The sequence below is a fragment of the Cupriavidus sp. FW305-F7 genome, assembly GCF_058782875.1.
This window is the reverse complement of the sequence record NZ_JBYSYC010000034.1, coordinates 12402-99057: the sequence shown is the minus strand read 5'-3', so window position 1 is coordinate 99057 and position 86656 is coordinate 12402. Positions and strand designations below refer to the sequence as shown.

Genomic DNA, 86656 nt, shown 5'->3' with positions numbered 1-86656 from the left:
CTACGTAGAGCATCACGTAGCGCCGTAGGAATCCTCGTCCTTTCCGCCGTAAGGCGGCAGCCGAAGGCTGAGGACGGAGAGGATGTCAAGTAGTGCGCTATCGCGGCGGCCCATTCGCGCACTGGCAAATCACCGTCCCAGCCAGAACCAGGCGCATCGGCCTCGATCTCGCGACGGAGTTCAGCGGCCGTTTTCCTGGATTCCCAAGGCATGGCACGAGGGGTGAAGTAGACATCCGGCCCCAGGCCTTTTTCCCGAAGAAAATCGGCCCGGGACGACGTTCCCCGGTACGGCTTCCGTGTGCTCGGTCCTGACATCACCACCAAGCATGGACAGCAGGAAATCCGGCTTGTCGGAATGGCTAAGGACCAGTGGAAACGAGAGCTGTTCAATTGGCAACGTCGCAAGCAAGTGCGCGATGCAATAGTGCCGGGAAACGGAATTCGTGAGACTGGGACGTTCTTTGTGAGACTGCAGTTACGTAAATGGTAAGACTACCCGGACTCCAGCCACGACGTGTCGCGCGTGACTATAGATCGTGACGCGAACCAAAACCCTGACAGTCCGATCCGGGACCGAATACCCTGCCATGTTATGAGCGGCTGGCATGCCGTGACCTTGGCAACGACCAGCCCGCCGCGCCGGGTGACGCCGCTTGGCCACCTGCATCTATGGCGGCGGCGAGTGTTGGGCCTACCCCACCCCATCCCGCACTGGCAGTGCAGGAATAGAGACCAATTGGTGCAAGGAATAGACGCGAACACTATCCCTCCGTGTTGTATTCCATATTGGCCGAGTCTCGGCTATGTCAGTGCGAATGCCTGTGATGAATATCAGGGAAGTGGGGATGCTTGTGGACGAGGGGGGCATGCCAGTGGGTGTGCACATGTGGCTCCTTCCCATTCCACGGGAAATCATGCTCGTGCTGATGGTGTTCATCGTGACGATGCGCATGCGTGTGTTCCATCGCCTCATGGGTGTGTTCGTGCTCGTGCCGTTCGCGAAGATGCAGCCACACACCCAATGCCATCAGCGCTGCGGCGAGCCAGAACAGGAAATTCGGTATCTCCGGCCATAAGAGAAAGGAGATCACCACACCGAACATGGGGGCCACTGAGAAATAAGCACCTGTCCTGGCCGTACCAAGATGACGAAGGGCGATCACAAACAGCGCCAGGCTCACACCATAGCCGGCAAAGCCGATCACCATCGCCGAAGCTAAAGGTATCGCTCCAGGGAGCGTGCTGCCTGCGACCAGTGCGAATCCCGTATTGCACGCGCCTGCGACCAAGCCCTTCAGACAGGCGATCAGGACAGCATCATTCGATGACACCTTGCGGGTGAGATTGTTGTCGACCGCCCAGCATCCGCAGGCGGCAATAATGAGCAGTGCGCCTGGAGACAAGGTGGCAGCACCCGGCTGCCAGGAAAGAAGCATGCCCCCGGCAACGATGGCAATCATGCCAAGCACAATCTGCCGATCGGCGTTCTCCTTGAACACGATCCAGGCGATGAGCGCTGTGAAGACGCCCTCCACATTCAATAGGAGCGAGGCGGATGCCGCGCTGGTCACAGCAAGCCCCCTCATCAGAAGTGCCGGGCCGGCCACTCCACCAGCCAGGATCGCTCCCAAAAGCCACGGAATTTCGTGACGCGGAATCGGCGGTTGCGGCGGGGTCTGGCTGTCGGCCTTCCGGGTGAGCTTCCTTAGTAGCAGGAATCCGCCAAGGCCCAGGCCGCTACCCAAGTACAACAGTCCCGCCAGCAACAGCGGCGAGACTGTGCCCGTCAGGGTCTTGGCCAGCGGCGTGCTAGCGCCGAACAGGAGTGCGGCAGCGAGCGCCGGGGCGGCGGAACGAACGGACATGTCAGCAATGCCATGGGGGAATGGTTGCATATTGTCGCGCGTTTGCGGGGAATACGGGCCTATTACTCAAATTGCGAGTGCAGCGGCCTCCCCGCAGCACGCTGGCTGGTTCGTGCAACGCCTTGTCTCGCGCTTCGTCGTCCGTCTGGTCACGCTGCTGTTCGTTCTGAACTGCGGCGCGACCTTGGCTGCGGCGCCGGCATGGCTCCACCATGAAATGGAACACGCGCTGGAGCACGCGCACGGCGCTGCCGGGCTGGATGGCAAGGCCGACGTCGGTGAGCAACTTGCCGCCGAATTTGCCGTGCCCGATCACGACGACGATTCCGGCATTCCACATGGCGCACTGCATGCCTTCGCCCAACTGCCTGCAACGCTGCATCAACATTCGCCACTGGTGATTGTGGAGCGCACTGGAACACCGCCGTCGCATGCCGCGGCAGACGCCCTGACCGACCAGCCTCCTGGTCTTCCCTTTAAGCCGCCCCGGCTCTGACCCCCGCCAGGCGCTTCCTTCCGCGCCGTCCAAGCCTATCTGCTGACGCGGCTTGCCCACGTCGGCGGCCCATTCCTGTCGCTTAACGAGTTCCGACATGGTCGCACTTCCGTGCCCACGCGGGCGACGCGCGGCAACGGCAGCAGCGTTTCTCCTGACGCTCCTGCCGTGCGCTTCGCATGCCCAGCCGTGTGATGCCGGTATCAGCGCTGCCGCACCCGCAGCCTCGGTTTCCGCACAACCCGCACTGACGTTGCAAGCCGCGCAGAGCCGCCAGCGGGGCACGCGTAGCCCGTCTCCGGCAGCGATGCGAAACCGCTCAATTGACGGCATCCGGCATTGAAGGCTAAACGTTCAAGAAGATGCAAAAATGCTTAGGTCGGCGTCTAGCGGATCGGCAGCAGCCCAGAGCAATTATTTGCCACGCTCCGGGATGTTCGACGGCGTGAGCCGGCGTGCTCAGGGCTCCTGTCTTTCCAGCGCGCTCACCATCTCCTGCGCGGCGCGCTGCAGTTCTGGCACGAAGCGTCGCGTAGCCTCGGCCGGGCTGATTGCCTGCTCGAGATAGATCACGTTGAGGCTCGCGAGTATGCGCCCGCCCGTTTCGATCGCCACGGCGAGCGCGCCGATCTTGCGCTGGTCGGCCCAGTCGCCGTGATTGGAGCCGAAGCCGTCGGCACGCGTCTGGCGCACCAGGTTGCGGATATAGGCATCATCGAGCGCGAGCTTGAGCTGCTGCTCGCCGCCCGCGCCCGAGCGCAGCACTTCGAGAATGTCCTCGCGCTCGGCCTCGGGGCACATCGAGAAATACACGCGGCCGGCGGCAGTGAGCAGCATGGGCAGGCGCCGACCCACCATCGAGCGGTGAAACGACAGCGGGCTGAACCGGTGCGTGGTCTCGCGGATGATCATGGCGTCGCCATCCGGCGTCGTCAGGTCCGAAGGCCATACCACGCGCTGCATCAGCTGCACCATGATCGGCGGCGCGACCGTCGCGATTCGCTCGTCGTCGGTGAATCCCTCGCTGAGCGAACGCACGTCGAGCGTCAGCCGGAAGCTGTCATCGGAGGCGCTTCGGCGCACAAACTTCTCCTCAACCAGCGTCTCCAGCAGGCGCCGGACGGTGGTCCGGTGCAGGCCCGTCGCCTCGCTCAGCTGCTGGCTGGTGGCGCGGCCGTTTTCCATGGCATTGAGCGCGCGCAGCACCTGCAGGCCACGCGCAAGGCCCCGTACGTTCGCGTACTTGCTCATAGAAAATCTCTTATAAATCAATGATGTGCAATCTTTGCACATTTTTCAGAAATTGTTGAGCGCTTTCCGGCCGATGCCTAGACTCCATCCAAAATCCCAGAGTCAACGGAGACGCCCCATGATCCACCGAGCCTGCCGCCTGCTTCGGCCGAGCCCCGCCCTCGCCAGCCGCCACGAGTCCCCCACCCGGTCCGTGCGCCTGCCACGACACCCCGGCGTCTGACTTGCGGGCAGCCACGCCGCTGCCCCACCCATCCATCCATCGCGGCACAGACAATACGCGCTTGGCGCGGGGACGCGCTCGCGCCTTGCCAGGAGGAGACATATGAACACCATGGCCCAGCAGTCGGCTCAAGCCGGCCATCAACCAACCCTCTCCACGGACGTCGCCATCATCGGTGCCGGCCCGGTCGGGCTGATGATCGCCAATATCCTCGGCCTCCAGGGCGTGCACGTCACGCTGGTCGAAAAGCTCGAACAGATTATCGACTACCCACGCGCGATCGGCCTCGACGACGAAGCGCTGCGCGTGTTCCAGGCGGTTGGGCTTGCCGACGCGCTGCTCCCGCACACCACGCCCGATCACTGGATGCGCTTCGTCACGAAAGACGGCCATTGCTTCGCCTCGATCGAGCCTCGCACCGATGAATTCGGCTGGCCGCGCCGCAACGCGTTCATCCAGCCGCTCGCCGACCGCGTGCTGTTCGAAGGGCTGAGCCGCTTTGAGCATGCCCAGGTCCTGTTCGGCCATGCCGTCGAGGCGTTCACACAGGATTCCGACGGCGTGAGCATCAGCGTCTGCAACGCCGATGGCGAATGCCGTACGATCCGCGCCGCCTACATGGTCGGCGCCGACGGCGGCAACAGCTTCGTGCGGCGCACGCTGAACGTGCCGTTCGAAGGCCGCACCAAGCCCAACCAGTGGATCGTGGTGGACGTGCGCAATGACCCGGTCGGCTCGCCGCATGTCTACATGCATTGCGACCACGAGCGGCCTTATGTCTCGGCAGCCCTCCCGCACGGCATCCGCCGCTTCGAGTTCATGGTGATGCCGGGCGAGACGGAAGAGGAACTGTCGAAGCCGGAGAACATGGCAGCGCTGATCCGCAAGGTGGTGGCCGATCCGGAGAAGGTCGACTACATCCGCAAGCGCGTCTACACGCACAACGCACGGCTGGCCTCGACCTTTGGCGTCGACCGCATCCTGCTGGCGGGCGATGCCGCGCACATCATGCCTGTTTGGCAAGGCCAGGGCTATAACAGCGGCATCCGCGACGCCAACAACCTCGGCTGGAAGCTCGCGATGGTCGCGAAGGGCCTGGCGCACCAGCGCCTGCTCGATACCTACACGGTGGAGCGCCGCGCCCATGCGCGCGCGATGATCCACCTGTCCGAAGTCGCGGGCGACATCTTCGCCCCGACCACGCGCTTTGGCGCGCGCTTTCGCGATCTGTTCGTGCGCACGTTCGAGGTGCTCCCGCCGGTCAAGCGCTATTTCGTCGAGATGCGCTTCAAGCCGATGCCGCGCTACGAGGAGGGCGCCGTGCTGCTACCGCCGGCGCGCAAGACCGGCGGCTGGCTCGCCCGCGTGCTCGAACGCTCTGGCAATTCCGCGCCGGGGCGGATGCTTGGCCTCATGAGTGAAAAGCGCGAGTCCTTCCTCGGCCGCCTGGCCTACGGACGTGATCCGCTGGCGGGCTCGCCGGTCGGGCGCATGTTCATCCAGCCGCGCGTGCGCACCACGGACGCCCGCCTGGTGCGGCTCGATGACGCGATCGGCAGCGGCTTCGCCGTCCTCGCCTGGGGCGCAGACCCGACCTTCGGCCTCACGCCGCAAGCGCGCGCCTTGTGCGAGCAGGCCGGCGTGCGCTTCGTGGTGGCCAAGCCGGATGTGCAGCTTTGCCATGCCGACGACGTGCCCGAGGGCGTGATCGCAATCGGCGATGCGTCGGGCCGGCTCAAAGACTGGTTCAGCCGCGTGCCACAGTCGGTGGTGTTGCTGCGCCCCGATCGCTTTGTCGCGGGCGTGTGCTCGCCGCAGCAGGTATCGGAGGCGATCGTCGAACTCGCCGGCAAGCTCGGCATGACCGATGCGCCGCCGCGTGCGGGCGCCCCGGTGGCGTCACCATCGTCGCGCCCGTTGCCCGAACCCATTTCAGTCATCCAAGCACAAGCAGCAGGAGCATAAGCATGCCGATTCATCTCGAATGCCTTTCGCACACGCCATTGCATGGCTACTTCGACCCTGCGCCTGAAGTCGTGGCCGAGGTCGGGCGCGTGCGGGCCGCGGCGCGCGAGCGCGTGCGGGCGTTTGACCCCGAACTGATCGTCCTCTTCGCGCCCGACCACTTCAATGGCTTCTTCTACGACATGATGCCGCCGTTCTGCATCGGCGCGGCCGCGCAGGCCATTGGCGACTTCCGCAGCATGGCCGGCACCCTCCCCGTGCCGGACGACCTCGCGCTGGCGCTCGCCGAAAGCGTGCTCGCCACCGAAGTCGACGTATCGCTGTCGTACCGGATGCAGGTCGACCACGGCTTTGCCGATGCGCTGGAAGCGCTGACCGGCGGGCTCGACCGCTACCCCGTGATTCCGGTCTTCATCAACTCGGTCGCGCCGCCGATGGCCTCGCTGCGCCGCGCGCGCCTGCTGGGCGACGCAATCGGCCGTTTCCTGGCAAAGACCGACAAGCGCGTGCTGGTGGTGGGCTCCGGCGGCATCTCGCACGAGCCGCCGGTGCCTGAGCTGGCCGGCGCCAGTGCGGAGGTGGCCGAGCGCCTGATCGCCGGACGCAACCCGCCGCCGGAATCGCGCGCGGCACGCCAGGCACGCACTGTGGCCGCTGCGCAGGCCTTTACGGCGGGCAACAGCCACATGCATCCGCTCAATCCGGAATGGGACCGCGCCTTCCTGGCCCGTCTCGCCTCGGGCGAGCTGAGTGCCCTCGACAACATGAGCAACGAGGCCATCACCCGCGACGGCGGCAAGTCCGCGCACGAGATCCGCGCCTGGGTCGCCGCCTTCGGCACGCTGGCGGCGTACGGCCCTTACCGGGCATCGGTCGACTTCTACCGCGCGATTCCCGAATGGATCGCGGGCTTCGCCACCATGCATGCCGTGCCGTGCGCCGAACTGGCCGCGGCCGCCTGACCCAACCAAGGAGCAGCCTCCATGTCCGACAAGAACCAGACAATCGCCGCACGGCTGCGCGAAGCCGAGGCTTCGCGCCAGACCATCGCCCCGGTCCGCGGCGAGATCACCGCCGACGACATTGCCACAGCCTACGCGATCCAGCAGATCAACGTCGACGCGCGCGTGGCAGCCGGCGAGCGCATCGTCGGCCGCAAGATCGGCCTAACGTCGCTGGCCGTGCAGAAGCAGCTTGGCGTCGACCAGCCGGATTTCGGCGCCCTGTTCGCCAGCATGGCCTATGGCGACAGCCAGCCAATGCCGCTGTCGCGCCTGATCCAACCGAAGGTCGAAGCGGAGATCGCCCTCGTCCTCGAGCGCGACCTGACCCATGCGAAGCACACGTTCGCCGACATCCTGGGCGCAACCGCCTACGCACTGGCCGCCATCGAAGTGGTGGACAGCCGCATCCAGAACTGGGACATCCGCTTTGTCGACACCGTGGCCGACAACGCCTCGAGCGCGCTGTTCGTGCTCGGCAGCCGCCCGGTGCCACTGTCCGCCATTGACCTCACGGCCTGCGCGATGACGCTCTCACGCGACGGTGAAGTGCTGTCGCAGGGCAGCGGTGCGGCCTGCCTGGGCAATCCGCTGAACGCGGCGGTCTGGCTGGCGGACCGGATGTCGCAGCTGGGCACGCCACTGCGTGCCGGCGATGTCGTGCTGACCGGCGCGCTCGGCCCGATGGTGGCCGTCACCCGGCCGGGCACATTCACTACAGAAATCGAAGGACTCGGCAGCGTCCGCGCGACGTTCACCGAATAACGAGGGCAACCCTATGGCTTCCAAAAAACTCAAGGCAGCGATCATCGGCTCCGGCAACATCGGCACGGACCTGATGATCAAGATCCTGCGCAACAGCAAGCATCTGGAGATGGCGGCAATGGTCGGCATCGACCCGGCGTCCGACGGACTGGCGCGCGCCGCCCGCCTGGGCGTCGCGACCACGCACGAGGGTGCCGAAGGGCTGACACGCCTGCCGGTGTTCGATGACATCGACTTCGTCTTCGACGCCACCTCCGCCGGCGCACACGTAAAGAACGATGCGCTGCTGCGCAAGCTCAAGCCGGGCTTGCGCATGATCGACCTGACGCCCGCGGCGATCGGCCCGTACTGCGTGCCGGTCGTCAACCTCGATGCGCATCTGGACGCGCCGAACGTGAACATGGTTACCTGCGGCGGCCAGGCCACGATTCCCATCGTCGCGGCCGTGTCGCGCGTGGCCAAGGTCCACTACGCGGAGATCGTCGCCTCGATCAGCAGCAAGTCGGCCGGCCCGGGCACCCGCGCCAACATCGACGAGTTCACCGAGACCACCTCCAAGGCCATCGAGGTCGTCGGTGGCGCGGCCAGAGGCAAGGCCATCATCGTACTGAACCCCGCCGAGCCGCCGGTCATGATGCGCGACACCGTCTACACGCTGTCCGAACTGGCCGACCGGGAAAAGATCGAAGCCTCGATCGCCGAGACGGTCCGCGCCGTGCATGCCTATGTGCCCGGCTATCGCCTCAAGCAGACCGTGCAGTTCGATGAAATCCCCGCCAGCGCGCCGCTGAACGTGCCAGGCCTGGGCCGCTTCAGCGGCCTGAAGACTTCGGTGTTCCTCGAAGTCGAGGGCGCTGCCCACTACCTGCCTGCCTACGCAGGCAATCTCGACATCATGACCTCCGCCGCGCTCGCCACTGCCGAGCGGATGGCGCAATCGCTGCTGACTGCCGCAGCGGCCACTGAAGGAGCCTGCGCATGAGCACCCCCGCCAAGAAACTCTATATCTCCGATGTGACGCTGCGCGACGGCAGTCACGCAGTCCGACATCAGTACTCGATCCAGAACGTGCAGGACATCGCCCGCGCGCTCGACCGCGCCAGGGTCGACAGCATCGAAGTCGCGCACGGCGACGGCCTGCAGGGCTCGAGCTTCAACTATGGCTTCGGCGCGCACAGCGATCTGGAATGGATCGCCGCCGTGGCCGACGTGGTCAAGCACGCTAAGATCGCCACCCTGCTGCTGCCCGGCATCGGCACCACGCACCACCTGAAAGCCGCCTACGAAGCCGGCGCACGCGTGGTCCGCATCGCTACGCACTGCACCGAGGCGGACATCTCGAAGCAGCACATCGAGTATGCGCGCGAACTCGGCATGGACACGGTCGGCTTCCTGATGATGAGCCACATGACCACGCCGGAGAACCTCGCTGTCGAAGCGAAGAAGATGGAAAGCTACGGCGCGACCTGCATCTATGTGGTCGACTCGGGCGGCGCGCTGTCGATGAACGACGTCCGCGCGCGCTTTCGTGCGCTCAAGGATGTCCTGAACCCTGACACGCACACGGGGATGCACGCGCACCACAACCTGTCGCTCGGCGTCGCCAACTCGATCGTCGCCGTCGAGGAAGGCTGCGACCGCATCGATGCGTCGCTGGCCGGCATGGGTGCCGGGGCGGGCAATGCACCGCTCGAAGTCTTCATCGCCGCGGCCGAACGCCTGGGCTGGAATCACGGCACCGACTTGTACACGCTGATGGACGCGGCCGACGACATCGTGCGCCCGATGCAGGACCGCCCGGTGCGCGTGGATCGTGAAACGCTCGCGCTCGGCTATGCCGGCGTGTACTCGAGCTTCCTGCGCCACTCGGAAGTCGCAGCAAAGAAGTACGGCCTGAAGACCGTGGACATCCTCGTCGAACTGGGCAAGCGCCGCATGGTCGGCGGCCAGGAGGACATGATCGTTGACGTCGCGCTGGACCTGAAGAACCGCGCGCTCGAGGCGCAACAATGAGGTGGTCGGCGGCGCGCGTTGCCACGCCGCCGACCGCGTGAATGACCCCGAAGAACAGGCCTCCACCCAGAGAGGCTCGCATCCGCCATGACGGAGACAACCAATGAACACGTTTCGAACAGGTAGCGCCAGCACAAGCGGCGCGAACGGCGGCATCACCACGATCGGCCTGTGCCTGGCCATCGCGCTGCTCGAAGGGCTGGACCTGCAGTCGGCAGGCGTCGCCGCACCGCGCATCGCAAAGGAGTTCTCGCTCTCGGTGGCGCAGATGGGCTGGGCATTCAGTGCCGGCGCCATCGGCCTGCTGCCGGGTGCGGCGCTGGGCGGCCGGCTCGCCGACCGCCTGGGCCGCAAGCGCGTGCTGATGTTGTCGGTAGCCTTGTTCGGCGCGCTTTCGCTGGCGACGACTCTGGTATGGAACCTGGAAAGCCTGCTTGTCACCCGCCTGCTGACCGGGCTAGGCCTGGGCGCCGCGATGCCGAACCTGATCGCGTTGTGTTCGGAAGCCGCATCGCCGCGGCAGCGCAGCACGGCTGTCGGGGCAATGTATTGCGGCATGCCTCTCGGCGCGGCGATTGCGGCGGCGATCGGCATCGCCAGCCCCGGCGACGAAGGCTGGCGGCACATCTTCTATGTCGGGGGATTCGGCCCGCTGCTGATGCTGCCGCTGCTTGCACTGTGCCTGCGCGAGTCGGCGCAGTTCGTCCAAACCAGGGAAACAGCGGCCAGCCATACCGCCTCCGGCTTTGCCAGTGCGTTGTGGCACGATGGTCGCGCGCGCACCACGCTGGCGCTGTGGATCAGCTATCTCGGCACGTTGATCGTCTTGTATTTTCTGATGAACTGGCTGCCGTCGATGGTGGTGTCGAACGGCCTCTCCCGCGTACAGGCGGGGTTCACGATGATGATGTTCAACATCGGCGGCGGCATCGGCGCGGTCGGCATTGCCAACGTGATGGACCGCTTCGGCCGGCGCCTCACTGTAATTGCCCTGTATGTGGGGATCGCGGTTGCGCTTGCAGCCCTGGCGGGTGCGGGCGGCAGCGTGTCGATGGCTTGGGGGGCGTTCTTCTGCGGCCTGTTCCTCGTCGGCGGGCAGTCGGTGCTGTACTCGCTGGCGGGCCAGGCATATCCCACCGAGGTCCGCGGCACCGGAGTCGGCGCGGCGGTTGCCGTTGGCCGGATCGGTTCGATTCTCGGGCCGCTCGTCGCGGGCCAACTGTTCGCGCTCGGCCAAAGCGCATCAGTGCTGGTCGCGGCCAGCATTCCGCTGATCGTTGTGGCGGCGCTTGCCGCCCTAGCGGTGGTGGGTTCATTCGCGTCGCGCCCTGTGCCAGGCGCTGCGCTGCCTGGCGGGCGAGGCGCCTGACGGCGCGCCGATCCAATCCCGGCTCCACGCGTTTTCAATTCAAGACCAAGTTCAGATTCAGTCCAGGAAGGAAGATCATCATGAATGCAATAGCACAAGCGATTACGGAAACCTCGACGAGCCGGTTCGTCATCGTGAAGGACGGCGACACCGAATTCCGGATCCACTACAACGATGCGGGATCGGGTGCCGAGACCGTGGTTATGCTGCACGGCTCGGGCCCCGGTGCGACGGGCTGGGCCAACTTTAACCGCAACGTCGAGCCGCTGGTCGCGGCCGGCTATCGCGTGCTGCTGGTGGATTGCCCGGGCTGGGGCAAGAGCGATCCGGTCGTCAACACCGGCTCTCGCTCGGAGCTGAACGGTCGCGTGCTCAAGGCAGTGCTTGACGCACTGGACATTGAGCGGGTCCATGTGATTGGCAACTCGATGGGTGGGCACAGCGCGGTGGCATTCGCTTTGGCGAATCCGCAGCGCGTCGGCAAGCTCGTGCTGATGGGCGGCGGCACCGGCGGCCCGAGTTCGTTCGTGCCGATGCCGACCGAAGGCATCAAGCTGCTAAACGGCCTGTATCGCGAGCCCACCATCGAAAACCTGAAAAGGATGATGAATGTGTTCGTCTACGACGCCAGCTCGCTGACTGACGAACTGATGCAGGGCCGCCTGGACAACATGCTCGCGCGGCGTGAGCACCTGGAGAACTTCGTCAAGAGCCTCGCGGCCAATCCGAAGCAGTTCACCGACTACGGTCCGCGCCTGGGCGAGATCGCCGCGCCCACGCTGGTGATCTGGGGCCGCGACGACCGTTTCGTGCCGATGGATGTGGGCCTGCGGCTGATCGCCGGCATGCAGGATGCGCAGATGCACATCTTCAATCGCTGCGGCCACTGGGCGCAATGGGAGCACGCGGATGCGTTCAACCGGATGGTGATCGACTTCCTGGCACATTGACGCGCGCTTGCCGCCGCCTGATGACCCCCCTCCCCTGGCAATGCAACTGTGCCACGGGGAGTGTTATGCCGCCATGCCGCCATCCACTGAAAGCGTGGCTCCCGTCACGTAGCTCGCCTTGTCGGACAACAGCCAGGCGACGGCTTCGGCGGTGTCGCTGGGCTGGCCGATGCGACCCATCGGGATAACGGCGTCGAGCAGGTGGACGTCGTTGTTGGTCGAGCGCATGTAGTTCGGCGTCACGGTCGCACCCGGGCATACCGCGTTGACGCGGATATTACGCTTTGCGTACTCCCTGGCGACCGCACGCGTCAAACCGATCACGGCGTGTTTGCTGGCCACGTAATGGGCAATGCCATCCATCCCCTGCAGTCCGAAGATGGAGGCGTTATTGACGATGCTGCCGCCGCCGTTCCTGAGCATGGCTTCTACCTGGTATTTCACGCCGTAGTAGACGCCCTTGAAATTGAGGTCGATGACCCACTCGGACTCTTCGACCGGCGTCTGGTCGATCGGCTTGAAGTCGGCATGACCGCCTGCATTGTTGAAGGCGAAGTCGAGGCGACCGAAGCGTTCCATGATGAATGCGACCAGCTCCTCGTTATCGGCGTGGCGCGATACATCGGCCGTCTTGACTTCGGCGCGGCCACCGGCGGCGTCAATTTCCCTGCGCACGACTTCGAGTTTTTCCGCGCCGCGCCCGGCCAGCACGACCGTTGCGCCTTCGCGCGCCAGTGCCAGTGCGGCAGCGCGCCCCATCCCAGATCCTGCGCCTGTCACCAGGCCGGCTTTTCCTTGCATGGACATTGCTGACTTCTCCTGATTCATGGCTTTGTTGCCCTTCTACGAGCAATTCGACGCGCAGGTGGCGCGGGGTAAGCCGAGTTCTTTTGCTGCGTTGAAGTGCTCTTGCCGAGGCGCGCACGGTGGGTCGCACCCGTGAAATCTGCTGGATCTAACGCGTGCAATCGCCTTGTTTCCGTCCACTTCCGTCTCGCGTGCCCTGTCACGCTTGGTTATTGTTCTTGATTGTTGGGCACATGAGGCGCGACAGCAATGCCACACTGGTCTGCACCAATATGACGGCGAAGTATGACCGGAGCGCCCCCATAGGTCTTCTTGTTGATCCAGGCTGACAGCGCGGAATCCATATAGGTAGCATGCGCGGGAAACCAGTCAGCCAATGCCGTGGCCAGCCGCTTGACATCCCCCAGGCCCAGCTCGCCGAGCAGTAGTTTCGCGTTGACTTTTTGCACGGCATCCATGACGCGCTCATGCTCGTCGATATGGCACTCGGCAGCAGGAAAATCCGTCTTTCCCATCCACGCCTTTTCGAGCTCGAAATGGGAATGGACGTGTGCCTCGAGATCCTGCAGGCAGGCCGCGGCGGTGTCCGACGTACAGTGCGCCAATGCGTTGACCACATCAACGAACTCCTGATGGGTCTCGTCGATCGGCCCATGACCCAGCAACATGGCATCCGTCCACGTGAGATCCATGGACGCATCCGCGGCAGGCGATGCGCACTGATCCGATCCGTCTTTCATTGCATTCTCTCCTTGGCAGGCTTGCCCCGCCATTGCTAGCCTCTCGCGGTCCGGTGGCATTGACGCCACCGGTTGCGAAGCAAGACACCTCAGCCCTTATCTGTCCGCGCCGATCAGCACCGCCACCATGACGGCGGGCTGCTCGCTGCGGTTGCGCCAGGCGTGCCGCGTACCGTTCTGGACGACGATGTCTCCGGCCTTGAGGTGGCGGACTTCTCCGCCATCCACTTCCAGCCACAGCTCACCGGAAACGATGATGTCGTAGTCGACCGACTGGGTCTTGTGCATGCCGGAGCCATCCGGCTCGAAGGCTTCCGCCAGCCCGGGCAGATGTCGCGCATATTCCTCGCCGGCCGCTGCGGGATCGAACTGCTCCGATTCCATCACGCTGTCAGGCGGGAACTGGACGACGATCAGGCGAGTCCCGTGCGGGTCGGGCGTCACGGACTTGAACGTCACGGCCGGATCACTGCCGTCGTACGGCAGTGACGGCACGGCTTGTGTCGCCCACGCCAGCGTCGTCTGGAAGCCGGGGACGGCGGCATAGTCGTGCGTGGTAGCCACCGGGCCATCCGAGACAATTACGGAACGGCCCTCCCGCTCACTGGTTACGATGCGTCTTACCATTGCTTACCTCCTCTTGACTGGTTGCCGCGGCTTACTGGACGACAACCACATTGGCAAATCCGCCAGCGCGCTTCTCGGCCGAGGCGAGGGCTTCATTGACCTGGTGCAGCCCATACCGCTGGTGCTCGAAGATGCCGAGGTCGAGCGTGCCTGCCGCGGCCATGGCGGCGAGCTCCTGGCCTTCGGCCACCGAGAACCAGAGCGACCCGACCAGGCTGACCTGCGCGCACATCAGTTGATGCAGGTTGACGGGCATCGGGTCCGACATCGCCCCGACCTCCACCATGCGGGCTCCGCGCCTGAGTGCCGCAATGCAGTCCAGCGTGATCTGATGCGAGGCACCTGGCCCGATCGCATCGACAAAGGCATCCGCGCCAACGCCCTCAGTCTCGGCGCGAACCCAGTCGGCCAGCGGCTGCGTGCCATAGGAAAGAATGCGGATGCGCTGGGGATCCAGCGCGCGCACGCGCTCCAGCAAGTCGACGTTGCGCGCCACACACAGGATCCGGGTGGCGCCCATGGCCCGTGCGATCTGCACGGCGCCCAGACCTAGCGTGCCGGTGGCGCCGCTGATCAGCACAGTGCGCCCTGCCCTGACCCCGGCCTTGCGCAGGCCGGAATACGCCGTGCCGAGGTAACCGAAGCGTGCTGCCTGCTCGAAGGTGATGGCGTCGGGCAACTTCACCAGCCCGTCTGCCGGGGCCGTGGCAAGCTCACTGAAGCCGCCATACGGGTACTGCTGGTACATCCGCTTTGAAGCCGGCCCGAAGCCAAAGTAGCCCTGGAAGGTGTAGGCCGTGCAATTGATCGGCTCGCCGGTGCGGCATGCGTGGCATGAACCGCAGGAGCGGCCGGGATTGACATAGACACGGTCGCCAGGAGCGATGCCGGTCACCTGGCTGCCCACTTCCGCCACGACCCCGGCCGTGTCCAGGCCGTAGATCGCCGGCAGATCCGGCACCGTCAGGTAGGCACGCTCGCCATAATTGCTCATCACGTTCCGAAGGTTCGGGACTACGCCCGCCGCCTTTACGTCGATCAGCACATCAGTCGTCCTGAGCAGTGCGGGGCGTGCGATCGTGTCGAGCCGGAATCGGCCGCCCGGCTCGTGCACGCGTGCGGCCTGCATGGTGCTGTCCGTGGGGGTGCTCGGGGTGTTCATTGGCTTGTCTCCGGTTTATCGTTTTTGACGAACATCGATAATTAATCAGTTGAACATCGATTGATACTCAATAGATGTAGGCAAAAAATGCCGGGTCAGAACGCATGCAGCACGCCAATATTGGCCGCCACCTGCGTGGCGCCGGACGAAGGCCCCGGCGCCAGGCTGATCCAGGCTTTCCCCACCCCCGATGCTTTCTGATAGACAAGATCGGCGTAGACGCTGGTGCGCTTCGAGAACGAATAAAGCAGGGTCAGTGTCCCCTGCATGGCGCTCTGCCGGTCCAGCGTGTCATTGCCTCGCATGTACTGGTAGGCGGCATTCAGGTGCCAGGCGGGGGAAAAAGCCCAGGTCACATCGCCCTCGTAGACCGCAACCCGTGCGCCGGTCGCGGTGTTCTCGGTATTCGTGTACATCAGCGCCGCTACTGCGGGCCCAATTGCATAAGACCCGCCAAACCCGAAGTTCCTGATGCCATCGTTGCCGGCATTCAGCTGCGGATATTTGACGTAGGTGTATGCACCGTTCAGCCGCAGGTTGCCGACGTGGTAATTCACGCCGGCACTCTGGCCACTGCTGTTCCCGAACGAACCGGGCTGCCCGCCAAGACTGTATTGCGCACCGACCGACAGGCCGCCGAAGTCCGGGCTCTGGTATTTGACCGAGTTCGGCATGGCAAGGCCCGCAACCCGGTCAAAGTCGAAGGAGCCGCCCGGCGTGTTGGGCACGCCCAGCCCCGAGAATGGCCCCTGGCGAAGGCTGATGCAGCTGATGAACGGAAACGCCGAGCCCCAGTGATCGAGCGCCAGCGAATAGAACATGAAGTCGATCTGATTCCCGAGCGTGAGCGTCCCGAGCTTGTCGTCACGCAAGCCGACATAGCTTTCGTGCCCGAACAGGTTCCCGATGGACTGGCCGTTCTTCATGGAAAACTGGCCCTGCAGTTTGAACACGGCCTGCAGGCCGCCGCCAAGCTCTTCCGTGCCCCTGAAGCCGAACAGCGTTGGCGCCTGGGTTCCCGGATCCGCAACCAGGTTGCTGCTCCCGCCCTGGTTGGACACATACATCACACCGGTATTGACGATGCCGTATGCCTGCACGCTGCCCTCTGCATGCGCCGCGCCCGCCAGGCCAACGCTGCAGGCGGCAATCGCCTTCAGTCTCCTCATTGGATGTCTCCCCGTTTCTTGATTTCGAAGGCGGTGTCTGGCGTATTCGATCAGGGTTAACCCTTGGCGTGCGCCAATCCACCGCTTTTGAGCGTCTAACTCTACACAATCAATCATTTATAGATCCATTGTTAATCGAAGTTTGATTGAACTTCGATTGACAGTCAATTCTAGATTTCGGTAATCTTCGATCGCGCCCTTGGCACACGACCAGGGTTGCAGCCCACAAAGCCCATATCGAGGAGAACCTGAAGATGAGCGACAAGCCCGTCATCCGCCGGCGCAGCAGCGAGACAAAAAACGAGATCAGCAGCGCACGCGTCAACGACGCCAAGGTGCAGAGCCAGTACCAGCCCTACAAGGACGCCGCCTGGGGGTTTATCAACCACTGGTACCCGGCCCTGTTCAGCAAGGAACTCCCGGAGGACGGTGTGGAGGGCATCCAGATCTGCGGCATTCCGATCGTGCTGCGCCGCGTGGACGGCAAGATCTTTGCCCTGAAGGACCAGTGCGTTCACCGCGGCGTCCGTCTCTCGGCCAAGCCGATGTGCCTTACCAAGGACACCATCAGCTGCTGGTACCACGGCTTTACCTTCGACCTGGAGAGCGGCAACCTGTCGACCATCGCCGGCAACCCCGATGACAAGCTGATCGGCACCACCGGCCTCACCACCTACCCGGTGCGGGAAGTCGCCGGCATGATCTTTGTCTTCGTGCGCGAGGACGATTACCCGGACGAAGACGTGCCTCCGCTGTCGCATGACCTGCCGTTCCGCTTCCCCGAGAACAGCGAGAAATTCCCGCACCCGCTGTGGCCGTCCGCGCCGAGCCTGCTCGATGAAAACGTCGTCGCCCACGGCATGCACCGTACCGGCTATGCCAACTGGCGCATCGCCTGCGAGAACGGCTTCGACAATGCGCACATCCTGGTCCACAAGGACAACGCCATCATCCATGCCAAGGACTGGGTGCTGCCGCTGGGCATCGTGCCGACCGCCGACGACTGCATTGCGGTAGTCGAAGACGACAACGGCCCCAAGGGGCTGGTGCAGTGGCTGTTCACCGACAAGTGGAAGCCCATCCTCGAAAACGAGAAGGTCGGCCTCAAGGTGGAGAACCTGAACGCGCGTCCGTATCGCACCTCCGTGGTCCTGCCGGGCGTCCTGATGGTGGAGAACTGGCCGGAAGAGCATGTCGTCCAGTACGAGTGGTATGTACCCATCACCGACGACACCTATGAATACTGGGAAGTCCTGGTCAAGGTCTGCAACACGGAGCAGGAGCGCAAGGACTACCAGTACCGCTTCGACTATCTGTACAAGCCCCTGTGCCTGCACGGTTTCAATGATTGCGACCTCTATGCGCGCGAAGCGATGCAGGACTTCTACGCGGATGGCACCGGCTGGGATAACGAGCAGCTGATGGCAACGGATATTTCCCCGATCACCTGGCGCAAGCTGGCATCGCGCTGGAACCGTGGCATTGCCAAGCCGGGGCGTGGCGTGGATGGCGCCGTCAAGGCGTCGGCCATGCGGCTGAAGAAGGCGTCGGAAGGCAAGCAGGCCACGGCGTACTTCGTCACCAAGATCGAAGAAGACGAGTAATCCAGGCGGCAACCGAGGTATCTGTATGTCTACTGTCAAGAACGTCGCACTGCGTTTTCGCGACGGAACCACCCGATCGGTTGCCGTGCCGCACGGCGAGAGCGTGCTTGACGCCGCTCTCGCCGCCGGCGTGCCGCTGATCCACCAGTGCCGCTCCGGCAGCTGTTCGAGCTGCACGGCGCGGCTGGCCGAAGGCCAGGCGGGCATGCGCGCCGGCGCCAGCTCGACGCTGCTGCGCAGCGAATACGAGGCGGGCGAGCGCCTGCTGTGCCTGACCGAGCCCGAAACCGACTGCACCTTCGACCTGAACTACGAGAGCGATGCCGGCGCCGGGCGTGCTGTCAAGGTCAACGCCTTTGTCGACAGCGTCGAAAAGGTGGCGCCCAATGTCGTGCGCCTCACGCTGGAGCTGGCCGAAGGCGAGACCTTCGACTTCAAGCCGGGCCAGTTCATCCAGGTCCGCGTTCCCGGCACCGACATCGTGCGCAGCTATTCGCCTGCCAGCACCGCTGGCGAGCTGCCGAAGATCGAACTGCTGATCCGGCTGCTGCATGACGGCGTCATGTCCGGCTATCTGGAACATCGCGCCGCGCGCGACGACGTGCTGGAGCTTGAAGGTCCTTATGGCAGCTTCTTCCTGCGGGAGAAGGTGCGGGCGCCGCACATCATGGTGGCGGGCGGGACCGGCCTGGCGCCGATCCTGTCCATGATCGACACCATCCGCAACACGTCAGGCCGCAAGCCGCCCGTGATGCTCAGCTTTGGCTGCGCTACGCCCGATACGCTGTTCTGCCTGGATGACATCGCGCTGCGGGAGCAATGGCTGCCCGGCCTGTCGGCGCGAATCTCGGTGGACCGGGGCGCGACGGGAGAGTTGCTGAGCGGCAACCCGGTCGATGCCATTCGGGAAGACGATGCCATGCACGCCGACACCGTCGCCTATCTGTGCGGCCCCCCCGCGATGATCGAGGCGGCCACGCGCCGTCTCGCCCAGATCGGGGTTCGCCCGGAGAACATTTACGCCGAGCAGTTCGCACCGTCGAACTAGCGGATCACCACAGGAATCACGGGAGACAGCCATCGTGGAGCCCACCATTGCCCTTCCCTTTTCGCCAGAGCAGCAAGACTGGTACGAAAAGGCCTGCGCCCGGATCGATGCCAGGCGCCTGCAGCAACTTCTGTCCGACCTGACGGACATCCATAGCCCGACCGGCGCCGTGCGCGACATCAACCAGTTCATGGCCGGCTATATGTCCAGCGTGGGCCTGAGCTCGGCATACCGCCCGATGAATGCCCGTACGGGCAATGCCGTCGGGGAAAAGCGCGGCAGCGGCGGCGGCGCCGCGCTGATGCTGTACGCACCGATCGACACACATCTGGAAGGCGATGCCAGTGACCATCCATGGACAGGCACCACCGACAATGTCGACCTGCAGCCTGCCGCAAGAACGGTGGGAGACTGGGTCTATGGCCTCGGCTCGTCCAACCCGAAGGCCATGGTGGCGACGCTGACGGAGGTCGCGACGGCGCTGATCGAGGCCGGCGTTCCGCTGGTTGGCGACCTGATCCTGGCGACGGCCGACGGCGGCATGCCCGTCGATATCGCCGAACGGGACCATGCCGGCATGTCAGGGGGCGTCACACACTTGCTGTCCCGCGGTGTGGCGCCGGACTTCGCCATCATCATGAAGCCGTGGAACTGGGTCTATCACGAAGAGCCGGGCATGGGCTGGTTCAAACTGCGGGTGAACGGCACGCTGGGCTATGCGGGCGTTCCGCGCGGCACCCCCGGCTTTCGCAGCTCGGTGGTACCAGCCGCGCAGGTCATCCTAGAACTGGAGCAGTGGCTGGTCGACTACGCGGACCGCAATACCTCCGGCGTCGTCAAGCCGCACGGCTGGATCGCCGGCGTGCGCGCCGGCTGGCCGGAGCGGCCGGCGTTCCCTTCGGCGGTCACAGAAATCTTCTTTGATGTCCGCATCAATCCGCGCACCAGCCCGGCCGACGTCAAGGCCCAGTTCGCGCAGTTCGTCGCGGAACTGCGCGCACGGCACCCGGAACTCGATCTGGACTGGGAGATGTATGGCTCCGTTCCGGGCGGCACCACCGCGCCGTCCAACTGGATCGTCCAGTCGGCCAGGCGCGGATGGGAGCATATCGAAGCGCGCCCGCATGGCATTCCCGAGCTGCTGGGCGGACAGACCGACGGCGCAGCGCTGCGCCGCTTCGGCATTCCAACCGCACGCATCGGCTGGCCATGGCCGGCGCAGGGTTCGCCCGAAAGCGTGGCCGAAGGCCTGGGCGGCATGGGTGCCACCTATGTCCCGGACCTGCTGCCTTGCGCGCGGAAGATCCTGTACGCCGTGATCGATACGCTGACGCGCAGACGCGCGGAACTCGGCTTGCGCTGAGGACTCCCGACAAACTTCCCGACCCATTGCTTATGCCGAACGCAGACCTCCACTACTGGGAAGCCGCGGAGCTTGCACGCAAGATCCGCGCGCGCGACATCTCGCCTGTAGAAGTTACCGAAGCCATCCTTGAACGAATCTCCGACCTCGATCCGGCGCTGCACAGCTACGCCCTGGTCCTGCCTGAACAGGCGCTGGAACAGGCACGCGACGCCGAACGGGCGCTGATGCACGGCGGCCCGCTCGGCGCACTGCACGGCGTGCCGGTGGCGGTCAAGGACCTCTGCTGGCTGGCCGGATCGCCAACCGCCGCCGGCACCACGATTCACAAGAACTTTATCCCGACGGAAGATGCCACCGTCGTGCGCAAGCTGCGGGATGCCGGCGCCATCGTGCTGGGCAAGCTGCAGCTGACCGAAGGCGCCTTCGCCACCCATCACCCGAGCATACCGGAGCCGGTCAATCCCTGGCACCCCAACCACTGGGCCGGCGCCTCTTCCAGCGGCTCCGGTGTCGCCACGGCCGCCGGGCTTTGCTACGCATCGATCGGCACGGACACCGGCGGCTCGATCCGCTTCCCGGCGGCAGCCAACGGCCTGACCGGCATCAAGCCGACGTGGGGCCGGGTCAGCCGCCACGGGGTATTCGAGCTCGGTGCGAGCCTTGACCATGTGGGTCCGATCGCACGCAGCGCAGCCGATGCCGCGCTGATGCTAGGGACCATTGCCGGCCACGACCCGCTGGATCCGACTTCGCTGCCACCCTCGCACCTCGATTTACCTGCCGAGGGGAGCGACCTGCGCGGTCTGCGCATCGGTGTCGATGTGCAATGGAACAGCGATGGGACGGATGACGTCATCAGCCAGGCCATGGACCGGGCCATCGACGTGCTCAAGGCGCTTGACGGGCAGGTCCGGGAGGTTCGCTTTCCCGCAGAACGCACCGTGGTCGACGAATGGGAAATCAACTGCGGCGTCGAAGTCGCCGTGGCGCATGCGGGGACGTTCCCGCGCCTGTCGGCGGAATATGGGCCAGCGCTGACCCGGCTGATCGAGATTGGTCGCACTACAAACGGCATGCGCTATCAGCAAGCCTTGCTGAACCGTGCTGCCTTCCGTGGCAAGGTCAACAAGCTGATGCAGGACATCGATCTGCTGGTCGTCCCGGTACAGCCTTTCGCCGCACCGACGCATGAACAGCTGGGTGCGCTGGCGCAAGATCCGGAACTGAACAGCCGGCTGATCCAGTTCACGGCGCCGTTCAACTCCACCGGGCATCCCGCGATCACGCTGCCATGTGGATTCACGGCGGACGGCATGCCAATCGCATTCCAGCTGGTGGCGCGTCATGGTGACGAAGCTCTGCTGTGCCGTGCCGGCATGGCATTCCAGCAGGCCACCGACTGGCACCGCTATCACCCGGAGATTGGCGTCAGGCGCGCTGACGCTGCATGATGAGATCAGGCCGGGCAATGCCGGCCTGATCTCACTCCTGCCCGTCTTCCCGCAACGGTGTGATCGTCGCCGAATCGCGCGCGGCTTCCTCATAGATGCCGGTCAGCAGTGACAGGAAGCGCGACGCCCGTTCAAACTTCTCCGACACTTCGCTGATTTCTTCCAGGCGCTTCACCAGGATCTCAGCCCTGACCTTGTAATACTCGTCCGTCAGCTTGACTCCCAGTTCACTGACAGTGTAGGCAAAAGTCTTGCTGTTCTTTTCCCTCTGCTTCTCGATCAGACCGGCCGTCTCCAGCTTGCGCAAGCTGTACTGGATATTCGGAATATCATCTCGATTCATCAGGCGCGCAATGGTGGCACTGTTTTTTGGCCGGTCCTGCATCCTGATGACGTGAAGAATGACGTGCTCCTCGTACTTGATATCCACATCGGCGGCAATCGTCACCATGCCGGTGGACAGCACGAATCGGGAAAACGACTCATGGAACCGGATCAATGCCCACTCGAATTCGGTGGCCTTTTGCTCCAGCTCGGTTTTTGCGAGATGCCACCCACGCTGAAATTTCGGTTCCATGAATTGATTTGTCCAAAATTGATTTCAGAGTCACCAATAAGCTTGGCGAAGACTGCAGAAAAACATGTTCCAATTATCCCACAACGCTGGGGCGTACCGTGAAGTCGGTGGGAGATCAGAGCGTCGATGCCAACAGCGAGGTCAAAGACCGTAAGTCCATCTGGGATCGATACACTGGGCATACTGCTCGCTGAACTGCTCACTCCGGCCAGCATGCAAGACCGCGATGCGCGTCGCCCGGCCTGTCCCTCGCGGGCGAGCCGCGAGCAGTTGATTTTGTTCCAACCCTCTGACAGCTATGCCGACCGCTTTTCATTGCCCCTGTGCAGCCTGTCGACGGTCGCTGCGCCCTCTGTACCCCAGACGCTTGGACAGTTCTTCCGCCGCGCGACGAAGCGCAACCGGGACAGCTCCGTCCCAGTCTGCGCCAAGCCGTTCAGCTAGGCAGGTCGTCGAGAGCGACAACACCATCTCCCCGTTGGCATCGAACACGGGTGCACTGAACGCGTTGACCGTGACCTTGTGTCGTGCCGAAGGGCCCGCGCCGACCGCACGCGCCATCCCTTGTTGGCGGACCTCCGCCAGCTTCGCGGCAAGTCCGTCCGGATCGGCCTGCCCCGCAAACCCGCGCGCTGCCAGTTCGCGGTCAATGGCGTCTTGCACGATGTCCGGCCGCATGAACGCCGCGAACGCCAGGCCCGTTGCCGATTGGGTCAGGCTGACAACCACCCCCGTCTGCAGATACGGGCTGACCGGTGCCACTGACGGCTCCCAGCGCACGATCGTCGGACCCAGGTTGCCCCACACGGCCAGCCCAACCGTGCGCTGGCCGATCTGCTCGCAGACCTCCGGCAACACCGCGCCCGCCAGCCGCACGGCCTCCAGCGCCGGCAGGCCCGCCGATGATCCGTTGGCGCCGGCCAGTTCGCCCAGGTCGTGCGCAAAGGTGACCATGTAGCGGCCATCGCCGAAAGCCAGTGGCCGGCGCGCGGCGCGCTCCATGCGCGCAACACGCCCGAGGTACACGACATGGTCTCCGCCCGGGTAGGCCGCGATCTTTTCGCATTCCAGGTGCGCGGCGCAGCCGTCGATGATCGGCACGCCGCCCAGGCCGGGCACCACCGCGATGCCGCGGAACTTGTCGTCGCCGGACTTCGCGAACTGGTTGGAGACATGGATCTGGTGGTCGGCGAGAATATTCACCACGAAGCGGTCGCAATCGCGGAAGGCCGGGTAGCTGCTCGACGTGAGCGACTGGCTCCACAAGATCAGCGGCGGATCGAGCGAGACCGAGTTGAAAGAGTTGGCGGTCACGCCATAGGCCTTGCCGCTGGCGTCCACCGTCGTAATCACCGTGACGCCTGTGGTAAAGGCGCCCAGCGTCTTGCGGAGTGCGCGGCTGTCGATCTGGTTCATGGGGGGGTCCTTTCAGGGCAGGCAAGTATCGGGCTGCGTACCCGGCCCGTGCCGGAACGCGATCAGTTGGGCGATGGAAATCATCGCCAGGTGGTGTCTGGCGGCAAAGCGGAACAGGTCGGAGCGGCGCGCCATGCTGCCATCATCGTTGACCAGCTCGCAGAGCACTCCGCCAATGCCGCGGCCCGCCAGATGCACGAGGTCCTGCGCCGCTTCGGTATGACCGGGGCGCGCCAGCACGCCGCCTGGGCGGCAGCGCAGCGGAAACACGTGGCCGGGACTGGCGAAGTCCTGCGGGCCGCTGGTGGGATCGGCCAGTGCGCGCATAGTGGCGGCGCGGTCCGCCGCAGAGATCCCAGTGGAAGTGCCGCTGCGGACATCGACGCTGACCGTGAATGCCGTGGTGAACGACTCTGTGTTGGCTTCGACCATCAGCGGCAGCGCCAGGCGATCCAGCGCACTGCCAGGCATGGCCACGCAGATCACGCCGCTGGTATGGCGCACCATGAAGGCCATCGCCTCCGGGGTCATGGCGCTGGCGGCCATGATCAGGTCGCCCTCGTTCTCACGCTGCTCGTCATCGACCACGATGACAAATTCACCGCGCGAGACCGCGGCGATCGCTGCTTCCACCGTGTCGAAACGGTGTGCGGGTACTGCCGCCGGGGCGCACGCTATCGCAGTCTGCAAGGCCTCCATGGCCGTCTCCGTGAGTAGTTGACGGGCCAAGTCTAGGTTCGGCCTGCGGTCACGCACAAATTGCGGAGACGAATGCATTGATAGCGAGCCGTAATAAATACCGGCGCGCGGCAGGATCAGTCGAGCTGCTCCAGCTCAGTCCTGAAGTGCTGGCGCAGGAACGCCCGGAAGTTCTGCACGGCGGCGCTAAGCTCGGCCTTTTGCTGCACCACGCTGCCGTAGCGCCGCGACGCCTCCAGGTCCGTCACGGTCAGCGTGGCGCGGGTGCGCCTGGCGTTGTTCTGCGCCATCGAGCGCGGCAGGAAGGTGATGCACTGGCCGGCATCGATCATGCCCAGCAGGGTCGGCAGCGTGGCCACGGTGGCCGGATCGAAGTCGGCCCCGCGCTTGCGGAATTCCTCGGCCAGGTGCTTGCGCAGGGTGTCGTAGCGGTCGAGGAACATCAGGCGGTATGGCAGCAGCTTGTCCAGCGTGACGGTCTTGGTACCGGCCAGCGGATGCTTTGCCGGCACCACCAGCAGCATCTTTTCCTCCGCCAGCGACTGGAAGCGCAGGCCGCGCGGCGTGCCGTCCAGCGCCGTCACGCCAATATCAGCCTGGCCCTCCACCACGCTGCGGATCACGCGCTCGTAAGGCAGGTCGCGCAGCACGATCTGCAGGTCCGGGTAACGCTCGGTATACGCATGGATCAGCTTCGGCAGCACGGTGGCCGACAGCATCGGTGTGGCCGCCACCACCACCCGGTTACGCTCGCCCTCCGACACGGCACTGAAGCGCTTGAGCGCTTCACGCAGGCCAGCCACGGCCTGTTCCGCGGCCTCGCTCAACAGTGTGCCCTCAGCCGTCGGCTCCACCGAGCGCGTGGTGCGCTGCAGCAGCCTGACGCGCAGCTTGTCTTCCAGGCGCCTGACACGATTGGTCACCGCGGGTTGCGACAAATGAAGCTTCTGCGCGGCCACGCTGAAGCTGCGTTCGCGCACGACCCACAGGAAGGTTTCCAGCTCGGCCAGGTCAAGGCGGGCCAGCGAGGGGCGCTCGGGTGATTTATTCATAGTGGTTATAAAACTATCACACCGCGGAAATTGTGCCCATCGGGGCCGACGCCAATACTGGCCTCTCGAAACGTTGTGTTTCTGGATCCACCCGACCGAGAAGACGAACATGAGCAAAGCGCCCCGACAAATGGCCCTGGTGGCCTTCCTGCAAGCCCAGAACTGCTCGAACTATGTGGGCTCGTGGCGACACCCGTCAAGCATGACCGACTACCTGTCGCCCGAGTACTACCAGCGCGTCGCCCGCACGCTGGAGGAAGGCAAGTTCGACATGGCCTTCTTCGACGACCGCCTTGCCATGCCGGACATCTATGGCGCCAGCCATCGCGACACAGTGAAGTACGGCGTGCGCGCCATCAAGCTCGAGCCCACTTCGGTGCTGATGGCGATGGCCATGGTGACCTCGAAGCTGGGCCTTGGCGCCACCTACTCCACCACCTATTACGAGCCCTTCCACGTGGCGCGCCTGTTCGCCACGCTCGATCTGATGAGCAAGGGCCGCGTGGCCTGGAACGTGGTGACGTCGATGAACGATTCGGAGGCCGCCAACTTCGGCCACACCGAGCACCTGGAGCACGACCTGCGCTACGACCGCGCCGACGAGTTCATGGAAGTGGTGATGGGCCACTGGGACACGTGGCGCGAAGGCGCCATGAATCCGGACAAGGCGACGGGGCATTTCGCCGATCCGGACATGGTGCGCCGGCTCGACCATGCCGGGCGCTTCTTCCAGTCGCGCGGGCCGCTGACGGTGCCGCGCTCGAACCAGGGCCACCCGGTGATCCTGCAGGCCGGCCAGAGCGGCCGCGGGCTGTCGTTCGCGGCGCGCTGGGCCGAGGTGGTATTTGCCAAGTACCCAACGCTGGAGAACGGCAAGAAGCAATACCAGGCGCTCAAGGACGGCGTGGCCAACGCGGGCCGCGATCCCGACTCGCTGAAGATCGCGCCCGAACTCAAGATCATCGTCGCCGAGACCGAAAGCCAGGCGCGGGAACAGCGCGAACTGGTGGCCAGCCTGTCGCGCCCGATCGACGGCCTGACAATGATCGGCGAGACCCTCAACATCGACTTTTCCGGGCGCCCGTACGACCAGCCCTTCACCGACGAGGAACTGGCGGCGGTGTCGTGGCAAAGCCTGCGCGACAAGGTCGTGCAGGTCAGCGGCAAGCGCAATCCGTCGGTCAAGGATTTCGTGGAGGCGTCCGGGCGCGGCACGCTCAATGACGGCCCGGTGTTCTGCGGCACCGGCGCGCAGGTGGCGGACCAGATGGAGGAATGGTTCAAGAGCGCCTGCGATGGCTTCGTGCTGTCGGCCACCTCGGTGCCTGGTACCTATGAAGACATTGTTCGCCTGGTCATTCCCGAACTGCAGAAGCGCGGGCTGTTCCGCAAGGAGTACGGCGAAAGCACCCTGCGCGGCAACCTGGGGCTGGCACGCCCGCGCGCCGGCGACTGGCGCCGCGTGTCCGCATGAGCGGGGCAGGCACCATGACCAATACCGTACGCATGATGTCGGCCAGCGGCATCCTGGGCTATGGCTTTCCCGAAAGCTCGCTGCAGCGCGCGCTGGAGCTGCAGCCGCACATGATCGGCGTGGACGGCGGCAGCTCCGACCCCGGCCCGCACTACCTCGGCTCGGGCAAGACGCTGAACTCGCGGCTGGCGATGAAGCGTGACCTGTCGCTGCTGCTGCGCGGCGCCATCGCCAACGGCATCCCGCTAATGGTGGGCACCTGCGGTGGTGCCGGCGGCGAGCCGCACCTGCAAGCCTGCGCGGAGATCATCCGCGAGATCGCTGCCGAGCATGAACTGCACTTCAGGATGGCGCTGATCCATGCGGAGCAGGACCAGCCGTTCCTGCTGCAGCAGCTCGAAGCCGGCAAGATCCGCCCGCTCGGCGACGCGCCGGCGCTTACCGCCGCCGACCTAGAACAGGCCGTGCGCGTGGTCGGCATGATGGGTCCGGAACCCTACCGGCAGGCGCTGCAGGCCGGCGCGCAGGTGATCCTCGGCGGCCGCGGCACCGACCCTGCCCCATGGGTTGCCCTGGCCATGCACCACGGCCTGCCCGAGGCGCCCGCCTGGTACGCGGGCAAGATTCTCGAATGCGCCTGCAATGCCGCCATCCCGAAAAAGCACGACTGCCTGATGGTGACCGTGGGGCCCGACTTCGTCGAAGCGGAACCACTTAATCCCGAACTGCGCTGCACGCCCTTGTCGGTCGCGGTGCAGGCGCTGCACGAGAACGCGAGTCCGATCACGCGCTATGAACCCGGCGGCATCGTTGATTCCAGTGCCTGCCGGATCGAGGTCGTGACCGATCGCCGCGTGCGCATCACTGGCATGCAATGGCAGCCGCGCCCCTACTCCATCAAGCTCGAAGGCGTGCGCCACGCCGGCTTCAGCGCCATCGCCCTGGCCGCCACCCGCGATCCGGGCCTGATCGGCCAGCTCGACACCTTCATGGCGTTCGTGCGCTCGTCGACGGCCACGAAGGTGGCGGCGCTGGGTATCGGCCCCGACGACTACCGGCTGGTGCTGCGCCTTTATGGCCGCAACGGCGTCATGGGCGCATGGGAGCCAGCGCAGGACGCGGCGCCGGTGGAGGTCAGCATCATTGCCGAAGTGGTGGCCCGCACCCAGGACATTGCCAATGCGGCGCTGTCGCTGGCGCGCGTGACGCTGCTGCATTCCGACTTCCCGGGGCGCATGTGCCGTGAGGGGAATATGGCCTTCCCGTTCTCGCCCTCGGATATCGAGCGCGGCGCCATCTATGAATTCATGCTGCAGCACGTGGTGGAGATCGACGACCCGCTGTGCATGTTTCCGATCGAATACGAGCAGGTATAGGGCTCAAGTACAGGACACCGCACCATGGTCAAGCTCAAGGACATCGCCAAGGCGTGCAAAAGCAAGAACGCCGGGCCCTTTCACATCACCCTGGACATCATGTTCGACAACGCCGCGCTGTTTGAGCGCGTGCGCGAGACCGGCGTCATCACGCCGGCGCTGATCGCCAGGCTCTACAACGTAGCCCCCGCCAGCATCCAGTTCACCGAGTACCCACCGGCACTGGCCTGGAAGGCGACGCTGCCGCGCCGCATCCCGTCTGGCGCCATCGGCGACACCGACGTCTATGGCGCGCAGCAGCATGCACCGCTGCTCGATATCGAGATCCCGATCGATATGACCCGCTAGCCCCATCCGTTCAGTTCCGCCTCATTCTTATCCGCCCCCATAACAACGAGGAGACACCATGAAAACCAACATCAAGCGGCTGCTGCCGGCGCTGGTCCTGCTGCCCTGCCTGGCGCAAGCCCAGGAAACCCTGAAAATCGGCGCGCTGGTGACGCTTTCCGGCGCCGGTGCGGCGTGGGGACAGGCCTTGCTGTATGGCGCCGAGCTGGCCGCCGACGACGTCAACGCCAAAGGCGGTCTGGACGTAGCCGGCAAGCGCTACAAGGTGCAGGTCATCCCCTATGACGACAAGTACCAGTCCAGCGATGCCGTCACTGCCGCCAACCGGCTGATCTCCGAAGACAAGGTCAAGTACATCATCGGCCCGATGGGGTCGGCGCCCGCGCTGGCCGTGGCGCCGCTGACCGAGCGCAACAAGGTCATCATCATGACGCTGGGCTTTACCGCCAAGGCATTGAGCCCCGAGAAGCCGTACTCGTTCCGCCCCAACCTGACCACGGAAGAGACCTCCTATCCGTCGATCGTCTGGCTGGTCAAGAACCTGAAGCTGAAGAAGGTGGGGGCGCTGTTCCCCAATGACGAGTCCGGCCAGCAGATCTCGCGCGACCTGGAGGCCGCCTACGCCAAGGCCGGCGCCTCACTGTCAGCCAAGGAGTTCTTCGAGCGCCAGCGCGTGGACATGGTGCCCTTGCTCACGCGCATGATCGCCTCCGGCATCGACGCCATCGAGCTCGATGGCAACTCGCCGCAGACCGCCGGCCTGATCGTGCGCCAGGCACGCGAACTGGGCTTCAAGGGGCCGATCGTGCGCAACGGCGGCCCGGCCACGCCGGAGATCGTCGCTGTGGCAGGCAAGCCCGCCACCGAGGGCATGCTGGTCAGCTCGCTGACCGACCCGGACAACAAGGCCGTGGCCACCTATGCACAGCGCTATGCCGACAAGTACAAGAAGAACATGAACGGCTTCAGCCCCGCGTTCTACGACGGCACCAACATGCTGTTCGCAGCGATGCAGAAGGCCGGCACCGTGGCTGATTCGGAGAAGGTGCGCATGGAGCTGGAGCGCATCAGCAACTATCCGGGCATCCAGGGCAAGCTGAACTGGGGCGGCAAGGCCAAGTACGGCATCGACCACCAGATCGAATCGCCCTTCTTTATCTCCGAGGTCAAGGACGGCAAGGAAGTGGTGCGCGCACGCTGCAACGTCAATGCCTGTGAAACCGTGTCACGGTGAGCGCCATGCAGACATCGAGCCTTGTTGCGCAGGCGCTGGTCAACGGCGTCATCATCGGCCTGCTCTACCTGCTGATGGCGATCGGCTTTACGCTGGTCTTCGGCGTGATGCGCATCGTCAATTTCGCCCATGGCGAGTTCTACATGCTCGGGGCGTTCTTTGCCTACTTGCTGGTCTCCCGCTTCCAGCTGCCGTTCGTGGCAGCCGTGGGCGCCGCCTTCGTGCTGGCGGTCGTACTCGGCTGGGTGATCGAGGAGCTGGTGCTCAAGCCGTTCCGGCATGACGAGCTCAACGGCATGATCGCCACCATCGGCCTGGCCATGATCCTGCAGGCCGTGGCGCTGATGGCCTTCGGGCCCGATCCGCAGTTCATGCCTTCGGTCGCCGATGGCAGCGTGACGCTGGGGGCGGTGAGCCTACCGCTGTCGCGCCTGTACGTGGTGGGCTTCTCGGTCGCCGTGCTGCTCGCGCTCTATGTGTTCCTGGGCCACACCCGCACCGGGCGTGCCCTGCGCGCGGTGGTGCAGGATACGGAGATCGCCACGGCGCAGGGCGTGCGGGCCCGGCTTATGTATCCGCTGGGCTTCGGCATCGGGGTCGGCCTGGCCGCCATCGCCGGCGCGCTGATGGCGCCGCTGTTCTCGGTGTCGCCGTTTATCGGCGCGACGCCACTGCTCAAGGCCTTCATCGTGGTGATCCTGGGCGGCCTGGGCAGCATCCCGGGCGCGGCGCTTGCCAGCCTGCTGCTCGGCGTGACCGAGAGCGTGGCCAGCACCTTCATCAGCAACAGCATTGCCGAGATCCTGATCTTCGCCCTGGTCATGGCGATGCTCGTGATCCGGCCGACCGGCCTGCTCGGCCGCGCGGAGACCTGACAATGAATGAAAGCAAAAGCGTGATTCCGGCGCCGGTGCCCAAGGCCCCTGCGCTGATGCGCGCCGGCAGCGGCGGCGTGCTGCGCGGCGTCGTCCTGCTAGCCCTGGCGCTGGCGCCGCTGGCCACCAGCGACGCCTTCACCACGCACCTGGCCATCCTGGTCTGCATCAACGTCATCATCGTCAGCGGCCTGTCGATCCTGGCGCGGGCCGGGCAGATATCGCTCTGCCACGGGGCGCTGGTCGGCGTTGGCGCCTATGTCGCGGTGTTCGCGGGCATGGGGGCCAAGCTGCCGTTCCCGCTGGCGCTGGTCGCGGCGATGGCGGCGGGCGGCGCCTGCGCGTTCCTGCTGGGGGCCGTGGTGCTGCGCCTGTCGGGCGTGTATTTCGTGCTGGTGACCTTTGCCTTCGGCGAGCTGGTGCGGCTCGGGCTGCTGGAATGGGACACCGTGACCGGCGGCGCCAACGGCATCGCCGGCATTCCGGCGGCGTCGATCCTCGGCTACGCCTTTGACGACAAGACCGCATTCTATGCCATGGCGGTATTGCTCACGGCCGGCGTCACGGCGCTGCTGGCCGTGCTGCTGCGCTCGCCGGCGGGCCAAGCCATCGACACCGTAGGCGACAACGCCCAACTGGCCGAGGCCAACGGCATCAGCGTGCGCGCCACGCAATTGTTCGCCTTTACCGCCAGCGGCATGCTGGCGGGCCTGGGCGGCGCGCTGACGGCGTACTACCTGGGCTATATCTCGCCGGAGTCATTCAATATCCACCTGTCCACGGCCATCATCATCATGATGGTGGTTGGCGGCCGCAAGGCCTTGTTCGGGCCGCTGGTCGGGGCGCTGGTCATGACGCCCCTGCCCGAACTGTTCCGCGGCGCGGTGCAGACGCAGACCATCTTCTATGGCGTGGCGCTGATCCTGATGCTGCGCTTCCTGCCGCAAGGGCTGGCCAGCCTCGCGCAACGCGCGCCCTGGCGCAATCGCAAAGGAGCCGCGCAATGACGCCGATCCTGGAGGTCAACCAGCTCAGCAAGAACTTTGGCGGCCTGAAGGCGGTCTCCGGCCTGAGCTTCAACGTCGGCGCCGACGAAGTTTTCGGCCTGATCGGGCCCAACGGCGCCGGCAAGAGCACTGCGTTCAACCTGATCAGCGGCAGCATCCGGCCCAGTGGCGGCACGGTGCGCCTGCACGGTCGCGACATCACCGGGCTGCCGCCCAGCCGCGTGGTGCGCCACGGGCTGGCGCGCACGTTCCAGTCGACCGCCGTCTACCCGTGCGCGACCGTGGCGCAGAACATCCATCGCGGTGCGCTATCCACCCTGCCCGGCTCGATCTGGACGCATATGGCGAGCACGACCGAGCGCCGTGCCGCGCTGGCGCGGATCGGCAAGGAGGTCGACGAGATCCTGGAGCTGACCGGGCTTGTGCCCTTCCGGGATGTGCTGGCTGGGGGGCTGGCCTACGGGCACCAGAAAAAGCTCGGCGTGGCGATCGGCATTGCCACGCGGCCGACGCTGCTATTGCTTGACGAGCCCGCGGCCGGACTGAACGGCGAGGAGTGCGCTGAGTTCGGCCGCCTGCTGCGTCAGCTGCAGCAGCAGCGCGGCATGTCGCTCTTGCTGGTGGAGCACCACATGGCCCTGGTCATGGAACTGTGCCAGCGCATCGTGGTACTGGTGCAGGGCCAGAAGGTGGCGGAAGGCACGCCCGCTGCCATCCGCCAGGACCCGGCCGTTATCGAAGCCTACCTGGGAGCCCCCGACTATGCCCATGCTTGAAGGCCACCGCATTGCGGTGCATTACGGTCCGCTGGAAGCGGTGCACGATGTTTCCCTGCGCATCGGCGACGGCCAGATCGTGGCGCTGGTCGGCTCCAACGGCGCTGGCAAGTCCACCACTCTCAAGGCCATGATGGGCCTGAAGCCGCTGTCGCGCGGCACCCTGACGTGGGGCGGCGAAGACATCTCGGCCTTGCCGGCGGCAGCGCGCGTCGCGCGCGGGATTGCCCTGTCGCCCGAGGGGAGGCGGCTGTTCCCGCGCATGACGGTGCTGGAAAACCTGCAACTCGGCGCCCACACGGTACGCAACGCGCGCACGCGGCAACGCACGATGGAGCAGGTCTACGCGCTGTTCCCGCGTGTGGCCGAGCGCCGCCACCAGCAGGCCGGCTCGCTCTCCGGCGGCGAGCAGCAGATGGTGGCGATCGGCCGCGCGCTGATGGCGCAGCCGAAGCTGCTGATGCTGGACGAACCGTCGCTGGGCCTCGCGCCCAAGATCATCGCGGAGATCGCGCATGCGGTGGAGGCGCTCAATCGCGATACCGGGCTGTCGATCGTGCTGGTCGAGCAGAATGCGCGGCTGGCGCTGCGCCTGGCGCACCACGCGTATGTGCTGGAACAGGGCGCGGTGGTGCGCAGCGGCACCGGCCAGGCGTTGCTGGCCGACGATTTCGTGCAGAAAGCTTACCTTGGCGCCGCGCCGATCCAAGGAGAACTGGCAGCATGACTACCGCATCCACCCTGCCCCAATATGAGGTCTATGCGCTGCGCTTCGCGACCATGCAGCGGCGCACCGGCGAGAACTTCATCTTCCGCGACGAGCACGATGGCGTGGTCGAGATGGATTTCTTTATCTGGCTGGTGCGGCACGGCAAGACCACGATACTGGTCGATACCGGCTTTGGCGAACGCAGCGCACAGCAGCGCAAGCGGCCGCTGGACCTGTGCCCGATCGAAGCGCTCAGGCACTTGGACGTCGAGCCCGCGGACATCCGCGACGTGGTGTTGACCCACCTGCATTGGGACCACGCCGGCAACCTCGACAAGCTGCCGAATGCCACCTTCCATATCCAGGACGATGAGGCCGCGTATGCCACTGGCCGCTGCATGTGCGAGCCGTCGCTGCGCCGGGCCTTTGCCGTGGAAGACGTGTGCGATTTCGTGCGGCGCGTCTACGACGAGCGGGTCTGCTTCCATGATGGCGACGAAACCCTGGCCCCCGGCGTGGAACTGATCCGCGTCGGCGGCCATACCAAGGGCCTGCAGGCAGTGCGCGTGCATACCGCGCGCGGCTGGGTAGTGCTGGCATCCGATGCCGCGCACTACTACGCCAACCTGGAACGCAGGATCCCGTTTCCCGTGGTGGTCGACGTGGCTGGTATGCTCGAAGGCCACAAGCGGCTGGTGAAGGCGGCAAGCTCTCCCGACCACTTCATTCCCGGCCACGACCCGCTGGTGCTGGTGCGCTATCCTCGCGTGGAGAACGTGCCTGTTGCCATTGCCTGCCTGCATCGCGAGCCGGCCCCCGCCGCCGCGCCGGCCTGAACCCTGATCTCAACAAGCCTCATGGAACACACCGCAAGACTCCGCCCCCCCTCCGCCAATATCGCCCGTGCCCTGGCGCAGTTTGCGCTGGGCCTGGCGCCCTCGACGCTGCCCGACGATGTCTGGCGCAAGTCCACCCACCAGATCCTCGACGCGATCGGGTTGGCGCTGGCGTCACGGCGCTTTCCGTTCGCCGCGCCGGCACTGGCCGGCATCCGGGCTGCCGGCGCGCCCGGCGACGCCGCCACCATCGGCGGCGGCGAGCGGCTACAACCACGCGACGCGGCCCTGGCCAACGGTTACCTGATCCACGGCCTCGATTTCGACGACACGCACCCCGGCAGCATCGTGCACCCGACGGTAGCGTGCCTGCCCGCCGCCCTCGCGATGGCGGAAGCCACCGGCGCCACCTGGGGCGAGCTGATCGCGGCCTATGCGGCCGGCATGGAGACCGCAATCCGGCTGGGCCGTGCGGTCAAGGGCGGCTTCCACCATGCGGGCTTCCACGCCACCGGGCTAGTTTCGCATTTCAGTGCGGCGGTGATCGCCGGCAAGCTGCTGGGGCTGTCGGAGGACGAAATGGTCTCCGCCCAAGGAATCGCTGCCAGCACGTCGGCCGGGGTGCAGGTATTCCTGGAGAACGGCGCCTGGACCAAGCGCATGCATCCGGGCTGGGGCGCGCTGTCCGGCATTACCGCCGCGAAGCTGGCGCAGGCCGGCTTCCACGGCCCGGACCGTCCGTATGAAGGCAAGTTCGGCCTGTTCGACACGCATATGCAGGAGCGCGCCGGCGAAGTCGACACGGAATCGGTACTGCAGGGGCTGGGCGAGGAATGGACTCTGATGGACACCGCGATCAAGCCTTTCCCGGTCTGCCACTTCATCCACGGCTGCGCCGAGGCCGCGCTCACGCTGCGCGCGGATATCGGCGACCCGCGCAGCATCGAGGCCATCGTCTGCGAGCTGCCGGCGCCGACGCTGCCGATCGTGGCGGAGCCGGCCGCGGCCAAGCAAGTGCCGCGCTCCGACTACGAAGCCAAGTTCAGCGTGCAATATGTGGTGGCGGCCTGCCTGGTGCGCGGCCGCTTCACGCTGGCTGAGCTCGATGACGACAGCCTGGCCGATGCGGAGATCCTCGCGCTGGCGGCCAAGGTGCAATGCGTGGCAGAAGCGGACACCGCGTTCCCGAAGTATTTCTCGGGCGCAGTCTCCGTGCGCGGCGTCGGCGGGACTACCCTGCGCCGCAGCGTGCCGGTCAACCTGGGCAGCGGCGAGCGCGCGCTGAACCTCGAGGCGATCGTCGCGAAGTTCCGCGCCAACGCCGGCCTGACGCTGGCGCGGCCAGAGGTCGATGCCGTGCTCGAAACGCTGCTGTCGGCCAACAGCGATACGCCGGTGCGGGACGTGGCGCGGGTACTCGCCTGCGCCTGAGGATCCCGCAGTGCATGCCCTGCCCCCGCCTGCGGCGGCGGGGCGCAGGCTCCATTGCCTCCACATGATTCCCTATTGACAGCCGTCCGGCCGGCACGGCAATGTTCTCCCGCCTATTTTGCGAGTCGACCTATCATGGACATGAAGCAGCTTCGCTACTTCGTCATGGTTGCGGAGGAACTGAGTTTCAGTCGGGCTGCCGAGCGGCTCCACATGTCTCAGCCGCCGCTATCGCAGCACATCAAGCTCCTGGAAGAGGAGCTGGGCGTGAAGCTCTTCAACCGCACGCGCCGCGAAGTCAAGCTGACCGATGCTGGTGCGGTGTTCCTGCGCGAAAGCCGCCTGCTGCTGGGCCAGATGCGCACCGCCGTCAGCGCCACCGTGCGCGCTTCGCAAAGCGATGTGGGCACGCTGCGACTGGGCGTGGCCACCTCGGCTCTGTTCGATATCCTGCCGGCGTTCCTCTCGCTGGTACGGGAGGCGTTTCCGGGGGTGGAAGTGTCCGTCGCCGACATGCAGTCGCAGGACCAGATTTCCGCGGTCTCGCACGGGCTGCTCGATATCGGCATCGTTCACGTGCGCCCCGATCGCGACAAGCTGATGCACATCCCGGTCCACGACGACACTTACCTGGCCGTGCTGCCCGAGGGCCATCGGCTTGCGCATGCCGAGCACTTCGCGCTGACCGACCTGGCCGACGAGCCGATGGTCGCGCTCTCGCGCGAACATGGCCCTGCCGTGTATGACGCCATCGTCGCTTCGTGCTACGAGGCCGGCTTCAGCCCAAATTTCAAGCACAAGGCGCGCAGCCCGCTGACGATCTTCCAGATGGTGCGGCTGGGCTTTGGCGTGGCGCTGGTGCCGCGCTCCTATGCCTCGAGCGGCTATCCTGGGGTGTGCTTCCGGGACCTGCCGCCCACCGCCGGCAAGGTGCACATGGAGGCGATCTGGAGCGAGAAACACGCCTCCGACCTGACTCTGAGGATCGCCGCGGAAATCCTTCCGCGGCTGGCCGGGATCAAGCCTGCGTCGGCACCGTAGCCGGCACGCGGCCATCCACGAGCTGGATCATTGCCGGGTGATAGTTCTGCCCCAGCCCGGCATCGCGCGCCTGGCACATCAGGTCGTAGGTATACTGCGCCATGCGCGGATGGAAGTCGCCCTGCTGTGCCAGCGACAAGGCCAGGCTGGCATCCTTGATCGCATAGACCATCGGGAAAGTCTTTTCCGGGAAATGATCGCGAACCAGCGACTTCATACCATGGTTGCGCAGCACGAAGCTGTCGGCCGATCCCTGTGACAGCAGATTGAACAGCGCCTCGCCGTCCATGCCGGCATGGCGCCCGATCGTCAGCACCTCGGCGAGTGCGTTGACGGTCATGAAGACCATCATGTTGTTGAGGATCTTAAGCGTCTGTCCGCTGCCGATATCGCCACAGTGCAGCACATCGGTGCCCATGCACTCGAGGTAGGGGCGCACCGCCGCCACATCTTCGGCGCCGCCGCCCACGCTGATCAGCAGCGTCCCCTGTATTGCCGCTTCCTTGGTGCGGGCCACGGGTGCGTCGACAAAGGCAATGCCCGCGGCGCGCAGCGCCTGCGCCAGCGCGCGCGTGCGCGCCACGTCGCTGGTGCTCATGTCGACGATCATGCGCGGCCGCCGCGGCGCGGCCAGCAGCTGGCTTGCGACCGTTTCGACTTCCGCGATCGATGGCAGCGACAGGAAGACGATATCGGCAGCGGCGCCCACAGCGGCCACCGACGCCGCGGCGATGCCGCCCTTCTCGACCACGCGCACGACGGCCTCGGCGGACATGTCGAACACGTGGACCGAGCGGCCCGACTTGCGCACGAGGTTCGCGCACATCGGCTCGCCCATGACGCCCAGACCTACGAAGCCCAGCGTTGCATCTTGACTCATGATTCAGCTCCAGAGAAATCGGATGTGAGATGGAGGATGAGGGGACCGGCTATTGGTCTGCCTTGATATGGGCTTGCGCGATCAGAGTCTTGTATTTCGACAGCTCGCTGGCCGTGTAGCGCGTGAAGTCGTTGGGCGACGATGCCTGTGCGATGAAAGAGATGCCGGCAAGCTTCTGCGCCACGGCGGGCGCCTGTATCGCCTTCTGCATCTCCTTGTAGAGGCGCTCGACCACGGGGGCCGGCGTGCCGGCCGGCCCCCACAGGCCATACCAGCTCGGCATGTCGAAGCCCGGAAAGCCGCTCTCCGCGACGGTGGGCAACGCTGGCAGCGATGGCAGCCGCTTGTCGCTGGTGACCGCCAGCGCGCGCAGCCGCCCCGCCTGCACGTGCGGATAGGCTGACGCCATCGGTTCGATCATGGCGGACACGTGTCCGCCCATCAGGTCGACCAGGGCGGGCGCGCCGCCCTTGTAGGGCACGACCGGCATGTCGACCTTCGCCTCGACGTTGAGCAGCTCGCAGGCCAAGTGACCGGCGGCGCCGAACGCGGCAATCGCCCATTGCAGTTCGCGAGGTCGCTTGCGTGCGTCGTTGAGCAGGTCCGCCAGCGTGCGGTAGGGGCCATCGGCTCTTACCAGGACAAGCTGGGGCTGCGCGCCGATGCCGGTAATCGGCGCGAAGTCCTTCATCGGGTCATAGGTCGCGGTGCTCAACAGGACCGGGTTCGCCATCTGCAGCGAGGCATTGAGCAGGATGGTGTAGCCATCGGGCCTGGCATGCTTGACGTACTGCGCGCCGATGACGCTGCTGGCGCCCGGGCGGTTCTCGATCAGGACCGGTTGGCCGAGCTGCTCCTGCAGCTGGGGTCCGAGGGTGCGCGCGACGGTGTCGACGGATCCGCCTGGCGGAAACGGCACCACCAGCCTGATCGGTCCCGACGGGTAAGTGCCCGTGGCCCTTGACGCGAACGGCACGACACCGGCCGCCAGCGCCAGGGCGCCGCCGCAGAGTGCCAGGGTCTGACGCCGGCTGATCTCGCGGGGCCCCGCTTGCGGGGCGTCGCCTTGCTTGGTCTTCATGGTGGTCCTCCTTGCGGCGGGGGTCAGGTGCGGATCGCGAAGGGATCGCGCACCTCCTCGGAGAAATCGATCATCACATTGCGGGTGGTCAGGTATTCGCGCAAGCCGGCCTCGCCGCGTTCACGGCCGATGCCGGACTCCTTGAAGCCCCCGAAGGGTGCCTGGGCGGCGATGGCGCGATAGGTGTTGACCCAGACCGAGCCGCATTGCAGCTGCCGCGATACGCGCATGACGCGCGAGAGATCGCGCGACCACAGGCCGGCGGCGAGCCCGTAGCGGCTGTCATTGGCCAACCGTACGGCCTCGTCTTCGGTATCGAACGGGATGATGGCCAGCACGGGCCCGAAGATCTCTTCCTGTGCGAGCTGGCTGCCGTTGTCGACGTCGGTAAAAATGGTCGGCTCGATGAAATAGCCCTGCCCCAGGCCAGCGCCTTCGGCACGGCGCCCGCCGGTGACCAGCCGCGCACCGGCTGCCCTGGCCTGCTCAATGGCGGCGAGGATGCGGAGGAACTGCGGTTCGTTGGCAACGGTGCCCATTTCGGTGGCGGGATCGAGCGGATCGCCCATGCGGATATTGCGCGCGCGCTCCGCCAGGCGCGGCACCATCTGGTCCAGCACGCCCCGCTGCACCAGCAGCCGCGAACCGGCGACGCAGGTCTGACCGGTGGCGCCAAAGATGCCGGCCAGTGCGCCGACCACGGCCTTGTCCAGGTCGGCATCGTCAAAGATGATGTTCGGCGACTTGCCGCCAAGCTCCAGCTTAACCGGCACCAGCCGGCGCCCGGCCATGGCGGCAATCTCGCGTCCGACCTGCGGGCTCCCCGTGAAGCTCACCAGGGCGACGCCAGGATCCTCCACCAGCGCCCGCCCGGTTTCGGCGCCCCCGGTCACCACGTTGAACACCCCTGGCGGGAAGCCGGCTTCCTCCACCAGGGCGGCAAACTCGAGCGTCGATGCCGAAGCATGTTCGGACGGCTTGACCACCACGCAGTTGCCGGTGGCCAGCGCCGGTGCCATCTTGTTGGCCAGCAGTGCCAGCGGCGAGTTCCACGCCGTGATCAACGCCACCACGCCAAAGGGCTCGAGCGACAGATAGTCGAGCGTGTTCGGCTGGTCGAGCGGCACATGCTGGCCGAACAGCTTGTCGGCATAGCCCGCAAAGTAGCGCAATTGCCGGCCGACCCACAGCATCTGCGGGCGCGTTTCCCGCACGATCTTGCCGTTGTCGGTGCTTTCGATCCGCGACATGCGGTCCGCCTGGCCTTCGATCAGCGCGGCCAGCTTCAGCATCAGCTCGGCGCGCCTGACGCCCGGCATATCGCGCCAGACCTCACAAAAGGCGCGATTGGCGGCGGCCACGGCGGCGGCTACGTCTTCGGCACTGGCGTCGGGGATCTCGGCCCAGACCTGGGACGTGAAAGGATTGGTGCTTTGCAGCATACGGCCGCTGGCCGGTGGGATGCGACGCCCGGCCACATGCAAGTGATACGTCTGGACCACTGTTGTCTCCTCGTTATCTTGTATTTGTCGGCGAGGCCGGGCGTCGGTATGGCGTGCCGGCGTCGCTTGCCTCATGGCAAATCAGTGGAGGGAGTATAGGGACGTGGCTTTCCCGGCGTCTAATACCGTTTTGCTCATTCAGTTATCTGAAGACGTCGTATTCCGCTGCGTGGTGGCGCCAACACCCGTTGGCAAGAAAAATGGCCCGCCCCAACAATCGCCGGGCGGGTATTCAGGCGTCAGTTCTGGCTCTAGGTTCAGGCTCTCAGTCGCCAAGCCCTCATCAGCGCATTGCAAACCGGCCTGCCTGACCATTTGGAAGCGCCGCAGCCCTTCACGCCTGGCATAGCCATGCCCTGCAGCGAACCGATCAGCGTGGCGTACTCGCCGTCGCCAAGCGATAGCGTCGAGGCCGATGTCCACGTCGAGCGTGCCGACGTGCGGCATCTCGTCGTTGGCCAATACAGCCAGTGCACCGCGCCGCCGACTGCCGCGGGCTGGCGCAGCCAGTGGAGCCTTTACCCGGGTCTGCACCAGCCCCGTCCAGACCTATCTCGATCTCGCCATCGCGGGAGGGGCGGGGAAGCTGCGCGGCACCTACGCCACGAACGACTGAATTGGGCCAGATGACAACCCGGGAACCACAATCCGCGGCCGACTATAACGACTTGGTCTTGAGTACGGCCGCGTTCTGGAATCCAGAGAAGATCCAGGAGGCAACCGGAGCACGAGCATGTCGCAACAGTCCTTTTCCTCGTCCGATTCATCGCTGCTGGTACGTGACGACCAGGGGAGGGGCAATCCGTGTCGCCAATGCTTGCCTCCGTCGTCCCGGGCATCAGATGATGGCCTGCAATCCCTTGTCGGCGATGACGTTGAGCAGTTTGAGCGCCGGCCCCGTGGGGTGGGTTTCGCCTTGCTCCCATTTGCGCACGGTCGAAGCGGTGGTGTGGAGGTGCAGCGCGAAGACCGGCTGGCTGAACTTCAAGGCTTCGCGCAGGCGTTTGATGTCGACAGCACTGAACTCCCGCACCGGCGGCGGGCAGATCGCGTCGAACTCGCGCATCGTCACCTTGCTGATCGCTCCCGCTTCGTGGAGCGCAGCTAAGTCGCCACGCAGGGATTCAATGATCTTGCTCACAACACACCTCCAATAACACGCCAGCCTGCAGCGCCTTCGCCAAGGCTTCCGCGGACAGCTCTTGGAACACCTTGCCGGCGAATTGCAGCGCCTTCTTCTCGTCCTGCGTGAGGTTCGCCTTGTCGCTCTTGGGGACCGCATGCAGGAAACGTAGCGGCTACCTATCCGGGCCGACACCAGCGTGCGGTACCCGCCACTCTTGCCGCCGGGGCGCGCCACCCATTACTTGTAGAGGAAGCCGCCCAAGTCCGCGTCAATCAGAGCGCTTTCCATTTCCTGAACCGCCTTGCACCAAGGCGGCATCGGGCAGCTTCGCGCCCGCCTGCCACCGCGCAAAGTCTTCCGCTTGAGGACGCGGGTCATCTTGACCTCCAAACTATACCCGTAACGGGCACACTTTCCCATCCCCTGGCGCGGTGCGCACGCAGAAGGGACGAGGCACCTGCGCTGACAACCGGCTTGCGCCGGGTCGCCACCAGTTCGGCCGCCTTCCGTACGGGGTCGTCCTCGGTGTGGACGTAGCACATGAACATCGCCACGGTCTTGTGCGCGGTCAGCGCCATGCCGACCTTAACCGGGATGCCCGAGTTGGCAGTGTCGGTCGCAGAGCGATGGCGGATGCCGTGGGTACCGACCTTCGGCACGCCGGCACGAGCAAGAATGCGCCGCCATGCCTGATAGTAGGAATGGGGGCGGAATGGGGGCCGAGCGGCTTGTCGTGGTCGAGGATGGCCGGACAGACGTAGGGCGACTTGCCGTAGCGCGGCGCGTTCGTCAGCAGCCGGCGGGCTTCCTCGCTCAACGGCTTGGACATATCGCCCGTCTTGCTGTCTGGCCAGACGACCCGGCCATTGGGCAGGTCGAGCCAATCCCATTGCAACAGCAGGATCTCCGACATGCGCGCCGCGAACTCGAATTGCAGCCGGATGGCCAGCAGGTAGATCGGATGCTCCAGCTCTTCGGCCTCGGCCTTGTCCAGGAAGGCGAACAGGCTGACCATCTGTTCGTCGCTGATGAGGCGGGTCGAGCCTTTCTCCGGGTACTTGGACACGTGGCGGCAAGGATTGGAGCCGTCGTGCCGGTAGCCCCACAGTTCGGCCAGGTTGAACATCTTGCGAACGAGCGACAATTAACTATCTGCCCGTGCTTTGGCGAAATGAACAGGCAGTGATAAGGCGGCAGCGGCAGCGGTAGTAGTGCATGCCGTGCCCCGCAAGGGAACACGGTATGCACCCTGTCAGTTCATTCTGGCGCAGCTGAATAAATGGAGACAGAAAAATGCATGGTCATCATCGACCAAGACAAGTCACGCTTATTCCCGTGGATTTTCACAGTTGATTTTGATTGGCACAATGCCGCCGGCGAGATTGCCGGCAGGGCGTCACCATTGGAGACCCATAAGTAGATGCGCGTTTGCCCACGTCTTGGCGCATTTTCTGAGGCGCGCCAAGCCGCTATGGGTAGCTCTTCCGAAATTTGTGACGCCCCGACTCGATTCCTGAAGACGCTGCGCCTACGATGAACACGCCGCCGAAGGCGATTCGGCCGTCTCCCTCCGTGTTCGGACGCGGGCTTGTCTGCCACCATGCGTTCGACCGTGCCGGGCAGACGGGGCGCCGATCGCCCCTGCCGGCATCAGCCCGCGTGCGGCTCGAGCGGTTCGCTCCCGATGGCCCGCGCCCGCTTCGCATACCAGCCGAAGTAGGCGAGGCTCAGCAGCACGAGCCACGGCGCGCCGAAGATCATAGTCATGCGAAACTCTGCGGTGAACATCGTGGTGAGCAAAATGGCGAGCATCAGCGCGGCGCCCAGCAGCGTCAGCGCCGGAAAGCCCTTCATGCGAAAGCGCAGAGGGGCATTGCCTTGCGCTTCCCACTTGCGGCGGAAGCAGTAGTGGGTAACGAAGATCATCATCCACGTGAACATGGCGCCGAACATAGAAACCGCCATCATCAGCGTGAACGAGGCATCAGGATAGACGACGCTCAGCAGGGTCGCCAGCGCGATCCCCAGCGTCGACACCAGCAGCGCGGATAGCGGCACGCCGCGCCGGCTGACACGCCCGAATCGGGCGGGAGCATAGCCCGCGCGCGACAGGCTGAACATCATCCGCGTCGTGATGTACAGCTGGCTGTTCATCGACGACAGCGCCGCCACCAGCACGACGAAGTTGATCACGCCCGCGGCCCCGGGGATGTTGATGGCCTCCATCACCTTGACGAACGGACTTTCCTCCCGGCCGGCGACGGTCCACGGCACGATCGCCAGCATCAGCGCCAGCGTGAGCAAGTAGAACAGCACCAGGCGAATCATTGTGGAACGGAAGGCACGCGTGATCGCATGCTCCGGATCCTCGGCCTCGCCCGCGGCCACCGCGATCATCTCGATGCTCAGGTAGCTGAAGATGGAGATGATGACGGCCACCCACATGCCCCACAGGCCTTTCGGAAAGAAGCCACCGTTTGCGGTGTAGTGGTGAAAGCCGGCCACGGCCCCCTCCCCTGATCCGGCCACCGAAGCCGGCGCGCCGAAGACAACATAGGCACCGATGAGTATGAAGCCGACGATCGCTGCGACCTTGATGACCGAGAACCAGTATTCGACGGCACCGAAGATGTTGACGCTGAGCGCGTTGACCAGCACCAGCGCCGCGGAGAACGAGGCAATCCAGAACCAGCCAGGCACCGCGGGAAACCAGTACTTCATATAGAGCGCGATCGCGGTCACCTCCGTCCCGACAGCCAGCACGATGCAGGCCCAGTACGCGTAGCGCACGAGGAAGCCAGCCCATGGGCTGACATAGTGCTCCGCGTAGGCGCCGAACGAGCCCGAGGTCGGGTGCGCCACGGTCATTTCCGCCAGGCAGCCCATCAGGATCAACGCGATGAAGGCGCCGATGGCATAGCTGACCAGCACGCTTGGGCCGGCAAAGCCGATGGCAAAGCCGCTGCCGAGGAATAGGCCGGTACCGATCGCGCCGCCGATGGCGATCATCGCCATCTGGCTGGCGTTCAGGGTCCGCTTGAGCCCCCGCTCCCGCTCCACGATTTGCTGAAAGCTCTGCGTTGACTTGCTCATGGTGTCTCTCTCCTTCTACTTTTGAACGTGAACCGCTAGGCTCAGAACACGTGGCGCATGCCAACGGCCATGCCGGTCTGGTTGCCGCGCCCCGGCAGCTCGGTGGCCGCTGCGCCGCTGACGCGGTTGTAGTCCACGGTGCCGTATAGCTGGGAGCGCCTGGACAGTGAGTATTCTGCTAGCAGCACGGCAGTCAGCCGCTTGCCGCTCTGGCCGGCAACGCCGTTCACGTCGCGGATGTTGTCGTGATAGACAACGCCCGTCATCGCCAGCGCGCCAGAAACCTGGTACGTCAGGCCCGTGTAGAACGTCATGTCCTTGCGCGGGTTGGCGGCGAAAGATCCGTAGCTGACGGTGCGCGAAGGATCGTTCAGCATGCCATCGACCATCCCGGTGGCGTCCTTGCCGCCGATGTAGCCGGCAAACAGCTTCGCCGGTCCGAACGCATAACGCCCCGCCACGCCCCACATGCGCTGGGTCTCGCTCGCGGCGTCCCGCATCTCCTGATAGACGGCGCCCACGCCGAGATTGCCGTGGTTGTACGCGACGCGCGCGCCCCAGTAGGAGCCCTGCTTCAGGTTGCCCTGCAACTCGCCAAGTCCGTAGCTGGCGCCGACGTTGAGGCCGCCGAACGTGCCGTCGTAACTGACCGCGTTGTCGATGCGGCCGCCGGTCATGAAGTACGGCCAAGCATTGGCCGTGTAGTTGCCTACGGTCAGCGGATCGAATTCACCGAACAGGTTGAAGCCTTCGGTCGACTGGCGGCCGAGCTTGAGCGTACCCAGGCCGCCGGATAATCCGACATAGGCGTGGCGGCCGAACAGGCGACCGTTCTGGTTCACGCGCCCGGTGTCCGGATCGAAGCCATTCTCGAGCCGGAACAGGGCCTTCATGCCGCCGCCGAGTTCCTCCTCGCCCCGCAAGCCGAAGCGGCTGTTGGTCACGGCGCCGTTGGTCAGCTGCACGACGCTGTTGTTGCTCGCGTTGGCATTGGTCGTAAGCCGGATGCTCTGGTCAACAATGCCATACAGCGTGACGGCGCTCTGTGCGCAGGCCGAGCCCGCTACCAGGCTACCTAGTACCAGCGGGAAAGCAAATTTCTGCATGTCTCCTCCACGTGATTTCGTTCTGTTTTTTTGATGATGAAAGCGCCGTTCGGCGGCGGGAAAGAACCGGAATCAGGCCTCCTGCCTGCTCGCCGGCAGCCTGACGTACGCCACAATCTCGATCAACATGGCCGGATGGGCAAAGCCGGCCACCGCGACACTGGCCCGGTTCGGATAGGGAGCGCGAAAGAACTCGCGGTACACCGAATCGATGACCGGCATGTCGCCCGGGGCGTGCATGTACACGAGCACCTGCGCGACATCGTCGAGCCGGCATCCGGCCGCTTCCACGGTCGCCGCGAGATTGCCGAACGTCAGCCGCGCTTGCGCGGTGATGTCGTCCCCGACGATGTTGCCGGCCGCATCGATGGGGCCATGGGCCGTGAACATCATGCCGTTGGCATGCGTGGCCCATGAGAATGGCTGCGGGGGTTCCGGCAAGGGGGTCTGAATGATGTCTGCCATATGTCTCTTCTGAAGAATGCCTGTGTGCCGCTGTTCAGCAGCGCGCGCGCAGGACCGTCGCCATCGCGTGCGCGACGTGCTCGAGATTGGTGTCGTTGAGCCCCGCCACGCACAGGCGGCCCGAGCGAAGCACGTAGACGCCGTGCGCTTCGCGCAGGCAATCGGCCTCCGGCCCCGACAGGCCCGTGTAGCTGAACATGCCGCGCTGCGTGGTCAGGTAGTCGAACGGCGCGCCGGGCACGCTCGCCTCCAGCCGCTCCCTGAGCGAGCGGCGCATGCGCGCGATGCGTTCGCGCATCTGCGCCACCTCGGCAGCCCACTGTCCGGCCAGCGCGGGATCGCAGAGCACCGTCGAGATCAACCGGGCCCCATGGAGCGGCGGGCTCGAGTACACGCGCCGCACGGCCGCTTTCAGTTGCCCCAGCACGCGATTGGCCTCGTCCTCGTTCGGAGTCACGACGGAAAGCCCGCCGCACCGCTCCCCGTACAGCGAGAAGTTTTTCGAGAAGGAGTTGCTGACGAGGAACGGCACGCCGGCATCGACCAGCGCGCGCACCGGCCATGCATCCTCCTCGAGCCCATGGCCGAAGCCCTGGTAGGCCATGTCGAGGAACGGAATCAGCCCGTGTTGCCGCAGCACCTTGATCAGTTCTGCCCATTGCTCGCGGGACAGGTCGATGCCGGTGGGGTTGTGGCAGCTCGGCTGCAGCAGCACCACGCTGCGTGCCGGCAGTCCGCGGATCGTCGCCAGCATTTCGTCAAAGCGAAGCCCGTTCGTTTGCGGGTCGTAGTACGGGTAGGTGTGCACCGCCACGCCCGCGCCGGCGAACAGAACCTGATGGTTCTCCCAGCTCGGATCGCTGATCCACACGGCACAGCCCGGGAAGCAGAGCTTCAGGAATTCGGCGCCGATGCGCAGCGCGCTCGAGCCGCCGACCGACTGGATCGTGGCGACCCGTTTCTCCTTCAGCGCCGGGCTGTCCGAGCCGAACACAAGCTGCTGCAGCGCGTGCCGGTACGGCGCCATGCCTTCCATCGGCAGGTAAGTGTGCGGACCGTGCTGTTCGGCGAGCTGGAGCACCGCCGCGCCGACGCTTCCGAGCACCGGAATCCGGCCGTCATCGTCGTAGTAAAGGCCGATGCTGAGGTTCGCTTTCTGCCGTCGGGAATCGGCCTGGTAAGCCTCCATTAACGAAAGGATGGGGTCGCCGGCATAGGCGGGGATGTGCGCAAACATTGGAATTCGTCGGGGTTCGGATTAGGAATGCGGACAGCAGCGGACTTGCCTCTATCGCCATCCGCGGTGCCTTCATGGGAACGGAATCCTATCAAACGAAAAGACGAATGTGCTTGCGTTTATTGCTTGCTTTTATGTATATATCGAAGCTTAATCGGCTTTTTTAATTACTAACGGTGGATTCTTCGAAATGGAACTGGACCAGACCGACGTGCGCATCTTGCATCACCTGGAAGGCAACGGGCGCATCACCAACCAGGAACTGGCGGAGGCCGTCGGCCTCTCGGCCTCCGCCTGCTTCAGGCGGGTAAAACTGCTGGAGGAGCGTGGCGTGATTGCCGGCTATCGGTGCGTGATCGGCGCGAAGCAGGTCGGTGTGGCCTTCGAGGCACTGGTACATGTCTCGATGCGCTCGGACATCGAGGACTGGCACGAGAACTTCGTGAAGGCCATCCACCGGTGGCCCGAAGTCGTGACGGCCCGTATCGTGACGGGCACGTCAAACTATGTGCTGACCGTGCGGACGAAAGACCTGGAGCACTTCTCCCACTTCGTGGTCCACAAGCTTCACAAGGAGCCGGGCGTCATGGCGATCAACTCGAACATTGTCCTGGAGACGCTGAAATTGCACGGCTCCGTGCTGGACTTGCTGGAATAACTGTTCGCTCAGTGGCTCAAGCGCTGGCTGCCAGCCTTTCGTTCGACGGTTGCGCGCTGGGAGAGGTCAGCCGTAAAGGGCGATCATCGCCCGCCGCTCTTTGCAAAGCGACACGCGTCGTCAGCAAATACCTGATCCATTATGTCCGTCCAGTGGGACGCGTATCGCGCGGCGATGCCGTTTGGTTGGCGACTATCAGCGCCGCGTTCTCTAAGGCTCGCGACTTGGCGGGATCAACTGGCGATGATGCCCTACCTTCCGCGAAATCCACTCGCTGTCAAAACGGCTCTACTGGAACAGGGCGGCGTTGACACTCGCGCGTTGCTTGGTCACCTGGCTGACGCCATGTCAGGCCTGTACGCGAATCGATGCCGCGGCTGCTTAACTATATCGTCGCCATTTACCTTATCGTCATCGGCCTGCTCGGACTGTTTGGCGGGCATCTGCGCTGAGTGAACAATAAAGGGATCGTGGCCTGAGTCTGCGCCGCTCGGGTAAGCCTGCCCCGCCAACTATGCCCGGGCAGGCTGTTGCAGCTTACCGCGACAATACCTTCAGCTTGTCGTTCACCGAACTCACACCCTCCACGCTACGCGTGGTGTCCACCGCAAGTTGGTGCTGTTCCTTCGTCGGCACCGAGCCACTCAGGTTGACCGTGCGGTTCTTGGTCTTCACGTGAATGCCCGTGGCCTTCAGGTCCTTGGTGGCAAGCAGCTTGGTCTTCACCTTGGTCGTGATGGCGCTGTCGCTGACGCTTTGCTTGGTCTTTTCGGCACTCAGGTCAGTGGTAGCCGCAGGCCGCTGCTCGCGATCACCCTCGGCGCGGCCCGGCATGCCAGGGGCGGGCCGTGGTATCGGCGGCGACACGCATAAAGCCGCCTGTATCGAGTGCGAACGCGCTCCCGGCAGCCACCGCCAGTGCAGCAGCGACACAAGTCGAGCGCAGGGTATGGGTAGGAATTTTCATCGCTCTCTCCTGATGGTGTGATCACACGATTCTTCATGAGGCGCCACACGAGGTGACTTGTGGTCGATGCATGCATCGCGACCACGGGTTCCTCGTGAACCGCATGAACGTCACTCGCAATGAGCGTACCTGCCGGAATGGCCCTAACCTGTGGTGAAGCCGTTTATGTCACTCTCCCGATACATCGCAATATGTGTAGTTTGGAGCAGGGGATTGTAATTCCGGTCAGCGCAAAATGATTGGTTGCAACAGGCGACGCGGCGGCCGCAATTGCAGCACTGCCACTGCTCAGCTCGCCTTCGCTGGTGGCCCGTGCCTCCCTACGGCAAACGTGGCATCGGTGGGGAAGCCGGAGCAACGCTAGGTAACCTAACGTACGGCACGACGGCGTAAGGAAAGGTCGCCGATCCATTAGCCGGCATAGTCGCGGGTGTTGAAATCGGCTGTGCCCCGGAGCTTTCCTGCTTTGAAAGTGGCGCGGTTTCCAACTCAGTGCCATTCCAGCCTTCGCTAATGCCGCGCTGGTCTGGAATCTGGGCTCGACTGCTTGTCTGCGGAGCGGAAAACGCTGCCGCTGACACCATTCCAAACAGCGTGATCGCAACGGTGGACTTCACTAATTGGATCCTATGGGCTGAAACCATGTGCGCTCTTGTTTGTTGTGTCAATAGCGCCAGGCTCCTCAGTAATTTCATTTAGATCACCATGCATTGTCAGCAAAACAGCGTTGGTTGACAAAGAAGTGCTCGCGTACCCAAATCAACTGCGCACCGGCAGGATGCTGAACCGGGAGACACCCTGTGTTGCAGCCATCTCGGCCGCCAATGCTGCCGGCGATGTTGCGCGCGCCTTGTCCGGTGCGACCAGGCTGACTCTCCACACCGCCTGGTTGTCGGCAAACGTGATGGTCAGGCTGTCGTGCAACACGCGATAGCCGCGGGACTTTGCCCTGTCGATCAGCAGATCGAGGTCAGGCGCTTCCCCGGGTTGGAAAGTCAGAGACACATCAAGCGTCATGCGCCCCGGAAGCCTGGCCTCCAGCCGGTGCAACAGGGACATCGAGCCCACGCAGAGCACGGCAAGCAGCAACGCGGCGGCATAGAAGCCAACGCCGAGCAACACCCCTATGGCCGAGGCAGCCCAGATCGATGCCGCGGTCGTGAGGCCGCGGATGCTCATGCCGTCCTTCATGATGACCCCCGCGCAAAGGAAGCCGCAGCCGGTGACGACTCCCTGGACGATATGGGTCGGGTCTGCCTGGGCGTGCGCTGAAACACCCCCGTACCACAGCCCCGGGTAGCCGACGAACACAGTCAAGGCCGTCGACGCCATGCAGACGAGACCATAAGTGCGCATGCCGGCGGCGCGGCCGTTGTATGAGCGCTCGTAGCCAACCAGCATGCCGAGCAGCAACGCGCCCACCATATTCAGCCCGATGAACGCGTTAGCGGCGAGAAAGGCGCCGCTCCAGTAGTGCTGCAGATCTCCTGGCATAGGATTTCTCGATCAGGCTGCGAGCCAGACATTCAGCGAGCGCAAGGTTTCCTCGCTCAGTTCCCCCGCCGCGGCGGCAAGCCGCAGACGGCCAAGGAGGTAGTCCAGGCGTGCCTGGACCAGGTCGAGCTCAGCGGTGAACACGCGCTGCTGCGCGTCGAGCACGTCGGGTTCCGTACGGGTACCGAGGTCCCGGCCAAGCGTCGTTGCCGCGAGCGCGCTACGCGCCGAAGTCAACGACTGCTCGAGTGCGGCGACGCGCGACACGCCCGTTTTGACCGAGAGGAATCCGTCCTGCACCCTCAGGCGCACGTCGCGCCGGGCGGCGGCAACCTCCTGCTCCGCCTGGCTCTTCCTCGCAACGGATTCCCGCTCGCGCGAATCCAGTCCGCCGCCCGCGTACAGCGGAATGGTGAGCTGCAAGCCGACAGTCGCGGTCCGGGTGTTGCTGGCTGCAACCCACGGAGCCAGGTTGCCGGTTTGCCCTTGTGCGCCATAACGCGCCACGAGCGAGACGGTCGGGCGACTGCTGACGCGGTACTTATCGATCTCCGCGCCGGCAATGTCGCGCTCCGACTGTCTGGTCTTGACGAGGTAGCTTTGTTCTTCACCCTTTGCCTGCCACGCCGTGAGATTGTCCGGCTCCGGCGGCCGCGGCGTGAAACCGGGCGCCGGCCCGCTGAGCTGATCGGGCGCCATGCCGACGGTTTCCTGGAATCGAGTGCGTCGCTGTTCGAGCGCAGATTGCGCCGTGACTTCGCGACTCTCGACCCCATCCAGGCGCGCCTGGGCTTCATGGAGATCGGTGATCTTGCCCTGGCCGATGTCAAAGCGCGCCTTCGCGCGGTCGCGTTGCTGTCGCAACGCCGCCTTCTCGGCCTGCACCACGCGAACGGTCTCCTCGCTCAACACCACGCCGAAGTATGCCTCGGCCACCCGCAAGGCCAGGTCCTGGCGAGACTGGTCGAACTGCGTCTGCGCCAGGCTCGATTGCTCGCGGAACTGCTTCCTCGTGGCTACCGCGGTCCTGTCGTACAGCGGCTGAACCAGCACCACGCCGGCCTGGCGCGCAGTTCCCGAGCTATCGCTGGATACCAACGGCGCAACGTCGGCCGGCGGGTTGCCGGACGAACGATTATTGATCCGGTCCAGTGTCGCCTGGAGGCTTACGCGTGGACGCAGCAAGGCGTCGCCCTGCACTGCCCTCTCCCGCCCCGCCGTGAGCGCATCGTTCGCAGCGAGGCTCGTCGGATCATGCGCCAGTGCCTGCTGATAGGCCCCCACGAGATCGATAGCGCCCGACTCTCCAGCGTTCAGGAAAAGCATGCAGCCCAACGCCACTTGCCCGGCCCGCATGGCCATACCCAATCTTTTCATCGAAAACACTCTCATCGTCACATTTGCGATCAGACGGTCGCAGGACGCTTGGCCCGGTACCAGGTCGCATACAGGGCAGGAAGGAAGACGAGGGTCAGTACCGTGGCAACGGCGAGCCCTCCCATGATTGCCCATGCCATGGGACCCCAGAACACGGAATGGGTAAGCGGCACCATCGCCAGGATCGCCGCCAGGGCAGTCAGCACGATCGGACGCAGCCGTCGCACCGCGGCCTCGACGATGGCCGTCCACAAGGGGACACCCGCGGCCACGTCCTGGTCGATCTGCACGACCAGGATCACCGAGTTGCGGATGATCATTCCGGCGAGGGCGATCACGCCCAACATGGCGACAAAACCAAATGGAATCCGGAACGCGGCCATGATGATGCTGACACCGATCAGCCCGAGCGGCGCGGTCAGCAGGACCATCGCCATCTTTCTCATATCCTGCAGTTGAATCATCAGCAGCAGGAGCACCGCGATGATCGTCACAGGCATCACCGCGAAAACAGAATGCTGGGCCTTCGCACTCGATTCGTAAGCGCCACCGTTCTCGAAGCCATAGCCGAGCGGAAGCTCTTTCTCCAGTGCGTCGAGCTTCGGCTGCAGTGCACGCGTGACGTCGGGTGCCTGCGCCCCGGCGATATCGGCACGAACCGTCAGCGTCGGCACGCGATTACGCCGCCACAGCTCGCTGTCCTCGCTGTCAAGCGTGAGTCGGGCCACCTGAGAGACCGGCACGAACTTGCCGTCACGCACGTAGATCTTTGCATCCTTCAGGTTGTTCAGGTCCGTGCGTTCCGCCGCGACCAGGCGCGAGACCACGTCGATACCCTGGTCTTCCTCGCGGTACTGGGTGATTGGCGTGCCCGACAGCGAAGCCTCAAGTGCCTCCTTGATCTGGCCTGAGCTGACACCCAGTGCACGCGCCTTGTCCTGGTCGACGTCGACCTGCAAGCGCTTGACGCGTTCGCCCCAGTCCTGGTTGACCTCGCGCACGTGCGGCTCTTCGCGCATGATTGCGGCCAGTTTCTGCCCGATTGCGCGAACTTTGGCGTTGTCCTGCCCGAACACGCGGAACTGCACCGGGTAACCGACCGGCGGACCGTTTTCCAGTCGATTGACGCGGCCACGCACATTGGGGAATCTCTCGTCGAACAGCTTCTCGAGCTTCTCCTTCACCCGCTCCCGTGCTTCCCCGCCCTTCGTCATCACCAGCATCTCGCCCAGGTTCAGATTGGGCGTCTGCACGTCGAGAGGCAGGTAGAATCGCGGCGCACCGTTGCCAACAAAGCTGGTCACCGCCGCAATGTCCGGATCGCCCTTGAGCAGGCCTTCCAGCTTCTGGACCTCGCGTTGACTCGCCTCGAACGTGGAAGCCTTCGGCATCCACAGGTCCACGATGAGTTCGGGCCGGTCAGACGCGGGAAAGAACTGTTGGGGTATTGCCTTGAACAGCAGCAGCGAGCCGATAAACGCGGCGAGCGTGATGCCGAGCACCCACACGCGCTGCTTCAGGCAGAAGTCGATAAAGCGGCGGAACCTGACATAGAAGCCGCGCTGGTAGACCGCGTCCTCGTCATGCGACGCGTGCGCATGCTCCTTCAGGAGCTTGAAGCCGATGTATGGCGTAAAGAGGACGGCCACGATCCAGGACAACACCAGCGAAATACCGACCACCTGGAACAGGGAGTACACATATTCGCCCGTTCCCGACTTCGCAAAGCCGACCGGAAGAAAACCCGCCGCCGTGATCAGCGTGCCGGTAAGCATCGGGAAAGCGGTGGCTGTGTAGGCGTATGTGGCAGCGCGGAACTTGTCCCAGCCCTGCTCCAGCTTCAGCGCCATCATTTCGACGGCAATGATGGCGTCGTCCACCAACAGTCCGAGCGCAATGATCAGCGCGCCCAGCGAGATGCGTTGCAACTCAATGCCCATCACGTACATCGCCAGGAAGGTCATGGCCAGCACGAGCGGGATGCTGAGCGCGACGACCAGTCCGGTGCGCAAGCCCAACGAGAGGAAGCTGACGACGAGCACAATGATCACAGCCTCGGCCAGACTCTTCTTGAACTCGAATACGGAATGCTCGACGATACGCGGCTGGTCGCTGACCGCGTGGATCTGCACGCCCACCGGCAGGTTGGACTCGATGTGCTTGATCGTTTCATCCAGCCTTGCGCCAAGCCGAATCACGTCGCCGCCCTTGCGCATGCTCACCGCCAGTCCGATCGCCTCATTGCCGTTGAAGCGCATCCTTGAGGTGGCGGGCTCCACAAAGCCCCGGCGGACGTCGGCGATATCGCCAAGGCGGAAGGTACGCTGGCCGGCACGGATGCCGATGGCGCGAATTTTTTCGACCGAGTCAAACTCGCCACTGACCGCCAACCGTACTTGCTCCGCGGTGGTCTGCACCGTCCCGCCCGATGTCACGGCATTGGTTTGTGCGAGGGTCGACGCGATCAGTGCCGGGTCGATACCCAGCGAGGCGAGCTTGGCGGTGGAGACTTCGACATAGATCTTCTGTTCCTGCTTGCCTACCAGGTCGACCTTGTTGACATCGCTGATACGAAGGAACTCATTACGCGCGGCGTCCGCAATCCGTCTCAGGTCGTCATAGTCGAAGCCATCGCCCGTGATGGCATAGAGGTTACCGAACGTGTCTCCGAACTCGTCATTGAAGAACGGACCCTGCGTGCCCTGTGGCAAGGTATGCCGGATGTCGCCCATCTTCTTGCGGACCTGGTACCACACATCCGGCACGGCACCCGGCGGTACATCCTCGCGCAGGTTGACCTTGACCTGCGTTTCGCCCGGTTTCACATAGGTGGACGTATAGTCGATCTCCGCAACCTCTTGCAGCTTGCGCTCGATCTTGTCGGTGACCTGGTCGGCCATCTGCTGCGCGGAGCTTCCCGGCCAGTACGCCTGCACAACCATGGTCTTGATCGTGAACTCGGGGTCTTCCTTCTGGCCCAGGCTGCCATATGCGAGCGCGCCGGCCACTGACAACAGCAACAGCAGGAACGCGACCATCTGCTGGTGCTTCAGTGCCCATTCGGACAGGTTGATACCCTTCACTTCGCACCTCCCGCCCTGGCGACAGTCACCGCCTCGGCCACCTTCACCTGCTGGCCAACCTGCAGCATGTGCACGCCGGCACTGACCACGGTCTCTCCGCCCGCCAGTCCCCCAACCACGATCACGCTGTCGTTCTGCGCTGCGCCCAGCTTGACTTCACGTGCGATCACCCGCGACGTCTTCGGGTCGACCACCCATACCTGGCGGCCACGCTCATGATCGACGATGGCGGTCAGCGGCACGCGGACTACGCCGCTGCCGTCCACGTCGGGTGCGATCACCGACGCTGTCATGCCTAACCGCAGCTCCGGATCCGCCTCCTGAATGGAAATGCGTGCCGAGTACGTTCTGGTGACGCCGTCCGCGTCCGGCGCGAGCTCGCGGAGCTTGCCTGTCCAGGACTTGTCCGGCTGCGCCCACACCGTAATCGTCAGTGTCGGCGCCTTGCGTAGTTCGTCGACGCGCGACTCCGGAATGCTGATCGAGACCTCGCGTTCGCCGTCTGCCGCGACGGTGGCGACCGTCTGCCCCGCTGAAACCACCTGGCCGGCTTCCGCATTGATTGCGCTGACCACGCCATCGCGGTCTGCTACGAGCGTGGTAAATCCGCGCATGTTGGCATTGAGCTGCTGGCGCGCCTGTGCCGAGCGCAGTTGTGCTTCCGCCTGGTTAAGCGCCAGCCGCTGCTGGTCCAGCTCGGCTTGCGAGGCAAAGTTCTGGGCGAGCAGTTGCTCAGTACGCTTGACGTCCACCCGCGCCTGGGCTACCCGGCCTCTTGCCGCATCAGCCTCCGCACCCGCTGCGGCTACCTGCAACGTTTCCTGCGTGGTGTCGAGCTGGAACAGCGGCTGGCCGCGCTTGACATGGCTGCCGACTTCCACCATGCGCGCGACGATCTTGCCGGCGGTACGGAATCCCAACTGACTTTCGTAACGCGCACGAATCTCACCTGAATAGGTCGCACCGACCGACCCGGCGGTGCGTCCGGCGACCACTGTCCGCACCGGCCTCACGTCCTTGCGTTCGGGTTCCGGACCCGGGGTACACGCGGCCAGATGTGCCGCGATGATGGTAAGAGCTGCCGCTCGAAGGTTCCTGTTCAATTTCTGCGCTCCACTAAGGTCCGTCGCTCGCCTGCGAGTCATCAGCGATCCACGTCACCGAGCCGGTCTGACCGGACTCGTGCTGGCGTCATTGACGGCAAGCCTGTTCGGGCTCTTCGCCCTTCCTGAGGATTCGAAGTCTACGTCATACTGACTTATTTGTCATGATGACGTACAATTTATTTTATTGTGTGAGGACGGGTCGACTTTGCGGTCCCGGACCGCATGAGACGAAGAACGCGCGCGCCCGAAGGCTGTGGTGCGCAACGACAACGGCATACGCAAAGTGATGCGACGGGTATAGGCCGAAGACGCAGGAAGACCGGCGCGCGGCGTTGTCGACGCATTAACCATGAGGAGGAAACAGATCAATGACCCCGATGCAGACGCAATTCGCAGTTGAAACAGGACCGTGGAAGACTGGCGACCACCGTCAGCGCGTTGCGGCAACACGGCGGCAGCGTATGCGCTCGCTGTTGCTGAACAGTGCGATGCGCCTGATGCTGGAGAACAGCGCCTCGACGCCGTCCATCGACGACATCATTTCGGCAGCACGGGTTTCACGCGGAACGTTCTACAAGTACTTTCCGTCGTCTGATGCGATCGTGCGGGAGCTTGTCGGGAAGATGGCTGAACAGTGGGTGCGGGCGGCCGACCCCATTGTGCGCGACCATGACGACCCGGCCGAGCACATCGCCAGGGGAATACGGCTGGCGTCGATCCTGACGGTACACCAGCCCGGTGTGGCTGGCATCCTTGGCCGGCTCGGATGGGCGGGCTACCACGCGCCGAATATGCTGGAGTTTGTCCGCAGGGACATAGAGGAAGGCGTTCGTCGCAATCGTTTCAAGCGCATGCCGATCGCCCTGGGCTTCAATATCGTTGCCGGCGCCGCAATGAGCGCAATGCAGAGCATGCTTGATACCGAATGCCGCGAAGACTTTTCGGAGCTCGCCGCTGCGGTGGCATTGCGCGCCCTGGGCGTGGAGGAATCAGCGGCCGATGCGATATCCAGGTCGCCGCTGCAGGCGAGCGAAGCGCTGTTCGATGGCTTGCTCGCGGAAACGATCAGCGATGTGCCGTAGCGCTGGCTGCTAGTTGGAGGGCTCGGCCTTGGCGGCGAGCTTCTCCTGGGCTTTTTCGAGCAATGATTCCGGCGGAGCCACCAGCTTTGGCAAAGGCGCGGAGGTCAACCGTACCGCACTCGCTGCGGACACGCCAAGCGACCGCAATACCGCCCGCACAATCCGTTCGGGATAATCCCTGGCGGTTCTTCCCTTGGCCATGCGGTGAACGGCGATCAGCCCGGCGCCGGCCACCATGTCCAATGCCACGTCGGCCGAAGCCTCGTCAAACGTGCCCGTCTTCAGGCCTTCCTTGATATCCGAGGGCAGGTATTCGTAGACGGCAGCACCCTTGGCGCCGACCAGAAGCAGGCCCGTACCGGAAAGAAATTGCGCCACGACAGGATAGGAGCGCGCAAGGTGGAGGTATAAGCGCATACCCGTTGCAACACGCAACGCTGGGTCTTCGATATCGCCGACCACGCTCTCGATCATTTGCACCATGTCGTGACTGAGCGCGTCGCCGACAGCCGCCAGCAGATCCTCGTTAGTACGGAAGTAGTTGTAGAAGGAACCTTGCGAGACGCCAGCTGATGCAATGACTTCCGGGATCACGCTGGCTCCGACACCCCTTTGCGCAAAAACAATCATCGCGCTTTCAATGAGACGCTGGCGCATCCGTGCACGCCGTTCTGCGGCAACGCGAGGGCGGTGGTCTTTGGGATCAGGAACGGCAGGCATCTTCAGTTAGAGGACCTTATGTGACGAGGCGATTATATCAATACGCCGCTTCAACGCCGCCAACATGGAGTACGCCATGCTGGCAGCAGCGGCGCCCGTGCTCTTCTTATAACACACACAATGTCATGATGACACATAAGTCATTATGTGGAAGAATACGGAACTCATGAAGGATTCCGGTGCGCGCACGCGCTGCTTGCCTCACGCAACGAGGCCGATCATTTTCCCCAGGACACCTGTGCATCAGAACCACGCCTCGCCGCCGGTTGCCATGCTGGATCCGCACAGGCTGTTGGCGTGCGAGCATTGCGGCGCGCTCCATACGCGCGCGGCGCTGAAGCACGACGAACGTGCCACGTGCCTGCGCTGCGGCGGCGCGCTCTATCGCGACAGTTCGCGAGCCTATCGCCGCTTGCTGCCGCTCGTGGTGACTGCCTTGATCCTGCTTTTTATTTCCAACGCGTACCCCATTGTCGCCATGGACCTCAAGGGTTCGCGCATGGAGACCACGCTATGGAGCGCGGTACAGGCACTCTACGCGGACGACATGGCGCCGGTGGCGATGCTCGTGTTCGCCACGACCATCCTGTTTCCGCTGGCCGAGTTGCTGATGATGTGCTATTTGCTCGTGCCGATGGCGCGGCAGCGCACGCCACCCGGGTTCGAGCGCATCTTGCGCGGCATTTGCCGCACGCGGCCCTGGGGCATGATCGAAGTGTTCATGATCGGCGTGCTGGTTACGCTGGTGAAGCTGTCGACCGTAGCGCAGGTGGTGCCTGGCGTCGCGCTCTGGTCGTTCGCTGCCCTGGTGGTCGTACTCGCCGTCATCCTGTCGTTCGACCCGCGTGAACTCTGGCACCACCTCGATGCGCACGATGCAGATGACGTACCGGCCCGCTCGCTGGATGCCGCGCCGTGACCGCGCTTTACTCGCCCCACCCCACCGCGACCTCGCGCGGACTGCTGTCGTGCCACACCTGCGACCGGCTCAGTCCGATGACGCTCGAGGCCGAACCGTGTCCGCGCTGCGGCACCGTACTGCATCATCGCAAGCCGGCCAGCCTGGCGCGCGCCTGGGCCTTCCTGCTGGCCGCCTACCTGCTGTATATCCCGGCCAATCTGCTGCCGATCATGGTGACGCAGTCAATTTTCGGCACGCAGCGCGACACCATCCTGTCCGGCGTGATCTATCTGTGGTTGTCCGGCTCATACATGCTGGCAATCGTGGTGCTGATCGCCAGCATCGTCGTCCCGTTGCTGAAGATGATGATCCTGACCTTGCTGCTGCTATCGGCGCGCCGCGGATCGACCTGGCGCATTCGCGAGCAGACCAGGCTCTACACCCTGGTCGAAGTCATCGGCCGGTGGTCCATGCTCGATATCTTCGTGGTGGCACTGCTGGCATCGCTGGTGCGTGCCGGGGCGCTGGCCACGATTACGGCCGGTGCCGGAGCTCTGGCTTTTGCCTCGGTTGTCGTACTGACCATGCTCGCGTCACTGAGCTTTGATCCCCGTCTGCTGTGGGATGCGCTCGAGACCTCGCCCTCCCCCATCGAATTTCTGCACGCCAATAATGCCCGAACACGTTAACCATCCTCCTCCCAACGACATACCGCAGCCAGGACGCCAGCCCCGCGCGCGTTGGCTACCGTCCCTTGTCTGGGTAATCCCGATCATTGCCGCGGTGGTCGGGCTCTCGCTGCTGGTCAGCACGCTTGCGTCGCGCGGGCCCGAGATCACTGTCACCTTCCGCACTGCCGAAGGCCTGACGCCAGGCAAGACTGCCGTGCGCTACAAGGATGTCGATATCGGACTGGTCAAGACAGCACGGCTGGCAGCGGACCGTTCGCATGTGATCGCGACGATTGCGCTGACCAAGGACGCCAAGAACTTCGCCGTCGCCGACACACGGTTCTGGGTGGTACGGCCCCGCTTTGCCATCAGTGGCGTGTCGGGACTGGAAACACTGCTATCGGGCGCATATATCGGCGTGGATGCCGGCAAGTCGGGCGAGACCACGCACAGCTTCACCGGGCTCGAAAATCCGCCGGTCATCACCACCGACGCCTCCGGCAGGCAGTTCGTGCTGCGTGCGCAGGACCTGGGCTCGCTCGACATCGGCTCACCGGTCTACTATCGTCGCGTGCGGGTCGGCCATGTGGTGGCGTACCGGCTCGAGCCGAACGGCCGCGACATCACGCTGCGGGTCTTCGTCGACAAGCCCTATGACAAGCTCGTTTCCGCAGATACGCGCTTCTGGCACGCCAGCGGTGTCGACCTAAAACTGGACGCGAACGGGCTGAAGTTGTCCACGCAGTCGCTGGCCAGCGTGATGCTTGGCGGCGTAGCCTTCCAGGCCCCGGACCACTCGACCGCGCATGCCGCGGCCGCCGAGAACACCGAGTACCTGCTGGCAGCGGACCAGTCCGAAGCCATGAAGGAGCCGGACGAGCTCGCCCCCGCACTGGCAGTGCTCAACTTCGATCAGTCCGTGCGCGGGCTGTCGCCCGGTGCGCCGGTCGATTTCCGCGGCGTGACCGTCGGGCAGGTGCGCTCGATCGGTATCGAATACCAGCGTGACAAGAAGGCCTTCCGCATGCCCGTGGTGGTGGAGCTCTATCCGTCTCGCATGGGTCTGCGCGAGAACGACGTGGCTGACGACACGCGCAAGCGCGCGATCGTGCATAGCCTGGTACAGCGCGGCATGCGTGCGCAGTTGCGCACCGGCAACCTGCTCACCGGCCAGATGTATGTGGCACTCGACTTCTTTCCGAAAGTGTCCGCGCCGGTTGATCTGGACCTGAACGCGTCCGTGCCTGAGCTTCCCACCACACCGGGCACCTTCGACGAGCTGCAGGCCAAGCTTGGCGACATCGTCACCAAGATCGGCAAGGTGCCGTTCGACCAGATCGGGCAGGATGCGCGCACGGCGCTAGTGTCGATGAACAAGATGCTCGTCAATGCGGACAAGCTCGTGGCCCAGGTCAATGGCGATGTGGCACCACAGGTGGTCGCCGCGCTGCAGGATATGCGCCGCACGCTCGCCACGGCCAATGGCGCGCTGGCGCCCGACGCCTCGCTGCAACAGGATACGCGCCGGATGATGCAGGAACTCACGCAAACAGCCGTCTCGCTGCGCATGCTCACCGATTATCTCGAGCGGCATCCCGAAGCGCTCCTGCAAGGCAAGAGGGAAGAGAAATGATGAAACGTCTGACGATGCTTGTTGCGCTGGCCGCCGCCACGACCCTGATGAACGGCTGCGCGTCGCCCGAGGCACGCTACTACACGCTGGCGGCCAGTCGCTCCGACGCCGCGCCGCCCGCGACCGCGCGAGCCAGCCGTAGCGGCGACCCGTTATGGATCGAAGTCACGCCGGTGCGCGTGCCGGAGCGCCTGAACCGCATTCAGCTGGTGGTGCGTGACGGCAACGGCGGTGGCCTCAAGCTGTCCGACACTTCGCGCTGGACCTCACCATTCCCCAACGAACTGCGCGATGCGCTGTCGCAGCAACTGCAGGCGTGCCTCGATACGGTGGATGTCTACCAGCGCGGCCTGTCGGCGACGCAGCGGGCATTTCGCGTGACGACCGATGTGATAGCCCTCGACGCCGACGTGGGCAAGCGGGCAGCGGCGACCATCGCCTGGACCGTGCGGCGGCTGCCGGACGGCAAGGTCCTGAGCGGCCGCACCGAAACGGAGGTGCCCGCGCCCGGGCCGGTGGAGGGCGTGGTGAAGGCGTACCGGGAGATCCTCGCGGCAACCGCGGCCGATATAGCGGTTGGCGTGCAAGCGCTTAACCGCTAGACGTGAAACGCTCCGCACCCGCTGCCACCGCGCCACATCTCGACGCTACCGGCTCCAGCCGGCCGACGGTAGACGCCTGCCAGCTGATAGGCCGCCCGTTCTTCTGGTGCATACTCCAATGTTCTGGATATCAGGCAACTGGAATGACGGACGAACGGACTACGGGGATTGAGCGGGCGGAGCTGTCCGCTGAACGGGGTGTTGCGCAATATCAGCGGCTGGCTTCGTTGCTGAGGTACCGGATCGCAAAGGGCGAATATCCGCTCGGCATGCTGCTGCCGCCGATCACGCAGCTCGCGGCTGACCTCGGCGTGGCCGTCGTCAGCGTCCGGCAGGCGTATGAGCTGCTTTCTAAGGAAGGGCTGATTCGTAGCCAGCGGGGTGTCGGCACCCACGTGGCTGCCCTGCCCGCCGCCACGGGCGACATCGAACTGGCGATCAACGATCCGTTCGCCGCACCTGCGGCGCTCGCCTTTGAGGTACTCGAAGTCCGGCGCCGCACCGGGGTGCCGCAGGAACTGCTCGGACCGGGCGACCAGTCGGACGGCGAATACGTCTGTGTCCGCAAGCTGCACACCTATTCCGGCGAGCCGTTCTGCTACGCAGAGATCTATGTGTTGGCCCCGGTCTTCGACGCCTTGCCCAAGGACACCGCCAGGAAGAAAAAGCTTCTCGCCGCGGTGCTCGATGAACTGGGCTCGCGCAGCAAACGTGTGCGACAACGCATGACCGTGATGCCGGCGGATTTTCCTCTGTGCGACATGCTGAAGATCCCGTTCGCCTCACCCGTCGCCAAGATGTCGCGGCGTCTTCTGGATGGCAAAGGCAGCGTGCTGTACGCAGGCGTCACTTGGTATCGGGGTGACCGCTACGTCTCCGAAATCGAGATCCCGGCGTCCGCATTGAAGGCGGTGCCCGCCATCACCGAACCCCAGCGGCGAGCGGCTAGCGAGCACAAATGAAGCGATAGGTCCTTGATCCGGTCCCTAGGGTAAACAAGGGGCAGAAAAAACCTTCCTCAGCCTCTAAACTTCTAACATTAGAACTTTAGGAGTATCCAGTGACATGCGGCCTGGCAGAGGTTAGCCAGGCTTCACCGTCGCGCTGGACGCTGCTATTCCTCGGCGCATTGCCGCCACAGCTCTGAGTTTCCCGCCGGACCGGCGTGACTCTTCCGTCTCATCAAAGGGCGGCTTCCTTCCACTGTTTCACATCCTCTGACAAACGGAGACAACTCATGAATGCAAGAATTCTCGAGCAGCCCACCACGTCCACCGGCGCCAAGCTGCCGCTGCCCGCCCTGCCGCAAGACAAGCTGCTGACCGTCAACATCGAGCAGATCCCGCTGATCAAGGACGTCTTTCCGGGCATCCACATCAAGCCGCTGCGCCTGGACCCGGAGCGCGGCGAGTGGGTCTTCATGGCCATCGTGGAACCCGGTTGTTCCCTGCCGATCCACTATCACACCGGGACGGCGCAGGTGTGGACGATTCAGGGCTGCTGGAAGTATCGCGAGTACCCCGACCAGCCGCAGACGGCCGGCTCCTACCTGTACGAACCCGGCGGCTCGGTGCACACCTTCTATACCCCCGAGGACAACACCGAGGACACGATCACCATCGCCTGGATCGAAGGCGCGCAAGTGAGCTTCAACGAGGACGGCACCTTCCACTCGCTCAATGACGCGCTCTCGATCCAGTACGCACTCCACACGCTCGCGGCGGCGCGCGGCATCGGACCGATGCCCTACGTCCGCGGCAACGGCTCCGACGTTACTGAGGAATAAAAAGGCGACTTTCCACCATGGTAGGCCGCTCGTCGGCCTGCGCGGTGCCGTTCCTCTGCTCCTTTGGAGACCAGCGTGTACGACACCGATCAGATCAATTTGTGACGATCCATCAATCCGCGCGATTGAGCGAGTGCAACATGAGAATGATCAAAGCCCACAGGATGCCGATACTGCCAATGCTGATTTGGCTTGTGTTGCTGGCGACACCGCTGGCCGCAAGAGCCTGGGAGCGCGGCAAGGTTGAGACATTCGCCACCTTGCCCGCGGGTGAGGCGCATCCCGAGGGGATCACCGTGGACCGCGAGGGCAACGTCTACGTCGTCACGGTGGCGGTGGAAAAACCCAGGACGAGCGAGGGCGCGCTGCTTGTGTTCGACCCGCAGGGCAAGCACCTGCGCACTGTCACCATCAAGGGCTCGAGCCGATTGTTGCTTGACCTCGGCTTCCATCCCCGGACGGGCCAGTTGCTCGTCGTCGACTACCTGGGCGCGAAGGTCCTGAGCGTCGATCCCAGGACGGGTGCCTCGACCGTATTCATGACGGTCAGCGGCAAGAACCCCGGCCTCGACGGGATGACGTTCGACCCCGCCGGAAACGTCTACGTGACCGACGCCCACCAGGGCATCATCTGGAAAGTCGGACCCGCCGGCGGCGAAGCGTCGGCATGGGTCACCAGCGCGCTGCTGAAGCCCACGCGGATACCACCGACCATCGGCGCCAATGGCTTGTCGTTCAACAACAAGAAGACGGCCTTGTTCGTCGCCAATACGGCGAACGACACCGTCGTCAAGATACCGGTGACCGGGTCGACGCTCGAGCCCGGCACGCCTGAAGTCTTCGTCAACCGGATCGGCGGCGGACCCGACGGCCTGATCATCGACGAGCACGACAATCTCTGGATCGCGTGCAACCAGTCTAACGAGATTCTTGTGCTCGAGCCGACGCAGGGGCAGGTGATTGCCAAGCTCGGCGACTTCGGCGGCATCGATCGCAAGGGGGCGCCCATCGGCTTCCTCTGGTCGAACAGCCTCGTCTTCCATGGCGGCGACGTTCTTGTCACCAACCTCTCGCTCGATGTCGAGACGTCCCTTGCGCAACTCAGCGACGAGCTCGGCCTGGCGCATCTCAAGGACAAGAATCTGCGCACCATCGATGGGCCATGGGCGCAGCGGGTGAAGCTCCACACCGTCTCGAAAATCAAGAAGCGGATACCAGGGCTGGCCAGGCCGGAGGTCGACCGATGATCGATGTGTTGTTGCAAGCGCGATGTGGCGGCCAACCGGCAGGCAACGGTGGCCTCCCGGCCAGCCGTCATACATTGCCCCACCGAGATGAAAGGGATATGAAGAAAGACCAGACAACGGGGCCGCTGGCCGGCGTGAAAGTCGTTGACATCACGTCAGTATTCATGGGGCCCTCTGCCACGCAGATGCTGGCTGACCTTGGCGCCGATGTAATCAAGGTCGAGGCGCCGGGCGGAGACAGTACGCGCGGCATAGGTCCCTGCGGCGATGAAAAGCTGGGGCCGCTCTTCCTTGGCCTGAACCGCAACAAGCGCAGCATCGTGCTTGACCTGAAAGCGCCCGAGGGGCGGGAGGCTCTGCTTTGCCTGGTACGGGATGCAGACGTGCTGGCCTACAACGTGCGCCCGCAGGCCATGCAGCGGCTGGGCCTGGACTATGAATCGCTCGCGGCCATCAATCCGCGCCTGGTCTATGTCGGCATGTTCGGTTTTTCGCAGCGCGGACGCTACGCGCCCCAGGCTGCCTTCGATGATCTGATCCAGGCCGCAACCGGCCTGCCGCTGGCCGTTTCGCTGGGCAGTGGCGACAGTCCGCGATACCTGCCAATCACCATCGCCGATCGCTCGGTGGGACTCTATGCTTTCGGCGTGATCTGTGCCGCCCTGTATGCGCGCATGAGCACCGGCAAAGGCCAGCGCGTTGATGTCCCCATGTTCGAGACCATGGTTCCCTATGTGATGGGAGACCACCTGTATGGCGAGACCTTCGTCCCGCCCAAGGGCGGCTTCGGCTATCCGCGCCTGCTCTCGCCCGAGCGGCGACCGTACCAGACCAAGGACGGACATGTCTGCTGCCTGATCTATCACGATCATCATTGGCGGGCCTTCCTCGAGGTCATTGGCAAGCCGGAGGTGTACGACACCGATCCGCGCTACGCCAACATCAACACCCGCACCGCCAACATCACCGAGCTGTATGCCATGGTCAGCGACGAAATGGCCAAGCGCACCACCGAGGAATGGCGCACCCTGCTCAAGGACGCCGATGTTCCGGTCTTTCCGATGCACACATTCGAGTCGCTGCTGGACGATCCCCATTTGCAGGACATCGGTTTCTTCAGCGAATCGGACCACCCGGCCGTCGGGCGTATCCGGGAGATGGCGGTGCCCAGCGAATGGCATGGCACCCCACCGACCAGCCGCCGCCATGCACCAAGCCTGGGTGAGCACAGCCGCGAGGTACTGCGTGAGGCCGGCTACGACGACGACGCCATCGATACGCTGTTCGCGTCTGGCATCTCCAGGGATGGGTCACAAGTGCAACGCACCGAAGGAGAAACTCCGCATGAATGATGAACTGCTGAGCGAGGTCCGGGACGCAGCACTCTACCTGACCATCAACCGGCCGGAGCGCCGCAATGCCATCACGCCGGGGGTGCTGGAGGGACTTCGCGACGGCATCCTGCGCGCCAATCGCGACGCCGACATCCGCGCTGTGGTCATTACCGGAATGGGCGAGCAGGCGTTTTGCGCCGGCGCCGATCTGCAGACCGGCAAATCCTTTGCCTTCGATTACGCCGAGCCCTACCTGGGGATGGCGGACCTTTTCCGCTGCGCCAGGCAGTCGACGGTGCCGCTGATCGCCCGTGTCAATGGCGCCTGCATGGCGGGCGGCATGGGGCTGATGGCGATGTGCGATCTGGCGATAGCCAGCGAAGGTGCCCGCTTCGGCCTGCCGGAGGTCAAGCTGGGCTTGTTCCCGGCGCAGGTGCTGAGCGTGCTGCAGCACCTGGTGCCGCGTCGCACGCTCACCGAATTGTGCCTGTGCGGCGAGCCACTGTCCGCGCGGGAAGCGCTGACCGCGGGGCTCATCAACGATGTCAGCGACGATCTCGACGCCAGACTGGACCTGCTGCTGACCCGCCTGCGGAACAATTCGCCCGCCGCCATCCGTCGGGGGCTGTACACGCTCAAGCATATGGAAACCATGTCGTTCGAGCAGTCCATGGCGTTCACGGAAAGCCAGATCGGGCTGTTTGCACTGACCGAGGACGCGCGCGAAGGCCAGCTGGCATTCCGCGAGAAGCGCCAGCCCGAGTGGACTGGCAGATAGGGAGATGGGAATGGACGCGAAAACGGTACGCATTGGCGGGGCTTCCGGGTTCTGGGGCGACAGCAGCGTTGGCGCGCCACAGCTTGTGCGCCACGGCGATATCGACTACCTGGTGTTCGACTACCTGGCCGAACTGACCATGTCGATTCTCGCCGCCGCCCGATTGCGCAAGCCGGAACTGGGTTACGCCACCGATTTCGTGACGGTGACAATGAAGGCCCTGCTCGGAGAGATTGCCGAGCGTGGGATTCGCGTGGTCAGCAATGCCGGCGGCATGAACCCGCACGGGTGTGCACAGGCAATTGCCGCGCTGGCCGCGGAACAGGGCCTGACGCTGCGCATCGCCGTGGTGGAAGGCGATGACGTGATGCCGCTGCTTCCACAGATGCGCGAAGCCGGTGTGCAGGACATGCAGAAAGGCCGACCCCTGCCGGAGAAGGTGGTCAGCGCCAACGCATACCTGGGGGCCTTGCCGATCAAACAAGCGCTGGACCAGGGCGCCCAGATCGTCATCACCGGACGCTGCGTGGACAGTGCCGTGACGCTCGGCGTGCTGATGCACGAGTTCGGTTGGCAGGCGGACGACTATGACCGCCTGGCGCAAGGCAGTCTGGCCGGCCACATCATCGAGTGCGGGTGCCAGGCGACGGGCGGCTTGTATACCGACTGGGAAAGCGTCCCGGACTGGCACGACATCGGCTATCCGGTGGTCGAGTGCCGTGCCAACGGCACCTTCCTGGTCGGCAAGCCGCCCGCCACCGGCGGACTGGTCAATACCGCCACGGTCGGCGAGCAGGTGCTGTACGAGATCGGCGACCCGGCCACCTACCTGCTGCCAGACGTCACCTGCGATTTCACGCAGGTAACCCTTCGGCAGGCCGCACCGGACGTGGTGGAAGTCAGCGGCGCGCGCGGGCGGGCCCCGGGCAATGCCTACAAGGTCTGTGCCACCTACGTCGACGGCTTTCGCTGCAATGCACAGCTTTCCATCGTCGGCGTCGACGCGGTCGCCAAGGCAGAACGCACGGCGCAGGCGATCCTTGCCCGCACGCGCAAGCTGTTCGCGGAGAACGGGTGGGGAGACTACAGTCGCACCCACATTGAGGTGCTGGGAGCGGAGTCCTGCTTTGGGCCACATGCTGCCGTCCGACACACCCGCGAGGCGGTGATGCGGCTGGCGGTGATGCATCCCGAGAAGGCGGCGCTGGAACTGTTCGCGCGGGAAATCGCCGCGGCGGGGACCAGTTGGGCGCCGGGCACGACGGGCTCGGCTGGCGGGCGTTCCAGTCCCTCGCCATCGATCCGCCAGTATGCATTCCTGCTCGACAAGAGCGCCCTGACCCCGGCGGTGGTGATGGACGGCGTACGCAGCGGCGTCACCGTTCCTTCGGGCAGCCCGGCGGCACCGGTCGCGGCCGCAGCACCTGCAGTCGCTGAACCAACGGGCGCCGGCCCTGCGGAACACGATACCGTCGAAGTTCCGCTGATACGGCTTGCCTATGGCCGCAGCGGCGACAAGGGGGATACCTCCAACATCGGGCTGATCGCCCGCCGGCCGGCGTACCTGCCCGTGCTGCGGGCCGAAGTGACGGTGGCGCGCGTGGCGGACTGGCTTGGGTACCTGGTGAAGGGGCCGGTGACATGCTACGAACTGCCCGGCTTCGACGCCATGAACTTTGTCTGCGAGTCAGCATTGGATGGCGGTGGCATGGCGTCGCTGCGCAATGATCCGCTTGGCAAGGGCATGGCGCAGATCCTGCTGACCATGCCGGTGCGCGTGCCGCGGGAGTTGTTGTCATGACGAGCAATGCGTCCAACGCAGCTGCCAACGAGGGCGTCATCCTCGCCGACGACGGCATCGGCGGCGTGACGCGATATCGACAACTGGCCAGCGTCATCCGGCACAAGATCGTTTCGGGCGAGTACCCGGTGGGCATGCAGCTGCCAACCGTGGACAGCCTCGCGCAAACCTACGGGATCGCCAAGGTCACCGTGCGCCAGGCCTTTGCTGCGCTGACGGAAGAGGGGCTGGTCAGCAGCCAGCGCGGTCGTGGCACCCACGTCATGAAGCAGCCGCCAGCACCCGGAGAAGGCCTGCGCTCCGCCATCAATGACGAATCGGCCCATGGCAGCGAGCTGGAAATCCGCATCCTGGAAATGCGCGAGGGCGTGGCGCTGCGGCCGGGGCTGGCCCGCCGCGGCACGCCGCTGGACAGCTATGTGATGGTCCGCAAACTGCATTTGCATGGCGGCACGCCATTCTGCCTGATCGAGGTGTATGTGGCCTCGTCAGTCTTTGCCCGCTTTCCACGCGGTGGCGAAAAGCACCACAAGCTTGGTCACCTGCTGCGCCAGGTCGAAGGCGACCGCCTTGGCATGATGCAGCAGACCATGACGGTCGAGCCGGCCGACTACATCCTGGCACACGATCTCGCCTATGGCTTCGGGGCGCCAATCGCCAGGATCGTCCGGTCGACGCTGGACGTCGACGGCAATGTGCTCCTGGCAGGGGAGTTCTGGTATCGCGGTGATCGTTTCATCCTGGATGTGGAGATGCCAGCCAAGCTGACCGAGCACTACCCGGCGCTGGCCATCCCCGACAGCCGCCGCTGAGCGCGACAGCCTTCACCATTCGAGAGAGGAGACATCGGTATGACATCACCCTTTGTACGGAGGGCCACCGACGTGCCCGCGTACGCACCGGCCAACCACACCGGAACGGCAAACCAGCGCATCATCGGCAAGGAGACTGTCGGCGCGCGCCGGCTCGAGGTCCTGCTGGGCACGATATCGCGGGGCCATGGCGCGTTGCCGCATGCACACCCGAACCTCGAGCAGGCGTCGTTCCTGCTCGCCGGCGAGGGCCTCGGCGAACTACCGGGAAAGCAGCGCGTCTTGCGCGCAGGGGACTGGAGCTTCAATGCGGCCGGCGTCTTCCATCGCTTCGAGGTCATCAGCGACGAACCGGTGCAGGTAATGGTGGTCTACGCGCCGCCGTACAGCGAAAACCCGAACGCAGCAGTGACTGCGACCGGCCCGGACGATCCGCGCCTTCAGGCCGGTGCCGCCGATGTCCGCGACGTTCCCGCCAGCACCGAATCGATCGAGCTGCCGCACTATCGTGGCGCGCTCGCCAGGCCGGTCATCACACGCCAGACCGTCGATTCCCGGTTTCTCGACATCTACATGGTCGATCTTGCTCCCGATGGCGGCGCCGAGCCGCACAGGCTCGGCGAGACCGAGCAGGTGCTCTTCGTGCGTGGCGGCACGATTCACGGTCGCATCGAAGGCGAGCGCTTTGCCGCCGGGACTGGGGAGTGGGTCTACGTTCCCGACGGTGCGGAGCTCAGCCTCGAATCGGCAGACGGGACGTGCGAGCTGATTGTCATTCGCGCACACGATCCGCTGTCCTGACGCAAGCTCGGCCAAGTCAATCCATCAGATCCCGAGATGCGGGAGGAGACAAGATGATCCAGCGATTTCCCCGGCGACGCATGCTCGCCCTGCTGTCCGGACTGGCCGCTGCTTGCGCGGCCCCGCAACTGGTGTGGGCAGCGGGCCCGAACGAGTATCCGGACAAACCGGTCCGTGTCGTGGTGCCGTTCCCTGCAGGCAGTGGCACGGACAACATCGCGCGCTACATCGCGCGGACCATCACTGCCCAGACCGGACAGACCGTCGTCGTGGAAAACCGCCCCGGTGCCAACGGGTTCATCGCGGCCACGGCGGTCGCGACGGCGCCCGGAGATGGGTACACGATGCTCATCACGACAAATACCACCCACGCGGCCAATGCGTCCCTGTTCAGGAAGCTGCCCTATGATCCCATCAAGGACTATGCGCCGGTTTCGCTGATCGCCAAGAGCGGATTGGTCCTGGTGGTGCCATCCGACAGCCCCGTGCAGAAGGTGGCGGAACTGACCACGCTGGCGAAAAGCCGGCAAGGCAAGATGACCTTCGCCAGCGGCAGTTCTTCCACCCGGGTCGCCAGTGAGCTCTACAAGATGATGAGCGGCGCATCGGCGCTGCATGTGCCCTACAAGGGCGTGCCGCAGGGCCTGACCGACTTGATGGGCCACCAGGTGGACTTCATGATTTCCGACATCAATCCGGCCCTGCCCCTGATCCAGAACGGCAAGCTGCGCGCGGTCGCCGTGACCACGTCCAGCCGCCATCCCCTGCTCGGCAATGTCCCGACCATGGCGGAAAGCGGCCTGCCAGGGTACGAGATGACGGCCTGGGTTGCTGCCTTCTTTCCTGTCAATACGCCAAAACCGGTCGTCGCGCGGATGAGCCAGCTGATTCGACAGGGATTGACGAACCCGGCGGCTACCGAATACTTCAGCCGGACAGGAGGCCAACCCTCCCCATCGACGCCAGAAGAGCTGGCCGCGTTCGTGCGCGGCGAGACCGTGAAATGGGCTGAGGTGATCAAAGCCGCCGGCATTCAGCCGGAATGACCGGCGCCGTCGGGGAGCGCCGGGAATACTCGGCCGGCCCCCTGGCGGCAGTCAGAACATCCGGATCAGTCGGACCTGGGTAAAGTTTCCGTGCTTGGCATTGCGCGACGATGTCGTCGCCATGTACTGCACGGTCAATGCCACATCGACCAGCGGGATCATCGTCGTGAAGAACGCCCCCAGGTTGTTGGAACGGAGACGGCTTGCGCCCAGCGGATTGTTCTCGTCGTCCTGGTACTGCTGGATCCGGATCCCATGCACGCCCACCACCCCGATCGGCGTTTTGTACCCGGCAGCCAGCTCCACGCCGAACCAGTTGCCGCTGCGTACATCGTTGTCCCGGTTGCGGCTGTTCAGGCCCGCGGATACCTTGGCCGCGAAGGCCAGGTTCGATGTGGGCAGGTAGGCCACCTGGATGGCAGGGCGCACCGTGTAGAAGTTGCCGTTGCCGATATCCGGGCCGGCGTCGGCGCTGTACTTCCCCGTCGGCACCACCAGCGCAGCGCTGCCCAGCACCCGCAACTTGTCGCCCACGTAGTGCCAGCCGGCGATGAGCTCGACGTCCCCGAGACCGCTGACGTCGCCGCTTTCGCTCGCGCCCTGCGCCTTGAGTGCGCCCTGGTACTGGCTGCTGAATTGCCCTTGCACGGCGCTCTGCACGTCGGCCGGAACCGCGGGACTCCAGTTGAGCACCGGCGTGGCGCCGCTCGTGCTGATTGACTGAGATTTCCTGGCGAATGGAACGTCGACGGCAAAGGCCAGCCGCCCGCCGCCATACTGCTCGCTGGTGATATAGCCGAGCACGAGGTCCCAGCGCGTCATGGTGCCGGAGGCTGGAATCTCTACCGTGCCACGCGAATAAGAGGGATAAAGGGCCGACGGCGTCGGCTTGGGCAAGGCAACGGTGCCCCCCGGAAGGCTCTGGGTCAGCTGCCCGCCATCGTCCCCGGTCACCTTGCTGACACTGACGTAGGTGGCGGCGAGCGCGCTGATAATGCCGGTCTGGTTGGGCGGCGCAAACATCTCGCCGCCCAGGCTACCGGCGAGGTTGTAGCGCGGCTCGAAGCCCTCCGCCCCCCATCCCGCGCAAGACCACGCAAGCATGGTCCATGAAACGACGGAGCGAAGCGCGTCCGCTGTTCTCGTTGCCATCTTTGTCTCCTCCGGCATCAAAGCCGTTTTGCTTTATTTTTTGACGAGCCAGGATCGACCCTTGCCTCGACCGGGGCCGGTGTGTTCGCCCGCGGTTATCGCGGGATGCCTCTGGTCGGACGGGGCGTCATCGCCAGCACATCGCTGGCGCGCGGGGGCGCACGCCAAAGCGATCAGGTCAGACCAATGTCAGCCTGCGGCGCGCAACGCACGCGCCATGCCGTCTGGCAAGGGGCTTCCCTCTCCCAGCATTGCCAGCGACTCTCGGACGATGTCGTCGACGGCTTCGAGCGGGCCGTCGTGCAGCACGGTGCGGTCGGGACGCACGACCGCGATCCAGCCGACGGGTGCAGCCCCCGGGATAAGCTGGTCCGACATGTCCTCCCAGGAATGTCCGTCCTGCCGCTCGTGCGCCTGCTGCGGCCCATGCTCGCCTTGTCCGCAATGGCGCAGCTGCATGATGGCGCCGCCTGCCTGCCGCCATGCCGCCAGGAGGCTACGGTCGAGCATCGGCGCGGGATCGCAGCCGAATCCCGCCAGCACGAGCCGCGCCCCGAGCGCATCGTCGCTCGGTACGATGGGTGCCCCCGGCCCGCGGCGCACAAGCGCTTGCGGCAGCAGACCGCCGCGCACCAGCCTCGCGCGCGTCTTGCCGCGCTGGAACAGGCCGCGCCTGAAACGAGCCGGCGGCTTGATCTTCAGGTCCTCGAAGAAGGCTCGAGCCCAGGGCATGCGCTGCATCAGCGCCATCGAGCCATGGACGGCAAATGCCGCCAGCCGGTTGCGCGGCATCACCAGCCGGCCCATCAGGAGCGCCAGGTTGATGATGGAGCGGGCGTGTGGGCGCCGCTCGGTGTCGTAGGTTTCAAGAATGGCGGGCGTCGCCCTTCCCTGCACGACCCAAGCGAGCTTCCAGCACAGGTTGGCCACGTCGCGCAGCCCGGCGACGAGCCCCTGGCCGACGAAGGGCGGCGTGATATGCGCGGCGTCGCCCACCAGGAACGCCCTACCCTTGGAGAAACGATCGACGATGCGCGCATGGAACCGGTAGACCGCTGTGCGCTCGATCGTGATGTCCTCCGGCTTGCACCAGGGGGCGAGCAGCTCGCGGATCTTGTCAGGCGATTCCATCTGTTCACGCGTCTCGCCGGGCTGCAGCATGAACTCCCAGCGTTGCCTGCCGCCCGGGGCAACCATGTGCGGCGTAGGCCGGCGCGGGTCGCACAGGAATTCGACATGGTCGATCGGGTTGGGCACGTTCAGGGCGTCGACGACCAGCCAGTCCTGCGTGAAGGTCTTGCCTTCGAAGGCAAGGCCGGCGTGGCGCCGCACGAAAGAATTGGCGCCGTCCGCGCCCACGATATAGCGCGCGCGCACGGTGGCCGTGTCACCGCCGGGAAGACACACAGTGGCGCGCACCGTTTCGCCGTCGTCGTCAAAACCGGTGAGATCGGCGCCAAGCGCGATGCTCACGCAGGGATAGCGGCTCAAGCGGGCGCGCAAGGCGCGTTCGAGATCTGGCTGATAGAACGTGACCAGTCGCGGGTGGCAGTCCATGGTGCCGGCTGTGTTGGCACGCGCGTATCTGCCGAACAGCGGCGAATGCATCTGCACCTTGGCAATGGCCAGCGTTTCGAACGCGCCTTCCTCGAGCCCTGCCATCTGCAAGATGCGCAGCGCTTCGTTATCGAGCACGATGGCCCGGGGCGCGGTGAAAATATCAGCGGCCTTGTCGATGGCCAGGGTACGGACGCCGTAGCGTCCCAGCAGGTTGGCCGCGGTGGCGCCGACCGGGCCTAGGCCCACCAGCAAGACGTCGACCTGCTCGGGCAATGTGGTATTCATGAGCGGTTTCTCTACGGGAGGGGACTCGGCGCGTTCACACCGGGCCGTTGAAGTCGAGCGGGAACGGAAACCGTCCGAGCAGATCCTGCGCGCGCGCGACGTCCGGGGCGGGGCATTGGACGAAGGCGACGGTGCCGCGCCGGATATCCGGCCCCACGCGCACGCTGGCGGCCGTGCCGGCCTGCGCCAGGATCTCTCGGAACACTTGCCCGGCAGCGCGCATGCGCAGCTCCGCCCGGGCCACCTTGCCGACGGAAGTCAGCGGCATCTCCTGCAGGATGTCGATGCGCACCGGCACTGCAGCGCGTTCCGGCACGAGGTTGCGCGCGGCCGCCAGCAATTCGTCGGCAGCCGGGGTGAAGCCTGGCTTGAGCGTGACGTAGGCGACTGGCAACTCCCCGCTGTGCGCATCCGGCTGGCCGACCGCGGCCGCCATTGCCACGGCCGGATGCTGCAGCAGCGCGTCCTCGATCATCGCCGGATCGATGTTGTGGCCGCCGCGGATGATCAGTTCCTTGGCACGGCCGGTCAGATGCAGATAGCCGTCGGCATCGAGATGGCCGAGGTCGCCGGTATTGAGCCATCCCGGCTTGAGCCAGATGCCACCATTGTCTTGCTCGCGCAGATAGCCAGGAAACACATTGGGGCCGTTGATGCCGATGACGCCGGTTTCGCCCGGCGCGCAAGGCTCGGTGGCGTGGCCGGAGCCGTCGACCTTCCAGGCGCCGATTGCCTGGTGCGGCAGGCGCAGGCCGACCGTGCCGAGGCGACGTTCGCCCTGCGGCGGATTGAGGGCCGAGACGCACGCGCCTTCGGTCAGACCGTAGCCCTCGTACAGCGGAATGCCAGCGGCGGCTTCGAAGCGCCGCGCGACCTCGGCCGGCAGCGGCGCGGCGCCGCAAAAGGCGAAGCGCAACGACGCAATGTCGGCGCCTTCCCGCGGCAGATCGGCCAGCGCGGCGTAGATCGTCGGCACGCCGCTGAAGCTGGTGGCGCGGAACCGTTCGACCAGCTTCCAGAAGTTCGGCATCACGCCCTGGCCCCGATAGCCGGCGGGCGTCAGCATCACGACCTCCCAGCCGCCATGGAATGCGGCAAGGCCGGTGATCATCGCGCCGTTCACGTGGAACAGTGGGAGGCCGCACAGGATCGTGTTTGGCGACGGGATCAGCGCCTTGAGCATCGACGCGACGAAGACTTCATTGAGATGCGTGTGCGTCGCGACTTTGGGCAGGCCGGTAGTACCGCCGGTATGGAAATGCGAGCAGAGGTCAGTCGCCAGGATGCGGCGCTTCGAAACCAGCGTGTCCGACGGCTCGGCCGCCAGCGCCTGGTCGAAGCCGACCATCTTCACGTCCGCGCGGCATGGCCTTGACGCCGTGTCGAAGGCCGCGTCGACCCGCGCACGCTGCGCGGCAGGAAGATACGGCGCAGCGCTGACGACGAACAGGGTCCGCACCGATGGGCAACGGTCGGCCACGGCGACGGCTTTGTCCCACAGCGCGCTGTCGGAGACCGGGGCGCAGGCGACCAGCGCTTGCGCGCCTGTCTCATTGACGATGGCGGCGACATAGTCGACCTCCAGCATCGGGTTGATGGGACTGGCGATGCCGGCAGCCTGCGCGCCCAGCAAGGCGTAATGGGTCTGGGGCAGATTGGGCAGCAGCAACGCCACCGCCGTGCCGGTGGTAATGCCGGCGCGGTGAAAGGCGTTGGCCGCTTGCGTCACGCGCGCCTTGAGGGTTGCGTAATCGACGACAAAGTCTGGCGCGTCAGCCTCCCCGGTCATGACGAAGCGCAACGCGGTCTTGTCCGGATGACTGTCGCAGGCACGGCACAGCAGTTCGTAGGTGTTCTGCGCGGGCAGTTTTTCCTGCCAGGGTGTGCGTTCGAATTCGTCGATATCGGCCTGGGTCCGGATGCCGCCGGTACGCGTCCCGCGGTCGTTTATGTTATGGGGCATGCTTGTCTCCTTGTTGTGGCGCTGTCTTTTTCTAGAGTTCCCCTGGCAGCAGGACGGCCCGCCGGGGTTGGCCTTGCCCGACGTGCAGGAACGCCTGCCCGGCCTGGCTGAGCGCAAAAGTCTTAACCTCGGCGGGCGCCAGCGCCGCCGCGCAATCGGCCAGTGCCTGCAGGGCCGAAGGGTTCGGGCGGAAGGTCGTCCACCCATAGCGCGCGCCCTTCGGTATCAGCCCGCGTTTGCCACGCTTGCCAACCAGCGTGGCCACCCCGCCTCTGAACAGTCCCAGCCGGTCGAAGTTGCCAAGCAGCGGATGTACCGTGGTCGCATGACCGGCCGCGTCGGGCGCCAGCCTGCGCAGCAGGTCCGCTTCGTCATCCCAGTTGGCGAAATTCAGGGTGGCGGCGAAATGCCGCGGCAGGCTCGCCAGCGACTGGCGGTGGCGATCGACGAGTACGTCAGCGCCAGCGGCCAGGCAGGCAACGAGTCCTTTACCTCCGCCGACAGCGGTAACACTCGCTCCCAGCCTGCGCAGCAACCAGACCGCGATCTGGCCCAGGCCACCGGTCGCGCCGTGCACGAGCACGGGACGCCCGTTCACGGTCTCGCGGCAGATCCCGGCGTCGGCGAACGCGCGCGTCACGGTCAGGAAGTTGTACGGTAGCGTCGCCAGGGCGGCGGCCGGGATGGACGACGGCATCAGGCGAGCGTGTTCGGCGCGCATGGCGACATGGGTGGCATGCGTGCCCGCACTCGATGGCGGCTTGGCGCCGAACACGGCATCGCCTTCGCGCAGCCCGGTCACACCCTGGCCCACCGCGCAAACCGTCCCGACAAAATCGTTACCGAGTATGAGAGGCATGCGCGCCGCGCCCATCAGAGAGAAAAGCCTGCTGCCGTAGCCGCCGCGGCGGCGCACATCGATGGGATTGACCGCCGCGGCCTCAACTTGCACCACGATCTCGCCCTGGCGCGGCCGCGGGCGGGGCGCCGGGCGCAGCCGCAACGCGAACGCATCGCCAAAGCCGTCGATGGCGGCGATATAGCTGTCGCTCATGCCGCCACCACCCGATTGCGCTGCTCGCCCAGGTCGATGGCGCCGTCGTCGGTGCGGATCGAAGCGGTCATGATGTCGCCCGGCCGCAGGTAAGCCGGGTTGGACAAGCCCTTCTTGATGAAGAGGCGCCACTTCGCACTCTCGGACAGCAAATGCCGGAACACCCACATCGCCAGCTTGCCAGGCGCACGGGCGGCACAGCCGGCCGGCGTGCCGGTGGCGATCAGATCGCCGGCTTGCAGGTCGTGCAGCGCGGACATCTCGGTAAGCGTCTGGTGCGGCTTGAAAATCATGTCGCCGCAATAGGCGTCCTGGCGGGGCTGCCCGTTGACATGCAGCTGCATGCGGAACGCGGGCCAGCGCCGCCATTCCTCCTTGTCCAACAGCACCAGGAAAGGCCCGACCGGGCCGAAGCTGCGGTAGCTCTTGCCCTTGTAGAACTGGGCCTGCGGCAGCTGGACGTCGCGCGCCGAAATGTCGTTGACGATGGTCACGCCAGCGAGGTACTCGTGCAGCTGGTCCGGCCCGACCTGGACCGCCTCGCTCAGCGGCTTGCGCACCACGAGACCAAGCTCGATTTCGTAGTCGAGCAGATGCACATGCGCCGGCCGCACCACGTCGGCGTCGGCGGGCGCAAGGCAGGACGGGGCCTTGGTGAACAGGGTGTTGAAGCCGATCTTGTCAGGGTCCATGCCGGACTCACGCACATGGCTGGCGTAGTTGATGCCCTGGCACAGGAACTGGCGGTCAGACGTGACCGGCGGCAGCAGCGTGACGGCGTCGAGCGGCAGCGTGGCCTGGCCGGGGGTGCTGCGCCACGCGGCTTCGAGGCCGTTCGTGACGAAGTCGGCGGTGCTGGCAGAGCCGCAAGACAGGGGCGCGATGCGGCGGTCGTGGACCACACCCCAGCAGGGTTCGCCGCCGTGGAGATATCGGACGACTTTGACGGACATTTGCTTTCCTTGACGTGAGGGGGTTCGTAGAGGGGCGGATGCGCAGGCTCAGAGCCAGGGCCGCGCCTGGGTCATCACGCGGCCAAGCAGCTTCAGCCGCGCGGCCGAGAGCCGGCCGGCGCGCAGCAGCCGCGCAACCCGGAACACCGTGGCGAGATTGCGCTTGACACCCATGCCGGCGGGGACGTCGTCGCCCCATGCCCAGATGCCGGACATTTCCAGCGGCACGTAGTGGGTTTCCCGGTCGGCGGTGAAGACATCACCGTCGGCGTAGTGCTCGAATTCCATGCCGTCCGGATCGAACCAGTAATCGAACAGCTGACTGCCGAGCACATGGCGCCCGATACCCCACATATGGCGGTGGCCATTCGCGCGCAGCACGTTGTTGCCCTGGCCGAGCGCGTCGAGGTCGAGCACTTCGTATGCGCTGTGCTCGTATTTCTCCTCGATGCCGCCGGCGAGCACGAAGGCGTGATGGTCCGCGGGCGTGCTGCCGAGGTCCAGGCGGAAGAAGCAGAGATTGGGAGACCCGTCCTCCAGATACTGGACATCGGTCGGGATCAGGCCGAGATGACGCATATACCAGCGCGCCATGCCGGGAAAGTCGACGGTCTGGAGCACGACGTGGCCGAGCTTGACCACGGCCGCGGGCTCCAGCGGCGGCCGGACCGTAGCATTCACCCGCCGAAGCTGTCCCGGGTCGTTGGTGAGCGAATGCAGCGGGTCCCGCAATGGCAGCGGGTCGACCGGCTGCTGGCCGGTCACCAGCCACAGCAAGTTCCCGGCGGGGTCGGTCAGTTCGACGCCGGCGCCGCCGCCCGGAATCTCGTCTGCCTGGAGGCGGCGCGCATTCGCGTTGGCCTCGAGGTAGTCCAGGTCTGCCTCGCTGCGCACCGAAAAGGCCGCGCCGACATAACGCGAGCGCTGCCCTGGCGTCGCGAGCATCAGGCACGGCTGGGGGCCGGCGCCGCGCATCAACAGCCGGCTGCCGGTGCGCGACACGCAATGCATGCCGAAATCCGTCAGGAAGGTCTGCGTCGCGCGCAGGTCGCGCTTCTCGAACATCAGGAAGGCAAGCGCCTGGGCCTTGACCAGGGCTTCGGGCCGGTCGAGCTTCTGGACGAAGGCAGGCAGCGCACTTTCGGGGAAAGCCGGCGGCGTGCGCAGCACGCTGCGGGGCGGACGGGTCATGGCGTCTCCAATGGCCGGGCGCCGCCATAGGTGGCACCCGATGTTTTGACGACATTATCGTCATCCTGACGTTTTAGTCAATATCAAAGAGACGAGCAGACCTTTGTCCGCAGCCGCTTGCGACGTGTGCTTCATTCGGCGTGATTCGTGGTCGGCCCGCGTTATTGTGATGCTGTTTCGTCAAGCTTTTTCTCTCACAACACCAAGGCAAAAGGCCAATTGCGGCAACGGTTTGCGAGCAGCCACGCAGTGGCTTCATGGCTTGACCAGCGGTCAGGAGCCAACTAGGCGCCGGTAGACGGAAATCGTAAGGTCCAGCGCTTGGCGCTAGGCCTGAGTGGTGAAATCGATAGACACAAGGGACTTGAACAATTTGAGCCTTCGGGGGGGAAACGCCCGAAGTGAGGCCCGTCAAAGTCGGCGAGAGCCCTGGATGCTGCAGCATCCGAGCCAACGCCGAGCCAAGCTGCGGATTTCGGTGAAGGTGTAGAGAGCAGACGGCGGGCACCGTTCGCAGCCATCGCGGAGAATAGTGCCGAGCACTACGGCCAGCTGCCGAGGGCCCCAAGCTCATCGATCGCCGGCCTCGCTGGCGAACTGCGCATTAGACCTTGCGTAGCAAAAAAGGGGCCGAAGCCCCCGAGATCAGAGCAGGCCTCGCTCGGCGAAGTAATGGGACTGTTGCGACATGATCGTGTTCCGGTTGCTCGGGCGGAATTGCCCGGAACCGGCGCCAGCACGGCGCAGCGCCAGCCGTCAGAGGGTCGAGGACGGCCACGGCCGCAAGCGCCTAAGGCACGCAGCCCTTGACGGCGAGAACGTCGTGATACGGTGAAGGAAACAGCAAGACCGCCCTCCCCCCTTCGGCAGAAACCGCGGACTGGCAAGCGCAGCGTCAGCCCTCAATGGGGACCTCGGTTCGACCTCGATATCTCCCTAGGTGGCATCGGCCAAGGCTGCGCAAAGTGCGTCTGCCATGTCGCGAATCCTTACCCCTAATCCACAAATTAGCTATGCTGCTACGCCCACACCAATCGTCCGCCGGCGGCGATGGCCTGAGGGAAAGTCTCTGGCAAGCTTTGGGCCGGCCGCCTCGACGGCGCATGAGCTTGGCGAGCCGAGTCCAAGCTCGGAGAGATCTGGCCCAGGACGACAAGCCCGCTCCGAAGCCCGCGAATTTACTTCGGATCCACAGCCCGCCAGATAGCTGTGCCTCGCCAGAGGCGAGAGGCGCGGCCCGCATCCCCGACGGCAGCGCGCCGGGATGCACTTGCTAGCCTCGCGGAGATCGAACATCGCGCCGCGCAATAGTTGTTTTGCGCGCTAACACGATCAGCCAGGCAGGAAAGCTGCAGCCTTCAGGCGCGCAAGGAGGCCATACGCCCAAACACAAATTGGCCCAGGTACCATGCCAACTCTGAATTCGCCAGGATGATGTCTTCGGATACGGACGATGCCTCCAGCCTCATCCGCTTCAACACAAGCTTGCCCTCGCGCGAGGCCAACCATGCCCGGACAAAATCCCCTCGCGCTTTGGTATCCGCTGCCCCGAAGTGTTCGCGCCCTTGCCGCGATTCTTCATTCATGCGAGTGCGGGTCTCGTCTTCACGCGAGGCAACACTGCGCTCCACGCTGGTCTTGACGGCGATCTTCGCGGCGTCCTTCTGTTCTTCCTCGACAAGCAGCTTGGTCTGGACCTGGACCATCGTGCGCTCAGCCTCTGACATGCGCCAATTGTCACGCAAGGCCTTCATCAAATAGCCTGCGGGACTCTTCTTGACCTGACCGCGATTGAGCTTGAAGCGCGTGTACTCGATCGCCTGCAGGATGCGATCATCATTCCATGTCTCGCGGTTCTCGGAGAGCTCGCCAAACTGCCGGGTTGAGAGGTTGAACTCTTCCTTAAGAATCTTATAGATCTGGCTGGCATCGGACAGGCTTGCCATGACAGCGTCGGCCGTGTCCTTACGCTTGAGGAGAAAGCGAATCCGGTCAACCTTCTTCGAGGAAGTGGACTCGGTCTTGGTCTCGTAGGACAGCTCGATGTCCGAGATCTCATTGATTTCGCGGACCGCAGGCTCCAGCCAGTCGCGCTTGAAGTATTTGAAGATGTTGGCATTCGCGCCCATCTTTCCCGGCCAGGTCCGCATCTCATCAAGTTTGATCCAGTCCGTACGCCCGTTGGGCACACTCGGCAAGACCTTGTCATAGATCGCACGCGCGAGACTGCGGGTAAATGCCGTTGAGATGCGAAGGCTGAGCCAATGAGACTTGCGGGGATCTCGAATATGCGGGATCAAACTGTGATGCACATCGAACCGGACGCGGCCGCGATGCATCGCCACCATGCCGATCAACTGGACCTGGACCCAGATATCGTTCTCATCTGGCTCCCGGTCTGACGGTGTATTGGTCACGCGAACCTTGGCGTTCTGCGCCTCGTCCGCGATAGTACGCAGGTGCTTCAGGTTCCGGCTGTCATAGCGCATCAACCACTTAAAGTAGTTCAGCTCGACATCGTATTGGTCAGGAACCTCCGGCTCTTGTGCCACGATGAAATACGCGGCATCCAGGAACCGTCGTGCCGCCAATCCCATGTTGACAATTTCCGTGAAGAAATTGTTGCGCTGATAGCCGATTTCACGGTTGGCCTCGTTGATGGGCATCCCGAGGTCAAACATGTCCTCAAACAATGCCAGCGCCATTTGGCGAGGCGTCGTCCTCGCTTTGACCTCCACCGGATTGTCCGTCTCCATACGCGTCTTCCCGCTCGTTTTATTGCTCGGGCGACTCTAGCATGTGATGGTGAGGTCCTGTCAACACAACAAACCTCACCTTCATGTTGATCCGTCGGGCTGTCGGGTCAGCGTGGGTCAATGCGCACAATGAATCTCACCTGATGCACAACCAACCTCACCGATCTCCGTCACGCGAATCGTTCAAGCCTAGGACCAGTCTGGGCAAAGCGGACTTGTCCACAGGTGACGCACAATACATCTCACCTTCGGGGTGTTTGCACAATGAGCCTCACCTTGTCGGGGAATAGACCTCACCGTGATCACACAGTAAACCGCACCTTCGCAACACACGGAACCTCACCTTTGACACAGCTAACCTCACCTTTGAAAGGTTAAGTCCTTGATCAACAAGGATTTCGCAATTCTCTGTTTGTAAGTTGGGTGGTTTACTTCAAAAACATCCAACCAACATAACGCCGGCAGTCACGATGCGAACGGTGCGCGTCGGGACCCTTCGAGTTCTGCACACGTGCGTACCCATTTCTGCGTCCCGATTGATGTGATTTAACCGGGATTGCGCCGAAGCAATAGGATCGACGGACCTGTCCGACGCTACGGAGCTGGCAAGAGGATCGCTGGAAGTCCTGTAATGACCCGCGCTCAGCCTCATGGTGAGGTTCTTTGTGCATGAGATGAAGGTGAGGTTTTTTGTGCTGGCGATTGCCGAGGTTAAACCTTGCACAATGAACCTCACCGTCCGATGAAAGGGTCTGGCCGCTCAAAGGATGGTGAGGTTGATTGTGCATCGGCTGGCACGTGCACCCTCGCTCCCTGACTCCCAGCCCTGAAAAGGGGTGTCATTGCGACGAGATGCTGCTCCAGCACTAGACCATGCTGCAGAGCAGCACAAATAACCTCACCATCACTGTTCTTGCCTGACGGACTTCTTTGTCTGGGCCGTGTAAAGGTGAGGTCAATTGTGCGGAAACGCCGAGCAGGTGCCCTCCCCCATACCAAGCCCTGGGCAAGACTTTGGCTGGACGGGAAGGAAGGTGAGTTTCATTGTGCCGGATTTCGGCGAGTTCACTTCTCCGGTTTTGCCGAACGGCACAAATGACCTCACCTTGCCGGCGCCCGAAAGGCGATGTAGCCATTGAAGGTGAGGTCATTTGTGTCACGCTTTGGGTCCGCCAATAAGTCGAGGGATCTCCCAGCGCTTATCGGGTACCTCATGTGAACCCCACGACGTCCCAAAACTGCCTAAAGCTTAGGCAAAATCGTTGTTTTCAAAGAAACTCTTATTCAAAATCAGCGATTTATGAGCCGTTGCTCATGGATTTCCTGTATTCTGAGCTTTCTCGAATTTTCCGGATAAACCTCAGAATGGTGAAAACGAGCCAACTTCCAGCAGTCGACCGAACTGTACCGCTAGAGCAGATATCTCAGTTCGCGGAAAGGGTCACCATTTTTACGGACGAACTTCGCGAGACGATTCTCGCACCGCGGCCGCGAAAAACCGCACCGATTTTTAAGACGGGGGAGATTGCAGACCTATGCAACATCTCCCACTCGCAAGTTCAGTACCTCGCGACCAAGGGCGATGGAGAATTGCCGCCAGGAAAGGCCGCCGGTACTGGGCGTACCCGGACCTTCACGCTGGAGGAGGCACGCATCTGGGTGCAGAAGGTCTCCGACATTTATCAGACGCCGCTCGTCACAGGCACGAGAGAGCCTGAAGGAAAAATCATTATCACCGCCCAGCTCAAGGGCGGCTCGGCCAAGACTACCACGACTATGTGTCTGGCTCAGGGGCTGACATTGCGTGGCCGAAAAGTCCTGGTTGTCGACCTGGATCCTCAGGCCTCGCTCTCGGAACTGTGTGGTTTGTATGCCGAGAAGGATGTCACGCCGGAAGACACGGTCTTGCCCTATATCTATGATCAGCAAATCGAAGGGGGACTACAGGGAAGCATCCAGTCAACCTATTGGGATGGCCTTGACTTGATTCCAGCGCACACCGAACTGATTGGGGCAGAGTTCCATCTGCCCGCGATGCAGAAAATCAAGCCTGGCTTTCGCTTCTGGACGGTGCTGAGGGAAGGGTTGGAGCCATTGCGCAAGCACTATGACTATATCCTCATGGATACGTCTCCCTCGCTTTCCTACATGAACCTGAACGCCTTGCTTGCGGCAGACGCGATGGTCATGCCGATGGTTCCTGAGAACCTGGACTTCATCAGCTCGCTGTCTTTCTGGCGCTTGTTTTCAGACGTCTCCAAAAGCTTCATCAAGTATGAAGCCGACAAGAAATACGACTTCGTCTCGTTGTTGCTCTCCAAGGTCGATTATGGGCGCACCTCGTCGGCACCCATCGTGCGTGCCTGGGCGCAGAGCGCTTATGAGAAGTGGCTGCATTCGATCGAAGTGCCGGCGAGTTCGGTGATGAGCACTGGGGCGCTGGCATTCTCGACGGTGTTCGACGTGAGTAGCACACATAGCGCGGCCAAGTCGCTGACCCGCGTGCGTCAGCCGATCATGGACTATTGCCGGTGGTTGGATGAGATCTACGCAGAAAAATGGAGGAGCGCGCAATGAGCAATATGCGAGAACAGCTGCTGGCTAAGACGGCGGGCATCCGCAAGACCTCGGCAATTAATCAGGACGAAGTCAAGCGTAGCGACCGAACCCAGACCGCGCCTGGCCTCACTGGGGCACTTGCCGTTGCGCAACTCCGTGTCCAGGAGTTGGAGGCAACCGGCGTCGCGTCGCAACTGGCTGTTGCCGATATTGTGCCGAACCCATGGCAGCCTCGGCGCGTGTTCAATGAACTCAAGCTGTCAGAGCTTGCAGAGTCCATTCGTGAGGTGGGGCTCATGCAGCCTATCGTGGTACGCCGCGCTGAATCCGGCTACCAGATTGTGGCAGGGGAGCGCCGCTGGCGCGCCCACAAAATGCTTGGGCTCGATACCGTCAAGGCCGTCGTCGTGGAGTGTTCTGATGCTGATATGGCGGTGCTCGCCATGGTCGAGAATATCAGCCGTGACGACCTTTCCGACTATGAAATTGCGCTGTCTGTCCGGCGGACAGAGAAGGAATTTCCGTCCCGCGTACGACTTGCGGAGGCGCTCGGCCTGTCCAAGAGCGGTCTCTATCGATTCCTTAGCTTCGCGCAGTTGCCAGATTTCGTGTTGAAGGATCTCGACCTTCAGCCGCGACTGCTTGGCGGAAGCGCGGCCGAAGCCATTGTCACAACGATTCGGAAGTATGGAGAAGCCGGCAACGATGCTGCGAAGGAGATTTGGCCGCTCGTAGCATCGGGAAAGATGGAGCAAGGTAAAGTCGCTGGCGCTATCAAAGCACTCGCAACCCGGCGCGCTTCGGCGCCAAGTTCCGCGAGTGAGCGAAGCATTGACAAGTTTTTTTCCGGCAAGGAACAGGCTGGTTCCATTACGAAGGACGTCAACGGCTTCACTGTGAAAATCAGAGCTGGGGTCCTGTCCGAGGCCCTGGAGACGCAAATCCGGCAGCTCATTAGCGAATCGTTTCACCACCAGCCCAAGTAAGTACAGCTTCAGGTAACCATGCCCGCTTCGAGCGGGCTTTTTTTTGCCCAACGCTCAGCATGGGCCACGCGCGCTGACCTTCCGAAGTTGGGTCGGTCCCTGGCACGTCTTGGTGATCTTCCCAGTTTGGGGCGGTGCCAGGCGCGGCTCAATGATCTTCCCAAGTTGGGACGGTGCCCCGCACGCATGGCTCGCCAACCTTCCCAAGTTGGGACGGTCCGCACGGCTCACCGACCTTCCCAAGTTGGGACGGTGCCCCGCGCAGCTCGCCGACCTTCCCACGTTGGGACGGTGCCCCGCACAGCTCGCCGACCTTCCCAAATTGGGACGGTGCCCCGCACGCACGGTTCGCCGACCTTCCCAAATTTGGACGGTGCCCCTCACGGCTCGCCAACCTTCCCAAGTTGGGACTGAGCCCCGCACGGTTCGCCAACCTTTCCAAGTTGGGACGGTGCCCCGCACGGCTCACCGATCTTCCCAAATTGGGACGGTCCGCACGGCTCGCGCCAGCCTTCCCAAATTTGGACGGTGCCCGGCGCGGTTCAATTGATCTTCCCACGTTGGGACGGAGCCCCCCACGGCTCGCCGACCTTCCCAAATTGGGACGGTGCCCCGCACGGCTCGCCGACCTTCCCAAATTGGGACGGTGCCCCGCACGGCTCGCCAAGCTTCCCAAGTTGGGGCGGTGCCCCGCACGGCTCACCGATCTTCCCAAGTTGGGACGGTGCCCGGCATGGCTCACCGACCTTCCCAAATTGGGACGGCCCCGCACGGATGCCAGCCTTCCCAAGTTGGGACGATGCCCCGCACGGCTCGCCGACCTTCCCAAGTTGGGACAGTGCCAGGCGCGGCTTGCCAACCTTCCCAAGTTGGGACGGTCCGCACGGCTCACCGACCTTCCCAAGTTGGGACGGTGCCCCCACGGCTCGCCGACCTTCCCAAATTGGGACGGTGCCCCCCACGGCTCGCCGACCTTCCCAAGTTGGGACGGTGCCCCGCACAGTTCGCCGACCTTCCCAAGTTGGGACGGTGCCCCGCACGGTTCGCCGACCTTCCCAAATTGGGACGGCCCCGCACGGATCG

Annotated in this window: 73 protein-coding genes and 4 pseudogenes; 42 read left to right on the top strand and 35 right to left on the bottom strand. The window is 64.3% G+C overall.

Annotation, left to right across the window (positions count from 1 at the left end):
- Positions 1-808: 808 nt before the first annotated feature.
- Positions 809-1867: a DMT family transporter gene (locus AC3WL8_RS27450; RefSeq protein WP_492379230.1), complete on the bottom strand. Its 1059-nt coding sequence runs from the start codon at positions 1865-1867 to the stop codon at positions 809-811.
- A 112-nt stretch (positions 1868-1979) separates the two neighbouring features.
- On the opposite strand from AC3WL8_RS27450, the gene AC3WL8_RS27445 reads away from it, so the two are divergent.
- Positions 1980-2363 carry a hypothetical protein gene (locus tag AC3WL8_RS27445; RefSeq protein ID WP_492379229.1) on the top strand — a complete coding sequence of 128 codons (384 nt, stop codon included), beginning with the start codon at positions 1980-1982 and terminating at the stop codon, positions 2361-2363.
- Positions 2364-2822: 459 nt separating this feature from the next.
- On the opposite strand, the gene AC3WL8_RS27440 is transcribed toward AC3WL8_RS27445, so the two are convergent.
- Positions 2823-3614 (bottom strand): DNA-binding transcriptional regulator, encoded by a 792-nt coding sequence (locus AC3WL8_RS27440; protein WP_492379228.1) that lies wholly within the window; start codon positions 3612-3614, stop codon positions 2823-2825.
- Between the two features lie 325 nt (positions 3615-3939).
- Between AC3WL8_RS27440 and AC3WL8_RS27435 the strand changes: the two genes are divergently transcribed.
- From AC3WL8_RS27435 to AC3WL8_RS27405, 7 genes are all read left to right on the top strand, one after another.
- Entirely contained in the window at positions 3940-5802 is a 1863-nt protein-coding gene (locus AC3WL8_RS27435) for a bifunctional 3-(3-hydroxy-phenyl)propionate/3-hydroxycinnamic acid hydroxylase (RefSeq protein ID WP_492379227.1), read from the top strand.
- Positions 5803-5804: 2 nt separating this feature from the next.
- Positions 5805-6764, top strand: a complete 960-nt coding sequence (locus AC3WL8_RS27430; protein WP_492379226.1) for a 3-carboxyethylcatechol 2,3-dioxygenase — start codon at positions 5805-5807, stop codon at positions 6762-6764.
- Between the two features lie 21 nt (positions 6765-6785).
- Positions 6786-7568, top strand: coding sequence for a 2-keto-4-pentenoate hydratase (gene mhpD / locus AC3WL8_RS27425; protein ID WP_492379225.1), 783 nt, complete (start codon positions 6786-6788; stop codon positions 7566-7568).
- Between the two features lie 13 nt (positions 7569-7581).
- A complete protein-coding gene (locus AC3WL8_RS27420) occupies positions 7582-8550 on the top strand; it encodes an acetaldehyde dehydrogenase (acetylating) (protein WP_454754417.1) in 969 nt (322 codons plus the stop codon).
- Positions 8547-9581 carry a 4-hydroxy-2-oxovalerate aldolase gene (dmpG, locus tag AC3WL8_RS27415; protein ID WP_492379224.1) on the top strand — a complete coding sequence of 345 codons (1035 nt, stop codon included), beginning with the start codon at positions 8547-8549 and terminating at the stop codon, positions 9579-9581. Before AC3WL8_RS27420 ends, dmpG begins: the two co-directional genes overlap by 4 nt.
- 103 nt (positions 9582-9684) lie before the next feature.
- The gene (mhpT, locus tag AC3WL8_RS27410) at positions 9685-10950 is read left to right on the top strand and encodes a 3-(3-hydroxy-phenyl)propionate transporter MhpT (protein WP_492379223.1); all 1266 of its coding nucleotides are present in this window, start codon (positions 9685-9687) and stop codon (positions 10948-10950) included.
- Positions 10951-11030: 80 nt separating this feature from the next.
- On the top strand, positions 11031-11900 hold the full coding sequence (locus AC3WL8_RS27405; protein ID WP_492379222.1) for an alpha/beta fold hydrolase: 870 nt from the start codon (positions 11031-11033) through the stop codon (positions 11898-11900).
- A gap of 63 nt (positions 11901-11963) precedes the next feature.
- Here AC3WL8_RS27405 and AC3WL8_RS27400 read toward each other — a convergent pair whose 3' ends face one another.
- From AC3WL8_RS27400 to AC3WL8_RS27380, 5 genes are all read right to left on the bottom strand, one after another.
- Positions 11964-12707, bottom strand: a complete 744-nt coding sequence (locus AC3WL8_RS27400; protein WP_492379221.1) for an SDR family NAD(P)-dependent oxidoreductase — start codon at positions 12705-12707, stop codon at positions 11964-11966.
- A 209-nt stretch (positions 12708-12916) separates the two neighbouring features.
- On the bottom strand, positions 12917-13447 hold the full coding sequence (locus AC3WL8_RS27395) for a bacteriohemerythrin (RefSeq protein WP_492379220.1): 531 nt from the start codon (positions 13445-13447) through the stop codon (positions 12917-12919).
- A 96-nt stretch (positions 13448-13543) separates the two neighbouring features.
- Positions 13544-14074 carry a cupin domain-containing protein gene (locus AC3WL8_RS27390; RefSeq protein WP_492379219.1) on the bottom strand — a complete coding sequence of 177 codons (531 nt, stop codon included), beginning with the start codon at positions 14072-14074 and terminating at the stop codon, positions 13544-13546.
- A gap of 31 nt (positions 14075-14105) precedes the next feature.
- Positions 14106-15236: an alcohol dehydrogenase catalytic domain-containing protein gene (locus AC3WL8_RS27385; protein WP_492379218.1), complete on the bottom strand. Its 1131-nt coding sequence runs from the start codon at positions 15234-15236 to the stop codon at positions 14106-14108.
- A gap of 95 nt (positions 15237-15331) precedes the next feature.
- Positions 15332-16522, bottom strand: coding sequence for a porin (locus AC3WL8_RS27380; RefSeq protein ID WP_492379217.1), 1191 nt, complete (start codon positions 16520-16522; stop codon positions 15332-15334).
- A gap of 137 nt (positions 16523-16659) precedes the next feature.
- Here AC3WL8_RS27380 and AC3WL8_RS27375 point away from each other — a divergent pair, with 137 nt between their 5' ends.
- Genes AC3WL8_RS27375 through AC3WL8_RS27360 form a run of 4 tightly spaced genes read left to right on the top strand, consistent with a single transcriptional unit; the run spans position 16660 to position 21874 of the window.
- Positions 16660-18009 carry an aromatic ring-hydroxylating dioxygenase subunit alpha gene (locus AC3WL8_RS27375; RefSeq protein ID WP_492379216.1) on the top strand — a complete coding sequence of 450 codons (1350 nt, stop codon included), beginning with the start codon at positions 16660-16662 and terminating at the stop codon, positions 18007-18009.
- Between the two features lie 25 nt (positions 18010-18034).
- Positions 18035-19057: an FAD-binding oxidoreductase gene (locus tag AC3WL8_RS27370; RefSeq protein ID WP_492379215.1), complete on the top strand. Its 1023-nt coding sequence runs from the start codon at positions 18035-18037 to the stop codon at positions 19055-19057.
- A 34-nt stretch (positions 19058-19091) separates the two neighbouring features.
- The gene (locus AC3WL8_RS27365; RefSeq protein WP_492379214.1) at positions 19092-20420 is read left to right on the top strand and encodes a M20 family metallopeptidase; all 1329 of its coding nucleotides are present in this window, start codon (positions 19092-19094) and stop codon (positions 20418-20420) included.
- 32 nt (positions 20421-20452) lie between these two features.
- Positions 20453-21874 (top strand): amidase, encoded by a 1422-nt coding sequence (locus AC3WL8_RS27360; RefSeq protein ID WP_492379213.1) that lies wholly within the window; start codon positions 20453-20455, stop codon positions 21872-21874.
- Positions 21875-21905: 31 nt separating this feature from the next.
- Here AC3WL8_RS27360 and AC3WL8_RS27355 read toward each other — a convergent pair whose 3' ends face one another.
- The 4 genes from AC3WL8_RS27355 to AC3WL8_RS27340 form a co-directional block, all read right to left on the bottom strand.
- Positions 21906-22451 carry a winged helix DNA-binding protein gene (locus AC3WL8_RS27355; protein ID WP_492379212.1) on the bottom strand — a complete coding sequence of 182 codons (546 nt, stop codon included), beginning with the start codon at positions 22449-22451 and terminating at the stop codon, positions 21906-21908.
- A gap of 312 nt (positions 22452-22763) precedes the next feature.
- Positions 22764-23867: a flavin reductase gene (locus AC3WL8_RS27350; protein ID WP_492379211.1), complete on the bottom strand. Its 1104-nt coding sequence runs from the start codon at positions 23865-23867 to the stop codon at positions 22764-22766.
- 12 nt (positions 23868-23879) lie between these two features.
- Positions 23880-24566 (bottom strand): 3,4-dihydroxy-2-butanone-4-phosphate synthase, encoded by a 687-nt coding sequence (ribB, locus tag AC3WL8_RS27345; RefSeq protein WP_492379210.1) that lies wholly within the window; start codon positions 24564-24566, stop codon positions 23880-23882.
- 116 nt (positions 24567-24682) lie between these two features.
- The gene (locus AC3WL8_RS27340; RefSeq protein WP_492379209.1) at positions 24683-25618 is read right to left on the bottom strand and encodes a LysR family transcriptional regulator; all 936 of its coding nucleotides are present in this window, start codon (positions 25616-25618) and stop codon (positions 24683-24685) included.
- 109 nt (positions 25619-25727) lie between these two features.
- On the opposite strand from AC3WL8_RS27340, the gene AC3WL8_RS27335 reads away from it, so the two are divergent.
- The 11 genes from AC3WL8_RS27335 to AC3WL8_RS27285 all read left to right on the top strand — a co-directional run bounded on the left by AC3WL8_RS27335 (position 25728) and on the right by AC3WL8_RS27285 (position 36725).
- The gene (locus tag AC3WL8_RS27335) at positions 25728-27092 is read left to right on the top strand and encodes an LLM class flavin-dependent oxidoreductase (RefSeq protein WP_492379208.1); all 1365 of its coding nucleotides are present in this window, start codon (positions 25728-25730) and stop codon (positions 27090-27092) included.
- 14 nt (positions 27093-27106) lie between these two features.
- Positions 27107-28468, top strand: coding sequence for an acyclic terpene utilization AtuA family protein (locus tag AC3WL8_RS27330; RefSeq protein WP_492379207.1), 1362 nt, complete (start codon positions 27107-27109; stop codon positions 28466-28468).
- Positions 28469-28492: 24 nt separating this feature from the next.
- Positions 28493-28816 (top strand): DUF4387 domain-containing protein, encoded by a 324-nt coding sequence (locus AC3WL8_RS27325; protein ID WP_492379206.1) that lies wholly within the window; start codon positions 28493-28495, stop codon positions 28814-28816.
- A gap of 58 nt (positions 28817-28874) precedes the next feature.
- Positions 28875-30050 carry an ABC transporter substrate-binding protein gene (locus AC3WL8_RS27320; RefSeq protein WP_492379205.1) on the top strand — a complete coding sequence of 392 codons (1176 nt, stop codon included), beginning with the start codon at positions 28875-28877 and terminating at the stop codon, positions 30048-30050.
- A gap of 5 nt (positions 30051-30055) precedes the next feature.
- Positions 30056-30925, top strand: a complete 870-nt coding sequence (locus AC3WL8_RS27315; protein WP_492379204.1) for a branched-chain amino acid ABC transporter permease — start codon at positions 30056-30058, stop codon at positions 30923-30925.
- A 2-nt stretch (positions 30926-30927) separates the two neighbouring features.
- Positions 30928-31932, top strand: a complete 1005-nt coding sequence (locus AC3WL8_RS27310) for a branched-chain amino acid ABC transporter permease (protein ID WP_492379203.1) — start codon at positions 30928-30930, stop codon at positions 31930-31932.
- Positions 31929-32708: an ABC transporter ATP-binding protein gene (locus AC3WL8_RS27305; RefSeq protein WP_492379202.1), complete on the top strand. Its 780-nt coding sequence runs from the start codon at positions 31929-31931 to the stop codon at positions 32706-32708. Before AC3WL8_RS27310 ends, AC3WL8_RS27305 begins: the two co-directional genes overlap by 4 nt.
- Positions 32695-33435 carry an ABC transporter ATP-binding protein gene (locus AC3WL8_RS27300; protein ID WP_492379201.1) on the top strand — a complete coding sequence of 247 codons (741 nt, stop codon included), beginning with the start codon at positions 32695-32697 and terminating at the stop codon, positions 33433-33435. The genes AC3WL8_RS27305 and AC3WL8_RS27300 overlap by 14 nt, the downstream gene beginning before the upstream one ends.
- Positions 33432-34253, top strand: coding sequence for an N-acyl homoserine lactonase family protein (locus AC3WL8_RS27295; RefSeq protein WP_492379200.1), 822 nt, complete (start codon positions 33432-33434; stop codon positions 34251-34253). Before AC3WL8_RS27300 ends, AC3WL8_RS27295 begins: the two co-directional genes overlap by 4 nt.
- Positions 34254-34274: 21 nt before the next feature.
- Positions 34275-35684 (top strand): MmgE/PrpD family protein, encoded by a 1410-nt coding sequence (locus AC3WL8_RS27290; RefSeq protein ID WP_492379199.1) that lies wholly within the window; start codon positions 34275-34277, stop codon positions 35682-35684.
- Between the two features lie 135 nt (positions 35685-35819).
- Positions 35820-36725: a LysR family transcriptional regulator gene (locus AC3WL8_RS27285; protein WP_492379198.1), complete on the top strand. Its 906-nt coding sequence runs from the start codon at positions 35820-35822 to the stop codon at positions 36723-36725.
- On the opposite strand, the gene AC3WL8_RS27280 is transcribed toward AC3WL8_RS27285, so the two are convergent.
- From AC3WL8_RS27280 to AC3WL8_RS27250, 7 genes and pseudogenes are all read right to left on the bottom strand, one after another.
- Positions 36703-37605 carry an NAD(P)-dependent oxidoreductase gene (locus tag AC3WL8_RS27280; protein ID WP_492379197.1) on the bottom strand — a complete coding sequence of 301 codons (903 nt, stop codon included), beginning with the start codon at positions 37603-37605 and terminating at the stop codon, positions 36703-36705. The genes AC3WL8_RS27285 and AC3WL8_RS27280 overlap by 23 nt on opposite strands.
- A gap of 49 nt (positions 37606-37654) precedes the next feature.
- A complete protein-coding gene (locus tag AC3WL8_RS27275; protein WP_492379196.1) occupies positions 37655-38686 on the bottom strand; it encodes a Bug family tripartite tricarboxylate transporter substrate binding protein in 1032 nt (343 codons plus the stop codon).
- Between the two features lie 23 nt (positions 38687-38709).
- Positions 38710-40188, bottom strand: a complete 1479-nt coding sequence (locus AC3WL8_RS27270) for an aldehyde dehydrogenase (RefSeq protein ID WP_492379195.1) — start codon at positions 40186-40188, stop codon at positions 38710-38712.
- 273 nt (positions 40189-40461) lie between these two features.
- Positions 40462-40694: pseudogene (locus AC3WL8_RS27265) on the bottom strand (hypothetical protein); the annotation flags it as partial.
- A 332-nt stretch (positions 40695-41026) separates the two neighbouring features.
- Entirely contained in the window at positions 41027-41329 is a 303-nt protein-coding gene (locus AC3WL8_RS27260; RefSeq protein ID WP_211982515.1) for a helix-turn-helix domain-containing protein, read from the bottom strand.
- Positions 41313-41692, bottom strand: a pseudogene (locus AC3WL8_RS27255) (type II toxin-antitoxin system RelE/ParE family toxin). Before AC3WL8_RS27255 ends, AC3WL8_RS27260 begins: the two are co-directional and overlap by 17 nt.
- Positions 41689-42458 (bottom strand): annotated as a pseudogene (locus AC3WL8_RS27250) (tyrosine-type recombinase/integrase); the annotation flags it as partial. The pseudogenes AC3WL8_RS27255 and AC3WL8_RS27250, both read right to left, overlap by 4 nt.
- A gap of 153 nt (positions 42459-42611) precedes the next feature.
- On the opposite strand from AC3WL8_RS27250, the gene AC3WL8_RS27245 reads away from it, so the two are divergent.
- Positions 42612-42734 carry a hypothetical protein gene (locus AC3WL8_RS27245; RefSeq protein WP_492379194.1) on the top strand — a complete coding sequence of 41 codons (123 nt, stop codon included), beginning with the start codon at positions 42612-42614 and terminating at the stop codon, positions 42732-42734.
- A gap of 230 nt (positions 42735-42964) precedes the next feature.
- On the opposite strand, the gene AC3WL8_RS27240 is transcribed toward AC3WL8_RS27245, so the two are convergent.
- From AC3WL8_RS27240 to AC3WL8_RS27225, 4 genes are all read right to left on the bottom strand, one after another.
- Positions 42965-44407 (bottom strand): amino acid permease, encoded by a 1443-nt coding sequence (locus AC3WL8_RS27240; protein ID WP_492379193.1) that lies wholly within the window; start codon positions 44405-44407, stop codon positions 42965-42967.
- Between the two features lie 41 nt (positions 44408-44448).
- Positions 44449-45513 carry a porin gene (locus AC3WL8_RS27235; protein ID WP_492379192.1) on the bottom strand — a complete coding sequence of 355 codons (1065 nt, stop codon included), beginning with the start codon at positions 45511-45513 and terminating at the stop codon, positions 44449-44451.
- Between the two features lie 72 nt (positions 45514-45585).
- The gene (locus tag AC3WL8_RS27230; protein WP_492379191.1) at positions 45586-45978 is read right to left on the bottom strand and encodes a RidA family protein; all 393 of its coding nucleotides are present in this window, start codon (positions 45976-45978) and stop codon (positions 45586-45588) included.
- Positions 45979-46012: 34 nt separating this feature from the next.
- Entirely contained in the window at positions 46013-47215 is a 1203-nt protein-coding gene (locus AC3WL8_RS27225) for an amino acid aminotransferase (protein WP_492379190.1), read from the bottom strand.
- A gap of 190 nt (positions 47216-47405) precedes the next feature.
- Between AC3WL8_RS27225 and AC3WL8_RS27220 the strand changes: the two genes are divergently transcribed.
- The gene (locus tag AC3WL8_RS27220) at positions 47406-47873 is read left to right on the top strand and encodes an Lrp/AsnC family transcriptional regulator (RefSeq protein WP_035817051.1); all 468 of its coding nucleotides are present in this window, start codon (positions 47406-47408) and stop codon (positions 47871-47873) included.
- 368 nt (positions 47874-48241) lie between these two features.
- Positions 48242-48325, top strand: a pseudogene (locus tag AC3WL8_RS27215) (DUF3096 domain-containing protein); the annotation flags it as partial.
- Positions 48326-48410: 85 nt separating this feature from the next.
- Here AC3WL8_RS27215 and AC3WL8_RS27210 read toward each other — a convergent pair.
- From AC3WL8_RS27210 to AC3WL8_RS27190, 5 genes are all read right to left on the bottom strand, one after another.
- On the bottom strand, positions 48411-48740 hold the full coding sequence (locus AC3WL8_RS27210) for a BON domain-containing protein (protein WP_492379189.1): 330 nt from the start codon (positions 48738-48740) through the stop codon (positions 48411-48413).
- 859 nt (positions 48741-49599) lie between these two features.
- Positions 49600-50334, bottom strand: coding sequence for an MgtC/SapB family protein (locus AC3WL8_RS27205; protein WP_013959814.1), 735 nt, complete (start codon positions 50332-50334; stop codon positions 49600-49602).
- A 12-nt stretch (positions 50335-50346) separates the two neighbouring features.
- Complete coding sequence (locus AC3WL8_RS27200; RefSeq protein ID WP_492379188.1) at positions 50347-51660, bottom strand: TolC family outer membrane protein; 1314 nt, start codon at positions 51658-51660, stop codon at positions 50347-50349.
- An 80-nt stretch (positions 51661-51740) separates the two neighbouring features.
- Positions 51741-54794, bottom strand: a complete 3054-nt coding sequence (locus tag AC3WL8_RS27195) for an efflux RND transporter permease subunit (RefSeq protein ID WP_492379187.1) — start codon at positions 54792-54794, stop codon at positions 51741-51743.
- Positions 54791-55939, bottom strand: coding sequence for an efflux RND transporter periplasmic adaptor subunit (locus AC3WL8_RS27190; protein ID WP_492379186.1), 1149 nt, complete (start codon positions 55937-55939; stop codon positions 54791-54793). Before AC3WL8_RS27190 ends, AC3WL8_RS27195 begins: the two co-directional genes overlap by 4 nt.
- Before the next feature lie 329 nt (positions 55940-56268).
- Between AC3WL8_RS27190 and AC3WL8_RS27185 the strand changes: the two genes are divergently transcribed.
- The gene (locus AC3WL8_RS27185; protein ID WP_492379185.1) at positions 56269-56982 is read left to right on the top strand and encodes a TetR/AcrR family transcriptional regulator; all 714 of its coding nucleotides are present in this window, start codon (positions 56269-56271) and stop codon (positions 56980-56982) included.
- A 9-nt stretch (positions 56983-56991) separates the two neighbouring features.
- Here the strand turns inward: AC3WL8_RS27185 and AC3WL8_RS27180 are convergent, their stop codons facing one another.
- Positions 56992-57639, bottom strand: a complete 648-nt coding sequence (locus tag AC3WL8_RS27180) for a TetR/AcrR family transcriptional regulator (protein ID WP_492379184.1) — start codon at positions 57637-57639, stop codon at positions 56992-56994.
- A 334-nt stretch (positions 57640-57973) separates the two neighbouring features.
- Here AC3WL8_RS27180 and AC3WL8_RS27175 point away from each other — a divergent pair, with 334 nt between their 5' ends.
- From AC3WL8_RS27175 to AC3WL8_RS27115, 13 genes are all read left to right on the top strand, one after another.
- Positions 57974-58621, top strand: a complete 648-nt coding sequence (locus AC3WL8_RS27175; protein ID WP_492379231.1) for a paraquat-inducible protein A — start codon at positions 57974-57976, stop codon at positions 58619-58621.
- The gene (locus tag AC3WL8_RS27170) at positions 58618-59292 is read left to right on the top strand and encodes a paraquat-inducible protein A (RefSeq protein ID WP_013959821.1); all 675 of its coding nucleotides are present in this window, start codon (positions 58618-58620) and stop codon (positions 59290-59292) included. The genes AC3WL8_RS27175 and AC3WL8_RS27170 overlap by 4 nt, the downstream gene beginning before the upstream one ends.
- A complete protein-coding gene (locus AC3WL8_RS27165) occupies positions 59276-60907 on the top strand; it encodes a PqiB family protein (protein WP_492379183.1) in 1632 nt (543 codons plus the stop codon). The genes AC3WL8_RS27170 and AC3WL8_RS27165 overlap by 17 nt, the downstream gene beginning before the upstream one ends.
- The gene (locus AC3WL8_RS27160) at positions 60904-61509 is read left to right on the top strand and encodes a PqiC family protein (protein WP_013959823.1); all 606 of its coding nucleotides are present in this window, start codon (positions 60904-60906) and stop codon (positions 61507-61509) included. The genes AC3WL8_RS27165 and AC3WL8_RS27160 overlap by 4 nt, the downstream gene beginning before the upstream one ends.
- 143 nt (positions 61510-61652) lie before the next feature.
- Positions 61653-62471 (top strand): GntR family transcriptional regulator, encoded by an 819-nt coding sequence (locus AC3WL8_RS27155; RefSeq protein ID WP_013959824.1) that lies wholly within the window; start codon positions 61653-61655, stop codon positions 62469-62471.
- A gap of 275 nt (positions 62472-62746) precedes the next feature.
- Entirely contained in the window at positions 62747-63295 is a 549-nt protein-coding gene (locus AC3WL8_RS27150) for a 2,4'-dihydroxyacetophenone dioxygenase family protein (RefSeq protein WP_013959825.1), read from the top strand.
- Between the two features lie 146 nt (positions 63296-63441).
- The gene (locus AC3WL8_RS27145; RefSeq protein ID WP_492379182.1) at positions 63442-64542 is read left to right on the top strand and encodes an SMP-30/gluconolactonase/LRE family protein; all 1101 of its coding nucleotides are present in this window, start codon (positions 63442-63444) and stop codon (positions 64540-64542) included.
- Positions 64543-64640: 98 nt separating this feature from the next.
- Entirely contained in the window at positions 64641-65894 is a 1254-nt protein-coding gene (locus AC3WL8_RS27140; protein ID WP_041229126.1) for a CaiB/BaiF CoA transferase family protein, read from the top strand.
- Positions 65887-66654, top strand: coding sequence for an enoyl-CoA hydratase/isomerase family protein (locus AC3WL8_RS27135; RefSeq protein WP_013959828.1), 768 nt, complete (start codon positions 65887-65889; stop codon positions 66652-66654). Before AC3WL8_RS27140 ends, AC3WL8_RS27135 begins: the two co-directional genes overlap by 8 nt.
- Positions 66655-66664: 10 nt before the next feature.
- A complete protein-coding gene (locus tag AC3WL8_RS27130) occupies positions 66665-68455 on the top strand; it encodes an acyclic terpene utilization AtuA family protein (RefSeq protein WP_492379181.1) in 1791 nt (596 codons plus the stop codon).
- Positions 68452-69267: a GntR family transcriptional regulator gene (locus AC3WL8_RS27125; RefSeq protein WP_492379180.1), complete on the top strand. Its 816-nt coding sequence runs from the start codon at positions 68452-68454 to the stop codon at positions 69265-69267. The genes AC3WL8_RS27130 and AC3WL8_RS27125 overlap by 4 nt, the downstream gene beginning before the upstream one ends.
- A 39-nt stretch (positions 69268-69306) precedes the next feature.
- Positions 69307-70068 carry a cupin domain-containing protein gene (locus AC3WL8_RS27120; RefSeq protein WP_492379179.1) on the top strand — a complete coding sequence of 254 codons (762 nt, stop codon included), beginning with the start codon at positions 69307-69309 and terminating at the stop codon, positions 70066-70068.
- A gap of 53 nt (positions 70069-70121) precedes the next feature.
- Positions 70122-71114: a Bug family tripartite tricarboxylate transporter substrate binding protein gene (locus AC3WL8_RS27115; protein ID WP_492379178.1), complete on the top strand. Its 993-nt coding sequence runs from the start codon at positions 70122-70124 to the stop codon at positions 71112-71114.
- Positions 71115-71165: 51 nt separating this feature from the next.
- Here AC3WL8_RS27115 and AC3WL8_RS27110 read toward each other — a convergent pair whose 3' ends face one another.
- From AC3WL8_RS27110 to AC3WL8_RS27080, 7 genes are all read right to left on the bottom strand, one after another.
- Complete coding sequence (locus AC3WL8_RS27110) at positions 71166-72266, bottom strand: transporter (RefSeq protein ID WP_013959833.1); 1101 nt, start codon at positions 72264-72266, stop codon at positions 71166-71168.
- Between the two features lie 189 nt (positions 72267-72455).
- Positions 72456-74111 carry a bifunctional 3-(3-hydroxy-phenyl)propionate/3-hydroxycinnamic acid hydroxylase gene (locus AC3WL8_RS27105; protein WP_492379177.1) on the bottom strand — a complete coding sequence of 552 codons (1656 nt, stop codon included), beginning with the start codon at positions 74109-74111 and terminating at the stop codon, positions 72456-72458.
- A 34-nt stretch (positions 74112-74145) separates the two neighbouring features.
- Positions 74146-76074, bottom strand: a complete 1929-nt coding sequence (locus AC3WL8_RS27100) for an acyl-CoA synthetase (protein WP_013959835.1) — start codon at positions 76072-76074, stop codon at positions 74146-74148.
- A 31-nt stretch (positions 76075-76105) separates the two neighbouring features.
- Positions 76106-77128, bottom strand: a complete 1023-nt coding sequence (locus tag AC3WL8_RS27095) for an alcohol dehydrogenase catalytic domain-containing protein (RefSeq protein WP_013959836.1) — start codon at positions 77126-77128, stop codon at positions 76106-76108.
- Positions 77125-78081: a fumarylacetoacetate hydrolase family protein gene (locus AC3WL8_RS27090; protein ID WP_013959837.1), complete on the bottom strand. Its 957-nt coding sequence runs from the start codon at positions 78079-78081 to the stop codon at positions 77125-77127. Before AC3WL8_RS27090 ends, AC3WL8_RS27095 begins: the two co-directional genes overlap by 4 nt.
- Before the next feature lie 48 nt (positions 78082-78129).
- A complete protein-coding gene (locus AC3WL8_RS27085; RefSeq protein ID WP_013959838.1) occupies positions 78130-79272 on the bottom strand; it encodes a VOC family protein in 1143 nt (380 codons plus the stop codon).
- 1358 nt (positions 79273-80630) lie between these two features.
- Positions 80631-82028, bottom strand: a complete 1398-nt coding sequence (locus tag AC3WL8_RS27080; protein ID WP_013959839.1) for a replication initiation protein — start codon at positions 82026-82028, stop codon at positions 80631-80633.
- A gap of 1365 nt (positions 82029-83393) precedes the next feature.
- On the opposite strand from AC3WL8_RS27080, the gene AC3WL8_RS27075 reads away from it, so the two are divergent.
- Together AC3WL8_RS27075 and AC3WL8_RS27070 are read left to right on the top strand one after the other, a co-directional pair.
- Positions 83394-84605: a ParA family protein gene (locus AC3WL8_RS27075; RefSeq protein ID WP_013958495.1), complete on the top strand. Its 1212-nt coding sequence runs from the start codon at positions 83394-83396 to the stop codon at positions 84603-84605.
- The gene (locus AC3WL8_RS27070; protein ID WP_035817758.1) at positions 84602-85573 is read left to right on the top strand and encodes a ParB/RepB/Spo0J family partition protein; all 972 of its coding nucleotides are present in this window, start codon (positions 84602-84604) and stop codon (positions 85571-85573) included. The genes AC3WL8_RS27075 and AC3WL8_RS27070 overlap by 4 nt, the downstream gene beginning before the upstream one ends.
- The last annotated feature ends 1083 nt before the right edge of the window (positions 85574-86656 follow it).

Excerpts from the sequence above, each read along its gene's own strand:
- AC3WL8_RS27450 (WP_492379230.1), bottom strand. The coding sequence starts at position 1,867 with ATGTCCGTTCGTTCCGCCGCCCCGGCGCTCGCTGCCGCACTCCTGTTC.
- AC3WL8_RS27440 (WP_492379228.1), bottom strand. The coding sequence starts at position 3,614 with ATGAGCAAGTACGCGAACGTACGGGGCCTTGCGCGTGGCCTGCAGGTG.
- AC3WL8_RS27435 (WP_492379227.1), top strand. The coding sequence starts at position 3,940 with ATGAACACCATGGCCCAGCAGTCGGCTCAAGCCGGCCATCAACCAACC.
- AC3WL8_RS27430 (WP_492379226.1), top strand. The coding sequence starts at position 5,805 with ATGCCGATTCATCTCGAATGCCTTTCGCACACGCCATTGCATGGCTAC.
- mhpD (WP_492379225.1), top strand. The coding sequence starts at position 6,786 with ATGTCCGACAAGAACCAGACAATCGCCGCACGGCTGCGCGAAGCCGAG.
- AC3WL8_RS27420 (WP_454754417.1), top strand. The coding sequence starts at position 7,582 with ATGGCTTCCAAAAAACTCAAGGCAGCGATCATCGGCTCCGGCAACATC.
- dmpG (WP_492379224.1), top strand. The coding sequence starts at position 8,547 with ATGAGCACCCCCGCCAAGAAACTCTATATCTCCGATGTGACGCTGCGC.
- mhpT (WP_492379223.1), top strand. The coding sequence starts at position 9,685 with ATGAACACGTTTCGAACAGGTAGCGCCAGCACAAGCGGCGCGAACGGC.
- AC3WL8_RS27405 (WP_492379222.1), top strand. The coding sequence starts at position 11,031 with ATGAATGCAATAGCACAAGCGATTACGGAAACCTCGACGAGCCGGTTC.
- AC3WL8_RS27400 (WP_492379221.1), bottom strand. The coding sequence starts at position 12,707 with ATGTCCATGCAAGGAAAAGCCGGCCTGGTGACAGGCGCAGGATCTGGG.
- AC3WL8_RS27395 (WP_492379220.1), bottom strand. The coding sequence starts at position 13,447 with ATGAAAGACGGATCGGATCAGTGCGCATCGCCTGCCGCGGATGCGTCC.
- AC3WL8_RS27390 (WP_492379219.1), bottom strand. The coding sequence starts at position 14,074 with ATGGTAAGACGCATCGTAACCAGTGAGCGGGAGGGCCGTTCCGTAATT.
- AC3WL8_RS27385 (WP_492379218.1), bottom strand. The coding sequence starts at position 15,236 with ATGAACACCCCGAGCACCCCCACGGACAGCACCATGCAGGCCGCACGC.
- AC3WL8_RS27380 (WP_492379217.1), bottom strand. The coding sequence starts at position 16,522 with ATGATTGATTGTGTAGAGTTAGACGCTCAAAAGCGGTGGATTGGCGCA.
- AC3WL8_RS27375 (WP_492379216.1), top strand. The coding sequence starts at position 16,660 with ATGAGCGACAAGCCCGTCATCCGCCGGCGCAGCAGCGAGACAAAAAAC.
- AC3WL8_RS27370 (WP_492379215.1), top strand. The coding sequence starts at position 18,035 with ATGTCTACTGTCAAGAACGTCGCACTGCGTTTTCGCGACGGAACCACC.
- AC3WL8_RS27360 (WP_492379213.1), top strand. The coding sequence starts at position 20,453 with ATGCCGAACGCAGACCTCCACTACTGGGAAGCCGCGGAGCTTGCACGC.
- AC3WL8_RS27355 (WP_492379212.1), bottom strand. The coding sequence starts at position 22,451 with ATGGAACCGAAATTTCAGCGTGGGTGGCATCTCGCAAAAACCGAGCTG.
- AC3WL8_RS27350 (WP_492379211.1), bottom strand. The coding sequence starts at position 23,867 with ATGAACCAGATCGACAGCCGCGCACTCCGCAAGACGCTGGGCGCCTTT.
- ribB (WP_492379210.1), bottom strand. The coding sequence starts at position 24,566 with ATGGAGGCCTTGCAGACTGCGATAGCGTGCGCCCCGGCGGCAGTACCC.
- AC3WL8_RS27340 (WP_492379209.1), bottom strand. The coding sequence starts at position 25,618 with ATGAATAAATCACCCGAGCGCCCCTCGCTGGCCCGCCTTGACCTGGCC.
- AC3WL8_RS27335 (WP_492379208.1), top strand. The coding sequence starts at position 25,728 with ATGAGCAAAGCGCCCCGACAAATGGCCCTGGTGGCCTTCCTGCAAGCC.
- AC3WL8_RS27330 (WP_492379207.1), top strand. The coding sequence starts at position 27,107 with ATGACCAATACCGTACGCATGATGTCGGCCAGCGGCATCCTGGGCTAT.
- AC3WL8_RS27325 (WP_492379206.1), top strand. The coding sequence starts at position 28,493 with ATGGTCAAGCTCAAGGACATCGCCAAGGCGTGCAAAAGCAAGAACGCC.
- AC3WL8_RS27320 (WP_492379205.1), top strand. The coding sequence starts at position 28,875 with ATGAAAACCAACATCAAGCGGCTGCTGCCGGCGCTGGTCCTGCTGCCC.
- AC3WL8_RS27315 (WP_492379204.1), top strand. The coding sequence starts at position 30,056 with ATGCAGACATCGAGCCTTGTTGCGCAGGCGCTGGTCAACGGCGTCATC.
- AC3WL8_RS27310 (WP_492379203.1), top strand. The coding sequence starts at position 30,928 with ATGAATGAAAGCAAAAGCGTGATTCCGGCGCCGGTGCCCAAGGCCCCT.
- AC3WL8_RS27305 (WP_492379202.1), top strand. The coding sequence starts at position 31,929 with ATGACGCCGATCCTGGAGGTCAACCAGCTCAGCAAGAACTTTGGCGGC.
- AC3WL8_RS27300 (WP_492379201.1), top strand. The coding sequence starts at position 32,695 with ATGCCCATGCTTGAAGGCCACCGCATTGCGGTGCATTACGGTCCGCTG.
- AC3WL8_RS27295 (WP_492379200.1), top strand. The coding sequence starts at position 33,432 with ATGACTACCGCATCCACCCTGCCCCAATATGAGGTCTATGCGCTGCGC.
- AC3WL8_RS27290 (WP_492379199.1), top strand. The coding sequence starts at position 34,275 with ATGGAACACACCGCAAGACTCCGCCCCCCCTCCGCCAATATCGCCCGT.
- AC3WL8_RS27285 (WP_492379198.1), top strand. The coding sequence starts at position 35,820 with ATGGACATGAAGCAGCTTCGCTACTTCGTCATGGTTGCGGAGGAACTG.
- AC3WL8_RS27280 (WP_492379197.1), bottom strand. The coding sequence starts at position 37,605 with ATGAGTCAAGATGCAACGCTGGGCTTCGTAGGTCTGGGCGTCATGGGC.
- AC3WL8_RS27275 (WP_492379196.1), bottom strand. The coding sequence starts at position 38,686 with ATGAAGACCAAGCAAGGCGACGCCCCGCAAGCGGGGCCCCGCGAGATC.
- AC3WL8_RS27245 (WP_492379194.1), top strand. The coding sequence starts at position 42,612 with ATGGTCATCATCGACCAAGACAAGTCACGCTTATTCCCGTGGATTTTC.
- AC3WL8_RS27240 (WP_492379193.1), bottom strand. The coding sequence starts at position 44,407 with ATGAGCAAGTCAACGCAGAGCTTTCAGCAAATCGTGGAGCGGGAGCGG.
- AC3WL8_RS27235 (WP_492379192.1), bottom strand. The coding sequence starts at position 45,513 with ATGCAGAAATTTGCTTTCCCGCTGGTACTAGGTAGCCTGGTAGCGGGC.
- AC3WL8_RS27230 (WP_492379191.1), bottom strand. The coding sequence starts at position 45,978 with ATGGCAGACATCATTCAGACCCCCTTGCCGGAACCCCCGCAGCCATTC.
- AC3WL8_RS27225 (WP_492379190.1), bottom strand. The coding sequence starts at position 47,215 with ATGTTTGCGCACATCCCCGCCTATGCCGGCGACCCCATCCTTTCGTTA.
- AC3WL8_RS27220 (WP_035817051.1), top strand. The coding sequence starts at position 47,406 with ATGGAACTGGACCAGACCGACGTGCGCATCTTGCATCACCTGGAAGGC.
- AC3WL8_RS27205 (WP_013959814.1), bottom strand. The coding sequence starts at position 50,334 with ATGCCAGGAGATCTGCAGCACTACTGGAGCGGCGCCTTTCTCGCCGCT.
- AC3WL8_RS27200 (WP_492379188.1), bottom strand. The coding sequence starts at position 51,660 with ATGCTTTTCCTGAACGCTGGAGAGTCGGGCGCTATCGATCTCGTGGGG.
- AC3WL8_RS27190 (WP_492379186.1), bottom strand. The coding sequence starts at position 55,939 with ATGACTCGCAGGCGAGCGACGGACCTTAGTGGAGCGCAGAAATTGAAC.
- AC3WL8_RS27185 (WP_492379185.1), top strand. The coding sequence starts at position 56,269 with ATGACCCCGATGCAGACGCAATTCGCAGTTGAAACAGGACCGTGGAAG.
- AC3WL8_RS27180 (WP_492379184.1), bottom strand. The coding sequence starts at position 57,639 with ATGCGCCAGCGTCTCATTGAAAGCGCGATGATTGTTTTTGCGCAAAGG.
- AC3WL8_RS27175 (WP_492379231.1), top strand. The coding sequence starts at position 57,974 with ATGCTGGATCCGCACAGGCTGTTGGCGTGCGAGCATTGCGGCGCGCTC.
- AC3WL8_RS27165 (WP_492379183.1), top strand. The coding sequence starts at position 59,276 with ATGCCCGAACACGTTAACCATCCTCCTCCCAACGACATACCGCAGCCA.
- AC3WL8_RS27160 (WP_013959823.1), top strand. The coding sequence starts at position 60,904 with ATGATGAAACGTCTGACGATGCTTGTTGCGCTGGCCGCCGCCACGACC.
- AC3WL8_RS27155 (WP_013959824.1), top strand. The coding sequence starts at position 61,653 with ATGACGGACGAACGGACTACGGGGATTGAGCGGGCGGAGCTGTCCGCT.
- AC3WL8_RS27150 (WP_013959825.1), top strand. The coding sequence starts at position 62,747 with ATGAATGCAAGAATTCTCGAGCAGCCCACCACGTCCACCGGCGCCAAG.
- AC3WL8_RS27145 (WP_492379182.1), top strand. The coding sequence starts at position 63,442 with ATGATCAAAGCCCACAGGATGCCGATACTGCCAATGCTGATTTGGCTT.
- AC3WL8_RS27140 (WP_041229126.1), top strand. The coding sequence starts at position 64,641 with ATGAAGAAAGACCAGACAACGGGGCCGCTGGCCGGCGTGAAAGTCGTT.
- AC3WL8_RS27135 (WP_013959828.1), top strand. The coding sequence starts at position 65,887 with ATGAATGATGAACTGCTGAGCGAGGTCCGGGACGCAGCACTCTACCTG.
- AC3WL8_RS27130 (WP_492379181.1), top strand. The coding sequence starts at position 66,665 with ATGGACGCGAAAACGGTACGCATTGGCGGGGCTTCCGGGTTCTGGGGC.
- AC3WL8_RS27125 (WP_492379180.1), top strand. The coding sequence starts at position 68,452 with ATGACGAGCAATGCGTCCAACGCAGCTGCCAACGAGGGCGTCATCCTC.
- AC3WL8_RS27120 (WP_492379179.1), top strand. The coding sequence starts at position 69,307 with ATGACATCACCCTTTGTACGGAGGGCCACCGACGTGCCCGCGTACGCA.
- AC3WL8_RS27115 (WP_492379178.1), top strand. The coding sequence starts at position 70,122 with ATGATCCAGCGATTTCCCCGGCGACGCATGCTCGCCCTGCTGTCCGGA.
- AC3WL8_RS27110 (WP_013959833.1), bottom strand. The coding sequence starts at position 72,266 with ATGGCAACGAGAACAGCGGACGCGCTTCGCTCCGTCGTTTCATGGACC.
- AC3WL8_RS27105 (WP_492379177.1), bottom strand. The coding sequence starts at position 74,111 with ATGAATACCACATTGCCCGAGCAGGTCGACGTCTTGCTGGTGGGCCTA.
- AC3WL8_RS27100 (WP_013959835.1), bottom strand. The coding sequence starts at position 76,074 with ATGCCCCATAACATAAACGACCGCGGGACGCGTACCGGCGGCATCCGG.
- AC3WL8_RS27095 (WP_013959836.1), bottom strand. The coding sequence starts at position 77,128 with ATGAGCGACAGCTATATCGCCGCCATCGACGGCTTTGGCGATGCGTTC.
- AC3WL8_RS27090 (WP_013959837.1), bottom strand. The coding sequence starts at position 78,081 with ATGTCCGTCAAAGTCGTCCGATATCTCCACGGCGGCGAACCCTGCTGG.
- AC3WL8_RS27085 (WP_013959838.1), bottom strand. The coding sequence starts at position 79,272 with ATGACCCGTCCGCCCCGCAGCGTGCTGCGCACGCCGCCGGCTTTCCCC.
- AC3WL8_RS27080 (WP_013959839.1), bottom strand. The coding sequence starts at position 82,028 with ATGGAGACGGACAATCCGGTGGAGGTCAAAGCGAGGACGACGCCTCGC.
- AC3WL8_RS27075 (WP_013958495.1), top strand. The coding sequence starts at position 83,394 with ATGGTGAAAACGAGCCAACTTCCAGCAGTCGACCGAACTGTACCGCTA.
- AC3WL8_RS27070 (WP_035817758.1), top strand. The coding sequence starts at position 84,602 with ATGAGCAATATGCGAGAACAGCTGCTGGCTAAGACGGCGGGCATCCGC.